The 115,343-nt window shown below is 48.8% G+C and carries 103 protein-coding genes and 1 tRNA gene (1 of these 104 running past the window's edge); 63 read left to right on the top strand and 41 right to left on the bottom strand.

Features of this window, described 5'->3' with window-relative positions:
- A protein-coding gene (locus B2739_RS00815; protein WP_331343982.1) for a mannitol dehydrogenase family protein crosses the window boundary here: on the bottom strand, positions 1–1,018 show its 5' portion. It extends 473 nt beyond the left edge of the window; only the first 1,018 of its 1,491 coding nucleotides appear in the window; its start codon is at positions 1,016–1,018; the stop codon falls past the left edge of the window.
- 339 nt (positions 1,019–1,357) lie between these two features.
- Between B2739_RS00815 and B2739_RS00810 the strand changes: the two genes are divergently transcribed.
- The gene (locus B2739_RS00810) at positions 1,358–2,299 is read left to right on the top strand and encodes a sugar kinase (RefSeq protein WP_331343981.1); all 942 of its coding nucleotides are present in this window, start codon (positions 1,358–1,360) and stop codon (positions 2,297–2,299) included.
- Between the two features lie 223 nt (positions 2,300–2,522).
- Here the strand turns inward: B2739_RS00810 and B2739_RS00805 are convergent, their stop codons facing one another.
- The 5 genes from B2739_RS00805 to B2739_RS00785 all read right to left on the bottom strand — a co-directional run bounded on the left by B2739_RS00805 (position 2,523) and on the right by B2739_RS00785 (position 7,756).
- Positions 2,523–2,918 carry a VOC family protein gene (locus B2739_RS00805; RefSeq protein ID WP_331343980.1) on the bottom strand — a complete coding sequence of 132 codons (396 nt, stop codon included), beginning with the start codon at positions 2,916–2,918 and terminating at the stop codon, positions 2,523–2,525.
- A gap of 113 nt (positions 2,919–3,031) precedes the next feature.
- A complete protein-coding gene (locus B2739_RS00800; protein WP_331343979.1) occupies positions 3,032–4,438 on the bottom strand; it encodes an NAD(P)(+) transhydrogenase (Re/Si-specific) subunit beta in 1,407 nt (468 codons plus the stop codon).
- A 2-nt stretch (positions 4,439–4,440) separates the two neighbouring features.
- On the bottom strand, positions 4,441–4,740 hold the full coding sequence (locus tag B2739_RS00795) for an NAD(P) transhydrogenase subunit alpha (protein WP_049631086.1): 300 nt from the start codon (positions 4,738–4,740) through the stop codon (positions 4,441–4,443).
- Between the two features lie 12 nt (positions 4,741–4,752).
- Positions 4,753–5,910 carry a Re/Si-specific NAD(P)(+) transhydrogenase subunit alpha gene (locus B2739_RS00790; RefSeq protein ID WP_331343978.1) on the bottom strand — a complete coding sequence of 386 codons (1,158 nt, stop codon included), beginning with the start codon at positions 5,908–5,910 and terminating at the stop codon, positions 4,753–4,755.
- 325 nt (positions 5,911–6,235) lie between these two features.
- A complete protein-coding gene (locus B2739_RS00785) occupies positions 6,236–7,756 on the bottom strand; it encodes an altronate dehydratase family protein (RefSeq protein WP_331343977.1) in 1,521 nt (506 codons plus the stop codon).
- 501 nt (positions 7,757–8,257) lie between these two features.
- On the opposite strand from B2739_RS00785, the gene B2739_RS00780 reads away from it, so the two are divergent.
- The 7 genes from B2739_RS00780 (at position 8,258) to B2739_RS00750 (ending at position 18,481) form a co-directional block, all read left to right on the top strand.
- Positions 8,258–8,476 carry a hypothetical protein gene (locus tag B2739_RS00780; RefSeq protein WP_331343976.1) on the top strand — a complete coding sequence of 73 codons (219 nt, stop codon included), beginning with the start codon at positions 8,258–8,260 and terminating at the stop codon, positions 8,474–8,476.
- Positions 8,477–8,598: 122 nt separating this feature from the next.
- Positions 8,599–10,011 carry a glycoside hydrolase family 28 protein gene (locus B2739_RS00775; RefSeq protein WP_414633202.1) on the top strand — a complete coding sequence of 471 codons (1,413 nt, stop codon included), beginning with the start codon at positions 8,599–8,601 and terminating at the stop codon, positions 10,009–10,011.
- A 294-nt stretch (positions 10,012–10,305) separates the two neighbouring features.
- Positions 10,306–13,050 carry a TonB-dependent receptor gene (locus B2739_RS00770; protein ID WP_331343974.1) on the top strand — a complete coding sequence of 915 codons (2,745 nt, stop codon included), beginning with the start codon at positions 10,306–10,308 and terminating at the stop codon, positions 13,048–13,050.
- Positions 13,051–13,210: 160 nt separating this feature from the next.
- Positions 13,211–15,733: a glycoside hydrolase family 88 protein gene (locus B2739_RS00765; RefSeq protein WP_331343973.1), complete on the top strand. Its 2,523-nt coding sequence runs from the start codon at positions 13,211–13,213 to the stop codon at positions 15,731–15,733.
- 62 nt (positions 15,734–15,795) lie between these two features.
- Positions 15,796–16,635, top strand: a complete 840-nt coding sequence (gene kduI, locus B2739_RS00760) for a 5-dehydro-4-deoxy-D-glucuronate isomerase (RefSeq protein ID WP_331343972.1) — start codon at positions 15,796–15,798, stop codon at positions 16,633–16,635.
- 104 nt (positions 16,636–16,739) lie between these two features.
- A complete protein-coding gene (locus B2739_RS00755) occupies positions 16,740–17,534 on the top strand; it encodes a gluconate 5-dehydrogenase (protein WP_331343971.1) in 795 nt (264 codons plus the stop codon).
- Positions 17,535–17,578: 44 nt separating this feature from the next.
- Positions 17,579–18,481 carry a diguanylate cyclase gene (locus B2739_RS00750; RefSeq protein WP_331343970.1) on the top strand — a complete coding sequence of 301 codons (903 nt, stop codon included), beginning with the start codon at positions 17,579–17,581 and terminating at the stop codon, positions 18,479–18,481.
- Here the strand turns inward: B2739_RS00750 and B2739_RS00745 are convergent.
- The 3 genes from B2739_RS00745 to pip form a co-directional block, all read right to left on the bottom strand.
- A complete protein-coding gene (locus B2739_RS00745; RefSeq protein WP_331343969.1) occupies positions 18,476–18,895 on the bottom strand; it encodes a GNAT family N-acetyltransferase in 420 nt (139 codons plus the stop codon). The genes B2739_RS00750 and B2739_RS00745 overlap by 6 nt on opposite strands.
- Positions 18,896–18,952: 57 nt before the next feature.
- Positions 18,953–19,393: a D-aminoacyl-tRNA deacylase gene (gene dtd / locus B2739_RS00740; protein WP_331343968.1), complete on the bottom strand. Its 441-nt coding sequence runs from the start codon at positions 19,391–19,393 to the stop codon at positions 18,953–18,955.
- Between the two features lie 119 nt (positions 19,394–19,512).
- Positions 19,513–20,484, bottom strand: a complete 972-nt coding sequence (pip, locus tag B2739_RS00735) for a prolyl aminopeptidase (protein ID WP_049631077.1) — start codon at positions 20,482–20,484, stop codon at positions 19,513–19,515.
- A gap of 184 nt (positions 20,485–20,668) precedes the next feature.
- Between pip and B2739_RS00730 the strand changes: the two genes are divergently transcribed.
- The 4 genes from B2739_RS00730 (at position 20,669) to B2739_RS00715 (ending at position 23,841) form a co-directional block, all read left to right on the top strand.
- A complete protein-coding gene (locus B2739_RS00730) occupies positions 20,669–21,394 on the top strand; it encodes a YafY family protein (RefSeq protein ID WP_331343967.1) in 726 nt (241 codons plus the stop codon).
- Between the two features lie 19 nt (positions 21,395–21,413).
- On the top strand, positions 21,414–22,034 hold the full coding sequence (locus tag B2739_RS00725) for a DNA-3-methyladenine glycosylase I (protein WP_331343966.1): 621 nt from the start codon (positions 21,414–21,416) through the stop codon (positions 22,032–22,034).
- 202 nt (positions 22,035–22,236) lie between these two features.
- Positions 22,237–23,361: a PQQ-dependent sugar dehydrogenase gene (locus B2739_RS00720; RefSeq protein WP_331343965.1), complete on the top strand. Its 1,125-nt coding sequence runs from the start codon at positions 22,237–22,239 to the stop codon at positions 23,359–23,361.
- Positions 23,362–23,427: 66 nt separating this feature from the next.
- The gene (locus tag B2739_RS00715) at positions 23,428–23,841 is read left to right on the top strand and encodes a gamma-glutamylcyclotransferase family protein (protein WP_331343964.1); all 414 of its coding nucleotides are present in this window, start codon (positions 23,428–23,430) and stop codon (positions 23,839–23,841) included.
- A 37-nt stretch (positions 23,842–23,878) separates the two neighbouring features.
- Here the strand turns inward: B2739_RS00715 and B2739_RS00710 are convergent, their stop codons facing one another.
- On the bottom strand, positions 23,879–24,166 hold the full coding sequence (locus tag B2739_RS00710) for a DUF6482 family protein (protein WP_331343963.1): 288 nt from the start codon (positions 24,164–24,166) through the stop codon (positions 23,879–23,881).
- 14 nt (positions 24,167–24,180) lie between these two features.
- Complete coding sequence (locus B2739_RS00705) at positions 24,181–24,552, bottom strand: thiol-disulfide oxidoreductase DCC family protein (RefSeq protein WP_331343962.1); 372 nt, start codon at positions 24,550–24,552, stop codon at positions 24,181–24,183.
- Between the two features lie 103 nt (positions 24,553–24,655).
- Between B2739_RS00705 and hemH the strand changes: the two genes are divergently transcribed.
- The gene (hemH, locus tag B2739_RS00700; protein WP_331343961.1) at positions 24,656–25,672 is read left to right on the top strand and encodes a ferrochelatase; all 1,017 of its coding nucleotides are present in this window, start codon (positions 24,656–24,658) and stop codon (positions 25,670–25,672) included.
- A gap of 39 nt (positions 25,673–25,711) precedes the next feature.
- Here hemH and B2739_RS00695 read toward each other — a convergent pair whose 3' ends face one another.
- The 5 genes from B2739_RS00695 to thiI all read right to left on the bottom strand — a co-directional run bounded on the left by B2739_RS00695 (position 25,712) and on the right by thiI (position 31,547).
- Entirely contained in the window at positions 25,712–26,515 is an 804-nt protein-coding gene (locus B2739_RS00695) for a sulfite exporter TauE/SafE family protein (RefSeq protein ID WP_331343960.1), read from the bottom strand.
- Between the two features lie 222 nt (positions 26,516–26,737).
- On the bottom strand, positions 26,738–28,561 hold the full coding sequence (gene typA, locus B2739_RS00690) for a translational GTPase TypA (RefSeq protein ID WP_331343959.1): 1,824 nt from the start codon (positions 28,559–28,561) through the stop codon (positions 26,738–26,740).
- A 121-nt stretch (positions 28,562–28,682) separates the two neighbouring features.
- Positions 28,683–29,045, bottom strand: coding sequence for a hypothetical protein (locus B2739_RS00685; RefSeq protein WP_331343958.1), 363 nt, complete (start codon positions 29,043–29,045; stop codon positions 28,683–28,685).
- Complete coding sequence (locus tag B2739_RS00680) at positions 29,014–30,072, bottom strand: acyltransferase (RefSeq protein ID WP_331343957.1); 1,059 nt, start codon at positions 30,070–30,072, stop codon at positions 29,014–29,016. The genes B2739_RS00685 and B2739_RS00680 overlap by 32 nt, the downstream gene beginning before the upstream one ends.
- Entirely contained in the window at positions 30,069–31,547 is a 1,479-nt protein-coding gene (gene thiI, locus B2739_RS00675) for a tRNA uracil 4-sulfurtransferase ThiI (RefSeq protein WP_331343956.1), read from the bottom strand. Before thiI ends, B2739_RS00680 begins: the two co-directional genes overlap by 4 nt.
- A gap of 238 nt (positions 31,548–31,785) precedes the next feature.
- Between thiI and B2739_RS00670 the strand changes: the two genes are divergently transcribed.
- Complete coding sequence (locus B2739_RS00670) at positions 31,786–33,405, top strand: methyl-accepting chemotaxis protein (RefSeq protein ID WP_331343955.1); 1,620 nt, start codon at positions 31,786–31,788, stop codon at positions 33,403–33,405.
- 91 nt (positions 33,406–33,496) lie between these two features.
- On the opposite strand, the gene B2739_RS00665 is transcribed toward B2739_RS00670, so the two are convergent.
- Entirely contained in the window at positions 33,497–34,699 is a 1,203-nt protein-coding gene (locus B2739_RS00665) for a cation:proton antiporter (RefSeq protein ID WP_331343954.1), read from the bottom strand.
- Between the two features lie 548 nt (positions 34,700–35,247).
- Between B2739_RS00665 and glnA the strand changes: the two genes are divergently transcribed.
- The 5 genes from glnA to B2739_RS00640 all read left to right on the top strand — a co-directional run bounded on the left by glnA (position 35,248) and on the right by B2739_RS00640 (position 41,842).
- Complete coding sequence (glnA, locus tag B2739_RS00660; RefSeq protein ID WP_331343953.1) at positions 35,248–36,648, top strand: type I glutamate--ammonia ligase; 1,401 nt, start codon at positions 35,248–35,250, stop codon at positions 36,646–36,648.
- A gap of 139 nt (positions 36,649–36,787) precedes the next feature.
- Positions 36,788–37,333, top strand: coding sequence for a DUF4124 domain-containing protein (locus tag B2739_RS00655; RefSeq protein ID WP_331343952.1), 546 nt, complete (start codon positions 36,788–36,790; stop codon positions 37,331–37,333).
- A 153-nt stretch (positions 37,334–37,486) separates the two neighbouring features.
- Positions 37,487–38,560 carry a nitrogen regulation protein NR(II) gene (glnL, locus tag B2739_RS00650; RefSeq protein ID WP_331343951.1) on the top strand — a complete coding sequence of 358 codons (1,074 nt, stop codon included), beginning with the start codon at positions 37,487–37,489 and terminating at the stop codon, positions 38,558–38,560.
- On the top strand, positions 38,547–39,983 hold the full coding sequence (gene glnG, locus B2739_RS00645; protein ID WP_331343950.1) for a nitrogen regulation protein NR(I): 1,437 nt from the start codon (positions 38,547–38,549) through the stop codon (positions 39,981–39,983). The genes glnL and glnG overlap by 14 nt, the downstream gene beginning before the upstream one ends.
- 368 nt (positions 39,984–40,351) lie before the next feature.
- Positions 40,352–41,842, top strand: coding sequence for a methyl-accepting chemotaxis protein (locus B2739_RS00640; RefSeq protein WP_331343949.1), 1,491 nt, complete (start codon positions 40,352–40,354; stop codon positions 41,840–41,842).
- Between the two features lie 64 nt (positions 41,843–41,906).
- Here the strand turns inward: B2739_RS00640 and B2739_RS00635 are convergent, their stop codons facing one another.
- Entirely contained in the window at positions 41,907–43,061 is a 1,155-nt protein-coding gene (locus B2739_RS00635; protein WP_331343948.1) for a GNAT family N-acetyltransferase, read from the bottom strand.
- Between the two features lie 162 nt (positions 43,062–43,223).
- On the opposite strand from B2739_RS00635, the gene B2739_RS00630 reads away from it, so the two are divergent.
- The gene (locus B2739_RS00630; RefSeq protein ID WP_331343947.1) at positions 43,224–43,877 is read left to right on the top strand and encodes an exopolysaccharide biosynthesis protein; all 654 of its coding nucleotides are present in this window, start codon (positions 43,224–43,226) and stop codon (positions 43,875–43,877) included.
- A gap of 182 nt (positions 43,878–44,059) precedes the next feature.
- Entirely contained in the window at positions 44,060–44,635 is a 576-nt protein-coding gene (locus B2739_RS00625) for a hypothetical protein (protein WP_331343946.1), read from the top strand.
- Between the two features lie 121 nt (positions 44,636–44,756).
- Here the strand turns inward: B2739_RS00625 and B2739_RS00620 are convergent, their stop codons facing one another.
- Positions 44,757–46,682, bottom strand: a complete 1,926-nt coding sequence (locus tag B2739_RS00620) for an ATP-binding cassette domain-containing protein (protein WP_331343945.1) — start codon at positions 46,680–46,682, stop codon at positions 44,757–44,759.
- Positions 46,683–46,731: 49 nt separating this feature from the next.
- On the opposite strand from B2739_RS00620, the gene B2739_RS00615 reads away from it, so the two are divergent.
- Positions 46,732–47,244 (top strand): TIGR02444 family protein, encoded by a 513-nt coding sequence (locus tag B2739_RS00615; protein WP_331343944.1) that lies wholly within the window; start codon positions 46,732–46,734, stop codon positions 47,242–47,244.
- On the opposite strand, the gene B2739_RS00610 is transcribed toward B2739_RS00615, so the two are convergent.
- The gene (locus B2739_RS00610) at positions 47,241–47,477 is read right to left on the bottom strand and encodes a DUF2789 family protein (protein WP_331343943.1); all 237 of its coding nucleotides are present in this window, start codon (positions 47,475–47,477) and stop codon (positions 47,241–47,243) included. The two genes, B2739_RS00615 and B2739_RS00610, sit on opposite strands and share 4 nt — an antisense overlap.
- Positions 47,478–47,619: 142 nt before the next feature.
- On the bottom strand, positions 47,620–48,483 hold the full coding sequence (locus B2739_RS00605) for a hypothetical protein (RefSeq protein ID WP_331343942.1): 864 nt from the start codon (positions 48,481–48,483) through the stop codon (positions 47,620–47,622).
- 433 nt (positions 48,484–48,916) lie between these two features.
- Here B2739_RS00605 and B2739_RS00600 point away from each other — a divergent pair, with 433 nt between their 5' ends.
- Positions 48,917–49,657, top strand: coding sequence for an FKBP-type peptidyl-prolyl cis-trans isomerase (locus B2739_RS00600; protein WP_331343941.1), 741 nt, complete (start codon positions 48,917–48,919; stop codon positions 49,655–49,657).
- Between the two features lie 77 nt (positions 49,658–49,734).
- Here B2739_RS00600 and rsd read toward each other — a convergent pair whose 3' ends face one another.
- Together rsd and B2739_RS00590 are read right to left on the bottom strand one after the other, a co-directional pair.
- Positions 49,735–50,199 carry a sigma D regulator gene (rsd, locus tag B2739_RS00595; protein ID WP_331343940.1) on the bottom strand — a complete coding sequence of 155 codons (465 nt, stop codon included), beginning with the start codon at positions 50,197–50,199 and terminating at the stop codon, positions 49,735–49,737.
- Between the two features lie 147 nt (positions 50,200–50,346).
- Positions 50,347–50,844 carry a disulfide bond formation protein B gene (locus B2739_RS00590; RefSeq protein WP_331343939.1) on the bottom strand — a complete coding sequence of 166 codons (498 nt, stop codon included), beginning with the start codon at positions 50,842–50,844 and terminating at the stop codon, positions 50,347–50,349.
- Positions 50,845–51,066: 222 nt separating this feature from the next.
- On the opposite strand from B2739_RS00590, the gene B2739_RS00585 reads away from it, so the two are divergent.
- Complete coding sequence (locus B2739_RS00585; protein ID WP_331343938.1) at positions 51,067–51,615, top strand: flagellar basal body-associated FliL family protein; 549 nt, start codon at positions 51,067–51,069, stop codon at positions 51,613–51,615.
- 76 nt (positions 51,616–51,691) lie between these two features.
- Here B2739_RS00585 and gshA read toward each other — a convergent pair whose 3' ends face one another.
- The 3 genes from gshA to B2739_RS00570 form a co-directional block, all read right to left on the bottom strand.
- Positions 51,692–53,305 (bottom strand): glutamate--cysteine ligase, encoded by a 1,614-nt coding sequence (gshA, locus tag B2739_RS00580; protein WP_331343937.1) that lies wholly within the window; start codon positions 53,303–53,305, stop codon positions 51,692–51,694.
- Positions 53,306–53,423: 118 nt separating this feature from the next.
- Entirely contained in the window at positions 53,424–53,756 is a 333-nt protein-coding gene (locus B2739_RS00575; RefSeq protein WP_331343936.1) for a hypothetical protein, read from the bottom strand.
- A gap of 81 nt (positions 53,757–53,837) precedes the next feature.
- Entirely contained in the window at positions 53,838–54,839 is a 1,002-nt protein-coding gene (locus tag B2739_RS00570) for a LacI family DNA-binding transcriptional regulator (protein ID WP_331343935.1), read from the bottom strand.
- A 213-nt stretch (positions 54,840–55,052) separates the two neighbouring features.
- Here B2739_RS00570 and B2739_RS00565 point away from each other — a divergent pair, with 213 nt between their 5' ends.
- The 9 genes from B2739_RS00565 (at position 55,053) to B2739_RS00525 (ending at position 65,030) form a co-directional block, all read left to right on the top strand.
- On the top strand, positions 55,053–56,924 hold the full coding sequence (locus B2739_RS00565; protein ID WP_331343934.1) for a sodium:solute symporter family protein: 1,872 nt from the start codon (positions 55,053–55,055) through the stop codon (positions 56,922–56,924).
- A gap of 142 nt (positions 56,925–57,066) precedes the next feature.
- Positions 57,067–58,248, top strand: a complete 1,182-nt coding sequence (gene mgp130 / locus B2739_RS00560) for a 4-O-beta-d-mannosyl-d-glucose phosphorylase Mgp130 (protein ID WP_331343933.1) — start codon at positions 57,067–57,069, stop codon at positions 58,246–58,248.
- Between the two features lie 4 nt (positions 58,249–58,252).
- On the top strand, positions 58,253–59,494 hold the full coding sequence (locus B2739_RS00555) for an AGE family epimerase/isomerase (RefSeq protein WP_331343932.1): 1,242 nt from the start codon (positions 58,253–58,255) through the stop codon (positions 59,492–59,494).
- A gap of 20 nt (positions 59,495–59,514) precedes the next feature.
- Positions 59,515–60,885, top strand: coding sequence for a mannanase (locus B2739_RS00550; protein WP_331343931.1), 1,371 nt, complete (start codon positions 59,515–59,517; stop codon positions 60,883–60,885).
- 151 nt (positions 60,886–61,036) lie between these two features.
- Entirely contained in the window at positions 61,037–62,254 is a 1,218-nt protein-coding gene (aga27, locus tag B2739_RS00545) for an alpha-galactosidase Aga27 (protein ID WP_331343930.1), read from the top strand.
- Positions 62,255–62,393: 139 nt separating this feature from the next.
- Entirely contained in the window at positions 62,394–62,960 is a 567-nt protein-coding gene (locus tag B2739_RS00540) for a phosphoribosyltransferase (RefSeq protein WP_331343929.1), read from the top strand.
- Between the two features lie 183 nt (positions 62,961–63,143).
- Positions 63,144–63,219 (top strand) — tRNA-Phe (locus B2739_RS00535).
- Between the two features lie 93 nt (positions 63,220–63,312).
- Positions 63,313–64,509 carry a DUF418 domain-containing protein gene (locus B2739_RS00530; RefSeq protein ID WP_331343928.1) on the top strand — a complete coding sequence of 399 codons (1,197 nt, stop codon included), beginning with the start codon at positions 63,313–63,315 and terminating at the stop codon, positions 64,507–64,509.
- Between the two features lie 101 nt (positions 64,510–64,610).
- On the top strand, positions 64,611–65,030 hold the full coding sequence (locus B2739_RS00525; protein ID WP_331343927.1) for a PilZ domain-containing protein: 420 nt from the start codon (positions 64,611–64,613) through the stop codon (positions 65,028–65,030).
- Between the two features lie 79 nt (positions 65,031–65,109).
- Here the strand turns inward: B2739_RS00525 and B2739_RS00520 are convergent, their stop codons facing one another.
- The 3 genes from B2739_RS00520 to B2739_RS00510 all read right to left on the bottom strand — a co-directional run bounded on the left by B2739_RS00520 (position 65,110) and on the right by B2739_RS00510 (position 68,065).
- Positions 65,110–66,408 (bottom strand): MFS transporter, encoded by a 1,299-nt coding sequence (locus tag B2739_RS00520; protein WP_331343926.1) that lies wholly within the window; start codon positions 66,406–66,408, stop codon positions 65,110–65,112.
- A gap of 228 nt (positions 66,409–66,636) precedes the next feature.
- Complete coding sequence (gene ppa / locus B2739_RS00515; RefSeq protein WP_331343925.1) at positions 66,637–67,167, bottom strand: inorganic diphosphatase; 531 nt, start codon at positions 67,165–67,167, stop codon at positions 66,637–66,639.
- A gap of 67 nt (positions 67,168–67,234) precedes the next feature.
- Positions 67,235–68,065, bottom strand: a complete 831-nt coding sequence (locus tag B2739_RS00510; RefSeq protein ID WP_049631037.1) for an FHA domain-containing protein — start codon at positions 68,063–68,065, stop codon at positions 67,235–67,237.
- Between the two features lie 138 nt (positions 68,066–68,203).
- Between B2739_RS00510 and B2739_RS00505 the strand changes: the two genes are divergently transcribed.
- Positions 68,204–68,536, top strand: a complete 333-nt coding sequence (locus B2739_RS00505) for a SelT/SelW/SelH family protein (protein ID WP_331343924.1) — start codon at positions 68,204–68,206, stop codon at positions 68,534–68,536.
- A gap of 170 nt (positions 68,537–68,706) precedes the next feature.
- Entirely contained in the window at positions 68,707–71,289 is a 2,583-nt protein-coding gene (locus B2739_RS00500; protein WP_331343923.1) for an efflux RND transporter permease subunit, read from the top strand.
- A gap of 80 nt (positions 71,290–71,369) precedes the next feature.
- Here the strand turns inward: B2739_RS00500 and axe2C are convergent, their stop codons facing one another.
- The 8 genes from axe2C to B2739_RS00460 form a co-directional block, all read right to left on the bottom strand.
- Positions 71,370–72,428, bottom strand: a complete 1,059-nt coding sequence (gene axe2C / locus B2739_RS00495; protein WP_331343922.1) for a bifunctional acetylxylan esterase/glucomannan deacetylase AxeC2 — start codon at positions 72,426–72,428, stop codon at positions 71,370–71,372.
- 10 nt (positions 72,429–72,438) lie between these two features.
- The gene (locus B2739_RS00490) at positions 72,439–73,170 is read right to left on the bottom strand and encodes a GDSL-type esterase/lipase family protein (protein WP_331343921.1); all 732 of its coding nucleotides are present in this window, start codon (positions 73,168–73,170) and stop codon (positions 72,439–72,441) included.
- A gap of 125 nt (positions 73,171–73,295) precedes the next feature.
- Complete coding sequence (gene holA, locus B2739_RS00485) at positions 73,296–74,345, bottom strand: DNA polymerase III subunit delta (RefSeq protein ID WP_331343920.1); 1,050 nt, start codon at positions 74,343–74,345, stop codon at positions 73,296–73,298.
- Position 74,346: 1 nt separating this feature from the next.
- The gene (gene lptE / locus B2739_RS00480) at positions 74,347–74,922 is read right to left on the bottom strand and encodes an LPS assembly lipoprotein LptE (RefSeq protein WP_331343919.1); all 576 of its coding nucleotides are present in this window, start codon (positions 74,920–74,922) and stop codon (positions 74,347–74,349) included.
- A gap of 151 nt (positions 74,923–75,073) precedes the next feature.
- Complete coding sequence (gene leuS / locus B2739_RS00475; RefSeq protein WP_331343918.1) at positions 75,074–77,668, bottom strand: leucine--tRNA ligase; 2,595 nt, start codon at positions 77,666–77,668, stop codon at positions 75,074–75,076.
- A 105-nt stretch (positions 77,669–77,773) separates the two neighbouring features.
- A complete protein-coding gene (locus B2739_RS00470; protein ID WP_331343917.1) occupies positions 77,774–79,297 on the bottom strand; it encodes a tryptophan halogenase family protein in 1,524 nt (507 codons plus the stop codon).
- Positions 79,294–80,847, bottom strand: coding sequence for a tryptophan halogenase family protein (locus B2739_RS00465; RefSeq protein WP_331343916.1), 1,554 nt, complete (start codon positions 80,845–80,847; stop codon positions 79,294–79,296). The genes B2739_RS00470 and B2739_RS00465 overlap by 4 nt, the downstream gene beginning before the upstream one ends.
- Before the next feature lie 91 nt (positions 80,848–80,938).
- Complete coding sequence (locus B2739_RS00460) at positions 80,939–84,082, bottom strand: TonB-dependent receptor (RefSeq protein ID WP_331343915.1); 3,144 nt, start codon at positions 84,080–84,082, stop codon at positions 80,939–80,941.
- Between the two features lie 685 nt (positions 84,083–84,767).
- Between B2739_RS00460 and B2739_RS00455 the strand changes: the two genes are divergently transcribed.
- The 14 genes from B2739_RS00455 (at position 84,768) to proB (ending at position 97,436) form a co-directional block, all read left to right on the top strand.
- On the top strand, positions 84,768–85,553 hold the full coding sequence (locus B2739_RS00455) for a DUF3450 family protein (protein WP_331343914.1): 786 nt from the start codon (positions 84,768–84,770) through the stop codon (positions 85,551–85,553).
- Positions 85,554–85,555: 2 nt separating this feature from the next.
- Positions 85,556–86,851 carry a MotA/TolQ/ExbB proton channel family protein gene (locus B2739_RS00450; RefSeq protein ID WP_331343913.1) on the top strand — a complete coding sequence of 432 codons (1,296 nt, stop codon included), beginning with the start codon at positions 85,556–85,558 and terminating at the stop codon, positions 86,849–86,851.
- 9 nt (positions 86,852–86,860) lie between these two features.
- A complete protein-coding gene (locus B2739_RS00445; protein ID WP_331343912.1) occupies positions 86,861–87,271 on the top strand; it encodes a MotA/TolQ/ExbB proton channel family protein in 411 nt (136 codons plus the stop codon).
- Entirely contained in the window at positions 87,255–87,665 is a 411-nt protein-coding gene (locus tag B2739_RS00440; RefSeq protein WP_331343911.1) for a biopolymer transporter ExbD, read from the top strand. Before B2739_RS00445 ends, B2739_RS00440 begins: the two co-directional genes overlap by 17 nt.
- Positions 87,666–87,675: 10 nt before the next feature.
- Positions 87,676–88,341: a hypothetical protein gene (locus tag B2739_RS00435; RefSeq protein WP_331343910.1), complete on the top strand. Its 666-nt coding sequence runs from the start codon at positions 87,676–87,678 to the stop codon at positions 88,339–88,341.
- A gap of 6 nt (positions 88,342–88,347) precedes the next feature.
- A complete protein-coding gene (locus tag B2739_RS00430) occupies positions 88,348–89,727 on the top strand; it encodes a tetratricopeptide repeat protein (RefSeq protein ID WP_331343909.1) in 1,380 nt (459 codons plus the stop codon).
- A gap of 122 nt (positions 89,728–89,849) precedes the next feature.
- Positions 89,850–90,344, top strand: coding sequence for a DUF2799 domain-containing protein (locus B2739_RS00425; RefSeq protein ID WP_331343908.1), 495 nt, complete (start codon positions 89,850–89,852; stop codon positions 90,342–90,344).
- Between the two features lie 186 nt (positions 90,345–90,530).
- Positions 90,531–90,896 (top strand): hypothetical protein, encoded by a 366-nt coding sequence (locus B2739_RS00420; protein WP_331343907.1) that lies wholly within the window; start codon positions 90,531–90,533, stop codon positions 90,894–90,896.
- An 85-nt stretch (positions 90,897–90,981) separates the two neighbouring features.
- A complete protein-coding gene (locus B2739_RS00415; protein WP_331343906.1) occupies positions 90,982–91,932 on the top strand; it encodes an alpha/beta hydrolase in 951 nt (316 codons plus the stop codon).
- Between the two features lie 94 nt (positions 91,933–92,026).
- The gene (locus B2739_RS00410; RefSeq protein ID WP_331343905.1) at positions 92,027–94,045 is read left to right on the top strand and encodes a putative bifunctional diguanylate cyclase/phosphodiesterase; all 2,019 of its coding nucleotides are present in this window, start codon (positions 92,027–92,029) and stop codon (positions 94,043–94,045) included.
- Between the two features lie 154 nt (positions 94,046–94,199).
- A complete protein-coding gene (rplU, locus tag B2739_RS00405; protein WP_049631028.1) occupies positions 94,200–94,517 on the top strand; it encodes a 50S ribosomal protein L21 in 318 nt (105 codons plus the stop codon).
- 16 nt (positions 94,518–94,533) lie between these two features.
- Positions 94,534–94,794: a 50S ribosomal protein L27 gene (gene rpmA, locus B2739_RS00400; protein WP_049631027.1), complete on the top strand. Its 261-nt coding sequence runs from the start codon at positions 94,534–94,536 to the stop codon at positions 94,792–94,794.
- A 189-nt stretch (positions 94,795–94,983) separates the two neighbouring features.
- Complete coding sequence (cgtA, locus tag B2739_RS00395; protein ID WP_331343904.1) at positions 94,984–96,183, top strand: Obg family GTPase CgtA; 1,200 nt, start codon at positions 94,984–94,986, stop codon at positions 96,181–96,183.
- Between the two features lie 128 nt (positions 96,184–96,311).
- A complete protein-coding gene (gene proB / locus B2739_RS00390; protein ID WP_331343903.1) occupies positions 96,312–97,436 on the top strand; it encodes a glutamate 5-kinase in 1,125 nt (374 codons plus the stop codon).
- 92 nt (positions 97,437–97,528) lie between these two features.
- On the opposite strand, the gene B2739_RS00385 is transcribed toward proB, so the two are convergent.
- The 3 genes from B2739_RS00385 to B2739_RS00375 form a co-directional block, all read right to left on the bottom strand.
- Entirely contained in the window at positions 97,529–98,131 is a 603-nt protein-coding gene (locus B2739_RS00385; RefSeq protein WP_331343902.1) for a cohesin domain-containing protein, read from the bottom strand.
- Positions 98,132–98,147: 16 nt separating this feature from the next.
- Positions 98,148–100,667: an ExeM/NucH family extracellular endonuclease gene (locus B2739_RS00380; protein WP_331343901.1), complete on the bottom strand. Its 2,520-nt coding sequence runs from the start codon at positions 100,665–100,667 to the stop codon at positions 98,148–98,150.
- Between the two features lie 119 nt (positions 100,668–100,786).
- Positions 100,787–101,287, bottom strand: a complete 501-nt coding sequence (locus B2739_RS00375) for a MarR family winged helix-turn-helix transcriptional regulator (RefSeq protein WP_049631022.1) — start codon at positions 101,285–101,287, stop codon at positions 100,787–100,789.
- Positions 101,288–101,604: 317 nt separating this feature from the next.
- On the opposite strand from B2739_RS00375, the gene ectA reads away from it, so the two are divergent.
- The 8 genes from ectA (at position 101,605) to B2739_RS00335 (ending at position 111,151) form a co-directional block, all read left to right on the top strand.
- Positions 101,605–102,216 (top strand): diaminobutyrate acetyltransferase, encoded by a 612-nt coding sequence (gene ectA, locus B2739_RS00370; protein ID WP_331343900.1) that lies wholly within the window; start codon positions 101,605–101,607, stop codon positions 102,214–102,216.
- Between the two features lie 102 nt (positions 102,217–102,318).
- Positions 102,319–103,593 (top strand): diaminobutyrate--2-oxoglutarate transaminase, encoded by a 1,275-nt coding sequence (gene ectB / locus B2739_RS00365; protein ID WP_331343899.1) that lies wholly within the window; start codon positions 102,319–102,321, stop codon positions 103,591–103,593.
- Positions 103,594–103,641: 48 nt separating this feature from the next.
- Positions 103,642–104,034, top strand: coding sequence for an ectoine synthase (locus B2739_RS00360; protein WP_331343898.1), 393 nt, complete (start codon positions 103,642–103,644; stop codon positions 104,032–104,034).
- Positions 104,034–104,948: a TPR end-of-group domain-containing protein gene (locus B2739_RS00355; RefSeq protein ID WP_331343897.1), complete on the top strand. Its 915-nt coding sequence runs from the start codon at positions 104,034–104,036 to the stop codon at positions 104,946–104,948. Before B2739_RS00360 ends, B2739_RS00355 begins: the two co-directional genes overlap by 1 nt.
- A 17-nt stretch (positions 104,949–104,965) precedes the next feature.
- Complete coding sequence (locus B2739_RS00350; protein ID WP_331343896.1) at positions 104,966–106,381, top strand: sodium/proline symporter; 1,416 nt, start codon at positions 104,966–104,968, stop codon at positions 106,379–106,381.
- Between the two features lie 188 nt (positions 106,382–106,569).
- A complete protein-coding gene (locus B2739_RS00345) occupies positions 106,570–107,163 on the top strand; it encodes a GNAT family N-acetyltransferase (protein WP_331343895.1) in 594 nt (197 codons plus the stop codon).
- A gap of 130 nt (positions 107,164–107,293) precedes the next feature.
- A complete protein-coding gene (locus B2739_RS00340) occupies positions 107,294–109,645 on the top strand; it encodes a TonB-dependent receptor (protein ID WP_331343894.1) in 2,352 nt (783 codons plus the stop codon).
- 99 nt (positions 109,646–109,744) lie between these two features.
- Positions 109,745–111,151 (top strand): PepSY domain-containing protein, encoded by a 1,407-nt coding sequence (locus B2739_RS00335; RefSeq protein WP_331343893.1) that lies wholly within the window; start codon positions 109,745–109,747, stop codon positions 111,149–111,151.
- Between the two features lie 23 nt (positions 111,152–111,174).
- On the opposite strand, the gene B2739_RS00330 is transcribed toward B2739_RS00335, so the two are convergent.
- Positions 111,175–112,146, bottom strand: coding sequence for an integron integrase (locus tag B2739_RS00330; protein ID WP_331343892.1), 972 nt, complete (start codon positions 112,144–112,146; stop codon positions 111,175–111,177).
- A 244-nt stretch (positions 112,147–112,390) separates the two neighbouring features.
- Between B2739_RS00330 and B2739_RS00325 the strand changes: the two genes are divergently transcribed.
- The 6 genes from B2739_RS00325 to B2739_RS00300 form a co-directional block, all read left to right on the top strand.
- On the top strand, positions 112,391–112,807 hold the full coding sequence (locus tag B2739_RS00325) for a hypothetical protein (RefSeq protein ID WP_331343891.1): 417 nt from the start codon (positions 112,391–112,393) through the stop codon (positions 112,805–112,807).
- Positions 112,808–112,955: 148 nt separating this feature from the next.
- Positions 112,956–113,372: a hypothetical protein gene (locus B2739_RS00320; RefSeq protein ID WP_331343890.1), complete on the top strand. Its 417-nt coding sequence runs from the start codon at positions 112,956–112,958 to the stop codon at positions 113,370–113,372.
- A gap of 151 nt (positions 113,373–113,523) precedes the next feature.
- The gene (locus B2739_RS00315; RefSeq protein ID WP_331343889.1) at positions 113,524–113,898 is read left to right on the top strand and encodes a hypothetical protein; all 375 of its coding nucleotides are present in this window, start codon (positions 113,524–113,526) and stop codon (positions 113,896–113,898) included.
- A gap of 127 nt (positions 113,899–114,025) precedes the next feature.
- A complete protein-coding gene (locus B2739_RS00310; protein WP_331343888.1) occupies positions 114,026–114,493 on the top strand; it encodes a hypothetical protein in 468 nt (155 codons plus the stop codon).
- A 206-nt stretch (positions 114,494–114,699) separates the two neighbouring features.
- Positions 114,700–114,993 (top strand): hypothetical protein, encoded by a 294-nt coding sequence (locus tag B2739_RS00305; RefSeq protein ID WP_331343887.1) that lies wholly within the window; start codon positions 114,700–114,702, stop codon positions 114,991–114,993.
- A 123-nt stretch (positions 114,994–115,116) separates the two neighbouring features.
- Positions 115,117–115,343, top strand: a 227-nt coding sequence (locus tag B2739_RS00300) for a hypothetical protein (protein ID WP_331343886.1), incomplete at its 3' end; no start/stop codon positions are given.

The raw sequence follows: 115,343 nt of genomic DNA, 5'->3' as shown, positions 1-115,343 counted from the left end.
CGCGCGCCATGTAAGTTTTTACCAAATTGACGAACGCAGGTTGCTCCATCACTTCACTGATATATTGGAAGCCGGAGAGATAACCGGTGTAGGCCATGGTGGAGTGAGCGCCATTTAATAAACGCAGTTTTATTTTTTCAAAAACACGTACATCGTCAACCAGAAGTACGCCAACTTTTTCCCATGCCGGGCGGCCATCGGCAAATTTATCTTCTACAACCCACTGCGAAAAAGGTTCGCACACCACCATGCCTTCATCGCGCACGGGTTCACCGTTAATGCTCAAACGCGCTTCAATATCGCGGCGGTCATCATCGGTTGTAGCAGGAACAATACGGTCAATCATGGTGCTGGGAAAAGTGGCATTGGATTTAATCCAGCCAGCGAATGCCGGTGAAATTTTTTGCGCAAACTGCAGCACGACTTTTTCCAGCACTTCACCGTTATTGGGCAGGTTATCGCAACTCAATACAGTGAATGCTTTTTGATTGTTTTCAAAACGCTGTTTTAATGCGGCAACAATAAAACCAATTGCAGAAACCGGTTTGTCCAGATGTTGTAAATCATGAATGATGTCGGGGTGGTTTTCGTTCAGGTTTCCACTTGCAGGGTCGTGGCAGTAACCTTTTTCAGTCACGGTGAGCGATACAATTTTAATATTCGGTTGCGCCATGGTTGCAACCAATGCAGCCGGATTTTCCGGGCCGACCAAAGTGTCGGTTACGGCGCCGATAATTTGTAATTTTTCGCCATCGCCCGAGCGTTCAACCAATGTGTATAAACAATCTTGCGGGACTAGTTGATCGCGCACACTGGGTGAGCGCAGGCTACTACCGATAATGCCCCAATCACCGCCAAACTGGTTTAATACCGCTTCTGTATAAAAAGCTTGGTGTGCGCGGTGGAATGCACCTATGCCCAAGTGCACAATGCCGGGCACCAAGTGCGCGCGATCATACTTTGGTAAGGCAACGTCTTTGGGTAACTGTGACAAACTATTGTTGTTTAAACGACTCATTATAAAAATCCAGCAAGGTTAATGGCGGTCAATAAAAAAACGCGAAAATAAAAAATGTAAAAAAATAAACCTGTATGTTCGGTGCTTATCAAATATAAAAACAGCACTGAAAAAAATATTCTTTCTGCAATAAAAATAACCTGATTTCCAATCAGGAAAAATCAATTTGTTTTTTTAAACAACTTCATTTTAATTGCACAAATTTCTAGGGTTGATAATTAACAAGTGATATAGTTACCGGGTTAATTATTGCGCTGTTTAAAACGTGCATCGAATTACCCAACAAGCACTGCACACGTAATTTATAAATATTCATTTGTATATCTGTGGACAATTAACATGGCACACATAGCAGCAATTGGCGAAGTCATGGTGGAGCTTTCTCCTTTCCCGACTGCCGACAGCAACGGCCGCGAAACGATGGCACTTTCTTTCGCTGGCGATACCTACAACACATCCGTTTATATGACGCGTTTGGGGTTGCAGACTGATTACGTCACCCAATTGGGCGATGACCCTTACAGCGCGCAAATCATGCAACGTATGGCCAATGAAAATATCGGCACCGGCATGATCAAACAAGTTCCCGGGCGTTCACCGGGGTTGTACATCATCCGCAACCGTCCGGACGGCGAGCGCGAATTTTTCTATTGGCGTAAAGAAGCGCCCGCACGCGAATTGTTCCAATCGCAAGAAGCCGCTGACCAACTTTGCCAAAAGCTGATGCATTGCGACTGCGTTTATCTGAGCGGTATTACGCTTGCGATCATCGGCGAGAAGTCGCGCGAGTTTTTGTATAACGCCTTGCACAAACTGCGTCAGCAAGGTGTGATCGTTGCATTCGACAGCAACTATCGCCCGCGTTTGTGGCGCGATAAAAACGAAGCGCAACAAGCCATGCTCGCGATCATGGAATACACCGACATTGCTTTGCTCACGCTGGACGACGAACAACTCCTGTGGGGCGATGACAGCATCGAAGGTTGCAAACAACGCTATGCGGCATACCGTCTGCATGAGCTGGTATTAAAGCGTGGAGCGGATGATGCGGTGATCATTACGCCCGATGCTGAAATTCGTGTACCTGTTCCACCGGTGCAAGCTGTTATTGATACTACCGGTGCGGGCGATACATTTAACGCTGGCTATCTCGCCGGGCGTTTGCAGAAAAAATCCATTGAGGATTCTGCCAAACAAGGTATTCGCTGCGCCGGTATTATCATTCGCCATCGCGGTGCAATTATTGATAAAGCTGTTTTTGATAAAGAACTTGGCGCATAGGCCGGTTGTGACATTTCATTCTCGTGCTCGGGGAAATGGATCCCCGCTGCGCGAGGATGACGACTTCCATCTTAAGTAGATTTCTGCAATTAACGTATTATCTCTTTTAAATTCAGATCGGTTTTTCTTGTAAATTCAGATTGCTCTTGCTTTTAACTTCTTCGTCACTCCCGCTCGCGGGAGTCCAGCTTCTATCGCTAACGATTTTTAGATTTAATGTTATTTACTGCTGACAACGCAGCATTTTATTCCCACGCTTACACAACTGGATTGCCAGCCCCCAAGGGTCGCGCATCATCACCAGATGTGATCCATCTTTAATATGCACTTCTTCCGCAAAGCTTGCGCCTACCGCTTCCAATTCGGCGCGCTTCTGTTCCGGGTTGTCGCACACAAATGCCAAATGCAATAACAGCGGATTCATATTTTTATAATCCGGCACCTGATCGGGCGGATTATTATAAATTTCAAGCATGACATCGCCGGAATCATCCGCGAGAAAATGTGTGTTAGCGCCGCCATCCTGTTTGCGCACAACGCGCAACCCCATATGGGCAACGTACCATTCGGCCATGGCAATTGGATCGGCAACGTTTACAGCAAAATGTTCAATCTTCATAACGGCTTGCTACTCATTTCTGCGGACAAAAAAATGTTAAGTCGATTAATAAAAAAGAGAGTGCTTTTGAGGGCACTCAATATGACTCCGGAATGCGTATAACGTAAAACAGGTTACCCAAGATTTTTCACAATGGTTTCCACCATTTTTTTTGCATCGCCAAATAACATCATGGTGTTATCGCGATGGAATAATTCGTTTTCCACACCGGAATAGCCCGACGCCATTGAGCGCTTCACAAACAATACGGTGCGCGCTTTTTCCACTTCCAGAATCGGCATACCAAAAATCGGACTTTGCGGATTAGTTTTGGCAGCGGGGTTGGTGACATCATTCGCGCCGATTACAAACGCTACGTCCGCTGTTTGGAATTCATTGTTAATGTCTTCCAGTTCAAATACTTCGTCGTAAGGCACATTCGCTTCGGCGAGCAATACGTTCATATGCCCTGGCATACGGCCAGCGACCGGATGAATCGCGTAACTGATTTTGACTCCGGCTTTTTTTAATTCTTCGCACATTTCACGTAAAGCATGTTGCGCTTGCGCAACGGCCATACCGTAACCGGGCACAATAATTACCGAGCCAGCATTTTTCATAATGAAAGCGGCATCTTCTGCACTGCCCTGTTTTACCGGGCGATCATCGCCACCAGCTGCTGCACCCGCGCTTGATGTATCTGCGCCAAAACCACCGAGAATCACGTTAAAAAACGAGCGGTTCATGCCTTTACACATGATATAGGAGAGGATGGCACCTGACGAGCCGACTAGTGCACCAGTGACGATTAGTGCATCGTTATGCAGCGTAAAACCAATACCTGCGGCAGCCCAACCGGAATAGGAATTGAGCATGGAAACCACCACGGGCATATCCGCACCGCCGATGGGAATAATCAGCAGCACACCAATGACAAATGCGAGCGCCGTCATTCCCCAAAATACCCAGGGCGATTGATCCACACAAAAATAACCAATCAAACCGAGAATCGCCGCGCCGAGAATGGCATTAATAAAATGCTGGCTTGCAAATACAATCGGCTTGCCCGATACCAAACCTTGCAGTTTGGTAAACGCAATGACGGAACCGGAAAATGTAATTGCACCAATGACAACGCCCAGGCCCATTTCAATGCGGCTGGCGATATAAATCTCACCCGCTGCGTTGACAATTCCAAACGCGGTTGGATTGCTAAATGCAGCACCGGCAACCAACACTGCTGCCATACCTACCAAGCTGTGAAAGGCTGCAACCAATTGCGGCATTGCGGTCATGGCAATCTTGCGCGCGATAAAAATACCAATCACGGCACCAATCGCGAGTGCCGCCAAAATCCAGCCATAAGACGTCACTGCCGGGCTGAGCATGGTGGTGACAACGGCGATGGTCATGCCCAACATGCCAAACAAATTACCTTTGCGCGATGATTCGGGTGATGACAAACCGCGCAGCGCCATAATGAATAAAACAGCAGCAACCAAATACGCGAGCGAGGTTAAATTTTCATTGAGTGATGACATGATTATTTCTCCCCTGCTTTATTTTTCTTTTTATACATGGCGAGCATGCGGTGCGTGACCGTAAAGCCACCAAAAATATTGATTGCTGCCAGCACCATCGCGCAAAAGCCCAGTACTTTTGACAGGCTCATGCCCTCGGGGCCGACCGCAATTAATGCTCCGACAATAATCACAGAAGAGATCGCATTAGTCACTGCCATCAATGGGGTGTGCAGTGCGGGCGTTACGCTCCACACAACGTAGTAACCCACAAAAATCGCCAACACAAAAATAGAGAGTTGCGAAACAAAATTGGTTTCCATGATCACTTCCCCTTAGGCAGATGTGGCCGGTTTAAAGTTGGGATGAACTATCGCGCCGTCGCGTGTGAGCACAGTTGCCGCGATAATGTCGTCTTGCCAATTCACGTTGAACTGTTTGTTGGCATCGATCATGGGTGTTACAAAATTTAAAATATTTTTGGCGTAAAGCGCGCTGGCATCAGCCGATAAGCGGCTGGGAATATTGAACAAGCCAATAATCGTCACGCCATTTACCTCAATAATTTCGCCCGGTTTGGTCAGCGTGCAATTGCCGCCTTGCTCCGCGGCAAGATCAACAATCACTGAACCCGGGCGCATGCTGTGCACCATCTCGTCATTAATCAGTGTGGGCGCTTTGCGGCCGGGAATTAACGCGGTGCAAATAGCGATGTCTTGTTTCTTTAAGGTTTCAGAAACCAACTCCGCCTGACGGCGCTTGTAGTCATCGCTCATTTCTTTGGCGTACCCGCCTGCGGTTTCAGCGTTTTTCACTTCATCGCTTTCCACCATCACAAATTTTCCGCCAAGGCTTTCCACTTGTTCTTTGGATGCAGCGCGCACATCGGTAGCAGACACAATTGCGCCCAAACGTTTTGCCGTGGCGATGGCCTGCAAACCGGCAACGCCTGCGCCTAATACCATCACGCGTGCCGGTGCAATGGTACCTGCGGCGGTCATCATCATTGGCATGGCGCGGTCGTATACATTGATTGCTTCCAATACTGCGCGATAACCGGCGAGGTTGGATTGCGAACTCAACACATCCATCGATTGCGCGCGCGTAATGCGCGGTACAAATTCCAATGTCAGTGCGGTGATACCGGCATCGGCATATTGTTGAATCGCCGAGGGTTCGGCGTAAGGTGCAAACATGGCGATTAATAGCGCGCCGCGTTTGATCAGTGCGAGCTCATTCACATCGCCTTCATTCGCCAGAAGCGGGCGCTGCACTTTTAATACAATATCAGCAGAGCCCAACAAGTCAGTGAGGTTGTCGCTGATGGTTGCTCCAGCTTCCTGATAGGATTCGTTACTAATACGGCTGGCAATACCGGCATCTTTTTCAATCGCCACATCAAAACCCAGTGCGATAAATTTTTTGACGGTATCGGGTGTTGCGGCAACGCGGCGTTCGTGCGCGCGTCGCTCTTTAGGAATTACAATTTTCATTTTATTGTCGCCCTCTGTAGTCGTGGCAAATTTTCGGCAATACAAGTTTCCATCAATAACAGTATTAATGTGGTTGACTATACGAATGGAACTTGCCGTAACTTGCTTCTAGTAGATTCCAGCTTGTTGCTGGTTATTTTGACGAGTCAATTCTTTGATTGATCCCGAATTACTTTTATATGTTGGTTCAATCGGAGTGGCTTATGGACTCCGTTGTTTATTGCGAGACGCGCCGTAAATACGTCCCTGTAGGCTCGACTGCGGCATCCATGCCGCAGACGGTCTCGCAATAAACAACGGAATCCATCGCGCGGCTAGATCGTCGCTACACCACCGCACCAATTTTCCATGGGATAAATTCATTATCGCCATAGCCGAGCAATTCGCTTTTGGTTTTTTTGCCGGACGCAACCGCAAGGATTTCTGCAAAAATTTCCTGACCGGATTCTTCCAAACTGATTTCACCATCGGACACTTTGCCGCAGTTCAAATCCATATCCTCTTGCATGTGGTTATAGATTTTACTGTTGGTAGCAAGCTTGATGCTCGGCGCAGGCTTGCAACCAAAAGCTGAGCCGCGGCCAGTGGTGAAACACAAAATTTGTGCGCCCGATGCAACTTGTCCAGTGGCGGATACCGGGTCGTATCCCGGGCTATCCATAAACACAAAACCTTTGGTGGTAATGTCTTCACCGTACAAAAACACATCGGTCAAATTGGTTGAGCCACTTTTGGCTTGTGCACCAAGGGATTTTTCAATAATCGTGGTGAGGCCACCGGCTTTGTTGCCGGGCGATGGATTATTGTTTAATTCAAAATCGTTGCGTGCGGTGTAATCTTTCCACCACTCGATGCGATCCAATAATTTTTGTGCAATCTCTGGTGATTGCGCGCGGCGCGTGAGCAAATGTTCTGCGCCGAAAATTTCCGGTGTCTCGGACAAAATGACTGTGCCGCCGTGGCGCACTAAAATATCGCCCGCAATCCCCAGCGCCGGGTTGGCGGTAATACCAGAGAGTGCATCTGAACCGCCGCATTGCAAACCAATAATCAGTTCACTCGCGGGCACAGTTTCGCGCCGCGCCTGATTCACCAAGGGCAACATTGCACGCAGGGTTTCAATGCCCTTTTCAATTGCGATGCGCGTGCCGCCGACATCCTGAATAGTAAAGGCAGTAAAGGTGTTGGAATCGGCCAGGCCGCACTCTTCCATCACCCGCTGGATCTGCATGGTTTCGCAGCCCAAGCCAACCATCATCACCCCGCCAAAATTCGGGTGGCGCGCATAGCCATTAAAGGTGCGGCGCAGGGTTTCGTAACCTTCACCGTCCGAGCGCATACCGCAGCCGCTGTCGTGGGTCATGGCGACGACGCCATCGATATGGGGAAATTGTTCCAGCTCTCCGGAGAAGGTGAAATGTTGGGCGATGGCTTTGGCGACGGTGGCCGAGCAATTCACGGTGGTGATAATGCCGACGTAGTTGCGCGTACCCACTTTGCCATTGGCGCGCTTATAGCCCTGAAATGTGGCGCGCTGGTCAACAGGTACAAATTGCGTGGCTTTGGCGTCTTTGCCAAAACTGTAATCTTTCTCCCACTCGCCCATGACGCAGTTGTGTACATGCACATGCTCACCAGCGGGGATGTCTTCACTGGCAAACCCGATGGTCTGCCCGTATTTAAGGATAGCTTCGCCTTTGGCGATGGGACGCACAGCCACTTTGTGCATGGCCGGAATATCGCGCGCGAGGGTGACATCACGCTCGGCAAACAGCACGCCGGCAGGCAGCGCGACTTTACAGATACCGACGTTATCACTGTCATGTAAAACAATAATGCTGCTCACGCTTGATGTCTCTCTCTGGTTGACTCTAGTGATAAGTGTAGACCGTCTCACTTATTACGGCGGGCCTTATCCTTTACTGCGGTCTTATCCTTTGCGACGGGTCGTATCCCGATTGCGGTCTGGCCGGATGTCGATACAGGCGTATTTTTCGCCTGTCAAAACTGTCCCGAAAAAAAAGGCGCCTTGCGGCGCCTCAAAATCGGCAATGGTATTCGGTCAATACCGGGATCAAATCTACGCCGGATTTTTACCCCTCGCAACAGCCCCAAAACCCATAAAACCCGCAATGTAACCGTTTTCATTTGTGCAATGGCAAACCTTAGCCTGTTACATAAAAAGATGGCGCGCCAAAAAACATTTTTATCCTAATTTTATTCAATTTATTGAAATAATTTTTCTTTTGATAAAAAACAAAATTTTCAAATTATTTTTATTGATTGTTAAGTGTAAACGTATACAAAACTATCGCATTTTAAATGTAAACGTATACATGATCATTAAATGGCTAAATTAACGAAAAATTACCGAATAGTGGAATTTTTTGGGGTAGCTGTATTGCATTTATCAGATATGACATCCAGAATGTTTTTCACTCTATATGAGGATATTTATCTTTTTTTAAGGATTCGCCCTGAAGTAAACGGCTGCAGGGTTGCAAAACAGGGCTATAAGTTAGAGAAGTTGGTAAAAGTAGTTAAAGAAGTCAGTAAACGTAAGTAAGTAAAAAGAAGTAAGTAATAAGAAAAACAACAAAATTAAAACGCAAGACAACACGAGAGCTAACACTGGTGAAAGATAACTGCCTATTACAATCAGGTCGCCGTGACTTTATCTCCCGCACCCTGCCCGGCGTGGTAGGGCTTGGTGCATTGGCTGGTTTGGGGGCAGGTTGTGCCCGTCAAGCGTCTGTCAAAGCCGATCATGATGCCGTGGCCGATGCCTGGGCGATGGCAGAAAAAATCCGTCAGCAAGTGGTTGTGCCCACATTCCCTGAGCGTACTTTTGATGTCCGCGATTTTGGCGCGCAAGCGGGCGGAAGCTATGACTGTAGCGAAGCGTTTGCCAAGGCGATTGCCGCATGCCATAGCGCAGGTGGCGGCACAGTGTTGGTGACCGCAGGGCGATACTTGACCGGCCCTATCCATTTGCTCTCCAACGTCAACCTGCATATTACCCAGGATGCGACTGTCGCATTCAAGACTGATCCCAAAGCCTACTTGCCTGCGGTGTTAACCCGCTGGGAAGGAATGGAAATCATGGGTTATTCCCCACTGATTTACGCTTACGGGCAAACCAATATTGCCGTGACCGGAAAAGGCACGGTGGATGGCCAGGCTAACCGTACAACCTGGTGGCCCTGGAAGGGTAACAATTTCAGTTCGGTGGACTGGGGTATTCCCGGTGTTCCAACCCAGACCGAGGCGCGCAATAAACTGATGCAAGACATGGAAAATAATGTTCCGGTTGAGCAGCGTATTTATGCCGAAGGTTCTTATTTGCGCCCGGTGTTTGTGCAGCCCTATAAATGCACCAATGTATTGATTGAAGGCATCACCATTACCAATGCGCCTTTTTGGCTGCTCAATCCGGTGCTGTGTGAAAACGTCACTATCGATGGTGTCGATTTTGCGAGCCTTGGCCCCAACTCCGATGGTTGCGATCCTGAGTCTTGCAAAAATGTCGTGATCAAAAATTGTTTATTTGATACCGGCGATGATTGCATCGCACTTAAATCTGGCCGCAATGCCGATGGCCGCCGGATCAATATTCCCTCTGAAAATATTCTTATCAGCAATTGCAAAATGCGCAGCGGTCACGGCGGTGTTGTGATCGGCAGCGAAATTTCTGGCGGTGCGCGCAATATATTTGTTGAAAATTGCGAAATGAGCAGCCCGGATCTGGAGCGTGGCATTCGCATCAAAACCAATTCAGTGCGCGGCGGTTTGATTGAAAACTTTTTTATCCGCGATGTTTCTATTGGCGAAGTACACACCGCCATTGTGATCGATTTTGATTACGAAGAAGGCGACGCCGGAAAATTTACGCCCACTGTGCGCAATATCGATATTCGCAATCTCACTTGCCAAAAAGCAGTAAAAGTATTCCAGGTGCGCGGCTATGAGCGCTCACCCATCCAGCATTTGCATCTCACCAATTGCCAATTTTCCCAAGTGGGTGAAATTGGTGTGTTGGAAAAAATGGATAACTTTGTTGCAGATCAGGTTTTTATCCAAGGTGTTGAATTTAAAGTGTGATGGCAGTTCAGCTGCCATCGTTTGCACATAAAGCATTTTTCTGCGGAAGTTACACGCCGCATCGATGAATGCAAACCGTGATTGATCCAGTGCGATTGGCTAATGCATGGATTGAAACAAAAATGGATTGAAACAAAATCAGATTACAAATTGCAGCAGTTGTTCGCCGTCAAGGTGTGGCAATTACTGTGGTGTTTGTGAAACCGTGTCATCTGTTGTCACGCTGTGAGTGCGATGAATGACACAGCTACGCTAGCTCAATGATTTAATCACAATAAAAGATGGGGAATAGCTATGAGAAAATTTAAACTCAATCCGATCGTGTTAGCCATGATGGCCGGTACGTTGTCTATGGGCGCTTATGCACAAGATCAGGGTGCTGGCGACGATACCGTAGAAGAGGTTATTGTTACCGGTAGTTTCCGTGATAGCTTGCAGAACTCAATGAATATCAAGCGCAATCAAAGCGGCTTTGTTGATGCAATTGTTGCATCAGATATTGCCGAGTTCCCTGATAATAACCTTGCGGAATCTATGCAGCGTATTCCGGGTGTTGCAATTACCCGCGTAGGTGGCGAAGGTAAAAATATTACTGTTCGTGGTCTGGGGCCATTGTTTACCCGTGTTCGTGTGAATGGTATGGAATCTGTTTCTACCACTGGCGGAACCGATGCAGCGAACGGAAATAACCGCAACCGCAATTTTGACTTCAATACTTTCTCATCTGATTTGTTCAGCTCCCTAACTGTGCGCAAGACCGGTTCTGCTGATGTTCAGGAAGGTTCATTGGGCGCAACAGTTGATCTGAAAGCCGCACAGCCATTTGATTATGATGGTTTTGTATTTACTGCGTCGGGTCAGATGGGATACAACGATCTATCAGAAGAAAGCAATCCGTCAGGCTCATTTTTGGTAAGTAATATTTTTGCCGATGGAAAAGTGGGTGCGCTCTTTTCGTTGTCCTATTCCGAGCGTTCGGTTAAAGATGAGGGGGCAAGTACTGTACGTTGGAGTAATGTTGCATCACAACGCTTTGGGTTTAGTGACGGTGTAGCTATTGATGCAAATCATCCGATCAACACTGCTTTCCGCCCTAGAATTCCTCGCTATGATTCATTCCAGCATGAAATTGAGCGCTTAGGCGCTAGTACTTCGATTCAATTCCGTCCAACAGACGTTTCAGAAATCAGTTTGGATGTTTTATACAGTGAGCACGACGCAACACGTCAAGAAATATTCATGCAAGGTAGTTTAAATCCGGGCCGTAACTCAGTTACTAATGTTGTTGACTACGAAATTCGTGATAACACTTTGATTTATGCTGATCTTGAAAATGCCCGTCTAATTACCGAGAACAGATTTGATAAATTAAACACTGAATTTGTTCAATACACTTTGTCAGGCAAGCATGAATTTAGTGATCGCTTCCGTATCGATGCAATGCTGGGGCACAGTGAATCAGATTTCCAAAACCCGATTCAAAACACCTTAATGATGCTCGCTAATGGTGTGGATTTTACTTACGACTATCGCAATGGCGGCACTGGCGTGCTTACCTTTGGTGATACTGCTTATAGCGCGAGTACGTGGGGTAATCCGGCATCGGCAACTGATCAAACTTATGCAGCTGTGCGTAATCGTCCCCAAAGCTCTTTGAATGAATATGATACTGGTCAGGTCAATGTGGAGTTTGACTTGAATGATAGTTTGACATTCAAAACCGGTGTTGAGTCGCGTAAGTTCTCTATGTCCACGGATCAATTTGTGCCAGCGGCGGGCGAAGGTGCACGCAGCATTGATCTGCATTCAAATCCAAATTTCATTATGGAATATGATTCTGGTCTGGGTGATGGACGTGCGTGGTTAGTGCCCAACAGAGCATTGATTATGGAGGAGTATGGCTTCTTTGATTCGCCAATGGATCCAAACTACGCCAATACTTGGAGTGTGGATGAAGATACACTTAGTTACTTCGCTCAACTTGATTTCACTTTTGATATTGGATCAATGAATGTGCGTGGTGATGTTGGTGTTCGCCATTTTACAACTGACCAAACATCTACTGGTTGGTCAAATGCCAACAATGCTGCGCGTGCGTTGACCACAGTTGATCATGATTACTCAGATACATTGCCGTCGTTGAATTTAACTGCAGAACCAATCGAAAATTTCCTGATCCGTTTTGGTTACTCTGAGGGTATTTCTCGTCCTGGCTTGTTGCAAATTACACCAGTTGTAAGCACCACTGTAGCGGGCACTAATAAAACGGTTACTGGTAACAATCCGTTCTTGGAGCCAACTAAAGCCAAGAGCTATGATTTGGGCTTTGAATGGTATTTTGCTGAAGAAAGCATGATCAGTTTGGCTTTATTCAAGAAGGAAATTGAAAGTCATATTCAAACCATCCGTACTACGCCAGTATTTACGGATATTGGCTTGCCGACTCAGTTGGTAATCGATGCGTGTAACATCCAGGGGGCATCTTTGGGCGGTTATGGTCCTAACTGTAATGAAAATGAGCAGTGGAACTATTCTGTCGCAGCGAATGGCCCAGGTGGTGATTTGGATGGATTTGAAATTAGCTATCAACAGCCATTCACTTTCTTGCCCGGCATTTTGAGCAACTTTGGTTTTATTGGCTCATTTACTAAAGTTGATTCTGATCTGGCTTATTTGAATCCTGCTGGCGAAGTTCAAGCTATTCGTCCTCTTATAGACCTGTCTGATGAGTCATCCAGTGCAACCTTGTACTACGAAGATGATAAGTTCAGTGGTCGTGTTTCCATTGCAAGTCGCAGCGGTTATTTGACTACGCCAATTGGTCGCGACGGTAACGAGATGGAAGGTACGGAAGGTACCACCAATGTCGATGCGTCCTTCGGCTATCAGTTAAATGACAATTGGAAGTTTACTTTCGAAGCGTTAAACCTGACCGATGAAGTGGATGACCAATGGGTTGGCAGTGAAGACGATAAACGTCTTTCTTACTATCACTCAACTGGCCGTCAATATTATCTCGGTGTGCAATACAAGTATTGATAGTGTTTGAGCGCATATGTGCGAATGCAGTATGTGAATTGCGAAAGCAATAAATGGTGAAAGCAACAAAAAGGGATGCCAGTTCGCTGGCATCCCTATTTGATTATTAAAGCCTGTGCGATTGATGCGCAAGAATTGATACGCAAGAGAGAGGTAGATCGTGAGTCTATTGTTTAAAAATAAAGTAATTTATGGCGGTATTTTTTTGGCAGCATTGGTTGGATGCTCACCGGAAAAAACCACAGAGCAATCCATTGATAAACAAAATGCCACGGCTACAACATCTGTTGCGCACGCTGAACAACAATTTATTCTGGCAACGGCAGAGATTACCAATGCCAATGCTTTTGCATTGCAGCGCGAACCGGTTTATTTACCATTTTATGATTTGGGAATAGGCGCGGGTGATGATGCAGTAAAACACCTGAATGTATTGGTAGGTGATCAGGCTCAGCCATCACAAACAGTTGATACCGATGGCGATGGCACGCTTGATAGTTTGTTGCTGGTGTCGGATTTTGCTCCGGCAGAAATAAAGTCTTTTACGGTTACCCGCGATCCATCTATCGCCAAGCCCGCGTTAACAAAACAAACCCAGGCTGAAATTTCCATTAAAGAAGGCGGTGAATGGAAAGGAAAAGAATACGTGGGTGGCGCATTCAAAAATGTGCAGAGCGTAACGCCACCGCCGCAATATACCGATCACTCCTATTGGATTCGCTATGAAGGCCCTGGCATAGAATCAGACAAAGTGGCGTATCGTATTTATCTCGATTGGCGCAACGGTTTTGATATTTTTGGCAAACGCGTTAACGATGTCGTGTTGCAAAATGTCGGTGTGAATAATTACGACGACTATCACATCAATGCTGATTGGGGCGTAGATGTGTTGAAAGTGGGCAAGTCCCTCGGCATGGGTGGTTTTGGTTTTTGGAATGGGAAAAGTGTTGATCTGGTGTCGTTAGTAGACACACGCGATGCCATCATCACCAACAATGGCGATATTTATTCCGGATTTAAAATCAATTACAACGGCTGGCAAATCAATAACCAAAAAGTGGATCTCGCGGCGCACTTTTCCATGAATGCAGGCAGCCGTTTGGTGAATGTCAAACTGCACGCCAGCCAGCAGTTACCGAATCTGGCCATTGGTTTGGTAAAACATAAAGGCACGACGTTATTGGAAGGGCCACAAGAGATTAGCGGCTACGCCTGGACTTATGTCGCTAGCTGGGGCAAGCAAAGTTTGAGTGGTGAAAATGATCATTTAGGTATGGCAGTGATTTTCCGTCGCGATGACCGCGCCGAGCAAACCCAGGACGACAATTCCTATGTGTCGGTGATGAAAGATAAAGGCGGCGAGCTGGAATATTATTTTCTCGCCGCTTGGGAGCACGAGCTGGATGGCATTAAAACCGAAGCGGATTTTAAAACTTACCTCGATCAGGAAGTGGAGCGTTTGACCAAAACCCCACGCATTCGTTTTGAATCTACACTCAGCGCCGATGCAAAAAAGAAACCGCTGGATGCAGATGCTGCGTTGGGTTGGTCTAAAAAATTGGCCGACTCCGAACTCGCTCGCAAAACATTGAATTACCACTATCAAGGTTGGGACGAATACCGCAAGCGCCCCGGTAAATTTGAATACGATGTGGTGGGAATGCAAATTGCCGCGCTGCAGGAATTAAATGAATTAAGCCCTGACCCTGCGTATACCAGCGCATTGGAAACCGTGACCGGCAGTTACATCCGCGATGACGGGCATATCTATACGTTTGAACCGGATTTATTCAGTATCGATCTGACTAAACCCGGGCAAATGGTGATTTTGCTGGAACAAAAAACCGGTGCAGAAAAATATCGCAAAGCGGTAGGTTTTTTGCGTGAAAATTTAAAACGCCATCCTCGTACCAGTGAAGGTGCATTTTGGCACCGCGCCACTTACCCTAACCAATTGTGGTTGGATGGTGTGTACATGGGCATGCCGTTCCTTGCGCAATATGCATCGCTGTATGAAAGCGGCGAACAACAGCACGAAAGTTTTAAAGAAGCGGTGCATGAATTTGTGGTCGCGCGCAAACATTTACGCAACCCGGACACCGGCCTCTATTACCACGCGTGGGATGAATCAAAACAAGCCACTTGGGCAAACAAAGAAAATGGCCGTGCATCGCAATACTGGGCGCGCGGCTTGGGTTGGTATGCCATGGCGCTGGTAGATGTGCTCGATTATTTGCCTGAATCTGAAACCGAATTGCGCAAAACGCTGATCGATATTACGGTGGAATTAGCGGCGGATATTGCGCGCTATCAAGACGCCGAGACAGGAACCTGGTGGCAAATTATGGATAAACCGGGCGAGATCGCGAACTATCGTGAATCGACGGGGAGTGCAATGTTCACTTACTTTTATGCCAAGGCTGTTAATAAAGGTTACTTGCCCGCAGACACCTATCGCGAGCTTGCGCTGAAAAGTTATCAGGGCATGATTAATGAATTTGTCACCGTCCACGCCGATGGAAAAATCAGTGTGAATGATCAATGCCTGGTGGCTGGTTTGGGCTTTGGTCGCGATGGTAGCTACAACTATTACATGACCGAACGCATTGTTTCTAACGACCCTAAAGGCAATACGCCGTTTATTTTAGCGGGTCTTGAAATGTATAAATTGCTGAAGCAATAAAATTTTTATCCCCCCCAGTCTCCCCCTTGCTAAGGGGGAGGAGCAAATTAGCAGGTTTTATTATGAAAGTCCTTGAAGAACGTTTTGCCGTCCACGTCGACGACTACAAACATTACGATACCGAAAAATTGCGCAAGCATTTTCTGGTGGAGAATATTTTTTCTGCTGATGAGGTTTTATTTACCTACACGCATTATGAGCGGTTGATGGTGGGCGGTGCATTTCCGGCAACCAAGCCGGTCGCGTTGGAAACTTACGATCAATTAAAGTCAGAGTATTTTTTGCAACGCCGTGAATTGGGCGCAATTAACATTGGCGGTGCAGGTAAGGTATCGGTCGATGGTGAGGTCTATGAGATCAACACCAAAGAGGCGCTGTATATTGGTCGCGGTGCCAAAGAAGTGATTTTCTCCAGTGTCGATGCAGCTAATCCTGCTAAATTTTATTTGAATTCAACGCCCGCACATTGCACTTATCCCACCAAAAAATTAAACAAGGAAAACAGCAAAGTATTGCACATGGGCGCAGGTGATACCTGTAACGAGCGCGATATTTATCAGCTGATGATCAGCACTGTGTTGGACACCTGCCAATTGCAAATGGGTATGACCGAATTAAAACCCGGCAGTATTTGGAACACTATGCCCATGCATACGCACAGCCGCCGTATGGAAGCCTATTTTTATTTCAATATTCCACAAGACCATGCGGTTTGCCATTTCATGGGGCCAGCGGAAGAAACTCGTCATTTATGGGTGGGCAATGAACAGGCCGTGGTGTCGCCGCCCTGGTCAATGCACTCCGGTGTAGGTACAGCGAACTACACGTTTATTTGGGGCATGGCGGGAGAGAACCACGATTACACCGATATGGATCATCACAAGCCCAGCGAATTGAAATAATTTTGTTCTGTCATACCCGCGTGAGGGTATCCATGGATTGCGTTTTAAAATCTGGATCTCCGCTACGCGAGGATGACGACTCCCATTTAAATTGAGATAAAAACATGAATCATCCACTGTTTGATTTAACCGGAAAAATCGCGCTGGTCACTGGCGCGACTCACGGTTTGGGCATGGCCATGGCATCCGGCCTTGCCAGTGCAGGCGCGACTTTAATTATCAACGGTAATTCATCGCAAGAAAAAATCGACAATGCTGTTAATGAATATCGCGCAAAAGGTTTCAACGCATTTGGTTACAAATTCAATGTCACCGATGAAGAGCAAGTGATTGCAGCGGTTGAACAAATTGAAAAAGACCATGGCGTTATTGATATCCTGATTAATAACGCGGGCATTATTAAACGCACGCCGTTACTGGAAATGTCGCTGGAAGATTTTGAAGAAGTAATCAAAATCGATTTAACCGGTGTGTTTACCATGACACGTCCGGTTGCGCGCAAAATGGTAGAGCGTCGTCAGGGCAAGATTATTAATATCTGTTCAATGATGAGCGAGCTCGGGCGCAATTCTGTCGGCGCTTACGCGGCTGCCAAAGGCGGTTTGAAAATGCTGACCAAAAATATGGCCACTGAATGGGCGAAATACAATGTGCAAGTGAATGGCATTGGCCCCGGTTATTTTGCTACCAGCCAAACTGAACCTATCCGTGTGGATGGCCATCCGTTCAATGATTTTATTATCAACCGCACACCTGCCGCTAAATGGGGCGACCCGGATGACTTGCAAGGCGCGACCATTTTTCTTGCATCAAAAGCCAGCGATTTTGTCACCGGCCAAATTGTGTATGTCGATGGTGGAATTCTGGCAACAATCGGTAAGCCGTCTAACGAAATCTAATACTCGCCCCTCTCTGGAGGAGTGCAGCTAACGGGTGACAGGCAATGAACGCAAAAATTATTCTTTCACTGATAACGCTTTTTGTGTGTGCAATTTCCGGCAGCGCTCTTGCCGATAGCGGGCAGGCAATAACTTACAACAAACCGAACAGGGTTCAGTCGGACTATATGCAGGAGCTGTTAAAGCTGGCACTGCGTCAGTCCGGCAAGCAGTACACTTACGTTACAACGGCGGAAACTTATTCGCGCGACCGGGTAATGGAATCCATGAAATCGGGTGACATCACCGTGATGTGGGGTGGCACCTCGGCGCAAATGGAAGACGATTTTATTCCCATCCGTATCGATGCCTATCGCGGGTTAATGAGCCATCGCATTTTGTTGATCCGCAAAGGCGATCAAGCGCGTTTTGATCGTGTGCAAACGCTTGACGATTTGCGCCAATTTTCTTTCGGCCAGGTCAGAACCTGGCAAGACTCGGATATTTTGGAAAAATCCGGTTTCAAGGTAGTTAAAATCACCAAAAAGCCCGGCCTGTTCCATATGCTCGACGGTGCCCGATTTGATGCCTTCCCGCGCGGCGCGAATGAAGCTTGGAATGAATTAGCTGCGTTCCCCACGCTTGCATTGGATGTGGAAAAAAATCTGGTATTGGTTTATCCGTTGCCTACCTATTTCTTTGTCAGCAAACATCGCCCCGAAGTTGCCCAGGATTTGGAAGATGGATTGGAAAAAATGCTCGCAGATGGCAGTTTCGACCGCTATTTTTACGCGAGTAAAGAGGTGAAGGACGTGTTGATAAAAGCGGATTTGCCCAACCGAAGAGCCTTTTACATGGAAAACCCTTTCCTTCCCAAAGCGACTCCGCTTGAGCGCAAGGAACTGTGGATCTCGCTCGATGAATTAAGGGAAAAAACACAGCTCATGCGTGACAATAATGAATTATAAATTCAGTGAAAAATATTTCGCTTCAAACTTCATGCCTTTGTTTTCATAAAACCGGTGCGCATCAATTCGCTGCACACCGGAAACCAACCGTAATTGCACGCAGTGGTTTTCGCGTGCGTAATCTGCAACCCAATCAAATAACGTTGCGCCATAACCTTGTGAACGCGCTGCGGCGGTTGTAATCAAATCATCTATCTCAAGATATTTCCCGGTGTAAAGCCATTCTGCAATGCGTATGCCTGCTACTGCCTTAATGCCATTGTCATCCAGATAGACCAGATCGTAGCCGTGATTGTTATGCATGCGCTCAACTAACGCTAAAAAATCATCCTGTGACAGATGCGGGCGCAACTCGGCCATTACTGCATAACAAGCAATAATCTCTTTTTGGGTATGTGCAATTTGAATGTTCATGTATCGGTTCCGTGATTAAAATAAATGTTAAGCAGACATGACTATTTCATCGCAGAATTATTCCATCTCCAACATAAAAGTCACCGGGCCATCATTAATCAGACTCACTTGCATATCTGCGGCAAAAATACCGGTGGCGATTTTTGGGTGTTTGCTGCGCAGCTGTGCGACAAAATAATCGTAGAGTGCTTCCGCTTGTTGTGGTGGTGCAGCGGAGGAAAAACTGGGGCGGGTGCCTTTTTTGGTGTCGGCGGCCAAGGTGAATTGCGAGACCACCAAAATACCGCCGTCAATTTGCTGCACGCTGCAATTTATTTTGTTGTCGCTATCGGAAAAAATCCGGTAGCTGAGTAATTTGTCGATCAGTTTGTTAGCGGTGTCTTGGGTATCGGTTTTTTGGATGCCCAATAACAATAAAATACCTTGATCAATGGCCCCGACGGTTTCGTTGTTGACATCAACTGATGCTTTTTTAACGCGTTGGATTAAACCTAACATAGTATTTTCGGCTTCCGTTTTGTGCTTTTGAGTATTTTTTAAATGCATTCAGCAAAAGAGGCAGTAACAAAAACGGAGCCTGCTGGCTCCGTTTTTTTCAAGGCTGGTTGCTTGCGAGGTTACGCGAGTTGATCGCCCGTGTTCAGTAAGGTTTTGGCCATATCGTCGGTTGCGCGAATCAGTGCATCGACAATGCCCGGCTCGCGCGATGCGTGGCCCGCTTCGCGGATAATAATCAGCTCGGAGTCTGGCCACGCTTGATGCAAGGCATAGGCGTTATCCAGCGGGCAGATGACATCGTAGCGGCCGTGTACTATCACCCCTGGAATACCGGCGAGCTTATGGGCATCGCGCAGGATCTGGTTGGGTTCAAGAAACGAGTTATTCATGAAGTAGTGCGCTTCAATACGCGCGAGCGACAGCGCGCGGTGCGGCTCGGTAAAGGAGTCCACGACATCCTGACAGGGCTTGAGGGTGGCGGTGCGCCCTTCCCAGCCCGCCCAGGCTTTGGCGGCCGACATCTGTTGGATTTGGTTTTCGCCAATCAGGCGATGGTAGTAAGCCGCCAATATATTGTTGCGCTCGTCCGCCGGGATTTGATCTACAAAGTCTTCCCAGTAATCGGGGAACAAACGGTTGGCACCTTCCTGATAAAACCAATGGATGTCTTCCTGGCGGCACAGAAAAATGCCGCGCAGGATCAAACCCAGTACACGCTCGGGATAGGTTTGGGCATAAACCAGACTCAGGGTTGAGCCCCAGGAGCCGCCAAATAACACCCATTTCTCAATACCGAGTGTTTTGCGGATGACTTCTATATCGTCCACCAGCTTTTGCGTGGTGTTGTTGTCGAGTTCGGCGTGTGGGCGCGAACGGCCTGCGCCGCGTTGGTCAAACAGCACAATGCGATAGACCTCAGGATCGAAAAAGCGGCGGTCATATTTGCCACAACCCGCACCAGGGCCGCCGTGGACAAACAGCACAGGAATGCCATCAGGGTTTCCGGATTCATCGACATACAGTTCGTGGGGCGGCTCTACGGCAATTTGGTGACGCTGGTAGGGTTTTATCTCGGGATAAAAAATCTGCATAAACTCGCCTTGTTCGGGGTAATCACTGGGGATCGCGCTGGGGAATAACGTCCACTAAAGGTAGCACACTACGCGTGGGTTAACACTTGCCTACATGCTGACATAAACTGTCAGGGGTGGCGGCTAGCATAGCGCATTCTGTGTTCGATTCCCTGTTTCTTCTGGCTGATTGCGGGACTTTGTTATGCATCGCGCTGAACGTCTTTTCCAGCTTACTACCCTGCTGCGTAACCGCCGCACGGTGCTCACCGCAAAACAGATGAGCGAACATCTGCGCGTCTCCGAGCGCACGATTTATCGCGACATCCAATCGCTCAGCCTCTCCGGCGTACCCATTGAGGGCGAAGCGGGGGTTGGGTATCGCCTGTCGCATCGCTACCAGCTTCCGCCGTTGATGTTTGACCGCGAGGAGGTAGAGGCGCTGTTGCTCGGCGCGCGTATGGTCAGCAGTTGGGGCGATACCGACATGGCGATCCATGCCAACCAGGCGATCCAGAAAATTCTTGCGGTCTTGCCCGACCATTTGCGCCATAGCGATGAAACCCTGCCGCTGCTCGTGCCGAATATGGAAGAGGTACAAAAATATTACACCGCCCACAGCCAACCGCTGCGCGAGGCGATACGTTTGCATCGCTGTGTGGTGATTGATTATGTGCGCGCCGATGAAGAGCACAGCTCGCGCACGATTGAACCGCTGGGCATGATTTTTTGGGGCAAAGTGTGGACGCTGGTGGCATGGTGCCAATTGCGCAATGACTATCGCACCTTCCGCCTCGACCGCATTCAAACCACCATTCTCACTGATAACAGCTTTGCAACGCACGAACAAAAAAGTCTCAAGCATTTTTTAAATTTGATGAAAGAGCGATGCGAGCAAGAGCCCGAGAAAATGGAAACACATTCCGATTAACCTGATAGGAAATAGCGTTATGCCAAGCGTTGAAAAATGCCGTTGCAGCTGGTGTGGTGATGATCCACTGTACTGTGAATATCACGATACCGAATGGGGTGTTCCGGTATTTGATGAGCAAAAACTATTTGAATTGCTCATCCTGGAAGGCGCGCAGGCAGGTTTATCCTGGATTACGGTGTTGCGCAAACGCGAAAATTATCGCGCCGCGTTCGATCATTTTAATCCTGAAAAAATCGCGCGTTACACGCCTGCTAAAATAGAAAAATTAATGCTGAACGATGGCATTATCCGCAATCGCCTGAAATTGGAAAGCACCGTGAGAAATGCAAAAGCATTATTGGCGATGAAAAAAAATGGCGACGATTTTGTGCACTTTTTATGGAGCTTTGTGAACTTCAAGCCTGTGCAAAATACCTTGCGCGGCATGCATGATGCGGTAGCTACCACACCGGAATCCGACGCTATGAGCAAAGCGCTCAAGAAGAGAGGATTTAATTTTGTCGGCTCAACTATTTGCTATGCCTTTATGCAGGCCTGCGGCATGGTGAATGATCACTTTGTGGATTGCCATCGCCACAAACCCTGCGCTGCGCTGGCTAAAAAAATTCCCGCATTCCCAGCTGCCAAGGCGCGTTGATTACGCCTTGGTAATTCCTTAACAATCCTTGAATTGCCTGCTTCTGGTGGGCTTGTTACCCTAGCCCGCATTATCGAATCCAGCTTTAAGCCGGACACCCTGACGACACTACACTGGCCACATCAGGTCAAACTATATTTTCGTGGCTCTGTTTTGCGAGCCCATTGTTACGAATTCATGTTTTTCCAATAGGAGTTTATCGATGAAATATTCATTACTCGCGGCAGCCTTGTCATTGTCGCTCGCATTGCCTGTCGTGCATGCCAAACCGGTAGAAGTGAAAACAGAAACCGGTACCATTCAGGTAAATGTGATTGCGGAAGGATTGGAAAATGTGTGGGGCATGGCTTTCTTGCCCGATGGCAGTATTCTGGTAAACGAGCGCGCAGGCCGGATGCGTGTAGTGACGGCCGACGGAAAAATCGGAAAGCCTTTGACCGGGTTGCCTGAAATTGTTGCGCAAGGCCAAGGCGGATTATTGGACGTAGTGACTGCGCCGGATTTTGCTACCAGCAAAAAAATCTATTTCAGTTATTCTGAACCGGGCAAAGGCGGTAACAGCACCGCAGTGAGCTCGGCTACATTAAATGGCAATGCGCTGGAAAATGTCACGCGTATTTTTAGCCAGCAACCCAAAGTAAACAGCAACAACCATTTTGGTTCGCGCTTGGTATGGGCACCGGATGGCACCTTGTTTATCACTCTGGGTGATCGCTACAGCGAAAAAGACAAAGCGCAAACGCTGGACAATCACCAAGGCAAAGTGGTGCGCATCAATGCCGATGGTTCAGTGCCAAAAGATAACCCTTTTGTAAAAACGCCTGGCGCACTGCCAGAAATTTGGTCGTTTGGGCATCGCAATATGCAGGGCGCAGCGATCAACTCCATCACCAAAGAGTTGTGGACCGGCGAGCATGGCCCACAGGGTGGCGATGAATTGAACATTGATCGCGCCGCAAAAAATTATGGCTGGCCGGTGATCACCTATGGTGAAAATTACGGTGGCGGAAAAATTGGTGAAGGTACGCATAAAGAAGGAATGGAGCAGCCAACTTATAAATGGGTTCCTTCCATTGCAACCGCCGGATTTATTTTTTACACCGGAGATAAATTTCCGCAGTGGAAAAATAATATTTTGCTGGCCAGCTTGCGTGAGCAGACATTGGTGCGTTTAGTGCTGGATGGCGATAAAATCGTAAAAGAAGAACGTATGCTGCAAAAAGAAATAGGGCAGCGCTTGCGTTCAATTGTGCAAGGGCCGGATGGTTTGATCTATTTGGCAACCGATGAAGGCAAAGGGAAAATCCTGCAGGTTTCCCCACGTTAAATTGGTCTTATATAAACCGGCATAAAAAATTCCCGCAGTTGCGGGAATTTTTCTAACAGGTGATCAATGGTTGATTCTTATTTATTTGTCTACGGCACTTTTTTATTTGTCTATGGCACTTTGCGACGCGATTGCACTACCGGTGCGCATCAGCGTTATCTTGAGGGTGCTGAATTTATTGCCAACGCGAGCGTGCGCGGCTGGCTTTACCGCGTGAGTTATTATCCGGCGCTGGTCATAGATGAAAGCGGTGGTTGGGTGAAAGGTGAAATTTATCGCCTCAAGGATGCTGCGCAATTATCGGCATTGGATGAGTATGAAGAATGCAGTTATCCCGCTACACCAGATCAGGAGTATCAACGAATAACCGTGTTTGCTAACGCTGATAATGAAAAAGAAATTGCTTGCTGGGTCTATGCTTATCAACAAACGCCCGATGGATTATCGATCATCGACAGCGGCGACTTTTTAAATCCCTGAGGGATTTTTTTTGCCACTTATTTTTTGCAGCATCGAGTCAGGTTTCGCGACTGAATACTAACGGTAATTCCGTTTTTTGTGCCGCGGGGCCGTTGCCAATCATTTCATCGTAAGGGGATTGCATGACCAGCCAGCCACGCTCAAACCCCATCTCTTTCAATGCTTCTTGCGCGCGGTAAGCGCTAGGAAATTTTCTGATCTTGCCGTCGGGCGTGCGCAACATGGTTACAGCGTCTGAAAGGCCTTCCGGCTCCCGCGTGGTTCCTGCAAGGTAGCTTGCGCAATCAGACATACTAAAAATTAATGCGCGTTCATTTTGGTTCATTGCAGGCCACCTTTTTATTTTGATATTGAACACTCGCCATACAAATTGCAGTAGCGTCTTGCTGCCCAGTGTTTATAAAGCCTATCCACCAATGGAGCGAAAATTTTCCATCGAAGTGGCTGCAACAAAAATCCGAACCAGGTAAAACTCCACGCACTAACACTGGCATCAACACCACGCAACCAGCGTCCGTCGGGCAGCGACATGTGCAGCTCCAGTAACATTTGCTGACGCACGCTACTGTCGATGTTCATCAGAGTATGAATATCAACCAATACTAATCCAGGTCGTTTATGTTTGCGTAAAAGAGCCATCTCCCGCGCGCACAGGCGGCAGCGGCCATCAAAAAAGAGTTGGGCGCAATGGATGGGCACGGGTAGTGGCATACAGATTTCCTGGTGAGGCAATTAGCGTCAGTTAAACGCCGGTTTTGGTTTCCCTATATACTTACGTGCTGTTTGAAAACCAGATCATTTTTTGGAGCATTTCATGAGTCGTTTTAGCGCATTGAATTACGATATAGACCCGGTGTTTCATGCCGCCAACCGCCCTGCTCCGCGTGTTGGTGTCCTGCTTGCCAATTTGGGTACGCCCGATGAACCCACTGCTCCCGCCTTGCGTCGCTATTTGGCCGAGTTTTTATCTGACCCACGTGTAATTGAAGTGCCGCGCCTTATTTGGATGATGGTGTTGCACGGGATTATTTTACGTGTGCGCCCGAGAAAATCTGCCGCGCTCTATAAAAGCGTGTGGACCAGTGAAGGATCGCCGCTGCTTGCGATCAGCAAACAGCAACAGGCGGCCATCCAGCAACAATTGGGTGATGGTTACAGTGTGAAATTGGGTATGCGCTACGGCAATCCATCAATCGCAGGTGCGCTGCGCGAGTTGCAAAAAGAGGGCGTGCGTAAAATTATTGTGCTTCCGCTTTACCCCCAATATGCCGGGCCAACCACTGGCTCGACTTTTGACGCGGTTGCGACAGAATTAAAAAGCTGGCGCTGGGTGCCTGAATTACATTTTATCAATAATTATTGCGATCACCCGTTGTACGTAGAAGCGCTCGCCAATTCGGTGCGCGAACACATCGAAAAAAATGGTTTGCCACAAAAAATTATTTTTTCCTACCACGGCATGCCCAAGCGTTATTTAACGGCGGGTGATCCTTATTTTTGTTTGTGCCAAAAAACCACGCGGTTGGTGCAGGAAAAATTAGGTCTTGATAAAAGTATTTGCCTCACCAGTTTCCAATCGCGCTTTGGCCGCGAAGAATGGCTGAAGCCCTACACCGATGAAACACTGGAGCAATTGCCCAAAGACGGTATCAAGCATATCGCGATTATTTCCCCTGCATTCAGCGCCGATTGTTTGGAAACGTTGGAGGAGTTGGCCGTTGAAAATCGCCATGCATTTATCGCGGCGGGCGGTGAGAAGTATGACTACATTGCTGCGCTCAATGATCGCACTGATCATATTGCGGCGCTGGTTGAAATATTGAAACGTTAACCGTGTGCCGGGCAGTTACACTGGACTATCCGCAATGTATTACCCGAAAACGGTAAAGAGCATTTGCACAGACAGGCCTACCAATAACACAGCGAATAATTTTTTCAGCAGCGCTACAGGCAACCGGTGTGCAAGCTTGGCACCTAGCGGTGCGCTGAAAAAACTCATGCAGGCCATGGCTATCACCGCTGGCCAATAAACGTAGCCCAGTGTGTATAGCGGAAGATTGGGTTCATTCCAGCCGTTGGTGATGTAGCCGACCGCACCGGAAACTGCGATAGGTAAACCCACTGCGGCCGATGTACCAATCGCAACCGGTAGCGTCACATTGCACCACACCAAAAACGGCACTGTCAGTGTGCCGCCGCCAATCGCCACTAATGCAGAAATCGCCCCTATCCCGGAGCCGGTTGCGTTCATGCCGAATAACCCCGGCAGTTGGCGCGAGGGTTTTGGTTTGCGGTTGAGCACCATTTGCAGTGCGACAAATGCCATAAAGCAGGAGAAAAAAATCGCGAGCGGTGCTGCCGATAAATAACTCGCTAAAAAAGTTCCGGCAAAAGTCCCCAATAAAATCCCTGGTGTAATCTGTACTACCACTGGCCAAATCACTGCTTGGTGTTGATGGTGCGCACGCAAGCTGGCGATGGCGGTGGGCACAATTGCCGCCATCGATGTCGCAAGTGCCATATGCACTATGTGTTCAGCGGGGAATTGCTGTCGGGTGAATAGCAGTGTCAGCATCGGCACCATAATCCCGCCGCCGCCAATACCAAAAAGCCCGGCAAAAAATCCGGTGAAGGCACCGAGAGCTAAAAGCGAAAAAATAAAATAAATATCCATACGTAAAATCTACTTGCGAAAATATTTCAAGGCGCTTGCGAATACCTCTGTAGGACTGTCTGAGACAGGGAAGTCGAAGACAAGCCCCCATGGATGGGTTTACGGCGTGTCCTGCAGAGGTATTCGCAAGTGCCAATAGCACGTTCAATTACTCAATAGCACTAAAAAAAATCCCCGGCACTTTCGCGTCGGGGACTTTTAGTTTACGCGAACAAACGTAAATTATTTATTAGCGCGTTTACGCTCGTTTTCAGTGAGCAGTTTTTTACGCAGACGAATCGATTGTGGTGTTACTTCTACCAGTTCGTCGTCTTCAATAAATTCCAGCGCCTGCTCCAGGGTGTGACGGATTGGCGGTGACAGGGTCAGCGCGTCGTCAGTACCAGAAGCACGAACGTTGGTTAATTGTTTGGCTTTGGTTGGGTTTACTACCAAGTCATTAGAGCGCGAGTGAATACCCACGATTTGACCTTCGTAAACTTCCACACCGGCACCCAGGAACAAACGACCGCGGTCTTGCAATGGGTGCAAGCCGTAAGCCAGAGTCTTGCCCTTCACCATAGATACCAACACACCGTTCTGACGCTTGGCCACTTCGCCTTCTTTTACCGGGCCATAGTGGTCAAAAATACTGGTCATGATGCCGGAACCGGAAGTCATGGTCAGGAACTGGCCACGGAAACCAATCAAACCGCGCGATGGGCACAAGAATTCCAACTTGATACGGCCTTTGCCATCCGGCTCCATGTTGGTCAACTCGCCTTTACGCAGGCCGAGTTCTTCCATCACTTTACCCTGGTGCTCTTCTTCTACGTCGATCACCACTTGTTCAAAGGGCTCGTGCACTACACCGTCCACGATTTTTTGAACCACTTCGGGGCGCGATACACCCAGCTCATAGCCTTCGCGACGCATATTTTCGATCAATACCGACAGATGCAATTCGCCGCGGCCAGATACGATAAATTTATCCGGTGACTCACCTTGTTGAACGCGCAGTGCAACGTTGGCAATCAACTCCTGATCCAGACGGTCTTTGATGTTACGGCTGGTCACGTACTTGCCTTCTTTACCGGCAAACGGTGAATCGTTTACCTGGAAGGTCATGCTTACGGTTGGCTCGTCGATAGAGAGCGCTGGCAGTGCTTCAACAGCATCAGGGCTGCACAGGGTATCGGAGATGCCGAGCTTGTCCACACCGGTAATACACACGATATCGCCCGCGTAAGCTTTGTCGGTTTCGATACGTTGCAAACCGTGGTAACCCATCACTTGCAATACTTTCGCTTTGCGCTGATTGCCTTCGTGATCAACTACCACGACTTGCTGGTTGGGCGAGAGGCTGCCGCGAGTGATACGGCCAATACCGATAACACCCACATAGCTGCTGTAGTCCAACGCGGAAATTTGCATTTGGAAGGGGCCGTCCAGGTCAACTTTAGGCGGCTTCACTTTGTCTACGATCATTTGGAACAGGGGGGTCATGTCATCGGCGATGTCATCGGGTGACAGGCCAGCAACACCATTTAACGCAGAGGCGTAAATGATCGGGAAGTCGAGCTGCTCTTCAGTGGCACCCAAACGGTCAAACAGGTCAAATACTTGATCTACTACCCACTCAGGGCGGGCACCGGGGCGGTCGATCTTGTTGATCACCACAATCGGGTTCAAACCTTGTTCAAAGGCTTTGGAGGTTACGAAACGGGTCTGTGGCATTGGGCCGCCAACAGCATCCACAATCAGTAATACCGAATCCACCATGGAGAGTACCCGCTCTACTTCGCCACCGAAATCGGCGTGGCCGGGGGTATCTACGATGTTAATGCGGTAGTCGTTCCACTTGATGGCGGTATTTTTCGCCAGAATGGTAATGCCGCGTTCGCGTTCCTGATCGTTGCTGTCCATGATCAGATCGGCGCTGTCATCGCGACGATCAAGGGTGCCGGATTGGCGCAACAACTGGTCAACCATGGACGTTTTACCGTGGTCAACGTGGGCGATAATGGCGATGTTACGCAGTTTTTCGATTGCTGAATTGTCTGTCACTATGGAAATACTCTTGGGTGGGTGCCTAAAGGAAGGCAAAGTTTGAAAGCGCAAAAGGGCGCGCATTATACCTATCCCTGTGTGACACGGATATGTCTAGCCGGTGTTAATTGGCGAAAATTTAGACTGGCGCGCCGGTTAACACTTCTTTCACCCACTGCTTTTTGCTTTCTTGGCGCAAAATTTCAATCCGTGTCCAGGCAAACAACAGTGCCAAATACAAAATATACATACCCAACATATTGATTAATAAGGGTATGAGCATGGATATATCAATCGCGCCTTTCATGATGGATGCCGGTTGGTGCAGTGTGTTCCACCATTCAACGGATTTTTTAATAATGATCACATTGATCACGTCAACCAGTGATAAGACTGCGGCGGCCTTGTTGCCCAGGTCATTATTCTCTGCTGATACGGTGAGTAGTCGATACCGCCAACGTGTTGCGCAGCTAACCAACAAGCCAGCGGCTGCGCTGCCCAAATATTTTTTTAATCGCGATTGCGATCCCCGCCGAGCCGTAAAACTGAATCAAAAATACCACCACAAAGACTAGCAAGCTGGAGAGCAAAGTGGTCATGGGGAAAAAGTGTTTTATTGAATCTAATGCTGCAATATTTTCCAGCGCAATCGTCAGCAGTGGGTGGATAAAAAAAATCGGGAAGCTCAGTTCTGCCAGCCAGCATAAATGTTGTTGTAACCATGGGCGGATGTGGCGGCACAGTGCGAGCATGGCGATGCAGCCAGCAAAAATCTGGATAAATTGAAAATCGATGCCACCGTAGCTGAAAGCTGCTTTATGGTAATTACCAATATGTTGCCAAATATAGGTTTGTGCAATCGCGGTGAATGCAACAATGAGCAGACCTGCAATCAACAGCAACCAGTGGAGCCTGCGTAGCTTGTGTTCATATTGTGAGAACAATATTCCCAGCAAATAGTAAGGTGTGTAATAAACCAGTGATTGCAAAAAGTTGGAATTGGATTGCGGGCGATGCATAAATAATCCAATCAATGAAAAAATTAACAGAACCAATAACTGGGTTGATAAAGATGTGCGGATATAAAGGGCATGGAGCGGTGAGCACAAAAAGGTGAGAAAAATAAACGGGATATACCAATGCGGATAAAGCACGTAGCCGTTGCGCAGCGTATACCAGGCGTTGATTAAGTTCTGTTGTATGCCCAGCCCATCTTGCCACCAACCCAGCATGCGGATCGCTAACGCAAATAATGAAATAACGGCGAAGGGGATTAACAGTGATTGGGCTTTTTTACGGAGAAAGTTGGTGTAATGAAAGCGCGGATAAAAAACGCGGTGAAAGAAAAATCCGGAAATAAATACAAATAAACCTGTGCCGCCGCGCAGTAAATTTTCCAGCAGCGCAGGGAACAGCGGTTGCGCGAGAAAAATAGAATGCCCCAGCACGATCATGGCAATGGCCATGCCGCGCAGGTAATCAAATTCAGCGAGTCGCTCCTTCCGTATGGGATTTACCGCTGCGCTCATGAAATAGCGCAGGCGCTCTTAGGTTCAGGCCGATAAACGCCGACGTTTAAATGGCCTGCATCTTTTAAGTTGGCGGCGTGTAATTGGCTCATCACACCTTTTTGGCAATAGAGATAATATTGTTTGCTTTGGTCTAGCAATGGAAAACGATTGTTGAGTGAATAAAAAGGAATCACCTTGATCTCGTTGCTTTCCAACGTAAGCGGATTTTTTTCTTGTTCTTCCGGATGGCGGATATCGATAACAATCTGCCCTGTCTGCACATCACTAACAACCGGTACCGATAAATCCGCATCCAGTTCATTCACCAATTCATCAATATTTTGCGCGCGGCGTTCGGCAATTGCGCGCTCCAAAATCGCCATATCAAATTTGGTTTCTTCAAATTCGACTTTCGGTAATTTTGCACGTGTGGTGGGGTTTACTGAAATCACACCGCAATATTCCGGCATGCTGGCGGCAAAACTTTCGGTGCCGATTTTGCGTGAAAGATCGATGATGTCGCCTTTGTCCATGGTGGCAAGTGGACGCAGCACCAGCATGTCGGTTGCGCGGTCAATCACATTTAAATTCACCAGCGTTTGGCTCGATACCTGTGCAACACTCTCGCCCGTTACCAGTGCGGGAATTTCCAGAGATTCAGCGACTCTTTCGGCGGCGCGCAACATCATGCGTTTGAGTGTAACGCCCATGTAGGGGTTGTCGACTTTTTCCAAAATTTCACGCACCACATCTTCAAACGGCACGGTGACAAATTTCACGCGGTGCGATGCGCCGTATTTATTCCACAAGTAATACGCCACTTCTTTTACGCCGATTTCATGCGCGCGGCCGCCGAGATTAAAAAAGCAGTAGTGTGCGCGCAGGCCGCGCTTGATGCACAAATAGGTGGAGACAGTGGAATCAAAACCGCCGGAAATTAATGACAACACTGGATCCTGTGCGCCGAGCGGATAACCACCCATACCCTGCGCCTTACTGGTGAGTACCCAGACGCGCTCGCCTTTGATTTCAAGTGGCACTACCACATCGGGTTTATGCAGGCTCACACCCTTGGCTTCGGAATGCTGTAACAAACCACCGCCGACATATTGCTCTACATCTACCGAGGTAAAATCGTGCTTGCCTACGCGCTTTACACGCACGCAAAAGGTTTTGCCGGCGATGCCATCGCGCCAGTGGCGCAGGGTGTGCTGAAAAATGGATTCCAAATCGCCGAGCGGGTAATCGTGTATCAACGCAAAGTTGGCGATACCGGGGGTATGCGCAAGCACCTCGGCGACTTTGGCAGTAACCTCGGGGCTGGCATCGGGGCAGCGGATTTCAATTTTTTCCCAATCGCGCTGTACATCAATATCGACCCCGACATTGCTCAATAGCAGGCGCAGGTTATCGCGCAGCTGCTTGATAAAGCGCTTACGCACGGGGGTACTTTTGATGATGATTTCGGAAAAAACTTTGACAACAAAATGCATGGAAATGACGCCTGACAGGATGCAGCGAGGGGCTGGCTGGATAAAAAGGCGACGATTATAAAGCAATTACACACGGAATTTGGCAGCCTGCTACGTGTTTATTTACGCCAGCGATCAGTGCAGCTCGTACTTTTATTAGCTTTATCTTTGCCATTTGTGGCCGATACTTAAAGTTATGCTCGCTATCCAATGGTTTGTTCGGGTGAGTAATTAACTGTTTTCCACAGAGGTGAGACGGATGAGAATAATGAATATAGGCCCACGGTTAACCTTGGGATTCGGGGTGCTGGCCCTGATTCTGCTGCTGCAGGGATTGTTTGGTTTAAACAATATGTCAAACATGCAGCAAAAAGCCGATGAGGTAAAAAGTATCTGGGTTCCTGCGCTCAATGCTACGGGCGAGTTGAATCTGGCGCTGATGCGTTACCGGGTGAATGCGGTGCGGGCGGTGGTCGATGTAGATCCAGTGGCCATTGCTCAAGCCGAAAGCAACCTGCGCGCACGGGCACAGGATGCCGAGATCGCGCAAGCAAGCTATGAGAAGTTGATCACCGAACCAGAAGAGCGCCGTTTATTCGACGAATTGCGCGACATTAAAAACCGCTACATTCAAGCAACGGAAAAGATTTTGGTTGCTATGAAGCAGGGCGATAAACAAGCAGCACTGCAGATTGTTGAGGCAGAGCAAGGGCCGCTTGCGGACCAATTGACAAAAATGCTGCTGGAGCTGGGCCAAATTAACCGCGATGGCGCTGAGGCTGCTGCGCAACAATCCCAGCAAACCTACAGTAGTAGCAAAACATGGGTTATCAGCAGCATAGTGCTGGCGCTAGTGATTACCGCCGTGCTCGCCCTGGCGCTCTCGCGCAGTATCGTCAGCCCGTTACAACAAGCTGTGAAGGCAACCGAGACCATTGCTGGCGGCAACCTTACCCAATCAATTCACGTTGAGGGTAGCGATGAGCCAGCGCAACTGTTGGCAGCGCTGGTGCGTATGCAGGACAACCTGCGCAGCGCTATTGGCCAGATTGGCAATGCATCGGTGCAGCTGGCATCGGCAGGTGAGGAGTTGAGTTCGGTTGCCGAGGATTCGTCGCGCAACCTGCAGCGCCAGAATGACGAAATCCAACAAGCCGCGTCTGCAGTGACAGAAATGAGCGCCGCGGTGGATGAGGTGGCACGCAATGCTGTGAGTACTGCCGAAGCATCCAACGAGTCCTCCCGCCTTGCTTATGAAGGTCGGGATAAGGTTGGCCATACGGTGTCAGCATTAAAGGCCATGACCGAAGAATTTACCCGCACCTCAGCGCTGATAAGCGGTCTGGCAGATCAATCCCAGGATATTGGTAAAGTGTTGGATGTGATCCGCGCGATTGCCGAGCAAACCAACCTGCTGGCGTTGAACGCCGCGATTGAAGCGGCGCGCGCGGGCGAAGCCGGGCGTGGTTTTGCGGTAGTGGCCGATGAGGTGCGTGCACTGGCACACCGCACCCAGGTATCCACCCAGGAAATTGAGCAGATGATCAGCAAGGTGCAAGGCGGTACGGCGGCCGCGGTAGATTCCATGCGTGACAGCGTACAACACGCAGGGCAGACGCTGGGGGTCGCCGAGCAAGCGGGCGAAGCGCTGGAGCAGATCTACCAGAAGGCCGGGCAAATCAGTGAGCGCAACCTGTTGATTGCCAGCGCCTCCGAAGAACAGGCGGCAGTGGCGCGAGAGGTCGACCGCAACATCATCAATATCAGCGATCTGTCCACGCAGTCGGCAGCCGGTGCCAATCAAACCAGTGCCGCAACCTATGAATTGGCGCGCTTGGCAACAGAGTTAAATAGTCTGGTAACGCGTTTCGTTATCTAACCCGAAGCACTGCCTAATCACAGAGGCAGGGTCAAATCGCAATAAAAAAGCCCCGGTTAATCCGGGGCTTTTTGTTCGAACCCGATAGCGTTTATTTGGATCGGAAAATAATCTCTTTCATCTTCTGCAGCTTGGGCGCTACCACTGGCACCGTCAACATGGTGCTGGCAACAGCCATAATCAGCAGCGCGGTGAAGGTCTCGCTGGTGATGATTTGTTTATCGAGCAACACGTTGGCAAAGATGATCATGATCAAGGCCTTGGTTTGTAGCAGCCAGCCGATAATCGAGGCCTCACCTTTTCCCCACTTGAGGATTTTGCCTGCGGCATGAACGCCCGCCAGTTTGCCGGATACTGACGCAACCAACAGGATGGCTGCCGCCACAAATACGGTTGTACCGCCTACGTCCCAGTTGGTGCGCAAGCCGGTACTGAGGAAGAACACCGGCATTACTGTAAGTAGGATGAAATAGCGCAGCTTGTCCATGTCTTCCTGATTGAACCATTCAGCATCCATCACCGCGCCAGCGAGGAACGCGCCCACCATGTAATGCAGACCGGCCCAGTCAGCGGCGAGACCACAGATTGCCAGCCAGATAAAACCGGCGTACCAGCGATCTTTCTCCTGAATTGCCACCATCAGCTTGCGGAACAAGTAGGCGGCGATAGCAAAGGCAACCAGGAACATGCCTTGGCGGCCCACGCGTTCCCAATCCAGCAGGATCAGCGCTAAAACCCCCCAAATGGCAATATCATCAAGGCTGGCGTAGCGCAGAATCCGCTGGCCAATCGGCTGGCGCAGGATTTCCAGTTTCTCCATCAGCAAAATCAAAATTGGCAGTGCGGTTACAGCACAGGCCATGCCCACACCCAGAATAAATTGCCAGGTCATACCTTTGGGGCCAATCCAGCCATCGCTGTAGGCCATCATGACAACCGCTGCCACACAGCCAAACAACAGTGGTGTGCCCAAAGCCAAACCGGCGGTGATACCGCTTTCGCGTTTGTAAACCCAGGCCTTTTTAAGATCCAGTTCGATACCGGCGATCCACACAAAAATCATCACCGCCCACCAGGCGATACCGTTGAGTGATTTGATCACCTCGGGGTTAAACACAAAGGTGTAATACTCGGGGAAGGCTTTGCCCAGAACGCCCGGGCCGAGCACGATCCCCATAATAATTTGCACTACTACCAGTGGAGCCCAGTAATCGGTGCGGCCAAGGCGCCAGATGAGGTATGGAATAGTGAAAATGATCACCATGGCGATCAGGAATATTTCTGTTGTTGTCATGTGCATCTTGCGAGCCCTTACAGCTTTTTAGGTTTTTATCGTGGTTTTAGAGTCCAGCGGACAGGGGCGGCAAACTACCGTGATTTATTGCGCCATTCGATGCCAATCCTATTGATAATCTTTATTAGGGGTTTAGTTAAAAACTAATGAGGTTGCAGCACCTGAAAAATGATGCAAATTGGCGCATCCAACAAGCGTATTTACCCTGCTGGAGGGCATGGCGGTACAAGCACGCAAGGGATAATTATTTTTGATCTAAAAGGGTGCATTGGTGGATGTTTAGTGCACCAAAATGATTCTTTTATTGGTTTTTGGGTTTTTGCATATCGCGCGAAAGCCTTATTTCACAACGCTTGTTGCTATTTTCCTTGAATGGCATATATTTTGCCCCTTTTCTGACACCCTAGTCTTGTCACGCTCCCCTAAATGAGTCGCGAGTTGGATGAAGTGGGGAAAGTTTTCAGGTAGATGACCTCTGGCCGGCTACCTAAAAGAGTTGCAATTTTCATAATCCGTAGCCTTCGGGCTATCACATTTGGAGGCATTCAATGTCTAAGACTTTAGACCTGATTAAAGAACACGAAGCTCGTTGGATTGATCTGCGCTTCACCGATTTCAAAGGTAAAGAGCAACACGTAACTTTCCCTTCACACGTTGTAAACGACAGTTTCTTCGTTGACGGTAAAATGTTCGACGGTTCTTCTATCTCCGGCTGGAAAGGCATTAACGACTCAGACATGATCCTGATGCCGGACGACTCTACCGCTGTTCTGGACCCTTTCTACGACGAAGCAACCATCAACATTCGTTGTAACATCGTTGAACCTGCAACCATGCAAGGTTACGACCGCGACCCACGTTCTATCGGTCTGCGCGCTGAGGAATACCTGAAGTCTACCGGCTTGGGCGATGTTGCCCTGTTTGGTCCAGAGCCAGAATTCTTCATCTTTGATAGCGTTCATTTCCACAGCTCAATGGGCGGCGCTTTCTACAAAATCAAATCTGAAGAAGCGGCCTGGTCATCAGGTGATGATGTTGAAGGTAAGCACGGCCACGCTCCACGCGTTAAAGGTGGTTACTTCCCCGTTGCTCCAGTTGACTCACTGCACGACATCCGTGGCGCTATGTGTAACGCGATGGAAGCAATGGGCCTGGAAATTGAAATTCACCACCACGAAGTGGCTAACGCCGGTCAATGTGAAATCGGCGTAGGTGCTAACACGCTGGTTAAGAAAGCGGACGAAGTACAGATCCTCAAGTACTGCGTACACAACGTTGCGCACCAATACGGTAAAACTGCGACCTTTATGCCGAAGCCTTTGATCGGTGATAACGGTTCAGGTATGCACGTTCACCAGTCTTTCTCCAAGAATGGTAAAAACCAATTCGCGGGCGACGCTTACGCTGGCTTGAGCGAAACTGCTCTGTACTACGTTGGCGGTATCATCAAGCACGCTAAAGCACTGAACGCTTTCTGTAACGCCTCTACCAACTCGTACAAGCGTTTGGTTCCAGGCTTCGAAGCTCCAGTAATGCTGGCTTACTCTGCGCGCAACCGCTCTGCTTCTATCCGTATTCCTTACACCGTTGGTGAGAAGGCAAAACGTATTGAAACCCGCTTCCCAGACCCAACTGCTAACCCATACCTCTGCTTCGCTTCATTGCTGATGGCGGGTATCGATGGTGTTCTGAACAAGATCCATCCGGGCGAAGCAGCGACCAAGGATCTGTACGATCTGGAGCCGGAAGAAGAAGCACAAATCCCACAAGTGTGTTCATCTTTGGAAGAAGCTTTGGCCTCTTTGGAGGCTGACCATGAGTTCTTGTTGGCTGGCGGTGTGTTCTCTAAAGACTTCATCGATGCTTACATCACCCTGAAGAAAGAAGAGATCCAACGCGTTAACATGACTCCACACCCGGTAGAGTTCGAACTCTATTACAGTGTTTAAGAGCTGCGTGTAATCGGTCAGGTTTTGCTCTGGCAAAACTGTGAATCGCACTGGAAAAGCCTGTACAGGAAACTGTGCGGGCTTTTTCTTTGGGGGCGATAAGGCTACTCTTGGGGAGTGAATCCATGAGGGAAAAATTATGCGCCTGTTTGTAGTGTTGTTATGTGTATTGGTTGCTCCATGGACGTTGGCCGATGTGTACAAGACGGTGGATAAAGATGGCCGTGTTATCTACACGGATAAACCAAAATCTGACAAGGCAGAAAAAATCGAGCTGCGCGAGATCAATACTGTCCCTAGTCCCCCTTCCTTACCTTTGCCCCAATCTGTGCCGGTAGACACTATGGGGGTGCAACAGGCAGCAGTGGATTACCGTATCGGTATTATCAGCCCGCGCTCTGATGTCACTATTCCCGTCGGACAACGTGATCTGGCAATTGCGATCAATATAGAGCCGGCGCTCCAGCCCGGGCATTTGCTGGTGTATTTCATGAATGGCGAGCTGTTGGAAGAAACAACGGCGAATAACATCATCGTCAAGGACGTTCCGCGAGGAACTCATACTCTGGTGGTAGAGGCCATCAATGCCGATGGTCGATCATTGGGCACGTCGCCACCGGTACTTGTGAACGTTATTCGGCCAAATATTAAAAACAATGCCCTTTCAAGGCCCACCCCAAAATAGATGCACCAAATTGGTGCTACAATTTTCCTCACATTCCCCATAATGGACAGGTTTGACGGCTAAAACCGTTGAATCTGGCCTTTTTTCTACTTGGTTTGTTTTTTGCAGTAGCCTCCATGCCCATTGTCGAGGCGTTCAGGAGAGCATTAGCTGGTGAGCCCGCGCGATATTTACAAACCCATATTGGATAGCTTGAGCACTGCCATCATTCTGGTGGATGCGGACTTGTTGCTATGCCATATGAACCCTGCTGCTGAAGCGCTTATGGCCATGAGCTGCGAGAGCAATACCGGCGAACCTATCACCTATTTTTTCTATGAGTCGGACGAGACCGATCGTCAGTTAAAACTCGCTGCTGTCCAGGCCAACCATTACACCAAGCGTCACGCCGAGTGGCGTTTGCTAAGCGGCGGTACCCTTACGGTTGATTACACCGTCACCCCCTTTGGCGACCACGATGGTTTGATTATTGAGATCCAGCCAATTGACCGCCTATTGCGTATCAGCCGTGAGGAAATGCTGACGACTTCCCACGAAACCACGCGCAATCTGGTGCGTGGTATGGCGCATGAAATCAAAAATCCGCTGGGTGGTATCCGCGGTGCGGCGCAGCTACTGGCGCGCGAGTTGCCCCATTCAGGCCTGAGTGAATACACCAATATCATCATTGATGAAGCGGATCGCCTGCGTAACCTGGTGGACCGCATGCTCGGCCCGAACCAGTTGCCCAAATGGCAAACCCTCAATATCCATGAGGCGATTGAGCGCGTAGCCAATATCATCAAGGCCGAAAGCAGCGATGCGATCAAAATTGTACGCGATTACGATCCGAGCATTCCTGCCCTGCAGGGCGACAAAGAGATGCTGATCCAGGCGCTGCTGAATATTGTACGCAACGCGATGCAGGCACTGGTGGAGGCGAATGTACTTAACGGCGTGATCCAACTGCGCACTCGTATCCAGCGCCAGTACACCATCGGCCGCAAGCACCATCCTCTGGTGTGCCGTATCGACATTATCGACAACGGCCCTGGCATTCCGGTCGATATGATCGAAAACATTTTCTACCCGATGATCTCTGGACGCGCCGAGGGTACCGGGCTTGGTTTGACCATTTCGCAACATCTCATTCATCAACATCATGGCCTCATCGAGTGCCAAAGCGAGCCGGGCAAAACCCGCTTCTCGCTCTACTTACCAATGGAAGCGCAACATGCAGAAGTCTAATAAAGTCTGGATTATTGATGATGATCGCTCGATCCGCTGGGTACTGGAAAAGGCCCTGCAAGGAGCGAACATAGAAACCCGCGTATTTGATTCGGGCGATAGTGCCATGAGTCAGCTCAATCGCGACGCGCCCGATGCGATCATCAGCGACATCCGCATGCCGGGCACCGATGGCTTGACCTTGCTCGGCAACTTGCACAATACCCATCCGCAGATCCCGATCATCATCATGACCGCCCATTCGGATCTCGATAGTGCCGTTGCTGCCTATCAAGGAGGAGCGTTTGAATATCTGCCCAAGCCGTTTGATGTCGATGATGCTGTTGCGGTAACCCAGCGCGCGCTTGCCCACGCGCAAGAGCAAAAAAGCGAACACGCGCCGGACAACAATGTTGAGACAAACACCGAAATTATCGGTGAAGCACCGGCGATGCAGGAGGTGTTCCGTGCGATTGGCCGTTTGTCGCAATCCAACATTACGGTCTTGATCAACGGCCAATCGGGTACCGGAAAAGAGTTGGTGGCGCGCGCGCTGCACCGCCACAGTCCGCGCCGTAACGAACCGTTTATTGCGCTGAACATGGCAGCCATTCCCAAAGACTTGATGGAATCTGAATTGTTTGGGCATGAAAAAGGGGCATTCACTGGTGCTGCTGCACAGCGCCAAGGGCGTTTCGAGCAAGCCAACGGTGGTTCGCTGTTTCTTGATGAAATTGGCGATATGCCAGCAGAAACCCAAACCCGGTTATTGCGTGTGTTGGCCGACGGTGAGTTTTATCGCGTGGGCGGGCATACGCCGGTCAAAGTGGATGTGCGGATCATTGCCGCCACTCACCAGAATCTTGAAACTCTGGTGGCAGAGAACCGCTTCCGCGAGGATTTATTCCATCGTTTGAATGTAATCCGTATCCATATCCCCAAACTGGCCAACCGCCGTGAAGACATTCCCAAACTGGCGCGTTTTTTCTTACATAAAGCGGCCACTGAATTGAATGTTGATCCCAAAGTGCTGTTGCCTGAAACCGAAGAATATTTTTGCTCCCTGCAATGGCCCGGCAATGTGCGCCAGCTGGAAAATACCTGCCGCTGGATCACGGTAATGGCATCCGGGCGCGAAGTGCATATCGAAGATTTACCACCGGAATTGCTTGAAAACAAAGAGACCAGTACCCCGGCTGATGATTGGGAAAAAGCGCTGCGCCATTGGGCCGACCAAGCGCTTACTCGCGGTCAGCATCAATTGTTGAGCGAGGCTGTGCCTACCTTCGAGCGCGCGCTGATTGAAACTGCGCTTAAATATACCGCCGGGCGCAAACGCGATGCCGCTAACTTGCTGGGCTGGGGGCGCAACACGCTAACCCGCAAACTGAAAGAGTTGGGAATGGCGGGCGGCAATGACCCTGATGGCGACGGCGACGATTAACCCTTAAAAAATATCCGCTGCGGAAACGGTTGTTAGTTGATCGTTTTCGCGGCAGTTATGCCCCTGCATCGATTTTCTTATTCCTTTCTTTATTCTTTGCGGTATTAAAAGCCTCTTTTTAGATCTTCTTTTCTTCTTCGCGCAGCTTTTCTAACCTGAGTCTATACTCAGTTAACTGGTATACAACACCGGTGACATCATCGGTTGACTACTACAGCTCATCCAACAATACCGTATACCGTTGAATGCATAATTACCCAGTCCAGGAAAGATGTGCTCAAGATTGGTGCATTGCTGCCGTCAACAAGAGCAATAGCGAATAGTGGGTAATTCAATAACTCTAATAGCCGAACATATTCGGGGGACACATGGTACAAAAATCCTTACTCACCAAGTTGATGTTGGTGTTGGCAATCGCGATGGTCGTTATTGCCGTCATAGTTGCATTGGTCAATGACAAGATTGCAACGGATGACTTGGAAGAAAAACTGGAAGCTGAGACCTCAGCAATGATCTCGTTGACCAACAGTTCCATTCTGGAAGCGGTTTTTGCCTATGACTTCCAGCAGATTGAAGCGATCGCTAAATCCCTGGTGAATACTTCGTTAGTGACCTCGGTCAATGTGGTCGATCACCGTGGGCAATCGCTGGCTAAAGCCGATGATGGCGACCAGAGTGAAAACCAACTCTCCCGCGATGCAATCCCGATTGTGTACAACGGCAGCACTATCGGAAGTTACAGCATTCGTTTTTCCACTCACGAATTAAATGAAACCTTGTCGCATCAGCGACAAACCACCATTTTTACCGTATTGGCGCTGCTGGCTGCCAGCTTGATTACAGTGTATGTATTGATCCGCAGTCTGGTGCTGGCACCGGTAGATGAAGTGACTCGTTCGCTGGCCACGATTGCGGACGGTGGCGGCGATTTGACCCGTCGTTTACCGACTGACAGCCAAAATGAGATCGCTGCACTTGCGCATAATTTTAATCGCGTAATGGAGCATATCGCCGACATTATCCGCAATGTGGTGCAAGTGAATGACAAGGTGCGCACCAACGTCAACAAGATGAGCAATGCGACCGAAAGCACCGTGAACTCTACCTCGCAACAATTGCGCGAAATTGAATTGGTAGCGACAGCAGTAGAAGAGTTGTCGGCATCAGCGACTGAAATTGCACGTCACGCGGGTGATACGGCTGAGCGTACCAATGCCACCAGTATCCTTGCGGAAGAGGGCAATGAGATCGTTAATCTGTCATTGGAAAACGTTAATCGCCTGACCAACCAAATTGAATCGACCGCGCAAAAAATTCAGGTGTTAAAAAATAATTCGGTGAATATTGGTTCGGTAATGGAAGTGATCCGCACGATTGCCGAGCAAACCAACTTGCTCGCCCTTAACGCTGCGATTGAAGCGGCGCGCGCAGGTGAACAGGGGCGCGGCTTTGCGGTGGTAGCTGATGAGGTGCGCTCACTTGCACAAAAAACCCGATCTTCTACTGAAGAAATTGAATCAATTATCGTGCAACTGCAGCGCGCTGCCGATGAAGCGCATCAAGCAATGAATACCAGTACGGCTTCTGCGCGCGAAACTATCGACACTGCCTCCAAAGTGGGTGGGGCGTTGGATAAAATTCGCGCCAACATCGGTATCATTAACGATATGAACCATCAAATTGCCACCGCTTCACATCAACAAAGCTCGGTAGCAAATGAGGTCAGTAAAAATATTACCGCGATCCATGGATTGTCAGAAAATGTGGTTGAAAATGCCCAAGTGGTCAATCACAGTGGTAGTCAATTGATCAATGAAACCAGTGAACTGAAAAAACAAATTGACAGTTTCAAAGTGTAACGCGTAAGTATATCGACATAAAAAACGGCGCTACTTGCGCCGTTTTTTATGCCTTGCATCAGCGTTACTCATCCCCGCTTTTAAAAGGTAGCATGGCTCGTGCATCTTCTGCGTAGTGTTGTATGGCGGTTGCCTCTTGCGCAATAAAATGCGCGATTGCCTCTGCAAAATCCTGCCTTGCAATCCAGTGATTGGAATAAGTGAGTGTGGGTTCAAAACCGCGTGCGATCTTATGTTCTCCCTGCGCGCCGCCATCAAATCGCTCGATGTTATGTGCAATCGCAAATTCAATGCCCTGGTAATAACAGGTCTCAAAATGCAGGAATTGAAATTCTTCAAGGCAGCCCCAGTAACGACCATAAATAGTGTGTTCGTCGCGCATAAAAAGTGCAGCTGCAATAGTGTTTTCAGTACCTTCATGTTTATTATGGGCGCAAATCATTACCAGATTATCGCGCATACTTGCGCCAATGGAATGAAAGAATTGTGCCGATAAATAGCCGGTGTGCCCGCTGCGTTTAAGGTAGGTGTTGCGATAAAGTTCATAAAATAAATTCCAATCTTCAGTTGTGATTTGCGCTTCGGTTTTATGCGAAAAATAAAATCCTTGCTCTTTTACTTGCCTGCGCTCTTTAAGAATATTTTTTCGTTTGCGCGAACTCATTCGCGCCAGAAACTCATCAACATTTTTATAGTGATAATTGATCCAGTGAAATTGACAGCCAACCCGCTGCGGTATGTGTCGCGTTTTAAATTGGTTGCTCAGGTTGTTGTTGGGAAATAAACAATGCCAGCCCGATAACCCCTGTTCGATGCAATAGGTTGAGAGTGTTTGCACTACCCGGTCAATAAGCTCGTCGCTTTGCATTTCCGGTGCGCACAATAAGCGGGGCCCGGTGCAGGGCGTAAAAGGAATTGCATTGATCCATTTCGGATAATAAGAGAGGTTATGCCGACGATAGGCATCGGCCCATGCCCAATCAAATACGTACTCACCATAAGAATGCGTTTTAATGTAACCGGGCATAGCGGCAATAAGTTGTGTGCCTGACAATATCAGCAGGTGCTGCGGCTGCCAGCCTGTATCTGCAGTGGTGCAATGGCTGAGTTCAAGTGCTGCGATAAATTCATGCCGTATAAATGGATAACTGTCAGGGCACAGTGCATTCCACTGGGCAGATGAAACTTGCTGAATTGAATTGATGAATTGGATATGCACTATTGCGCCCTGCCGAAATTAGCCGCCACTATTCGATGACGTTGGATATTAAGAGAGTCTTGTGTAAAAGGTAAAGTTACGCAACTCTGATCCTGTCGTGCTGGTTATTTTTGTTCAGACTACAGTAGAATCCTGCCAACCCGACAATTTTTTGGTTGATCAATGTCATCGTCTCCAGCTGATCCGAAACTCACTGCCCAGCGTCATTCGAGCCCTAGTTTATCCTCCTTACTAATGGATATTGCAGCAAATTTTCAGGCTGAGCGCGTGCGTGTGCGTGATATTACGGAATCGCTCGGGCAGCGGTCATTTGGTTTTATCCTGTTAATTTTTGCGCTGCCTAATTCGTTACCTATTCTGGGTATTCCTGGCGTATCGACGGTAACCGGTCTGCCGATGTTGTTTGTTGCAGTGCAAATGGCCTTGGGGCATAAACGCGTATATCTGCCACGCTGGATTGCCAACCGTTCCGTAGCAACGGTCGATTTTCAAAAGTTGATCAATAAAGTAGCGCCCTGGTTGCAGCGAATCGAAAAACTGATGCGTCCGCGCATTATGTTTCTTACACAAGTAAATGCAGAGCGATTATTGGGCACAGTTTGTGTTTCGCTTGCCTTTTTATTGGTGCTCCCAATTCCACTTGGAAATCTATTGCCTGCACTGGGAATTCTTTTTATTGCATTGGGTTTAATTGAGCGCGATGGCGTTTGCGTACTTATTGGTATTGGAATAGGTATTGCGGCTTGGGTATTTCTCAGCGGATTAATATGGGTTGCTGTACAAACTGTATTAGTCATGCTTGATCGGCTCGTATAAGAATCATTTTCACAATCAATAAGCATGTGACAATAATTCTTATCGAGAACTGGCTCACCCTTCTTCTGATAACTTCCACCGATAATAAAAAACTACAGAAAATTCTGAATGAATATTCAGGATTGATTCATCCTCACAAACTAGTATCGGCACCGAAAAGACTTTAATGGGAGATAAATGCAATGAACAATTCAATCAACAGTGCAATTAAAAAATTAACTTACTTATCCGCAGTGGCGGGTATTTGTGCAAGTGTTGGCGCACAAGCCGCGCCAGGAATTAGTTACAACTATGCCGGGCTACAATTTGTTGAACAAGATATAGACGATTACCACTGCGACCAGGATGGCCTGCGCTTGAATGGTAGTATGGAATTAAATAGCGATTTTTTTGCGGTAGGTTCTTACAGTGATGTCAGTGGCCGTGGCTGCGGTTCAGAAACAATCAGTGCAGGTATTGGTTACCACACAGTGTTTGGTGCTGATTCCAGTATTTATGGTACGGTAAGCGCTGAGCATATGTCGCCCGATGGTGGCAACAGTGATTCAGGTCTGATTGCTGCTGTTGGTTTGCGTGGTTTTATCAACAACAATTTGGAAGCGAAAGTAGAGTTAGCTCACCACACTGTATATGACGGCAATACTGTTCTGGGTGGTGGTGTGGCCTATTGGTTTGCTCCACAATTCGCAGTAACTGGTGATGTCGGATTTGGCTCTGAGGCTTCTGAATTTGGTGTTGGTCTTCGCATGAACTTCTAATGCTGTCGCATGATTTTTTAATGCGAATTTGCAAAACAAAAAGCCGGCATTTTTGCCGGCTTTTTTTGGAATTAATTAAATTTTTTGTCGATGCATGCTTATTGCGAACAATAATGACTTTTTACTGCTGGTTTGCGGCTTCCAATTCTTCACTCACCAGTAACCAACTTTCTTCGGAGTCTTCCAGTTGCGCTTGCAGCTTGGCTTGCTCTTGTAAAAGTGGTTGCAACGTGTTCTTGTTTTTTTCATCGTAAATAGCAGGATCACCTAGTTGATTTTCAATTTCACCCAGGCGGGCTTGCAATTTTTCCATCTGTGTTTCAAGTGATTTTAATTTGTTAGTCAGTGGTTTTAATTGCGCGCGCGCTGCGGCTGACTGTTGTCGCTGGGCTTTTTTATCAACTTTGATATCACTTTCTGTGGCAACGGGAGTCTCTTTTTCTGCTGCAACTATTTTGGCTTTTTGTTGTTGCATCCATTGGTAATAGTCTTCCAGATCGCCATCAAACTCTTCTACCTTGCCATCGGCTACCAATAAAAATTCATTGACGGTGTTGCGTAATAAATGGCGGTCATGCGATACCACAATCACTGCGCCTTCAAATTCTTGCAGCGCCATGGTCAATGCGTGGCGCATTTCCAAATCCAAATGGTTGGTGGGCTCGTCGAGCAGCAGCACATTCGGTTTTTCCCACGCAATAATGGCCAATGCCAGGCGTGCTTTTTCCCCGCCGGAAAAATGGGTGATGGGCTCAAAGGCGCGGTCGCCATGAAAATCAAAACTACCAAGAAAATCGCGGATCTCTTGTTCGCGCGCTTGTAGTGACAAACGTTGGATATGCAATGCCGCAGAAGCATTAATATCCAACGCTTCCAGTTGATGCTGGGCAAAATAACCGAGCTTAAAATGTTCGCCGTTAGTGCGGTCACCTGCGAGCAGCGGCAATGATCCGGCGAGGGTTTTTACCAGACTGGATTTACCTGCACCATTGGGGCCGAGTAAGCCCACACGGGTTTCGGCGCGGATTGCCAGCTCGACATTATTAAGAATGATCTTGCTATCCTGCCCACTGCCATAGCCAATTGTCGCACGTGCAATGTGTACCAACGGCACTGACATTTTGTCATGGCATTTAAATGTGAAAGTAAAAGGTGAATCGATATGCGCGGGCGCAATTTTTTCCATGCGCTCCAATTCTTTAATCCGGCTTTGCGCCTGGCGCGCTTTAGTTGCTTGCGCGCGGAAGCGGCGGATATAACTTTCTACGTGGGCGATGCGCTCTTGCTGCTTCTCATAACTCGCCTGTTGCTGCGCTAATTTTTCAGCGCGCTGGCGTTCAAAGGCAGAATAGTTGCCACTATAAAGATCCAACTTCTGGCGTTCGATACACACAATCCGGTCAACAATATTGTCGAGAAAATCGCGGTCATGCGAAATAATAATCAGTGTGCCTGTATAACGTTTTAGCCACTCTTCCAGCCACAGGGTTGCATCCAGATCCAGGTGGTTGGTTGGCTCATCAAGCAGTAATAAATCCGATGGGCACATAAGTGCTTGGGCAAGGTTTAAACGAATCCGCCAACCACCCGAAAAATCAGAAACGGGTCGCTCTGCATCGCCCGGTGCAAAACCCAAACCGTTTAATAATTGCTGCGCGCGCGATGGGGCAGTATAAGCATGGATATTTTCCATATCGCTATACAAGTGCGCGAGCTTTTCACCGTTGTGTTCAATATCGAGATTGGCTTGTGCAATTTCTTGCTCCAAACGGCGCAGTTCGCTATCGCCATCCAGTACATAATCCAGTGCGCTGCGGTTGGTGTGGCCAACCTCTTGCGCCATATGGGCGATACGCCATTGCTTGGGAATATCCAGTGAGCCGGTATCGCTCTGCAGGCTTCCTAACAATAATTGAAATAATGTGGATTTCCCTGTGCCGTTGGCGCCGATCAAGCCGACTTTTTGGCCAGGGTAAATCGTGAGGTCGGCGGAATCCAATAAGAACTTGGTGCCGCGTTGTACGGAGATGTTTTGTAATTGAATCATGGCGCGCATTCTAGCAGACTTGCTCCAAATTCCTGCTAGTGGATTCTCTATGCAAGCACCCGTATCAAAACCTTATTCACTATGGGATTTTTCGCGCGCGCTTTATGCGCAGCCCGGTGTTGCCGACTGCTGTCTGCGTTTGCAAGACGGGCATGGCGTTAATGTGAATATCCTGCTCTGGTGTTGTTGGTTGGGCGTGCAAGGTTATGCACTTGATCAACAGCGCCTGAATGTTGCGCAGGCGCGCATCCAAAAGTGGAATACTGACTATATCGAGCCATTACGAAGTTTGCGGCGGCAGATGAAAGCGGAATTTGGTGTGGGCGATGAAGGTATTGAAAGCGTTCGTACCCAGATCAAGCAGGCTGAGCTGCAAGCTGAGCGTCAGCTCCAGCATTGGCTTGAGCTTCAGGTGCAAGCCTGGAGTGTTGTTTCGCATGCGAGTACGGCAATAACTGACAATAATCTCCGCTTTTATCTGCGTGCATCAGGTGTTGCTGATTCCGCTATTGCACAGGCGCTAACGGTCATTGGTGCGGCGCTTACTTCTGTCATGTATTAGTGTCGCAAGAGGGCTGCTAATTGATCCACTGCCTGACTCCAATCGGCATCCTCTTTCAAACTTTGATGGATCAGTTGGCGTTGGGCGTGTGTCCAGAAGTCCGCTTTTTCCAGTGCGATGCCGTCAGGTAAGTGATGGTGTTTGATAAATCGCGCTATTGCGAGATTGCTGGATACCAGCCCCAATTGTGAAAACAATTGGTTCATATTCGCGTTGCCGTTAGTGGTGATCATAATCGATTCCTCCTTAGTCATTCCTATTAAGTATGGGAGGTTATGCGCTATTACAAGTGACTTTATTGTTATAAAAAATGATTGTTATAAAAAAGGGCGTAAAAACGCCCTTTGTTTTTGTGCAAATAAAGAGCCTGTTAACTTAACTCAAAGCACCCTGGTCATCATCAAATGGCAATGATGCTGTTGCAGGTGTCGCTTCAGCTTCAGGTGTTTCTATCGGCGCTGGGTTTGCCGGTGCTACAACCGGTGTTTCAACAAGCGATGTTGGTTCTGCTGTCGCAGGTACTTCGGGAGCTGCAACCGGTGTTGCTTCAACCACTGCGGCAGCCACTGGCGCGTCAGTGGTTTTTTTCGCTGCCACTTTTTTGGGGGCTGCTTTTTTAGCGATTTTTTTCGGCGCTGCTTTTGTTTCTGCTGCTTTTTCAACTGCCGCAGTAACCGGCATATTGGGAGCGGTTTTTACTGCTTTTTCAGGTTTTGTGGCTGTTGGTTTATCTTTGCTGATTGTCTTTTCTTTTTTAGCTGCGGTCTTTTTAGTGGCTACTTTTTTATCGGTAGCCGATTTTGTTTCAGCAGCAGTTTCTTTGGCTGGGTCTTTTTTCGTTGCTGTTTTCTTTGCGGATGTCACTTTTTTTGCCGAGCCACTTTTTTTGCTGCTGTCTTTTAGTTGTTCGGCAACAGCTTTGGCCACCGCTTTGGCAGTTGCTTGTGCAGTGGTGAGTTCATTCAGTGTTGCTTGTGCATCGCGCAGAGTTTTGCTGTGGGCGGCAACTTCTTTTTTAGCTTGTGCAATACGGGCTTTTGCAGCGGGGGTCGATGCACCTTTCGCACTTGCAGCGGCCATTTTCTTCTTGGCTGTTGCCAGATTTTTTTGTGCTGCAGCGATGGCTTTAGATGCGGCAGTCAGCTCTTGTATGCGAGCTTTATCCAGTGCAGCACTGAGTTTGGCAATTTGTTGTTCCAACTCAGCAATTGAGATTTTTGGGTTTTTTGCGGCGGCCATAAAAATACCTATCGTAGATGTGTTGGAAAAGTATGCGTTGGAAAGTCACAGTTATCGGCTTGGATGCCTTGGTGTAATGTGGGCGAATTGTAGCTTTGCCTTATTAAAAAAGGTATGCCCTGTGGGTACTTGCGATCGATATTGATGATGCTTCTGTTTTGAACTTCGCGAGTCTTTACCAGTCACAAGAGCTCACAATCCTGAAGGCAATGTAAGTGCCAGTGTGGCTGGTCGGAAGCAATGCGTGATAGCACACAGTTTATGCGGGTGTTTGCCTCGCCGGAGCGCTAAAAACACGCACATTTTGCTGAAGTTGGTATACCATTGCCGCCTGCTCTGACATCGTTGTAAGGTGTCGGCTAGGAACCAGGCGAGCGGTTGGCTTGCTTCACAGACCATGATTACAAATTAATGATTACTAATAAGGTGCATTATGTTTAACAAACGTTTATTGGTTGTTGGCCTGATGGCTGCTACCGCAGGCCTGATCGGCTGCAACAAAGAAGAAGCCAAGCCAGCTGATGACAGTGCAAAACTGACGAGCCTTGAGCAAAAAGCCAACTACATCATTGGCCAAAACCTTGGTAAAAATCTGCAAAACGGTGGCCTGGCAATTGAGCCGGAAGCACTGGCATTGGCATTGACTGATGTGCGTGATGGTAAAGAGTCGCGTATCAGTGAAGAAGATATGCAAAAAATCATGCAAGAAGTGCAACAAAAAGCGATGGCCAAACAAGAAGAAGAACAAAAGAAACTGAGCGAAGCCAATATTGCTGAAGGCAAAAAATTCCTTGAAGAAAATAAAGCCAAAGAAGGTGTAACTACCACCGAAAGCGGCTTGCAATACCGTGTAATTACCGAAGGTAAGGGTGCCAAGCCAAAAGCGACTGACACTGTAACCGTGCACTACACCGGTAAGCTGATCAACGGTACCGAGTTTGATAGCTCTGTGAAAAACGGCCAACCAGCAACTTTCCCACTGGATGGCGTCATTCCAGGTTGGACTGAAGCTCTGCAATTGATGCCACAAGGCTCCAAGTGGGAAATCGTAATTCCATCAGAATTGGCCTATGGCGCTGGTGGCCAAGGCCCAATCCCGCCATCATCAACCTTGATTTTCGAAGTTGAGTTGCTGGAAGTTAAAGCACCAGAAGCAGCACCAGAAGCCAAGTAATTGTTGCTTTCTGAGGCATAAAAAAACCCGCTTAAGAGCGGGTTTTTTTATGCGCGGTATTTGGTGATCGACAATATTTAGCTCACCAGATCTTTGTGCGATGTATGCAGTACGGCAACCAAACGGTCTTCAGTGCTAAAACGTACTTCCAGTGCTTCACCGAGTTTTGATAGGTCATCAGTCAGTGATGACAGGTCATCGGTTTCAAGGTATTTGTCATTGAAATCGAGCAGCTTTTCAGTTGTGCTATCGACAATGTCGTACAGTTTGCCGGCTTCTTTTAATGCATCGGCATCATCAAACTCGCGCCCTTCTTTGATTAACTGATCGTAGACTTCAAAATGACCGGCAGAAACATAGTCCACCAGAATTTGGCAAAAGCTGCGCAATTTCTCTCCGCGCTGCAAATCGCTCAGGTCTTGATCCAAGCCGCTCAGTGAACAGTACTGCACCAGCATTGTCTGACGCTCTTCCAACCAGCGATCAATAATGTCGTTCACACCACCCCAGCGTTCTTTGGCACTTTTGCAATTTTCTAACATCAGTTAATCCTATCGTTGTTCAGGCGCAGCCTGTTTTTCTATCGGGTATTCCGGCACAGAGCAGGCTGTATACCAGATAACAGCAAGCAGGCTGCTGTTGTTTTGAGTTTGCCACAATAGGCCATCTGATTCGCAAGGGCAAGCCGCTTAGGCGGCTTTGTGGTCCTTGCGTATGAGTTGGTATAGATTCACGACAGCGAGTCCGATAAATGCGATAAATGTCCATGCGGCCAGACTGACGCCCAGAATTTTATCGACATGGGCGCAGTTGCCATCGCCTTGCAATAACAATTTCATCGCTTCCATAAAAGGGAAAACTTCAAACATATAGGAAAGCCCGGGGCCGCATGCAGGCACCTGATCGGCGGGCAAGCTTTGCAACCAGAGTTGGCGGCCAGCAAAGCAAGCGCCGAGGATGGGGCTGATAATACCGAGTGCAGCATAAACACGGCGGCCAGTGGTGGCGGGGTTATGGATTGCGGCAAGCAGAGCCATGATACCGGTCAATACAACAAAGCCGCGCTGGGTGATACAGAGTGAGCAGGGAACCATTTTCATGACGTGCTCCATGTAGGCGGCAGCGAGCATCATGGCGGTACAAGTGATGAAGATGATCAGGTTGGTTGTGCGAATGCCAGGGATCATAGGAAATCCTTAATCGTTTCTATTTTGTATTGTGTGTGTTGTCTGGGGTGTGCGGTGCTAATGGTAAGCAATAAGTTCGCGCCAGAGCCAGCCTTTCGTGTTCCTTCTGTTGCGAAAAAGCCTGCTTGGCGGATGGGTGAAATAGTCTATGCTTGGGGCTGAGGCATTATTGCGTTCGTTGGAACGCAAAAAGCAGGACAAGTTCAAATGAGTGGAGCGGGTATGAAGTCTGTGTTGAAGAGATTGGGCGTGTGGATGGGAAGTATGTTGGCCTTGCCAGTGCTGGCGTCTGGCGGCGGCACTAAAATGGCGGAAGGCGTCAACTATATTCCGCTGACACCCGCCTTAGTGGTGAATTATGGTGGTCCTGGCAGTAAGCCCCGCTATATCAAAGTGGAGTTGTCGCTTCGCGCGGAAAATGCTGAAAATGCAACTGAAGTGATGCATCACTTACCACTGATCCGCGATCGCATGATCAGTATTCTCAGTTCCCAGACCGAGGAGAGCATCAGTACACCGGAAGGTAAAGAGTATGTGCGCCTTTATGCGTTATCGGAAATCAACAAAGCACTGTTGCAAGTGCAAGGGCATAGTGTGGATGGCCATGATGCAGGGCACAGCAAAACCAATGGCAGCGCAAAGGCTTCCGCCGTTAGTGATACTGCTGAAGTGAAAGAAGCCGCATCTGCGGTGCCATCGCTTGCTGATCTAAAACCGGTAAAAGGCCCTGCGTCAGATTTATTTTTTAATAATTTCGTAGTGCAAAAGTAATACAAAAATTGCCTAAACAACTACCGTGAAAAATAACGGCGATTGGGTTAACCCGATCGCCGTTATTTTTAATTAATCAAGTTCCGCAGCTGCAGCCGCGATACTGGGCGTAATAATTTTCCAGATATTGATCAAAAGCGGGTTGCTGGCTTGCCTCTAAATCCCGCTGTGCCTGTAATGATTTTTCACTCATGTGCGTAAATTCGGTAAAAGACTCGCCCATCAGCGGACGTCCGGAAAAATAGGCGCGATGCTGTTCCGCTTGTGCCAATACATGCGCATAAAAACTGTGGTGCGATTGTTCCATGTCTCGCAACACCTGCGCAGAAGGTGTTAATTCGGCGTTATCGATTTTTGCAAATTGTGCCGAGACTGCCTGTTGATAATGATCGCCGCCTTTGGCTTGGTCTAATAACGCAGCGCATGCACTACAACCGCGTAAAATTTCGTTTGCCCATTGCTGCATGGGGGTGTCTTTATCTCCGCGTTGTAATTGCAATTGGGGATCGCGGCCGCTGTTCACAATACGCTTTTGGTTTTCTTGCCCCTGATAAAATTCCCGCTCATCTGTTTCCGGGCTGTCGCTCAATAAGCAGTACAACAAAAATGCATCCATCACTTGCATCTGCTCTGTCGTAATACCTAAAGGGGCGTAGGGATTTAAATCGACACAGCGCACTTCCACATATTCCACACCGCGCAAGCGCAGCGCTTGTAACGCTGTCTCGCCACGTCCGGTGGTACGTTTTGGTCGGATGCTGGAATAAAATTCATTTTCGATTTGCAGCAAGCTGCTATTGAGTTGTTGGTAATTTCCTTCGCTGTCTTTTACGCCGATTTTCTCGTAATCAGCGTGGCTCTGGGTAATGGCGCCGCACAAAGTTTTTAAATAATCACCAAGGTTGTTGTAGTTCACTACAAGGGATTTTTGCGCATCGCTTTGATAACCCAAATCGCCCATGCGCAATGAAGTCGCAAATGGCAAATACATGGTGTGCTCGGCAGCGGGGAAAGGTTGCAATTTGTGCGTGCGATTTTTTACAAAACAGGAACTGACAGCGGGTGATGCGCCAAATAAATAAATCAACAACCAAAAATTGCGGCGGAAATTACGGATTAAACCAAAATAACGCTCGGTTTTGAAATCTTGCAGCGATTGTTGGTTGTTGCATTGCGCCTGCAGCACACGCCAGAAATCATCGGGCAAACTGAAGTTGTAGTGAATGCCTGCGATGGTTTGCATGGCGCGACCATAGCGATGCCCGAGCCCAATGCGATACACCGTTTTCATTTTTCCACTGTTGGATGATCCATAACGCGCGACGGGAATCTCGTTATCACCGCCGAGTATGCACGGCATGCTTGCTGGCCATAAGCGCTCATTGTTGGCCGCGAGTTGCTGGTAGGTAAAGCGATGAATATCGTCAAGCTGCGCCAACAGTGGCGCGACATCATCGAACGGATCGGTAATAAATTCGAGCAATGCTTCGCTGTAGTCAGTGGTGATATGCGGATGCGTCAGTGCCGATCCCAGCGAGTGCGGGTGATCTGTCTGCGCCAGGGTGCCAGCGGGTGTAACACGCAGGCTTTCCTTTTCCAATCCGCGCAAAATACCACGCAAGCTGGCGTTCGCAGTTGGCTCGGTAAAGGTTTCAAGTAATGAAGTATGTAAACCTTGAGGTAATGACAATTCAGGTTCCTTGGCGGCAAGCGCAGTCAGGAGGTTTGGATACTGCGGTTTGGCGTATCCAAACCCTCCACGGGAATGGGAAGCAGATTCACTCTGGCGTTGGGCTATTGGGCACAGTTTAGTGTATGTCGGCTGATTCGGTAGGCAGAGGCGGAGAGGCTTGTGCGGCAGCATCTTGCTCCAGCGTATCCAGCAGGTCTTTACCTACTTTGGGGAGTGGCTCAGGCATGATAGAGGGGTCGATAACGGGCAGCCCTTTTTCATTTGCGGCACAACTGACAACTTTAATGCGCTGTTTGTAATCTTTTGAGCTGGCTTCAAACATCTGGTTGATGGCTTCGTCTTTGTGCACTGTCTTGAACAGTGCACCCAGATCCCGGCCATCAACCCAATTATTTTGTTTGCCCAGAAACAGTAAATCCTGATTTTGAAGGATAAACAGGTCGCTCATAGTCCACCTTTATTCACAAATACCCAGCGTTTGTAACAATAACCAGACGCCCATGTGGGGGTGATGGCGGCTGAGTTCAAGTTATTTCTTTGCCGGCGCTGGTCCTGTGCTTTTGCGGATAATAAATTCCGTTGGCAGTACGCACTCACGTTGGCTCAGTGGCTCGCCTTCAATGACCTTCAGCAGCATATCCATCGCCATCTTGCCCATCTCTTCAGCCGGTTGGGAAATAGTAGTGAGGCTGGGGTCGGAATACTTGGCGTAGGCAATATCGTCAAAGCCGGTGACCGACATATCTTCCGGAATGCGGATGCCCTGGTTCTTCAAGGTTTGCATGGCACCGATGGCCATTTCATCGTTCATCGAGAAAATCGCGGTGGGGCGGTTTTTCATATTGCAGAATTGGAATGCCGCATTCAGGCCTGACCACATAGTGAAGTCACCTTCGGCAATCAGGTCTTTTTCAAAGGGGATACCGGCCTCGGCAATTGCTTCTTTATAGCCTTCCAGACGGTCTATCGCGTGGGGGTTGTCTTTCAGGCCGGAAATTACCCCGATGCGTTTGTGCCCCAACGAGATCAGATAATTCACCATGGTTTTGGCGGCAGCGCGGTTGTCGATGCGGATCGCAGGACCGGTGGTGTATTCGCAACCACAGGCATTGACGCAAGGGATGTCCGGCGGGATGTTGTTTTGGCTTTTCTCGGAACTCGGGCGCAGCTGCACTATGCCGTCAGCCAGGCGCGTTTCCACGCGGCGGATGTAATCCATTTCGCGTTCCGGAGTGCCGCGGGTATCGCCCAGAAGAACGGCATAGCCTTTCTGTTGCGCGCGGTCTTCCAGAGCGCGGATAAATAATGAGTAGAAGGGGTTGGCGATATCGGGTACCAGAACCACCACTGCGTAGGCGCGCGCCGAGCGGAAGTTGCGCGCCAACATATTGGGGCGATAGCCCACCTGAGCGATAGCGTTATGGACTTTCTCCAGACTTTCTGGGGATACCTTCTCCGGGTTACTCAGGGCTCGGGAAACGGTGGCAACGGATACACCGGCCAAGCGGGCGACATCGCGAATATTCGACATAGGGGGCAACCTTAGGCTGTCGGCAGGAGTGAAATGGTGCTGGATTTGCACGAAATCTGCTTATTTGCCGGAAAATTTACTACAGCTCATGAAAAGAGACTAGAAAAATTAAATGTAAACGGTTACATTAGTTAAGTATGTCACTTATTGTCTTATTTAATATATCTTTTTGTGGCTGCGTGCCGGTTTACATAATAACGTTGGAATTTGTTCATGAATCTTCCCCTGCTGGATATTGCCATCATATTTGCCTACGTATTGGCGACCTTGGTGGTGGGCTTCTGGATTTCCAGTCGCGCGTCGCAAGATATTAAAAGTTATTTTCTGGGTGGGAATAAATTGTCCTGGTGGCAATTGGGCTTGTCGAATGCATCGGGCATGTTCGATATCTCCGGCACCATGTGGTTGGTGTATTTGCTGTTTGTGTATGGCCTCACCAGCGTGTTTATCCCTTGGCTTTGGCCGGTGTTCAACCAGATTTTTTTGATGGTATTCCTCTCGGTATGGTTGCGCCGCTCTGGTGTTATGACTGGCGCTGAGTGGATTACGTTTCGCTTTGGCGAAGGTAAAGGTGCGCGCCTGTCGCATCTGATTGTGGTGGTGTTTGCGCTGGTGAATGTGATTGGCTTTATCGCTTACGGTTTCATCGGCATCGGAAAATTTGCGGCGGTGTTTATGCCGTGGGAGTTATCCAGCAACTCGCACATGAACGATGTTTATTACGGGCTGATCATCACCGCCATCACCACTCTGTATGTGGTTAAAGGCGGCATGTTCAGCGTAGTTTTCACCGAGGTGCTGCAATTTTTTATCATGACAGTTGCGTGTATTGCAGTGGGCATTATTGCGATGCAACGCGTCTCTCCCGAGATGTTAAATGCGGTGATTCCCCAGGGCTGGACCAGTATTTTCTTCAGCTGGGAATTGCATCTGGATTGGTCGGAAAAGCTCGCGGCAGCGCAGGCTAAAATCGATGCCGATGGTTATGAATTGTTTGCCATCTTTTTTATGCTGATGTTGTTCAAAGGCGTGTTGCAAAGCATGGCCGGTCCGCAGCCAACTTACGATATGCAGCGCGTACTCTCAGCAAAAACGCCGAAAGAAGCCGCCAAAATGAGTGGCTTTGTGACGGTGGTGTTGATGTTCCCCCGCTACATGTTGATCGCCGGATTAACCGTACTTGCGCTCGGATTTTTTATGGGCGATTTAAATGCAATGGGCGAGAATTTGGATTTTGAGCAAATCCTGCCAATGGTGTTAGCGGGTGAAATTTTGCCGAGTGGCCTATTGGGTTTGTTAATCGCAGGCTTGCTCGCCGCATTTATGTCAACCTTTGCTGCCACCGTTAATGCTGCACCGGCGTATGTGGTCAATGATTTATACAAGCGTTACATCAATGCGGATGCCGATCCAAAAACTTATGTACGTATGAGTTATGTTATTTCGGTGTTGTTCGTCATTCTGGGTGTGGCGATCGGTTTTTTCATTCCTACCTTGAATCAGGTGATCCAATGGTTGGTGAGCGCACTTTACGGTGGTTACACCGCATCCAACGTTCTTAAGTGGTATTGGTGGCGTTTTAATGGCTACGGCTATTTCTGGGGAATGGTGACTGGTTTTGCGATTGCCTTCCCGTTGATCTTTACCGATATATCACCAATCAATGCTTTTCCATTTATGTTTGTTGCTTGTATAGCTGCTTGCGTGATTGGCTCGCTGCTCACCGCGCCGGACGATATGGAAGTATTGAAAAAATTCTATGCCAAGGTACGCCCTTGGGGCTTCTGGGCACCGGTGCTTGCCGAAGTGCAAAAAGAGTATCCACATCTGGGCAGCAATAAAAATTTCACACGTGATGCGCTCAACGTGGTGGTGGGGGTGGTATGGCAAACCTCGTTGGTTGCTGCGCCTATTTTTATGGTGATCAAGCACTGGCCGGAATTTATATCGGCGATGGCAATTGCATTGGTTACCAGCATTTTCTTGTGGTTTAACTGGTATAAAAAATTGGAAGACTACCCGGCAGATACGCCTGCTGGTGTTTTGCAAAACACAAATGACGAGCATCTGTTAACAAAATCCTGACCGTTAATTTTTTTGCACTGTGGATGTCTCTGCAGTGCAAAAAAATTTTAACGACCAGTGTAATCGATTACGTTTTATGCCCGCTGGTTATGAAGCACAGTGCAGGGCAATACATTGATAAATTCATCGGAGTATTTGACGCATGAGTAGTTTTAAAGAAAAAGCCAAGGCACTATTGCAGCAGCACGACGCGTTGGTAACAAAAAAAAATACAGTAAAAGCGAATGGAAATGGCATTTACGACTGCTATGAAAATCCCATTCTTACTGCTGCCCATGCCCCCATTTTTTGGCGCTACGATCTTAATGAAAAAACCAATCCCTTTCTGATGGAGCGCCAGGGCGTGAATGCCGCGTTTAATTCCGGTGCGCTCTATTGGAATGGAAAATATATTTTGGCTGTGCGCGTAGAAGGTGTTGACCGCAAATCCTTTTTTGCGGTTGCTGAAAGCCCGAATGGTATCGACAATTTCCGTTTTTGGGATTACCCCATCACCCTGCCAGAAACAGATCGTCCTGACACTAATGTGTACGATATGCGTTTGACCGCGCACGAAGATGGTTACATCTACGGTTTGTTTTGCACCGAGCGCAAAGATCTCAATCATCCGAATGATACTTCTGCTGCAGAGGCGCAATGCGGAATCGCGCGCACTAAAGATTTAATTACCTGGGAGCGTTTGCCGGATTTGGTGACTTACTCGGGCCAGCAGCGCAATGTGGTGTTGCATCCGGAATTTATTGATGGCAAATACGGTTTGTTCACGCGTCCGCAAGATGGTTTTATCAGTGTGGGTGCCGGTGGCGGTATCGGTTGGGGTCTGGTTGATGATATGACCAAAGCTGAAGTGAAATCCGAAGTGATTGTGGATGGCAAGGTTTATCACACCATCAAAGAAGTAAAAAACGGCCAGGGCCCCGCACCGATTAAAACCGCAGAGGGTTGGTTGAATCTCGCGCACGGTGTGCGCAACACGGCGGCTGGTTTGCGTTACGTGCTTTATATGTTCATGACCGAGTTGGAGCGCCCATGGGTTGTTACTCATCGCCCTGCCGGGCATTTTATTGCGCCGCACGGTGATGAGCGTGTAGGCGATGTGTCCAACGTGGCGTTCTCTAATGGTTGGATCGTGAATGAAAAAAATGAAGTATTTATTTATTACGCGTCATCTGACACGCGCATGCATGTTGCGACATCAACGGTTGAAAAACTGATTGATTACTGCAAAAACACTCCGGAAGATGGTTTGCGCTCTGCTGCATCTGTCGCGGTGCGCAATGAGTTGATCAGTGCGAATTTGTCCATTCTGAAAGAGTGGGTATAAGCAGATGGGGCATCCTGTTTTACCAGAGCCAATTGTTATTGATGCCGCAGCCCAGGCTGCGGTAATGATGCAGGAATTCCATACAGAATTGATCGCGATCGCAGATTGGTGGGCGACGTATTCGCCAGATCTGGAGCGCGGTGGATTTTATGGCGAAATCGATGCTGGCAATCGTCCGGTAAACGATGCCAGCAAAGGCATTATTTTGAATGCACGCATTTTATGGTTTTTTAGCGAGGTTGCGCAGCAGTTGGATGACTTACGTTATCGCGACTGCGCGCAGCGTGCCTATGACTATCTTGTTACGCATTTTTTTGATGCGGAATTTGGTGGTGTCTATTGGGAATTAGATGCAGCAGGAAACCCCATCAATACCAAAAAACAAATTTATGCACAGGCGTTCACTATTTATGCGCTGGTGGCTTATTTCGAATTAACAAAAGATGAGCAGGTGTTGGTGCGCGCACTGGAATGTTTTGAGTTGGTAGAACGGTACGGTATTGATCCTATTAATGAGGGTTATCTGGAAGCCTTCACGCGCGAATGGAAACCGATTGATGATTTGCGTTTGAGTGAAAAAGATTTGAATTATCCCAAATCACAAAATACGCATTTACATATCATGGAGGCTTACACCACTTTGCATCAGGCACATCCGGCACCCGGTATACGCGCGGCGCTTGAATATAATATCCGGATGTTTGATCGCTACATGATCGACCGCAGCAGTCATCACCTGCGGATGTTTATGGATTTGCAGTGGAATGATTTTTCGCCCGGTTACACCTACGGCCATGATATTGAAGCCAGTTGGTTAATTGCCAAAGCATTGGAGTCATTAGGTGATGAACATTACACCCGGGCCTTGACTCCTACGCTGCTCAAGGTGGCAGAGGTTACGTTGAATGAGGCGGTGGGTTGTTACGGACAAGTGATTGACTCTTATGATCGCGCAACCCAAACAGCCAACACCGATACCACCTGGTGGGTGCAAGCAGAAGCCTTGGTTGGTTTTTTGTATGCCTATGCTACCAGTGGCGAGCAGCGATTTTTTACTGCGGCAGTCAATGTGTGGGAATTTATCAAGCAGTATCAGATTGATCACCAAAAAGGTGAATGGTTTTGGCTGTCCAATTTAGATAAGCCCGATCAATATTCTTATTACAAAGTAGGCTTCTGGAAGTGCCCTTATCACAACGGGCGTGCCATGATGGAAGCGATCCGCTATTTGCAAACACACAGCTAATTTTTTGTTGGAATTACATAATGAATAATTATTTCCCACTGCTGCTTCGCTTGTTATCCGCGCTTGTTATTTTATTTGGTGTTATCGCCTGTACCGATTCGACAACAGCTCCAGCAGTATCAGGTGTGCCTGACGATGCCAAAGACGCAAAAAATGTAGCGGATTTTGTCCAGGCAAAAGGCGTGCGTTTTGAAAAAAATGGCAAGCCTTATGTCATCACCGGTGTGAACATGTGGTACGCCGCTTACTTGGGTGCGCCGGGTGGTGTTGGTGACCGCACACGCTTGGCCAAGGAGTTGGATACGCTTAAGTCCATTGGTGTGAATAATATCCGGGTGCTCGCGGTGTCCGAACAAAGCGATATTAATTCTGCGGTAAAACCTGCGGTTACTAATGGCTTTGGTAATTACGATGAAAACCTGCTGCAAGGTTTGGATTATTTATTGATAGAACTTGCCAAGCGCGATATGACAGCAGTGCTTTATTTCAATAATTTTTGGCAGTGGTCAGGCGGCATGAGCCAATACATGAGCTGGATTACGGGTGAGCCTATGCAAGATCCCAATGTGACCCAGCAGTGGGAATCGTTTATGGCCAACTCGGCCAGTTTTTATCGCAGCGAAAAAGCACAACAGGAATATCGCAACACTTTGAGAAAAATCATTACGCGCGTGAATAGCATTAATGGCAAACTCTATGTCGATGATGCAACGATTATGTCCTGGCAATTGGCCAATGAACCTCGCCCCGGCAATTCACACACATCCCAAGAGCACAAAGAGATTTATATCAATTGGATGCATACAGCCGCTGCTTATATCAAGAGCCTTGATGCGCATCATTTGGTGAGCAGTGGCAGTGAGGGTGAAATGGGTTCGGTTAATGATCTGGATGTATTTGTGCGCGCACATGCAACGCCGGATATTGATTACCTCACCTACCATATGTGGATTCGCAACTGGGGCTGGTTTGATAAAACCAAACCCGCTGAAACATGGCCACCAGCATGGGAAAAAGCACAGCGTTACATGCGTATGCATATTGATATCGCTAAACAAATGAATAAACCGCTGGTGTTGGAAGAGTTTGGTTTGGATCGTGATATGGGCGCCTATGCAATAGATACCACAACAGAATATCGCGATCGCTATTTTCGCGAGGTATTCAACGTGTTGCTTGAAAGCGCACAAAAAGGTGAGCCCAGTGCAGGCTACAACCTGTGGGCATGGAATGGCGCAGGCAGGACAACGCGTGAAAATTTCTGGTGGCAAGAAGGCGATGATTTTATGGGGGATCCACCACAAGAGGAGCAGGGAATGTATGGCGTGTTTGATACCGATAAATCTACCATCGCTATCATGAAAGAATTTAACGCACGGTTTCAACCTTAGTTCGCCATCCGAAAGGCAATTGAAAAACTGCAATCCTGATTGCAGTTTTTTTTGCCAAATTATTAATTTATATGATTAGTAATACGGTGGAGTAATTTAAAAAAATATCTACATAAATTTATCAATACGGTTTATTACACGGGGGAGCATCATGACAACACAGTTTATATTTCGATGGGTTTTTATCGCATTGGGTTTGTTGGTGGGCGCGCAAGCCAGCGCACAAAAATTTGAACAAGTCGCCAGAACACCACAATTGGGCTGGAACAGTTGGAATACGTTTGGCTGTAACGTAAATGAAAAAATGATTCGCGAAATGGCGGATGCAATGGTCAATAGCGGCATGAAAGCGGCGGGTTATGAATACATTAATATCGATGATTGCTGGCACGGCGAGCGCGATAAAAATGGCTTTATCCAAGCTGATAAAAAACATTTTCCGTCCGGTATGAAAGCGCTTGCCGATTATGTTCACGCAAAAGGTTTAAAGCTTGGTATTTATTCTGATGCAGGTAACACCACGTGTGCAGGTCGCCCGGGCAGCCGTGGACATGAATACCAGGATGCGCTCACCTATGCGAGCTGGGGGATCGATTACGTGAAATACGATTGGTGCGATACCAAAGATATTAATCCCGTTTCTGCGTACTCAACCATGCGCGATGCAATTTACAAAGCAGGGCGGCCAATGTTGTTCAGTATTTGTGAGTGGGGCGATAACAAACCATGGGACTGGGCAAAAGATGTTGGCCATTCATGGCGCACCACAGGTGATATTTATCCTTGCTGGAACTGCGAGCACAATCACGGCTCATGGTCTTCATGGGGCGTGTTGCCGATCCTTGATAAACAAACAGGTTTGCGCAAGTTTGCAGGCCCCGGTCATTGGAATGATATGGATATGATGGAAGTGGGCAATGGTATGACGGCTGATGAAGATCGCGCACACTTTTCGTTGTGGGCGATGATGGCATCGCCACTGATTGCAGGAAATGATTTGCGCAACATGAGCGACGCTACCAAGCAATTGCTCACCCACAAAGACACCTTGGCGATTAATCAGGATAAGTTGGGAATCCAGGCCATGAAGTGGATTGATGAAGGCGCTATTGAAATTTTTATCAAGCCATTGGAAAAAGGTGATTACGCGGTGCTGTTTTTAAATCGCGATGATGTTGCACGCGATTACAGTCTGGATTGGAATTTCCATTACATGAAAGACGATATTAGCAAGCATGAAATTTTCTTTGATAAAAAACGCTTCAACTGGCGCGATATCTGGACCGGTGAAAAAGGTACTACGGGCAGCCAATACACAACCCGTATTCCTGCCCATGGTGTTGTTGTGCTGCGTTTGAGTCCGCAATAATCGTCAGGGTTTCACTGTATCAACACAATAAAAAAGCCAGCACGCGCTGGCTTTTTTATTGTGGCTTATGCTGTTTGCACCTACACTTTTCACATAAAGCCGTTTGCTATCGAGCAGCTTGCGTATGTTGGGAGGTGAGATGGATAAATATTTTATTAGCGCAAATGAATTGTTGTTGGATTCATTCAAGCTTGCAGAGCAAATTTTCCTCAGTGGTTTTCGCCCGCATTTTATTGTGGGTGTATGGCGCGGCGGCTCGCCAGTGGGCATTGCTGTGCAGGAATTTCTGGAGTATGCCGGTGTGCCGACCGACCATATCGCAATACGCACATCCTCGTATTACGGTATCGATCAACAAAGCAAAGATATTCGTGTGCATGGGCTTGATTACATCGTCAACAATGTGGATGCCGACCAATCGCTGCTGATTGTCGATGACGTGTTTGACTCCGGCCGTTCGATCATGGCGGTGATAGAGGAAATCAAGCGGAAATCCCGCCGCAATGCGCCCGGCATCATAAAAGTGGCATGCCCCTGGTATAAACCAGCGCGCAATACCACCAGTATTACGCCTGATTTTTATGTTCATGCAACCGACCGCTGGTTGGTTTTTCCGCACGAGTTATGTGGCCTGACGCCGCAGGAAATTTTGCAAGGAAAAGGTCAGGAGGTGGCTGCTACCCTTGCGCATCTGAAAAAAGGATAAAAAATAATCGCCCTGAATAGGAAAAATACCAAATGCGTAATTGAATCCTGCCCAAGAGCGAAAACCTGTTATTCGACAGGCGATAAAGCAGGAATTTTTCAACTTTTGTGTTGACTCAAAAAGACCAAACGGGTTTAATACGCGCCTCTTGCAGCGTGGCTACCGCCACAGCAAGCACGACACGCCCAGATAGCTCAGTCGGTAGAGCAGTGGATTGAAAATCCTCGTGTCCCTGGTTCGATTCCGGGTCTGGGCACCATATTAAAACCCGAAGTTCTCGCGAACTTCGGGTTTTTTATTGGGTGTATATTTTTGCCCTCCGCTTTGCTTGCGTATCTGGAATGTATTGACGATGGAAAGTAACCAAGCCCTCAATGTACAGCCTGCGCTTACGACGCAGCGCATCGCTGCTCTTGATACTGCACGCGGCATCGCGGTGCTCGGTATCTTGCTTATCAATATGTATTCATTTGCACTGCCGGAAGTGGTGCGTGCCAATCCGTTTTTGATGGTGGGCGCTAGTGGCGTAGATCGCGCGCTCTGGTATGTGCTGCATATCTTTGCCGACACTAAATTTATCACCATGCTCAGCGTGGTATTTGGTGCGAGTCTTTGGCTTTTTGCCGAACATAAAGCCGGGAGTGAGAGGCAGCTTGTTGATCAGTTGCAGTACCGCAGGCTTATGTGGCTGCTGGTGTTTGGTTTGCTGCATAGCTATTTGCTGTGGGATGGCGATGTGTTGTTTACCTATGCTGTGTGTGGCTGGGTGGTCTGGCATTTGCGTCGCTATGACACTGTGTTGCTGCTCAAAATAAGTGCCGGTCTGTTCGCAATCGGTGCGCTGCCCAATGTGGTGATGGCTGCTTTTTTCCCCGAGGTGATGAATGAGCTGATGGCTTACCAAACGGCAGATGAAATCGCCGCAGAGGTTGCGCACTATCAACAGGGTTGGGGTGCAGTTGCGCTTGAACGGATTGGAACGGCAGTTGGGCTGCAGCTGGGCGTGCTTGTGACGGGGTGGTCAACCATCGCGCTGATGTTGGTGGGGATAGTGTTGGCGCGTTGCGGATTGCTAACCCTGCAAGTGAGTGCTGATCACTATCGCCGGTTAATCGCACTAACCGGCGTGCCGGGGTTGTTGCTGATTGCGATTGGGTTGTACAAAAGCATCCACTATGGGTTTGCCGCTGGTTATGTCTACACCTATGGATATGAGCTCCATTTTTGGGGTAGTAGTTTGCTGGGGGTTGCGTATGTGCTGATGGCGATGCTGTGGTGTCGCGCGGCAGGTGGATCATTTTTCGCGCGAGTTCTTGCGGCTGTGGGGCGTATGTCGCTGAGCGTCTACATCATGCAATCGCTGATTTGTACGCTGCTATTTTATGGCTATGGGCTGGGGTGGTATGGCCAATTGTCGCTTTCACAAGTGGTGCTAGTCACTCTGCTTATCTGGTCGTTCCAGTGTATGTTCGCCTGCTGGTGGCTCGCACGCTTCCGTTATGGACCGCTTGAATGGTGGTGGCATCGCTTGGTGTATCAGGTTCAATAACAGTTCTAAGTAGTCGGTTCTTTCATAGCAATTGCGTCTGTTTTGCCGGGTGTGCTGGATTACACTTTTAGGTGTGCCCCATCTTTTGCGAGCGATTGGCTATGCGTACTTATATCCGTCATCCCACGTCTATCCCTATTCAGGTCTGTGCAGGCGGCGATGAAGCATCGCGTGTGCGGGTGCGCAACCTGAGCGCGGGCGGTTTATGTTTTGTCACCGATAAACCGGTCAAGGTGGGGACTCTGGTGGAGTTCGATATTCCCGTCACCAAGCCTGACTATCATGGGCGCGGTGTTATTATGTGGCGACGCGAACAGTCATCCAGCCAATATGAGGTGGGTGTGCGTTTTACCAGCGACGATGAGTTCTTTCGTACACGCATGGTGGAGCAGGTGTGCCAGATAGAAGATTATCGCCAGCGCCTGGCATTAAAGGGGCGCAGGTTAACCAGTGAAGAGGCGGCACTGGAGTGGATCGAACGCTACTCAGCGGACTTTGATGGACAGGCGCAGACACATTAGTTGCCATTTCCTTACAGGTAGCAGCCAATAAAAAACCGGCTCAGGGCCGGTTTTTTATTGCAGGTCTTTCACTCTTTCTTTATTGGTCATGCTTGTGATGGAAGGGCGCGAACCAGCAGATCAGAAAAGACGGGATGGTTGCCGCCATCACAAAAATAAAATAGCCGACGTAACCCATGCTTTCCTGCAGCGCCCCGCTCACCATGCCGGTGAGCATCATGCACAATCCCATCAGTGCAGTACCGAATGCATAGTGCGTAGTGGCGTATTTACCGGGCGCGAGTTGCTGCATTAAATAAATCATGAACCCGACTGAGCCAATACCAAAGAAGAACTGCTCAATAATGACACCGGCGCTAATCAACGCATGGCTTTCCGGTTGATAGATGGCCATCAACAAGAAGGTGATATTGGGGATGTTGACGCAGAAACAGAGCGGGAACAGCGCTTTTTGCAAGCCTTTTTTAGCGACATAAGCGCCGCCGATCAATGAGCCGACCAGCAATGCAACCAGCCCCAGGGTGCCGTAAATAATCCCGAATTCCTGATTGGTGAGCGCGAGGCCGCCATTTTCTACGCTGTCTTTCATGAACAGCATGCTGGGTGCATTGAGGAAGCCGAAGCTGATGCGGAATAACAACGCAAAACCGATCATCAGCCAAATACCTTGCTTCTGGAAGAAGGTGATAAAGGCATCGACCAGAGTGCTTATCGCCTCTTTCGGATTGCGTGGTGTGTTCTCTGCGCGTGCGCCTTCGGGCATAACCCGCCAGTGCCAAAGCGCCATAATCAGCATCAGCACACCCAACAAGGCGAAGACGATCTGCCAGGATTTGATCCACTCGGGGCCAGATACGTGAGGATCAAGACCGAAGTAATCTTCGTGCAGTACGCCGCTGAGCACCACCATCACGCTCATCATGGCAAGCTTGCCCAGATTCCAGCTCAGGCTTTGCCAGCCGCAATACAGCGCCTGGGATTTGGCATCGAGCGAGGTTACATAAACCCCATCGGTGGTGATGTCTTGTGATGATCCGATAAAAGACAATACCCAGAAAAAGGCGAGCATCAAGGTGATGTAGTTCGGTAAACCCATGACAAGGGCAACGCCGATAAAGCCAACACCAAGCAGGATTTGGCAGAGCAGTACAAAAAACTTTTTGGTTTTGTACATTTCCAGAAAGGCGGCGAAGAATGGCTTGATGGTGTAGGCGAGGCCGAGTGCGCTGGCGTAAGCGGCGGCTTCGGTGTTATTCATGCCGAGGTTGCTGAACATCACCACGGCGGCAGCGGTCAGCATGTTGTAGGTCAATGCCATCGTAAAATAACCGGATGGCACCCACAGAAGGGGGTGTTTGGTCGCAGGGGCAGAACTCATGGTAAATACCTTGTGTTGTTCACTGTTATTGTTGTGTGACAACGCCACCTGCTCGTGCTGTCAGGTTTGTATCCGGCGCTATTCACTGCCACTGGTTGTATTCTTGTTGGCGTATTCCCTGCCGATAATGCTTTTGTAATCCACCTTGGGAACAAAGGCCACTCTGGGTGGCCTTTGTGATCTCTCTCACCTGATCAGGCGGTTGATGCCAGTTTGGTGCAGGTTGGCTTATTTGCCGGCTTTGTAGGTTTCAGCGGCTTTAAGGATTTCAGCGCGCGCCTCTTCCAAATCGCCCCAGCCAGCCACTTTAACCCACTTGCCTTTTTCCAGGTCTTTGTAGTGCTCAAAGAAGTGCTCGATCTGCTTCAGGGTAATTTCCGGCAGGTCTTGAAGGGTTTTGACATTGCTGTACAGGGTAGTCAGTTTGTCGTGCGGAACGGCAACGATTTTTGCATCTTCGCCGGCTTCGTCGGTCATCTTCAACACGCCCAGTGGGCGGCAGCGAATCACGGAACCTGCTTGTACTGGCTGAGGGAATACCACCAACACGTCAGCGGCATCGCCATCGCCACACAGGGTTTGCGGGATATAACCGTAGTTGCATGGATAGTACATGGCGGTGCTAACCAAACGGTCAACAAACAGTGAATTACTGTCTTTGTCGATCTCGTATTTGATGCCGGAATTCATAGGGATTTCGATAACAACGTAGAAGTCATCGGGCAGGCTTTTGCCAGCGGGGACAAGTTCAAAACTCATGGTAGATACCTGATGTGTAAGGATTGCAGAAGGTTATGGAATTCTTTGAGCTGATCGGCGGCGGATTCTACCACAACAAAAAGGCAGCGATAGCAGCCACTGCGAGGGTCGCTGCAGCAAGGATTAACCAGGTGGTGCGGCGGCTTCGTTGGGTATCGGGCTCAATGCGGTTGCCCGGTGATGTCGGGCGTGTTTTCCAGCGCTTGGGCTCACTGCTGGGCAGCTTGCGCTCGATGGGTTTGCTCAGCTCATCAATCGGTTTGCGGATGCGGGTTTTATTCTCTTCCAGATCGGGCGCAACAATGCGGAAACTATACACATCCAGTCGCAAACGGTCGCCGTTATTGGCGGTAGCGTTATCGACCCGCAATTCATTCAGGTAGGTGCCGTTGGCTGAGCCAAGGTCTTTGATGCGCAGATGGTTGCCCTCGACGCTGATTTCCACATGGCGGCGCGACAAATGCGTACCGGGAATAACGATATCGCACTGGTTGCCGCGCCCAATGACCGTTGCGCGCTCAGGCATCAGCATAAAATGTTTGCCAGCCAGCCAGCTGCTGTCAGAGACAAGCCGCCAGGGTGCAGCGGCAGGCTCTTTGGTTTTATCGGGTAGGCTGCGGGGGTCGAGTACAATGATTTCGGCGCTGCCGATTTTGATAATATCGCCGGGCAGGATTTCTTTCTGGGTGATGCGCTGGCCGTTCACAAAGCAGCCGCTGGTGCTGTTGTTGTCCTTGAGTAAGTAACGGGTGTTTTCCTGGATGACCTTGGCGTGTACGGGATCTATGTCTTTATCGTCGATAACCAGATGATTGTCTGCGGAGCTGCCAATCGAGAACAGTTTTTCAACAACCCACAAGGGCGGGCGTCGATTGTCCTTAAAATGAAGTTTAAGCATGGCCGATCCGTATTTTTGTCGTCTAAATAATCTTTTATGTGTGTATCTACCCTGATAAAGCCGATTTTGGCGTCGATCCCGTAAGTTGAATGACATTACCATCGAATTCTATTAACTCATACCCCAAAGGGCAATTGTATGGCTGATATTCCTGTTGCTGACTCTCCATTGGCAGCTCCCGAGGCTAACAACAAAGTGGTGATTCACTACTGCAATATGTGCCGCTGGATGCTGCGCTCGGCTTGGCTCGCGCAAGAGCTGCTCAGTACCTTTGACGGCGAGCTGGATGAGGTTGCGTTGCACCCGGGCACCGGCGGGATTTTCCATGTCTGGCTCAATAATGAGCTGGTGTGGGACAGGGTTCGCGATGGCGGTTTTCCGGAGGCCAAGGAGCTTAAGCAGCGTGTGCGCGATGTGCTTTGCCCTGATCGATCCCTTGGTCATAGCGATGGCCATAAAAAATCTGACTGACTTTCCACTTACTTTTGTAACAAATCGTTTCCCGCGGCCGGATTAATGGCCTTTTTACTGTTTTGCCCAGGTGTGGCTGGCATAATGGCGGCCACGTCCGGGCGATGTCTCACAGGCAATTACCGCCCGGTTTTTGTCGTTCAGGGAACCCCTACCAACCGGATTTTTCCATGCAGATACTTTCACGCTTTTATTTGTCACTTAACCGTCTTTATCGCGCGCTGGTTATCAACCGTCCCTACCATGTGTTTACCGGTCTTGTGATCCTCACCATTGTGGCCGCCTTTGGCATGACCAATTTCAAATTGGATGCCTCTGCTGATTCGCTCACACTGGAACACGATACTTCTATTGATTACTTGCGCGAAATTTCCAAGCGCTACCAAAGCGGTGATTTTCTGGTGCTGACTTATGCACCCAAAGCCGAAATGTTTTCCGATGAATCGATCAACACACTTAAACAGCTGCGCGATGAATTAGCGAATGTCGATGGTGTGGCGAGTGTGTATTCGATGATCGATGTCCCGCTGCTGTACAGCCCAATGCGTACCTTGGCGGAGCAAAAAGAATCAACACGCACCTTGTTAACGCCCGGTGTCGATCGTGCGCTGGTCAAGCAAGAATTTTTAACCAGCCCGATTTACCGCGATATGTTGCTGAGTGCCGATGGCACTACGTCGGCGATCCTGCTCAATCTGAAAGTGAATAATCAATACATTGAAATGGCGCGTCATCGCGATGCTTTGCGTTTAAAGCGTCATAAAGAAGGGCTGAGTGAAACAGAAGTAAAAGAGTTGGAACGTGTTTCTGCAGAATTTCTTGCATACCGGACCGCAACGGCAGCGCAAGATGCTGCGCGTGTGGAAATTGTGCGCGGTATCGTTAGCAAGTATCAGGATCGCGCGCAAATTTTCCTGGGCGGTGTGAGCATGATCACTACCGATATGATCGCTTATATCAAAAGCGATCTGGTGGTGTTTGGCAGTGCGCTTATCGCTTTTATTATTTTTATGCTCGCCTTTTTATTCCGCCAATGGCGTTTTGTAATTTTGCCGTTAACCGTTTGTTTAATGTCGGTAACCTTGATGCTGGGTTGGCTCAGCTGGATTGATTGGCGGCTTACAGTCATATCATCCAACTTTGTTGCTCTGTTATTGATCATGGTGTTCGCATTTACGATCTATGTTGTGGTGCGCTACCGTGAATTACATGCAATTGACCCGGATATGTCGCAAGCCGATTTGGTATTGCAAACCATGCGCGATATGGCCATTCCCTGTTTATATTCGGCCTTGACCACCATAGTCGCATTTATGTCATTAGTGATGAGCGGCATTCGCCCGGTGATTGATTTTGGCTGGATGATGACGATCGGTTTGTGTGTGGGTTTTGTGTTGGTGTTTGTCATCCTGCCTGCCGGTTTGATGATCCTGCCCAAAGGCGAGCCTAAAGATCGCGGTGACAATTCGGCGGCATTGACAGTAAGGTTTTCAAAGCTGGCAGAATTTCATGGTGGGAAAATTCTATTGCTGAGTGTGTTGATTGCATTGGTTGGTGTGTGGGGAATCAGCAAATTGGAAGTGGAGAATCGCTTTGTTGATTATTTTAAAGACGACAGTGAAATCCATCAGGGATTAAGTGTTATTGATCGCCAGCTCGGCGGTACGGTAACGCTCGATATTATTTTGGATGCTGAAAAGAACACAATTGTCATCAATGAAAGTGATGAAGAAATAGAAGAAGATCCTTTTGCTGAAGATACAACTGCCGACCCGGCAAGCGACATGGATTTGGAAGAAGATCCTTTCGCTGAAGTAGGCGATGAAGATGCGTTTGCCGAAGACAGTGATACCACTTCATCAGCATCGAGTTACTGGTTTAGTGTGGCAGGTTTGGATCAAATCAAACAGTTGCATAATTATCTGGAATCTTTGCCGGAAGTTGGCAAAGTGCAATCGTTGGCAACGGTGTATCAGTTGGCGCGCGATATTAATAAAGGCAAGCTTAACGATTTTGAATTGAACGTTATGCGCAATATGCTTTCGGACGATATCAAAGGTTTTCTGATCAGGCCGTACTTGTCGGATGAGCAACAGCAAACACGAATTACCCTGCGTGTGATTGAAACAACACCTGATTTGAAGCGCGCTGAATTGGTCGAAAAAATTCGCCAATACGCTATCACCGAAGGTGGGTTTCACCCCGAGCAAGTGAACTTCACCGGCATGTTGGTGTTGTATAACAATATGTTGCAGAGTTTATTTGCCTCGCAAATTTCAACCATCGGTGTCGTGTTTGTTTCGATCATGCTGATGATGATGGCGCTGTTCCGCTCAATTAAAATTGCTGTTATTGCCATACTGCCAAATATTCTGGCAGCGGGAACCGTGTTGGGGGCGATGGGTTTGGTAGGAATTCCGCTGGATATGATGACCACAACTATCGCAGCGATTGTGGTTGGCGTGGGGGTGGATCAGGCGATCCAATATTTCTATCGCTTCCGTGCCGAGTTTGCGCACGACCACAATTATGTTGAAGCTATGCATCGCTCGCATGCATCAATCGGCCGCGCGATGTACTACACCTCGGTCACCATTATTGTTGGTTTTTCCATCCTGATGTTGTCGGAATTTATTCCATCCATTTATTTCGGTGCATTGACGGCATTTGCTATGTTGATGGCGGTGGTTGGTTCACTCACATTGCTGCCGAAGCTGATTTTATTGATGAAACCATTCGGGCCGGAAAAATAAATTTTCCGGTTGAAAAAAAGGGCGCGATATATCGCGCCCTTTTTTATTTGTCGTTGTTGTCTTTTATTTTTGTTAATCGATTACCAATCCATTAGCGCTTTGAGTTGGGGTGCCAGATCTGCTGCCATGGCTGCATGTTGTGATTTGGTCGGGTGGGCATCTTGCTCGTCCCCGGGATAATGTGGCGATGTGACTTGATGTACACGAGCTGCATTCACGCGCGAAATCGTTTCGCGAATATAATCAATTAGTGCCGCTTTTTTATCGCCATGCAAAATAGCTCCTTCGGTGAGTGCAATATGTGCGTGCGGATAATCTTTAAGTAATTGATTAACCAGCTTTACGTAAGTGCGTACATAGGTCTCGCGTTCGGGAATATCGGTGCTGAAATCATTGGTGCCTATGGCGCTGACAATTAAATCGGGTTGATACGCTTTTTTATTCCAGCTAACCGGTGCTGCCTGGTCTGCAATAGTGAGTGGATAAAAATCCGGTAGATTCAATTCATCGGTTTTACCATTCCAGCTGCGCACCAGCCCCCTTCCTCCGTAACACACTAATTGCGCTTGTGCATTTAATGCAGCGGCAGTGAGCATGCCATAGGATTCGCGTGCGTTTGACCAGGATGGGTTCGGTTTTTCACCCGGGATGCGGTCAATCATTTCGGCGCAGGTAACTGAGTCACCCAGAAATAACAATTTGCGTTTTGGTAATAATGGCGGTGGGAGTAATTCGCCTTTATCTAACGTAAATGTTTTGATGGTTGATATGCCTTGCCAGGTTTCGGTGCGGTTAACGATGCGTACACTGTGTTTGCCTGTGGTCGCAAAGCGAAATAATTCCACCGTGGTAGCCTCTTTTGCAAGTTGGATGGCTATTGCGGGGCCTTCATCCACAATCACATCAATCCAGCCGTTTCCTGTATTGCTCTGCGCAACCATCTCCAGTTTTGATGCTTTCACTTCCAGCAAAAACGTTACACCAGGGTACGCGAAGCGCACACTGCCATCACCTTGCTGTTGTGTTCTCCCCATAAGACCAATGCGTTCATCGTTAGCATTAATGGTTTCAGCGAAGAGGTTGGCGCTCATAAATAAAATCATCACTAGCGAAATAATATATTGTGCGTAGTGTTTCATGATGCGCCGCCTATTTTAATAACTGTTGAATGTCGGGCAGCATTGCATCCACCCAAATTTGATAGCCTTTTGGGGTGGGATGCAAAAAATCATTCATGATGTCAGTGGATATATTGCCGTTTTTTTCCAGCAGCAGGGCACCGTAATCTTTAAAGAAAATCGTTGTTTGGTTACCAAGTTGCGCAATAAGGTGGTTTAATTTTTTAACATGCTTGCGGTTATCCGAGCTCGCCAGTTGATCAAAGGGAAATACGCCATTGAGCAGAATTTTGCTGTGCGGCCAAGCTAGCTGTAGCTGCGCGACAACCTTGGCAACACCTTGCGCTACTTGTTCTGGTGTCTCGTGCAGATGGCCAAAATTATTGACGCCGATCATCAATACAATAAGCTTGGGTTGCATATTGCCTATAGCGCCGTGCTGTAAACGCCAGAGTACATTCGCAGTGTGATCGCCACCGATACCAAAGTTAGCGGCCTTGAGCGGTTTGAAGTGCTTGTCCCAGAGTTGCCAATCCCAACCTGCGGTAATGGAGTCGCCAATAAACAACAGATCAACTTCTTCATACTGTGCGACAACGACATCTTCAGCGTGGCGCTTGTCCCAGTTTTTAACTGGCATCCAGTCAAATTCAATCGTACGTTTTGTGGGGATTGTGCCAGCGGGCGTTTCATCCTGTTTTGCGTGAGCGAAACCGGCCAAAAAAGAAAGCAAACATATCCAGATTATAGGGTGACGAAACATAGAGGTTTCCTGCGTAGTGAAGTTTTTAATTTTGGCAATTGATATGGTGTAAACCAATCAATTGCCGTGCAGGCTGCGTGTTTTTGATAAGGTGCACTGGTGTGCTTATGTTTTTATATGTTGTTTTAGTTTTTCAAGCTTAGCCGTTCATTGTGTGAGTTCAAGCTTTGAACACCGGCGATATTTAAAATCAAATCCAGTAACTCATCCCATGGCTCTGCATTGCGCATGCCTTTTACCGCTTTATCAATGCCATTGGCTTTGCGCAACAATTGTTGCAATTGCGCTGGTTTTAATCTGCGCAGCGCCGCCTGCATCAGCGGTTGGCGTTTATCCCATACACCGGCTTGTTTGGCCGCCCAATCAAAATGTTTTCCCTGTGCGACTGCCTGTGAAATTTGCACCAATGCGCGAATTTCGCGTGTCACTGCCCAGAGAATATTAATCGGTTCTGTGCCTTCCGTTTTTAATCCTTGCAGGGTGCGCACGGCTGCGCGGGCATCGCCGTGCAATGCTTTATCGGTCAGGCCGAAAATATCGTAACGCGCGCTGTCAGCAACAACCGAGGCCATAAGCTCATAGCTGACGCGGTTATCGGTAGTGAGCAGTTTTAATTTTTCAATTTCCTGGGCAGCGGCTAACAGGTTGCCCTCAATGCGTGAGGCAAGCAGGTCTATCGCATCGCTGTCGGCGTGTAGTCCTGCTTGTTGCAAACGCACGCCAATCCAGCGCGGTAGTTGCGCGGGAGTAACCGGCCAAATTTGGATGTGTTGTCCTGCATCTTCAATGGCTTTAAACCATTTGCTTTTTTGTGTCGCACCATCGAGTTTTTCAGTGACGATCAACAATAAATTATCCGGTGCTGGTGATTGCGCATACTCCTGCAACACTTTTCCGCCTTTGTCACCGGGTTTGCCGCTGGGCATGCGCACTTCAAGGATTTTCTTTTCTGCAAACAGGGACAAGCTGTTCGCTGCAGCGAGCAACTGATTCCAATCAAAACTGGTATCGACATGATAAAGCTCGCGCTCGCTGAAACCATTTTTGCGCGCAGCAGCGCGGATTTGGTCGCAGGATTCCTGAATTAATAAGGGCTCATCACCCGATACTAAATAAATAGCAGACAAGTGTTTGCCCAGTGCGGCTCCTAATTGTTCGGCGCGCAATTTGGGCATTTTATTCTGTCGCAACGGGGGCAGAGGGCGTTGGAACAGGAGCGGGATTTGCGCTGATATTTTTTACCCGGCGCAAAATACTGCTAGCCAATTCGCGGCGCATTTCACGCAGTATCAACTCTTCTTCCTGTGCTGCGCCATTGGCGTTATTCACGTTGTAATTGTAGGTGCGCGAGATGCGTGCGCTGGTGTTGCGCGGTGTCAGAATGCCCTGGGCATTGCTTACGCGATAATCTACGCTGAGAATAATTTCATAGGCGCTCGTCAGGGCGTCGCTACCGACACCTGCTGTGCGTTTGTCCATTACTTCCCGCTCTATATGCAATGTAAGCGGTGTATTTGTGGGTGATGGGTTAGTAACTGATGAATTAATAGGCGCTGTCAGTTCACTGATTTTGTAGGCAGGAAATAATTGGCGCAGGCTGTTGATCAGCGGACTGTGATCGTCGGTGGCGATGACAGCGAGATCCAGTGGTGCGGTCATTGCCAGTTTATCGCCACCCACAGCAGAGCCGCGCAAATGCCAGCCGCACGCGGAGAGAGAAAGAATTAATAAACCGGCAATAATTTTTTTCATAACAGACCTGTATTGTAAATCCCTCCCAGCCTCCCTTTTTCAAAGGGAGGGGCAAACTCCCTGTTGAATCTCGCATCCTGCTCATTAAATCTTTTGGTGATTCTGTGCACCAAAATTCCCCCGTTGAAAAAGGGGCTAGGGGGATTTGCTTTTAATTAGCAACAATGTTGACCAATTTATTAGGGATCACAATTACCTTGCGCACGGTTACGCCTTCGAGGAAACGCTGCACATTTTCTTGTGCAAGTGCTTCAGCTTCGAGTTGCTCTTTGGGTACATCAACGGCGACATCCAGCTTACCGCGCAACTTGCCGTTTACTTGCACAACCACTTCTACGGTGGAGCGAGTCAGTGCGCTTTCATCCAGAGTTGGCCAGGGTTGGTTCAACGGAATTTCTTTGTTGCCCAGTTCTGACCAGAGCGCATGAGTGATGTGCGGGACAATCGGAGCGAGTAATAAAATCGCCGCTTCCAGTGCTTCGCGTTCTACCGCCAAACCTTGCGGGTTGGCGCGGTCAGCGAGTTTGCTGGTTTCATTCAACAATTCCATCACCGCAGCGATAGCGGTGTTGAAGGTTTGGCGACGGCCGTAATCGTCGCTGACTTTTTGGATGGTCTCGTGGGTTTTTCTGCGCAAATCTTTCTGTGCTTGTGGCAGGTTTTCTGCGTCAAGCTTGCCGGGTGTACCTGCATTGATGTGACCTTCAACAGCCTTCCACAAACGACGCAAGAAACGGCTCGCACCTTCTACACCGGAATCGCTCCACTCCAGGCTTTGCTCTGGCGGAGCAGCGAACATGGTGAATAAGCGGACGGTGTCGGCGCCGTATTGGCTGATTACGCTTTCCGGATCAACGCCATTGGATTTGGATTTGGACATTTTGATCACGCCGCCAAATTCCACTGGCTCGCCGGTGGTTTTGTGTTTGGCGGAAATAAAGCGGCCTTTGTCATCGCGCTCGATAACCACATTTTCCGGTTCGATCCAGTTCTCTTTACCTTCGCTTTTGGTGAAGAAAGATTCGGCATTTACCATGCCCTGGCAGAGCAGACGCTCGAAGGGTTCATCGCCACTGACGAGGCCTTCATCACGCATTAATTTGTGGAAGAAACGCGAGTAGAGCAAATGCAAAATCGCGTGTTCGATACCGCCCACATACTGATCCACCGGCAACCAGTAATCGGCCGCGGCTTTGTTGATCATGCCATCGGTAAAATTCGGGCAGGTGTAGCGTGCGTAGTACCAGCTGGATTCCATGAAGGTATCGAAGGTATCGGTTTCGCGCTCAACGTATTGGCCATTTAATTCGTCTTTTTTCCATTCCGGATCGGCTTTGATGGGCGATTGCACGCCGTTCATCACCACATCTTCCGGAAGTAACACGGGCAACTTGTGCGCAGGAACCGGAATTTCACCGCCTTCAGGCAGGTTAAACATAGGGATAGGTGCGCCCCAGTAACGCTGGCGGGATACACCCCAGTCGCGCAAACGGTAATTGGTTTTTACGCGGCCTTTGCCTGCCATTTCCAGGGTGCTGGCGATGGAATCAAACGCGGCGTTAAAGTCGAGTCCATCGTACTCACCGGAATTAACCAGCACGCCTTTTTCGGTGAAAGCGGCTTTGCTCAAGTCGATTGCTTCGCCATTGGCGGGCGCGATCACTTGAGTAATTCCCAAATTGTATTTCTGCGCAAATTCGTAATCGCGTTGATCGTGGGCAGGAACTGCCATCACTGCACCTGAACCGTAATCCATCAGCACATAGTTGGCGACCCACACCGCAACCGGTTCACCGGTGATGGGGTGCAGCGCTTTAATGCCGGTATCCATGCCTTTCTTTTCCATAGTCGCAATATCGGCTTCGGCGACGGATTGCACTTTGCAATCTGCAATAAATTGCGCGAGCGCCGGATTGCTCTGGGCTAAAAATTTGGAAATAGGATGCTCAGCGGCGAGGCTTACATAAGTCACCCCCATGAGGGTGTCCGGGCGCGTAGTGTAGATATCGAAGCTGGTGAATTCGCCTACAGCAGATGCCAGATCAAAACGCATTTCCAGACCGCGGCTTTTGCCGATCCAGTTGCGCTGCATGGTTTTTACTTGCTCTGGCCAGTTGGGCAGCTTGTCCAGATCGTTCAGCAATTCTTCGGCGTAGTCGGTGATTTTGATAAACCACTGCGGAATTTCTTTGCGTTCAACCAATGCGCCGGAGCGCCAACCGCGACCGTCGATCACCTGCTCATTCGCCAATACGGTTTGGTCGATTGGGTCCCAGTTCACGGTGGACATTTTTTTGTACACCAAGCCTTTCTCGTACAAACGGGTAAAGAACCACTGTTCCCATTTGTAGTATTCGGGGGTGCAGGTGGTGAGCTCGCGCGACCAGTCAAAACCGAAGCCCAATTGCTTGAGTTGGCTGCGCATGTGGTCGGTATTGGAATAGGTCCACTTGGCCGGTGCGGTATTGTGCTTGAGCGCGGCATTTTCGGCGGGCAGGCCGAACGCGTCCCAGCCCATGGGGTGCAATACGTTTTTGCCCTGCATACGTTGGTAGCGGGCGATCACATCAGTAATGGTGTAGTTGCGCACATGGCCCATGTGCAGTTTGCCGCTGGGGTAGGGGAACATCGCCAGGCAATAGAATTTTTCCTTGCTGGTGTCTTCAACCACTTTGAAGCTGTTGTTGGCTTCCCAGTATTGCTGTGCTTGTGCTTCGACTTCGGCGGGGTTGTATTGTTCTTGCATGGACGTGTACGGCCTATTACTGAAAATGGGAATGTGAGAAAGGCGATGATTATAGAGGGATGAGGTTGAAAAGGGGTAGTAATCGCAGTAGATCCTCAGTCGCCGTCAGGTATTGGCGGTACAGTGGCGCGTGAGATAGTCCTCATGGCGCGGCAACACAGCCGCTGTTTTGGCGATGGCTTCTTTTAAGTGCCGCATGTTTTGAATAAGCGCAGTCTCGGGTACACGATCCACCAGTGCGTCGTAATGGGTGGGGTTGATACCTTGCCCGAGCATGACCGCCAGCCAGCTGTGGGGTGTGAATAAATCATCTGGCGCGGCAATAACGCGGCCGCTGCCGCGAAAAATCTCCAGTTTGGACGCCAAAGTATCCGGAAGCTCCATATTGCCCACATAGCGCCAAAATTCGGTATCCCGGCGCTGGGTGGCGCTGTAGTGCAGCACGATAAAATCCCTGAGTCGCTCGTAATCGGCGGTCATTATCCGGTTGTAGTGCGCAATCTCCGCCGTATTGATGCCGCGCCCCGGCCAGAGGTTAATAAGCCGCTGAATGCCAATTTGCGTTAAATGGATACTGGTGGACTCCAGTGGTTCGATAAAACCACCGGCGAGACCTATGGCGATGCAGTTTTTCTCCCAAAAGAGGCGGCGGTGGCCGGTGCGGAAACGCAGTGGTCGCGGGTCGCCCAGTGCTTCACCATCGGCGCCGGCAAGCAGTGCCCGGTGCACGTCATCTTCATCGGCAAATGCACTTGAATAGACATACCCATTGCCCATGCGGGTTTGCAGGGGGATGCGCCAGCGCCAGCCAGCATTGTCTGCCGTGGCGCGGGTGAATGGATCTGGTGCGCCTGTTCCGGTCGTGGAAAGGGCGAGCGCCCGGTCGCAGGGTAGGTAGTGGTTCCAATCGACAAACTCGCTGTTCATCGCGCCTTCAATCAGCAGTGACTTAAAACCGCTGCAGTCGATAAACAATTCACCGGCCAGCACCTGACTGTTGGCCAATGTCACTGACTCGATCATGCCGTTATTGGGATCTTGTTGAATGCTCTCGACCAAACCCTCCACCCGACGAACGCCGCGCTGCTCGGCGTAGCGGCGCAGCAGCTGACCGTAGCGCATGGAGTCAAAATGGTAGGCGTGACGCAGGGTAGACAAAATCGCATCGCTGCCGCCCTGCGGTTGGGCGAAGCGCCCGAGGCGGGCGGCCATGGCGCAGAGGTTGTAGTCGTTGATATCGCCCGCCAGTTCGGACGGTGCTTTGCCTGTTTCTGAGAGTTCTCGCAAACGCAGCCACAGCTGGTGAAAGGCAAATTCCGGGGTATCGCGCCCATAAAAGCCAAAAGGATGGAAATAGCGTTTGCCAAGATCGAGCCAGTCAACAAATTCGATGCCGAGCTTATAAGTGCCGTGACATTCGCGCAGTACCTCGTGCTCGTCCAGCCCGAGAAATTGGTTGAATTCCAGTAATGGCGGGATGGTTGCTTCGCCAACGCCGATCACCCCTATCGCCTCGGATTCCACCAGCGTGATGGACGCATGGGGCGGCGCCATGCGCGCAATCGCGGCCGCGCACATCCAGCCGGAGGTGCCGCCGCCCACAATGACGATATTGTTCACTGGTTTCATCGCTGCCCGCCGGATGCGTTACGGAACCCTCTTGCCACCACCTCATTGATCAAGTCGCGGTGGCTCGGTACAGCGGTCATCGCCTTGTTGCTCTGCTGACGAATGCTCTCGAACTCCCGTTTGGCGTCGTCATAAAAGCGCAACGCGCCAGCGCGGGCGCTGATGTCGGTCTTGAAACCCATACCGTAAAGGATGTACTGCCAACTGTTTTCATCAAAAATGTCATGGCTGGCATCAATGTCGAGAAAGGATGGCGGCCGGTGGCGCCATTGCTCCAGCTTGCCTTTCAGATAATCGGAGGCCGAAGAGGGCGCGCGATTGTCGCGCCAAAACGCGGTATCGGTGCGCTCGCTCAAATAGTAGTGCAGCTTGATAAAGTCGATCACATGCTCAAAACGTTTGGTCATGGCCTGGTTGAATTGTTGGGCCGAGCGCTCGTAATCGCCCGACCAGGGAAACAGGTTGCACAGCATAAGTGCGGCAACCTCGGCAAAACTGATGCCGGTGGCTTCCAGCGGCTCGATAAAACCCACCGATAGCCCAACGCCGATACAGTTTTTGTGCCATTGGGTTTTGCGAAACCCGGCTTCAAAGGCCAGTTTCCGGTGTTGAAGAGTATCGGCAGCAGGGCCTATGTAGCGTTTCAAGGTGGCCAGTGCTTCATCGTCACTACAGTAATTAGACGCGTAGACATAGCCGACTCCGCGGCGGTTATGCAGGCCGATATCCCAAATCCAGCCTGCGTCTTGCGCGCTGGTATAGGTGCAGGAGGGAATGGGCGCATCGGGCCGATCATAGGGCACCTGCATGGCCACCGCGCGGTTGCAGAATAATTGATCTTTATAGGAGGTAAATTCCGAGCCCAGCGCTTCGCCGATCAGCCGCGCGCGGAACCCGGTGCAATCGATGTACAGATCGGCCTTGAGTTCGCCGTGGGTGCGCCCCTGTACTGAGGCGATGCCGCTTTCATCGACCTTCACATCGTCGATGGTATCGATCAGCCGCTTCACGCCCATCGCCATGGCCTGACGGCATACCACTTGCGCCAGTTTTCCCGCATCAAAGTGATAGGCGTAGTTCAGCGGCGCGTTGTAATTGGGGTGGGTAATCAGCTTGGGTGCCAGTTTGGCGTCCACCACCCGCTCTTGTACGGTACAGGCTTCGGCCCAGGGAACATCCCCGGCCACACCGAGCAACCAATAGGGAAGAAGGTCCATGTCGGTATGTTGTGACGCGACCTGGAAGGGATGGAAATAGGTGTCATGGGGTTCGTCGGCTGGATTTTTCCTCCAGTTATTGAACCTGATGCCTTGTTTAAAGGTGGCATCGGCTTCCCGAATCAGCGCGCTTTCATCGAGGCCGATGCGACTCATGGTCTTACGGATAATCGGGAAGGTACCCTCGCCAACGCCGAGGATACCGATTTCGTCAGACTCGACCAGCGTAATGGTCACGCCGCCGGGAGTGTCCGCCGCCAGCATCCGCGCCATATAGGCGGCGCAGATCCAACCGGCGGTTCCTCCTCCAACAATCAGAACGCTCTTGCTCATTTATGTGCCTCTTATTATCTGCTCAAGTTTGCTCAAGAGCGTTCTGCCGTGCCCAGTTAACCCTAATGCTCGGTTAACAGTTGGTACTCAGTTAAAAGTTAATGCCCAGGTGCAAGCCAATACGACGGTCAGTCACAAACACCGCGCGATCAACAAAGCGCCCCTGCAGGATTTCCATCTCGGTGCGCTGGTCTTCGTCGGTGATGTTTTGCACATCCAGTTTGATGTTGACGTTATCGGTCAAACGGTAAGAGATGCTGCCATCCAGCCGACCGGAGGCCGCCGCGTAGACCGGCATACCGAACTGGATTTGCTGCCCGTTAAACGGATCGTTATAGACGTTGGTCGTGCCTGAGTCGTTGGTGGTCGTTAAATAACGGTCACGCCAGTTCCAGGCCAAACGCGCACTGAATCTATCCCAATCGTACAGCAGGGTGGTGGAGTAGGCCCACTCCGACAGTCCGATCACCGGCACCTTGAGTTCATCGCCATTAATGTCCTGGGCAAAAGCGTCAGGAGCTTCATTGTCGATATAGGTGACATTCATCTCAATACCAAAGCCGCTCATCCAACCCGGCAGTGCATCGAAATAGGTGCGTCCGCCCAGTTCAAAACCACGGATGATGGTGTCTTCATCTGCGTTGAAGTTGGTACGGCTAGTGACTGAACCATCCAGGAAGTTACTGCCCGTTCCATCCGCCAGTGCCGATTGCGGGTAATCCCCTTCGGAGAAGAAGTCGCTCGCCGGTGCTGAGAAGTTATTGAAAGTGATGTAGTTATCGATGGTCTTGTGGAACAACGCCAAGGTCATCGAGGTACCTTTTTTGGGGTACCACTCGAACGAGAGGTCGTGGTTCAGCGCGATTTCCGGCTCCAGGAAGGGGTTGCCGGTGGTATTGGTATAGCCGGAGAAAATCGCCGGAATCGATACGTCATCACCCGGGTTGAGCGCAGCCAAGTCGTCGTTGAGCGGGTTTTCGGTGGTTTGCACACCGGCAATACCTTGCGCGCGGATATCCGGGTAGCGCGGCGGAGTCAGGGTTTGGGTCAAGGCGTAGCGCATCACCCAGCCTTCCGCCGGTTCTAACTTGATATTGAACGACGGCAGGAAATAATCCTTGGAGAAGCTGCCCATGCGGTCTTTTTCGTAACCCACACTCTCGCGCGTCAATGGCGGCTGCACGCCCTCATTGGCCTCTTGCCAGGCGGCGACATTTTCCAAACCGCCCATGGCTTCCACTGATGCCTGGGCATCGGCCAAGCTCGCGTAGTAGCGCGCGCCACCACTAAAGTTGAAATTGCCCTGACTGGTAATGTCGTAATTCACCCAGCGCACCCCGAAATTACCGCTGAAATTCAGGAACCATGAATCGCTATCATTCACAAAGCCCACCATCGCATAGGCTGATTGGGTGTCATGCTCCGTCTCATAGAAGGATGGGCGCTGGTCAAAGTTGCGGTTGCGCAGTGGCCCGTTAGGTGTGCTGTAGAGATAAGTCGTTGCATCCGGATTGCTGCACTGGTGTTGGAGCTGAGGGCCGCAGGCCAGATAGGTGTCGTATACACGGTCGAACTGGTTGTAGTCGTTAACCTGACGGGTCCCCACCCAAACACCACCGAGTGAGGGGATATCCCCTTTAAAGAAATTCGAAAATTCTTCCAGTTCAAAATCGCCTTTGGGTGCAGTACTTACGAAGGGGCGTGTTACACCATTCCAGCCGCGGCCAGTTGCCGACCACCAGGTACCAACAAAGCTGTCAGATTCTTCACGTGCTGCTGCGCGGCCACCCACAGCCAGTTTTTTAAAGAAGCCATCGCCTATATCAAAATTGGCATCCAGTTGAATGGCGTGTGCTTCGCCTTCATTGGACGTGTCCAACCAGTTGATGCGGGACAGTCCGGCGTCTGCCGGGTTGGTTGACAGTGGCGTTTCAAAACTCACCACTGGCCGCTTGCCCGACATATCCATATTGATCTGCCCGATTGTCGGGATCACGGTGCTACCAAGGCTGTACTTGCCAGAGCGCGATTCGGCTTTCACGTACTGGTAGCTACCGCTCATGTCCCAGCCTTCACCGTCGTATTTGAAACCGGTGCTGTGGTCGGCCGTGCGGCTGAACGAAGGCGTGAAACTGGAGTTGGGCGATACACTGAGGCCAGAGGTCAGGTTTGGGCTGGAGATGGCGCCTTTCACGAATATGTCATCGTCAAACACCGCGCCGTCAAATACGCCAACGGGTGTGCCCGGTTCTACCGACAGGATTTGGCTGTCGCGGTTGCTGTCGCGCTCGGAGATAAACGTGGTATGGAACAACTCAAGATTGTCGTTCGGTGCCCACTGCAGTGCAGCGTAATAGCCATTGCGAATACGCTCAAATTGATCCTGGCTGTAGCGTATGCCGCCCGGCACATAGACTCGCTCGCCTTCGTATTGGGTCGCGTAATAAGGCGGGACGATGATGTTGCTGTCATGGGATTCGATCTTCGAATAAGCCAGATCGAGCAGCACCCCGAACTCACCGAAATCGGTATCAAAACGATTCGAAACCATGGCAGAAGCCGCCGGGGTAGTAGCCTCGGAGTAGTCGCCATAGCTGCCGGAAACTGCCGCATTGGCCTTGAAACCATTGAAATCAAACGGCATGCGGGTCTGCAGGTCCACGGTGCCGGAAACGCCGCCTTCAATCAGGTCGGCACGGCTTGCCTTGTACACTGTGACCGCTTTCAGCAGTTCTGGGCCCACATCTGCCCAGCTGAGGCCGGAGCCGCCATTGGCAGAGAACACTTCCCGTCCATTGATCAGGGTCTTGGTCTTGTTCAGGCCGCGGATTTGAACCCCCGAGCCCTCAAACGCAAAGCCGTCCGGCGAACCTTCGGCACCTGCGCGCACGCGGTTCATGGTGATGCCTGGCGCGCGTTCCAGAATCTCCAGCAGGGACGTACTCGGCACCTTACCGGCCTCATCCAGAACAATGGAGTCAGCCACTGTGTCCGATGCGCGTTTCATCTCTATCGCGCTTTCCATTGACTGGCGCTGACCGGTTACCACCAGTTCTTCAACCGACTCAGAGTCAGTGTTTTTTGCCTTGGCAGAAGCGCCCGATGTCGGGGTTGATTGCGCGAATACTACCGGTGTACACGCCATGATAGCGGCCGCCAGCAATGACCGCTGGAAGCCGCTGGTACGGCTGATCTGGGGCGTTTTGATTGATGTCTTAAAGGGGTTCTCTTTCATTATTGTCTCTGCCGCCATGCCTGGCAGCGCCTCCGTTTGATGTTTGCCGCTGGCACCTGAGCGGCTGGTTATTAGTGATGGTTGGAAGTGTTGGCTTCCCCCCACATCCAGCAGATAGTTTTTATGACTATCTGGCGGGTGTGGATTCTAGTGCTCTAGTATACAAGTTGACAATATCATTAAATTATCTAGAAATAATATTTTTATATTATTTTTTAAGGTGGTCTGGCTGGGCGGTGTTACAGCGGGAGGGCGATACTGGGGGAGTTTTCAAATCTGTTTTCTAGTTAGATGCAATAGGTTTTTACCTTGCATCCGCTCGTCGCGGGCGATCACACCGGTAATGGTGAATTTTGCGCTGTTACAGAAGTAAGCCAAAGGTAAGCCAATGGTAAGCGCAGCGTTTTTGCCTGGTATGGGCTTTTCGCGGCCGGATTGCTAGAGTTGATTTGTGTGTTTTTTGGTCGGGTTGTCGCTTTATCAATCTTTAGATTAAGTTTGAGCCAATAAATTCGTATTAATAATATAAGCATACGATTGGATAGTGAGTGGATAGGGCTTGGCTGTTCGTATAGAAGAATTGCCCATATAAAAGAATTACTCATATAGAAGAATAAAGACTTGGAGCGCCCGTGCAGGTGTTCATTACAGTATCCCAGTTAATCAGTACTGATAAGGAAAGCAGATGTTAAGTAAGCGATTAGCCAGTGTGTTATTTGTTGTAATTCCTTCCGTTGGTATCGCAAATGCCGATACAGATGAGCTGATGCAGAAATGGATCCAGCTCGAGAGTCAAAAAGGCAAGCTGCAAACCGAGTGGGCAGAGCGCAAAACAGAATTAGAAAGACGCCAGCAGCTGTTAATTGCCGAGCAAAGCTCATTGACCGAAATCCTGTCCCAAACGGCCGACGTTCGCTCGGATACTGACGAGCACAGAAAGAGCCTGCTAACGGACCAAGAGCGTCTTGAGCAAGAACAAGTTTTGCTGACTGAACAGGTCAATAAGGCCAAGGCCTCCTTGCAATCAATCCAATTTCGTTTGCCGCCACCACTCGCCGCTGAAGTTGACGGCAAAATGCAATCTTTGGAATCAGGATTAACCGCAAGTGAGACGCTCGAACGCCTGTTATCAATTTATAAATTAATGAATGAATTTAATCAGCGTGTAGCCATAAACAAGGCGACGATTGACGTTCCCGTCACAGGCCAGGATGCACCCCGTTCGCTGCGGGTCACACAGGTCTATTTAGGCCTAACTCAAGGTTGGTATCTCAGTGAAGATGCGAGCGAATATGGTTATGGCCGTGCAACGACATTAGGTTGGAAATGGTGGAGTAATCAAGAAGCAGAAAACGAGTTGGGGCAAAAGTTAGATCCGCGAGAAATAAAAACCTTAATTAATATTATGGAAAATCCCGCCTTGGCGAATTTGGTTACTTTGCCGGTGAAATTGGAAGTGAGGGATAACTGAGTATGAAAACAACAATAATTATCAGCGTGTTTGTATTGTTTTGTTTGCCTGTTATGGCTAAGGCGAGTGTCGATGTTGAAAAAAAATTAATTGATCGCATCAGTCAATCACAAAACGAGCTGCAAAGTTTGCAAAGAAAAATCGTGCAGGAAAGCGCGGTCTATGCCAATGCCTTGGACAAGCAACAACAAGCATTGAAAGCCTTGCGTGAAAAAGCGGCAGTCATTCGTCGCGAAAAAGATGAACAACTGTTAAGTCTGGAGCAATTAAAAACGCGTGTCGATCAATGGTCCAGCCAAAGTAATTATCAAAAAAGTTTGCTGGTGCATTACCTGGAATCTACTGGATTAATGAATAAGTTTCCGGGGCAGGATAAAAAAATTACACCGGAAGCATTGGCGTTAATCAGTGAGGATATGACGTTAAAATTAAACCCGGGTTGGCTTGAAACAAAGCTGATAACGCCCTCAGGTGAGGTGGTGACAGGCCAGTCATTGCAATTTGGTGCAGTCAAAGTTGCCTACAGTCCCGCATTGGAAGTGGCGGGTATAGTGGATGATTTCGGTGATGAATCGCGCCTGGCGTTCTTATTTAATAATCAACAAAAAACTCACATCGAAACCTTGAGTGCAACCGGTGCGGGATTAATAAGTTTTGATCCGACCTTGGGTAAAGCCTTTGAATTATTTGATCAAAATGACACTTTGTTAGGTCACATCGAAAAGGGCGGCGCATGGGCAATCCCCATTGTGTTGTTCGGTATTCTGGCGTTCATTATTTCGCTTGCCAAAACAATTGAATTTTTACGATTGCCTACTTTGAATAAAGAGCTGGGTAATGTTCTGGTTGCGAATAAAAATACCCAGGATTCTTTTGAAGTCAAAAATGCAATCGCCCAAGCGGGTTTGCCTCAACAACAATTAATTGATATCGCCAAGCGTACACCGGTATCGCAACAGCGCGATGATTTTATGGTTGCCTATCTAATGGAGTATCGACATAAAGTTGAACGCTTTATGAATTTAGTCAGTGTGACTGCTTCTATTGCGCCGCTGTTAGGGCTGTTGGGTACGGTTTCAGGAATGATCACCACTTTCAAGATGATGACAATTTTTGGAACGGGTGATGCTTCTACTGTGTCGGGCGGCATTTCAATTGCACTGATTACCACTGAGCTGGGGTTGATTGTAGCGATACCTTCGCTGATCGCGAGTGCATTGTTATCGAGAAAAATAAAATCTTATTTGCACGATTTGGAAAGCTTCGCCATAAAAGTCAGCAAAGTCAGTTTTAACTGAGTGGCAGCTATGGATATGTCTTCAGAATATTATTGGTTGGGCAGTGTGGTTGTATGGACAATTTTTATTGTTGCCTTCTTTGCTTACGCAATACTGATAGATCTATGTTTTTTTCTGAAGATGGACAGGGCGTGGTATGAGAAAGCCAGCTTTTGGTATGGCCCTTTAAAAGATTTATTATCGTCATTGCCGCTGTTAGGGTTGTTGGGAACGATTATGGGTTTGCTTGATACCTTTTATCGTATGTCTGTTGAAAAATCTTTTGCTTTGCAAGAGGTGATCAGTGGCGGCATTGCAGAAGCGTTATTTACCACTGAGTTGGGTTTGGTCACGGTGATCCCTGGTTTGTTGCTCCACAATTATCTGCAACGTAAAAAAATTAAATGGGAAGTTAAAATCGCAAATGAAATCCTCAATTGAACAAAAAATCCAGGAGGCAAAGGGGCAGGATATTGACCTGACTCCTCTGTTGGACGTGGTGTTTATTCTGTTGATATTTTTTATTGTCACTACTGTCTTTGTAAAAGAGACAGGAGTTGATGTGGATAAGCCGCAAGCCATATCCTCAAAATCGATACAGAATTCGATTATTTTGCTTGCGATTACCCAGTCCCACGAGGTGATTTATGGCGGCACTAATATCGGTATTTCGGGGGTGCGCAATACGCTGAGTCAGTTGATAAAAAATGAAGCCAAACCTTTAGTTATTCAAGCGGATAAATCAGTGCCGACAGATGTATTGGTGCGAGTGATTGATCAGGCCAAGCTCGCGGGCATTGAAAAAATAAATATAGCTACACTGGTTGCGGAATAAGCGGATAGCTATGCAAAAAGGAAAAATAGACGTTTGGATAAAATGCATTCCCTGGCTGTTGAGCTTGTTGTTGGTCTGTGTGCTCGTTTGGTTAATTTTGGCGTTGGATTCAATTGTCGAACAACAGGATGATGAGGTTGAAATACGTCAGTTGGTATCCTTCGTTCCTCCGCCACCACTACCGCCTCCACCCATAAAAATGGAGGAGTCAAACGAAGCACCTGCAACACCTTCTATTAATTTGTTGGGCGTTGGCGATGGGCCGCAAATGCAATATAGCGATAATCCAAAGCTTTCATACAGCCGTTTAGAGGAAATTGTTAAACCGGAATTCAATATGAATGATTTGGATATTCGTAAAGAGTTAACCCTGGATTTGCCTTTATTCGAAGTAAAAGAATTGGATGGTGTTCCGAAATTGGTATCCAGTAACCATATTAGTTTTCCATCAGGGTTAAGTCGGCGTGGAATAGATCGCGTTGAAACTAAAGTGGAAATTATTATTGATCAGACGGGAAGAGCATACGTTAAAAAAATTATTGATCCTGTTTATCCGGAAATGATCGCCGTTATTCGCAAGGCGATTAACAATTCCAAATTTACTATTCCGCGAAAAAATGGTCAGCCGGTGCAAGCTGTTTATTTATATTCACTGAATTTTAGTTTAAGGATGTAGATTCTTATGAGATTTATGCCCAGTGTTAACACATGGAAAATTCTATTTGTCTTTGCGTTTGGTTTTATGGTTTTTGATGTGTTTGCAGAATCCAGACATATCTTTGACATTAAGTTGAAGAAGCCGGAATTTATTTTGCCGCAATATTCGCCCATATTTAGCCCGCGCGAAGCGGCAATTGCGCTCGAAGAAGTTGAAACAGCCGTTGCCCTTAAAGACTTACTGGATTCGGGGGACAGACAAAAAGTGCTGAAAGAGTTGGAAAAATATTATGATCTGGAATTAAGCCCTGCGATGTTGATGCTGAAAGCCCAGGTTTATTTTTCCATAAAAGAATATGACAAGGCAGAGGCTACTTATTTGAGTGTCTTGGAGCGTATGCCGCAATTAATTCGCGCGCATAGCGACTTGGGGCAGCTATATTTGATGCGTGAAAATTTTGTCAAAGCGCGGCAATATTTTGCAAATGCCGTTGCCTACGGCTCCAATGAGGCACTTGTTTATGGGCAGCTTGGATATTTGAACCTTACTTTACATGGTGCAACCTCTGCAATTAGTGCCTACCAAAAGGCATTGATGTTAGAGCCTGAAAACGTGCAATGGCAGCGCGGGTTACTGGCCGCTCTTTCGCAAGCAAAAATGTATGAAGCCACCCTGGCTTATGTAAAAGAATTGATTCAAAAGCGCCCCGATGATCCGGATATCTGGTTAAACCAGGCTGCACTTGCGTTACAACTGGATAACAAAGAAATGGCCTTGGGCAGTCTTGAAATGGCGATTTTGTTGGGTGATGTTGATACAGCTAATTTAAAAACTGCTGCGCAACTTCATTTGCGTGTAAAAAGCTATGGCCGCGCTTCGGAGCTTATGGCAAGCATTATTAATAAGAATCAATTGGATGCCGGTTCTTTATTTGATTATGTCAACTGGTTGGTACAGTCGGTTCAGTATGATCAAGCAGAAAAATTGTTGAGTCTTTATTCTTCAAAAATTGGATCGCTCTCAATCGACGAGCAGTCCATTTATTACCTTCAATCTGCACGCATTGCCCAACACAAACAGCAATATGCCAACGCGGATGCTTTGTATAAAAAGTCGCTTGAAAAAAATCCTGTATCTGGTGATGCACTGGTTAGTTATGCGGAGTTTTTGGTGTCCCGAAAAGACTATGTGCAATCTGAATTTTATTTCCTGAGAGCAGAGGTTCTGCCTGAGTATGAGAAGAAGGCCATGATGGGACGTGCGCAGATGTTTATTGATTCGCAAAATTACAATTCGGCGGTTTCAGTTCTGCGCGATGTTTTTAAAAAATATCCTGAGATGTCAGATCTTCAGGACACCATTGCGACATTGGAAAATATTATTCGCAATCGTGAAAGTGCTTGAAATAGCTGATTTTATGCAAGGGTATGTGATTGGTAATTAGGTGGTGTTTCGGTGGTTCCCTTCGTGGCGTAACTGTAACTAATCTTGGGGAACTATAACTTCAGGCAACAGAGGGTTTGGAAATGTTCAAGATATTGATGTCTACCGTTTTGATCGTTTTATTGAGTGGTTGTGCGGGTGCTGGCAAGCCTGTCAGCAACCTTGGCTGTAGCGGTGAGAACTGGAAAGAGCTCGGCACCCAAGCGGCTAAAGCATATAAGCCTGTCAGAAGTTTTGATGCCTATATAGAAAGCTGTGGTTCTCGTCTGGAGTCAGGTGCGAAGTCAGCGTTTATCGATGGGTATGCGAGAGAAATAATTGGTGTCTGTACCTATGACTCTGGCTATCAATTGGGTTCATCAAACCAAGCGCTCCCGGATATTTGTCCGTTAGAGATTCGCGATAATTTCCAGCAAGGTTACGCTGCAGGTAATCGTGTCTATAAGGAAAAGCTGCAACAGCTTAAGACGCTTGTAGATGAAAAGGAGCAGCGTAGTATGCGGCGCGGCAACTTGGGGCGTAGCTATGGCGTGGGAGATTCGGGCACTGGTACAGCAACAGCTGACGATAGCATGTAGTCAGGATGAAATTGGGCTGTTACACAAAGCCTTGTGGAGTCCTGAGGGTGAGCGGGGAATTAAGGTATCGATGGTGGCATCTGGTGAAACTTTGTACCGGGTGTAAACTGAGATAAGGGCGGTGATGATAGAAGCTGCATCGCCTGAGTGAGTATAAATATCTTGAAGCTATGCGAGAGGTGTTTTATGAAATCCGGCGACCGTTCCACGCTTACCACATCCAATAATCCCTATCACTCCAACCAGATGGACTTGCCTTTCAGCGCGGAGGAGACTGGCGCTTTGAGCGCAGTCAGGCAAGGCTTCAGCCATGAGGTTGACGATCTGGTCAAACTCGAACTCACTGCCGAAGAAATGCTGGGCGATGAGGTTCGCCTGGCGCGCGAATATATCAAACAAGATACCGGCCACTTCTGGGGTGATCTGAAGCAGGAATTTATCTATTGGGAATTGGCGGCTGGCCAGTTACTGCTGACTGCAGCAGATCCCACCCGGGTTGACTGGCATCAGCATCATTGGTGGGGCGATGAGGAGTCCCAGTTCCGGCATTGATGTGACCGCAGAGTTCGCGCTATTTATCTGATAAGTTTGCTAAGCTCTCGCCTTGTTGATGGATAGTAATCGCCGGTGAGAGCATATGATGCAGCCTTCAAACGTTTCTATGGCCTTGAACGCCTTCAAGTCCCTATGCATTTGCATGGGGGCTGTTTTGTTATTAATACCCCTGCCTGGAGTTGCCGACCCCGTGACTGAATTACCTGCCGAGCCTCTGTATTTGTGGGCGGAAAAACCTTTGGTCGAACCCGACCGGGAGCACATTAAAGACCAGCGTGTGTATGTGGTCGATAACCCTTCAATGACCCCTTTCTGGCCGGAAGAAGGTACTGCCACCGGTGCCGCGGCAGTGATCTTCCCCGGTGGCGGTTATGTTCGCCTCGCGATTGATCACGAGGGATACGACATCGCCAAATGGTTTGCCGCGCGTGGTGTGGCGGCGTTTGTTGTCAAGTACCGCATGCAGGAGTACGGATTCCCTGCGCCTTTGTTGGATGGTCTGCGCGCGGTGCGCCTGGTGCGCCAGAATGCAGCCGATTGGGGGATAGACCCCGGCAAAATCGGGGTGGTGGGATTCTCGGCCGGTGGCCATCTGGCGGCGAGCGTGGCAACCCGCTTCACTTATACCAACCTGCTGGATGACCCTCTGGCCGATATCAGCGCCCGTCCGGATTTTGCGGTGCTGGGTTATCCGGTGATCGCCCTCTACGGCCCGGATGCACATGCCGGATCGCGCAAGGCGCTGCTGGGTGCAAACCCTGATCCCAAACTGCTGCATGACAATTCCTTACAATTTCAAGTGACCGATAAAGTACCACCGGTGTTTATGCTGCATGGGGTTGGCGATCAGGCTGTCACAGTGGCCAATAGCCTCGCGTTTTTTACTGAAGTCCAAAAACACAATAAACAATCCGAATTGCATGTGTATCAGTCGAACATCCATGGCGTGGGAATGATTCAGGGCCAAGGCAGCATTTCCAGTTGGCCGCAGGCGCTTGAAGCCTGGATGCGCGAACGCGGCTGGATGATGTGATATCAGGTCGATCGCTCAGGGAACCCTGCATGCGCTATCCGAAACAGATAGCACAGATAGCAGGCGGTGCAGTTCGGTATTAGGAGATGCAGTTATGAATTCCTCACATTCCGCGCCGGTGCTGGGGCGCTCGCGTGAATTGCTGGAATTGACCCATGAAAAGGCGCTGGTGATGTATCGCCAGCTGCCCAATGTGTTGATTTTTACCTTTGTCGCCAGTTCGGCGCTGATGCTCTACTACCGCGATGTCCAGCAGCTTTGGCTGTGGTGGTGGGCGATGCAAATTGTGGGTGCGGTGCGTTTGGCCAGCTGGCTTTGCTGGCGCTACCGCTGGAGCATGGCGGCCAGTGCGCAACAATCCCTGCGTGCCACTTATATTTTCCTCGCCCTGTCGCTGGTTGCGGGCGCGCTGTGGGCTTGCTTTACCATCGCTTTCTTCCCTTTATCGACCTCCTCCGAACGTCTGGTGATTGCACTGGTGATGGCGACCGTCGCTGCCGGTAGCGTGAATGTGCTGGCGCTATCGCCGTGGACAAGCCGCGCTTTTATTGCGCTGTTGATCGGCCCTTTGGTGGTGATGTTCGCCAATACCGGTGAGCGCGATGAGTTGGTGATCGCGGCGCTGGGGATTGCTCTGTTCATCGGGTTGACGGGTTTTGCGCGGGTAGCCAGCCAAAGCGCCAACCATTTATTGCAGATTGCGCAGGAGCGCAACCGCAAGATCGAGCGCGTATATGCGCAGAGCAAGGCGTTGCAGCGGGCTAAATCCAGCCTGGAGATCCAGCTTGCGGAAAAGGTGGAGACGCTGGAGCTGGAGATGAGCCTTAAAGAGCGCTATGCCCGCGAGCTGACGCAGATGGCAGCGCTCGACAGTCTGACAGGATTGCTGAACCGTAGCGCCTTCGAGCGCGAGCTGCATCAACAATTGGACACCAGTGCGGGTGATCTGCCACTCGCATTGGTGGCGGTGGAAATCCGGCGTTTTGATTTGATCGAGCTGCAGGGGGCGCGTACCTGTGAGCAGGTGCTGCTGGCCATCGCCAATCGCCTGCGCGATTTTGCCGAGGGCAAATTCCTGTTGGCGCGTACCGGCACCGCCGAATTCGCACTGACGCTGCATGACCCGGAGCGGCGCTGGCATGATCGCAGCCTGTTTTTGCGCGCCGCCCTGCAATCGACTATCGACACCGATATAGGCCTGGTGGCGGTCGATGTGATTCTGGGGATCGCTACCGTCGATGAAGATGCACAGGATCTGGAAACGCTCAGCTATCGCGCCTCTATCGCCAAACAGGATCTGCGCCAGCGTGGTGCCGGAGGCATAGCCTTATTCGACACCGCAATGGAAGTGGAAATACGTCTTCGCCAGAAGTTGCGCTTCGCTCTGCACGCGGCGCTCGACAGCCGCAGCCTGACGCTGGTGTTCCAGCCGATAGAACCCTGCCGCACCGATCTCCCGCGCAAACTGGAAGCACTGCTGCGCTGGGACGATCCTGAGTTGGGCACTGTCTCACCGGTCTTATTCATCCCGGTCGCGGAAGAAAGTGGTTTGATAATGCCCCTTGGACGCTGGGTGCTGCTGGAATCCTGCCGCGCGGCCATGCTTTGGCCGAGCGATGCGATGGTGAGTGTAAATGTCTCGGTACAACAAATCCTCGCCGGGGATCTGGTCAGTGATGTGCGCCGCGCCATTGAATTGACCGGTCTGCCGGTGCAGCGCCTGGAAATTGAAATCACCGAAAGCGTGTTTTCGCACGATCTGGAAACTATCTGCGAGGTATTGGAGCAGGTGCGGGCGCTGGGGGTCAGCATTGCTATTGATGATTTCGGTACCGGCTATTCGTCTTTGGCGTATCTGCGTCACTTGCCCGTAGATATCATTAAAATCGACCGCTGTTTTATCCAGTCGCTCGACCAGGGCGCGCGTAAACTCCTGCTGGCGCTTGTCTCCATGGCGCGCGGGTTGGGTTTCAGGGTGGTTGTGGAAGGGGTGGAAACGGCCGAGCAACAACACCTGTTGGTAGCTATGGGGGTGGATTATCTGCAAGGGTATTTGATTGCCCGCCCGATGGTGGTCGAGGATGTGGCGCAATGGTTGGCGCAGAAAGGCTAGATTGCTTATAAAGTGTCCAATTTCAGCTTGCAGTGACACTCGCCCTTGGCATACAATCGCCGCCCCTGCAAAAGCAGGTATACGACGCTAGTCTCAAACGCCATAGGGCATGTCGCCCGGCTACTTCGTGTCGTCCAGCGTCTTGGAGCATAGAATGAGCGCATACGCAATTTTTGAAAGCGGTGGTAAACAGCATCGCGTAGTTGTGGGTGAAACCCTCAAACTCGAAAAAATCGATTTCGCCACCGGTGGCGTTGTTGAATTCAACAAAGTTTACCTGGTTGCCAACGGTGCAGACGTCAAGATTGGCGCTCCTGTTGTAGATGGCGCTACCGTAACTGCAGAAGTAGTTTCTCACGGCCGTGCGGACAAAGTGAAAATCATCAAATTCCGTCGTCGTAAGCACCACATGAAGCGTCAAGGTCACCGTCAGTGGTTCACTGAAGTGAAAATCACTGCAATCAAAGGTTAATTGAGGAGTTTAGAAAATGGCTCACAAGAAAGGGGTAGGTAGTTCCCGTAACGGTCGCGATTCAGAAGCGAAACGCCTTGGTGTAAAAGCTTACGGCGGTGAATTGATTTCTGGCGGCAGCATCATCGTTCGTCAACGTGGTACCAAGTTCCACGCTGGTCCAAACGTAGGTCTGGGTAAAGACCACACTCTGTTCGCGAAAGTGGACGGTACTGTTAAGTTCGAAATCAAAGGTGCTTTTGGCCGTCAGTACGTCAGCATTATTCCTGCTGTTTAATACTGCGCTGAAACCAGCCAAGCTTGCTGCTTGCAGTGGGCGATAAAGAACAATAAAAAAGCCCTGCCGTTTCCGTCAGGGCTTTTTTATGTTTAAGAAGATGGGTATTCAGGATGGCAGCGATTAAGGTGCTATCTGTTTGTTAGTGAAACATATTATTTCTGTTTTTTTATTCCTCTGGAGTGTGTTGTGAAATTTGTTGATGAAGCCCCCATTCATGTTGAAGCCGGTAACGGTGGCAACGGATTCATGAGCTTCCGGAGGGAAAAGTTTATTTCCAAAGGTGGCCCGGACGGCGGTGATGGCGGAGACGGCGGCAGTGTGTATCTGGTTGCCGATGAAAACCTGAATACCCTGATCGATTACCGTTTTGTGCCCAAATATCGCGCCGAAAATGGCGAAAAAGGCGGCAGTAAAGATTGTACCGGTGCCAAAGGTGCCGATTTATTTTTGCCGGTTCCCGTCGGTACAACGGTTATCGATCTGGATACCGAAGAGGTCTTTGGCGATTTGACCGAGCCTGGCCAAAAATTAAAAGTCGCTCAAGGCGGTTTCCACGGTTTGGGCAATACCCGTTTTAAAACCAGTACCAACCGTACGCCGCGCAAAACATCGCCCGGTACTCCCGGCGAGTCGCGCAATTTAAAGCTCGAATTAAAAGTCCTTGCCGATGTGGGCATGCTCGGTTTACCCAATGCCGGTAAATCCAGTTTTATCCGCGCGGTGAGTTCGGCCAAACCCAAAGTGGCAGATTATCCGTTCACCACACTGGTGCCGAATCTCGGTGTGGTCAAAGTGCAACAGCATCGCAGTTTTGTGATTGCGGATATTCCCGGTGTTATCGAAGGTGCTGCAGAAGGCGCGGGTCTCGGTGTGCGCTTCCTCAAACATCTCACACGCTGCCGCGTATTGATGCACATGGTCGATATGGCACCGGTGGATGAAACCAATCCCGCTGACAATGTCCGCATCATCGCCAACGAATTGGAAAAATTCAGCCCGACGCTTGCCAAGCGCGACCGTTGGTTGTTGCTCAATAAAATCGATTTGCTTCCGCCCGATGAAGTGGAAGCGCGCTGTCAGGCAGTGGTGGATGAGCTGGGTTGGACTGGCCCGGTATTCCGTATCTCCGCATTAAACCGCGAAGGCACCATGCCACTCGCGGGCAAGGCGATGGATTTGTTGGAAGAAATTTGGGAAGAAGAAAAATCCAACCCTGAAGCGCGCGAGCGTGAATTGGAAATGCAAAACCAGATGGCGCAAGAAGCGCGTGAGCGCATTGAAGAATTGCGTCAGGCGCAGCGTGAAGCGCGTCGTGCACGCGGCGAAGATGATGATAACTTCAATGAAGATGATTACGACGTTGAAGTCATTTACGTTAATCACTAACTGTGCTGATTAGCGGATATAAAAAAATAGTGTAACCTCACGCCCGGGCAATGCTCCGGGCGTGTTGCATTAAGCGCTGGCGGTTTTGCAGATAAATTTAACGAATTCCTTTGAAGTGTATTTCGCGCATGAGTAAAAGAGACATCATTCCCCAAGCCAAACGCTGGGTAGTAAAAATTGGCAGCGCACTTCTGACCAACGACGGTAAAGGTCTGGATGCGGAAGCCATTGCCGGTTGGGTAAAACAAATGGCCGAACTGCGCTTGCGCGGTATTGAGTTGGTGTTGGTCTCATCGGGTGCAGTTGCGGCCGGTATGCGCCGTTTGGGGTGGGCTGCGCGCCCCACCGAAATCCATCAACTGCAAGCTGCCGCTGCGGTCGGCCAAATGAGTTTGATCCAAACCTACGAAGTTGAATTCCAGCGTTATGGTTTGCTCACCGCGCAAGTACTGTTGGATCACGACGATCTCTCGTCGCGTCAGCGTTATTTAAACGCTCGCTCTACACTGAAAACCCTGATTGGTTTTAATGTGGTGCCGGTGATAAATGAAAACGATACTGTCACCACCGAAGAAATTCGCTTTGGCGATAACGACACACTTGGTGCGTTGGTTGCGAATTTAATTGAAGCGGATTTGTTGGTGATCCTCACTGACCAAAAAGGCATGTACGACAGTGATCCGCGCAATAATCTCAACGCGCAATTGTTGAGTGAAATTGCGGCAGATGATTCGCGCCTTGAACAAATGGCGGGCGGCACCGGTGGCGCACTTGGGCGCGGCGGCATGATCACCAAAGTGCGCGCTGCGCGTGTGGCGGCTCGCTCGGGTGCCGATACGGTCATTGTCGGTGGCAGAATTGAAAATGCGTTGCTACGAATAGCCGCCGGTGAAAACCTGGGGACTTTTTTGTGGGCAGAACAACAACCGCAAGCGGCGCGCAAGCGTTGGATTTCCGGCCAATTGCAAACACGCGGCACTATTGTGCTGGATGACGGTGCTGTGCGTGTAGTGCGTGAGCAGGGCAAAAGCATTTTGCCGGTGGGAGTAAAAGAAGTGCGCGGCGATTTTACCCGTGGTGATATGGTAATTTGCGTAGATCTAACCGGAAAAGAAATTGCTCGCGGTTTAATTAATTACCACGCCGACGAAGCGCGCAAAATCATTGGCAAACCCAGCTCTCAAATTGCCGAGATCCTCGGTTACCGCGACGATAACGAATTAATTCACCGCGACAATCTGGTGTTAAGTTAGCAAGCAGGTATTGGCTTTAGCGCAATAAAAATAAAAAACCGCTCATTATCAGTGAGCGGTTTTTTTATTGGTAGATTTTACTGAATTAATGTTTATTTTGATGAGCGCGACAATCTTGAGCGCAATAATGCAGCAGCGATAAGGCCGACTAACAATAACAACACTCCCGATGGTTCGGGTACAGCGACTGCGTTTACATTGACTGTCGTGCTGTTGATGGTGTCGATAAATAAATCCTGGCCGTAAGCATCGCCTATTGCATTGGTGGTTAGCGAAAAATCTCCGCTGCCAAGAGCAATTGCGCTGAGCAATATACTGAACAAGGTAAACTCCCCCGCTTGCAGCGATTCCAAATCGGCGATTTCATCAAAAGAAACTTCCAGCATAGTTAACCAGCCAAGGTTGCTGCTGTTGTCTTGCAGGCTGCCAAAGCCGAAGAGGTCTAATTGGTTGCCTTGTATTGCATCACCCCAAGTGATGTTGCTAATGCTGAATAGATCGCTATCGTAATGAACATTGACATCGTAACTGCCGAGCGCGCTCGCTCCTTCCAAGCCGCTGATGCGCACTTGCAGTTCGATATTGTCACCAATGCTGGCGGTAGTTTTATCGGCAATTAGATCAATGCTGATGGCATTAGCATTGAGCGATAGGCTTAACCCAAGCGCTAATAAACTGGCGAAGAATTTTTTCATTGCAAACTCCTTAAGATTAATTAGTAGCGCAACCGGTGCGGGTGCATTGCACGCTGAGTGCGCGCGCATCGTTAACATTAATCACACCATCGCCATTCACATCGCGTTGGTCGAATGTGCCGGGTGTTGTTCCGCGTGCGTTGGTAACGATTTGCACATCGTTTTTATCCACATCGCCGTCGCCGTCCAGGTCGATAATTAATTTCAGAGAAATCACCAGCGGGTCGTGGTCGGATGAGCGATAAGCATCGGTCGCATAAAAACTGTTTATTTGCGCGGCGGATTTAAATTCGGTGTTGTAGTCGAGGCTGATGGGTTCGTCGGCATTGATATGCCAGTCAGCGGCAAACAGTACTTGCGGTGTCAGTGAGTTGCTCGCCAAACCGTGATCCAAATAACCGGCTTGGCCATCGAATACATAGGAGTAAGCGCTGCTGCCGCCAAAGCGATTAATTAAATCGGTGTATCCGGCGTTAATGATTGTAGTGATGGGGTTTTCTTTCGCATAAGCATTCAAGTCGCCGATGATTAAATAATCGCGGTCATTTAAACCCGTTGGATTTGTGCCCAGCCAATTCACCAATGCGCTTGCTGCTTGGGTGCGGGTGATATTGCAGTTGCCTTGGCCATCGCCAATATCGGTATCGCCCAAGTCATTACAATCCGAACCTTTGGATTTCAAGTGATTGACAACCACCGTGGCAATAGCGCGGTTGTTATTCGTGCGGAAACTTTGTGCCAGCGCGGGGCGGTTTTTGGTATCGATAAATTGTGCATCAACACTGGAATCCAAAATTGCTGTTGTGCCAATGGGTGTGGCTTTGTCGCTGCGATAAATAATACCCACTGCAATTTCATCGCTGCCGATTTTATTCACGCCCGGATTAATAAATTTCCATGCGCTAGTGCCCGTTGCGGAATTCAGCGCAGCAGCTAATTCGGCAATGGCACTGGTGTTGCTGTAGCCGTCATTCTCTATTTCAATCAGGCCGATAACATCGGCATTCAAGCCAACCAAGGTGCTTACAATTTTAGCTTTTTGCCGCGCAAATTCTGCGGCGGTATTTGCGCCGCGTGAGGTTGGGAATCCGCCGCCGCTGCCGTTGCCATTAAAAAAATTCAGCACATTAAAGCTGGCGATTTTTAGATTCGCCGCCGCATCGGTAATTGGTGCCAACGGGCGCGCATTGCTGTGCACAAAATTCGGCGTAGCAGTCGGAAGAATGCGATACACACCAAAATCGTAAGTAATGACACCTTGCAGATTCGCAACGGTATCGCCACTGCGCAGAGTGTTATCTGCAGATAAACCCGGCACCGGAAAAATAACCGGATCAGGATTTTGCACATTGCTCGCGTCATCCATCATCAACTTATTTAAATTATTTTGCGCTTGCAGCGCATTGGCGGCGGCACCGGGTTCAACCACATTGGTCGGTTGTTGCAAGCGGCCATTGGCGAGCAGCACTTGTCCGTAGCGACCCAATTGGTAGGTTTCATTTACGGTGAGTGTTTGTGCAATCGCAACCGACATGCCTTCAACATTTTCAAACGCATTGAGTGAAGTCACCGGCAGAGAAATAGTGGCTGCTGTTGGCAATGTTTGGTTGCTGGCACACACAGTGACGCTGACATTATTGAGCTGGGTTAACTGAAAGGTTTCCGCAACCGTGCCGGTGACACGCACGCGGTCGCCCACAGTAACGGCGCTAGTGCTGGCGATATAAATGCCTTCGGAGGTGCTGGCATTGCCATCGCTATCGGCATCTTCTTCCTGAATAAAAAATCCGCCGAGTTGATTCGCATGTTGGAAATCCGCAACCACTATGGCTTCAACGCTGACGCTATTGCCGATCATTGAACTGGCAGTGCCTACGCCTTGAATGCTGGCGATGCGCGTTGCGGTTGTGCCGCATTGGTCGCTTGTTCCGCCATCGCTGCCACCGTTATTACCACCGCCATTGCTGCTGCCCTGATAGGTGCCAAGGTGATCAAAGGTATCTTGCGCGTAGCCTTCCCATTCGCTTGCGGGGTCAAAGGCGTTGCTGGCGTTTGTGTCGCCCTGGGTGATGGTGGTTTTGCGGCGCAGGGTATTGTCAGCGGTGCTGGTAAAACCGGTGCCCCACTCGCTGCCGGGGTCAACACCAATTTGCCCAATGCTATCCAAAATCGTGCTGCCGTTTTTCAGCACAATCGCATCGTCGCCGTTAAACCAGCCGGAGCCATTGGTTTGGTTGGCGTTTGCCAAAATGGTTGCGTTAGCGCTGCCATGTGCGAGCACAAATACGCCCTGCGCGGGAATGGTGCCGGTGAGGTTAATGGTCAATCCGGCGCTGTTGCTGCCGTTGAAATACAGCTCGACTTTATAGCCGCTTAAATTAGCGGCGCTGTCGCTGCTGTTATAAATTTCCAGTGCTTTGTTGTTGCTGGAGCCTTCAATGTATTCAGAAAAATACACATTAGCCGCAGCAGGCATGGCGCTGAAGCTGGCCAGTAAACACGCCAATGGCAATAGAGGTTGTGCAAAGGTTTTCATGGTGCGCTCCTTGGAAAACCGGAAGGGTTTAGTGATCAAGGAGCGCAGCTTAGGCGGGTTTTGTTACGGGGCTGTGGCGTTAAAAAGGCGGTTTGATGATGTTTTTGTGAATGGCCACATCAGTCTTTTTCGTGAGGGTGTTTGTCGATGGGGCGATCCAGCGAGCCCAAATCCAGATAGGGCGATGCATCGATATGCTCGGCATCCATCATCTCGGCCAGCCGCTGGAGTGAGGCGATAATCATGTGTTGCTCCCAGCTTTGCAGCTGATCAAATTTGCGCACAAAGTTGTCTTGCAATGCGGCGGGCGCTTTATCGAGTAATGCGTTGCCGCCATCGGTCAGGCGCGGGTGGACTTTGCGTTTGTCGGTTTGCGAACGGATACGTTCGATCAGCCCGCGATCTTCTAACCTATCCAAAATGCTGGTGACCGTGGCCTGGCTCAGGCTCATGGCATCGGACAGTTCACTGGCCGTGGCATCGCCCTGGCTGCGGATAAGTTGCAGCAGTCGCAATTGTGGGCCGGTGACGCTGGCAGTTTTGACTAATTGCTTTGAGTGCAAATCAATTGCGCGTATCACGCGGCGCAGGCTGGTCAGTACTTGATCTATAGGTTGCATAGGTATTTTGTGGTAGATGGCAGTAATTACGGGTGTTTTCAGGTGCCAGCATGCCTGTTGTTGGCATGTTTGTCACTCTCGCGGATAAAGATTGCACGGGTTATTTAGACTGGACAGACAAAATAATGTTTTGTACACTAAGTAAGTAATTTGTATTCAAGGTAATAATTTGCCCACTTTGAAGCGGCTTCCAGGCGTTTTATAAGGTTTTCAGGTTATTGCCATTCTTAAATCAGCATAGAAGTACTTTGTGTTGTAATAAAAGTGCAGTCAGGTTTTATCGTGCTTGGCAGAGAAAGACGCGCTATGGAGGTTTTATGAACACCAGAAACGATCTTTTTGAGGATACATTGGAGTTTGAGGATAGATTGGAACTGCGCCATCCTCGCGCTACCGACGGTTTCCACCTCAATCAACTGGTTACGGCCAGCCCACCATTAGATACCAATTCAGTTTATTGCAACCTGTTGCAGTGCCAGCACTTTGCTGACACCTCCGTTGCGGCTCTTATCGATAAGCGCCTGATCGGTTTTATCTCCGGCTACCTGCTACCTAACGACGCTGAAACCCTGTTTATATGGCAGGTGGTGGTGGATGCAAAATTCCGTGGCCACGGCTTGGCCAAGCGCATGTTGAATTGGTTGGTTGCGCAGCCGGGCACTGAATCGGCGCGCCAATTGATTACCAGTATTACGCCGGATAACCGCGCCTCCTGGTCGCTATTTGAAAGTCTTGCGCGCGATTGGCATGCGCAGCCAGTAAAGGAAATGTTGTTCGAGCGCGAGCGGCATTTTGCCGGGCAGCATGACGATGAATATCTGCTGCGCATTGCGCCTTTGCCTGATCGCCCGCAGGATTCTATCGCCCATTTTTATTCCGATTTGCGCAGCCGTCTGCGCTTCCCTTCCGGTAAACGCTGGTTAGAGTAAATCCGTTAATCATCCCCGCTGATGCGTATGTGTGCCGATGTCTATCGGCGCAGGGGATTCTTTTATCCAAAATATTTTCTCAAAAAAAACAGGAGATGGATTATGCAAGTGTTTCAACAGATGGAATCGGCAGTCAGATCCTATTCGCGCAGTTTTCCGGTGGTATTTGAGCGCGCGCGTGGCAGTTATCTTTACGATGAAAAAGACAATCCCTGGCTCGATTTTTTATCGGGTGCCGGCTCACTCAATTACGGGCACAACAATCCTTTGCTTAAAAAAGCATTGATGGACTACATCGAAAACGACGGTGTGACGCATGGTTTGGATATGCACACCACTGCCAAAGCAGAATTTTTGGAAACCCTGCGCGATGTCATTTTATTGCCGCGCGAATTGAATTACCGCGCGCAGTTTACCGGGCCGACCGGCGCTAACGCAGTGGAGGCGGCAATGAAAATTGCGCGCAAAGTAAAAGGCCGCGAAAAAATTATTGCATTCACCAATGGCTTTCACGGTGTATCGCTCGGTGCGGTTGCGGCCACTGGTAATGACCACCACCGTGGCGGTGCCGGTGTTTCGCTTGGCAATATTGAACGCATGCCTTTTTGTGGTTATCACGGGCGCGACACCGATACGCTCAAAATGATGGATAAATTATTGGGCGATCCATCAAGCGGCGTTGATTTGCCCGCAGCGGTGATCGTTGAAGTAGTGCAGGGCGAAGGTGGATTAAATATTGCGGGCGATGCCTGGCTGCAAGGTTTGCAAAAACTCTGTCGCAAGCACGATATGTTATTGATTGTGGATGACATACAAGCGGGTTGCGGCCGCACCGGGCATTTTTTCAGTTTTGAATCCAGCGGTATCAAACCCGACATAGTGACCTTATCAAAATCGCTCAGCGGTTTTGGTTTGCCTTTTTCATTGGTGTTGCTCAACCCTGCATTGGATGTATGGAAGCCGGGCGAACATAACGGCACTTTTCGCGGCAACAACCATGCGTTTGTCACTGCAGCTGCAGCATTAAAATTATATTGGGGCGACGACCGTTTCCAGCGCGATATTCAGCATAAGGCAGAGTTGGTTACGCGCAGTTTGCAGGCCATTGTGGATGCACATAAACCCTTGGCACTGCGCATAAAAGGCCGCGGATTTATGCAGGGCATTGAATGCGAAAACGGCGATATTGCCGAGGCGATTTGTCGCCATGCATTTGATCGCGGAATGATTATTGAAACCGCGGGCAATCATGGTCAGGTGGTGAAATGTTTTTGCCCGCTGACTATCAGTGAAGAAGATTTAATGAAAGGCCTGAATATTCTTGGACGCAGTTTTACTGCCGCATTAAATGATTATCCATCGCTCAAGACTGCGTAAAAGCAAGTCAATGCAACGAATAGCAACCGACAAAAAACAGAGGTAAATATGATCGTCAGAAAATTAGCCGATGCAGCCATACAAGGTCGCTGTGTAAGTGCTCCCGGTTGGGAAAGTAATCGCCTGTTATTAAAAAGTGATAAGGCGGGATTTTCATTTCATGTCACGCGCATTGTGAAAGGCGCTGAGTTGGAAATGCATTATCAAAACCATATTGAGGCGGTTTATTGTGTGCGCGGTCAAGGTGAGGTAGTGGATATTGCCGGGCGTGAAACTCACAGCATTGCGCCGGGCACTTTGTATGTGCTTGATCAACACGATAAACATATTTTGCGCGCGTTTGAAGAACTGGAATTGGTGTGTGTGTTTAATCCACCGCTCATGGGGCGCGAGGTGCACAATGCCGAAGGTGCCTATGCACTGGAAGCGGATGCAATTTAATGAGTAACTCCCCGCTTGGGCAGGCGCTGTTATGTGCCTGCTGCTTTTTGTGGTGTGCGGTTTCTGTTGCGGCTGATGATCAACACATCAAAACAGATGCTGCAGAAAAAGCGCAGCAACAAGTAGAGAAATTACAGCAACCACTTTATACGCCCTTCACTGAACGCTACATTCTGGATGAACTGAAATCCCTGCGTACCGATATGGCTGCGCAGCGGGTGGAGTTTGTGCAACAGATTACTGATCGCCAGATTGATGCAGTTGATAAAAGTGTCAGTTACGCCACCAGTACGGTGTCCAATCTTTTTTATATCATTGCAGCGGTCAGTTCGGTATTGGTGATTGTCGGTTGGTCATCGATCCGCGATATGAAAGAAAAGATGGGCAATATCGCCGATAAAGAATTGCGCAAATTAATTGGTGCTTATGAAGACCGTTTGCGCGAAATTGAATTAGAGCTGCGCGAAAAATCGACCTATATCGATGAAAATCGCGAGGCGATAGAAAAAACAAAAGAAATTCACGCGCTCTGGTTGCGCGCCGCGCAAGAAAATACACCGGCCAATAAAATTACGATTTACGACCAGATACTCGCGCTTAATCCGCGCGATTGCGAAGCGCTGACCTACAAAGCCGATGCCGCACTTGAGTCCAATGAACCGCAGTGGGCGATTAATTTATGCCAGCGCGCGCTACAACTTGATCCGGCCAATGCCCACGCGTTTTACCAGCTCGCCTGCGCGCACACCGCGCTTTCCCATTTTGATGATGCGATTCAATTTCTCACCAAAGCCTTGATCAATGGCGATGCGCGTTTGGATGATTTCGCCAAAGATCCTGCACTGCAGCCGCTGCATCATCTGCCTGCATTTGAACAATTGTTAAATGAAAAGGCGGCGAAAAAAACATCATAAATTAAGAGGAGTTAGGGATGCTGGCGAGTTTTATTCTTTGTCTCTGCATTTTTTTGTTGGTGGGTATTGCCTCCAGTTTTTTCCGGCGTAATACCGCGCAAGACTATTATCTTGCCAGCCGCAGCGTATCGCCCTGGTTGGTTGGGTTGTCGGCGGTGGCGACCAACAACAGCGGCTACATGTTTATTGGTGTCATTGGCTACACCTACACTGTTGGTGTGTCGGCCGGATTATTGATGCTGGGTTGGATTCTGGGGGATTTGCTTGCGTCGCTATACGTGCATAAAAAAATGCGGCGTATGGCGTTGCAGCACAACCAAAGCAGTTATATCGGCACGCTGCATCAATGGGCGATGTTTGGTGGCAGTCGCTTTCGCGTGGTTGCTGCGTTGATCGCGTTGGTTTTTTTGTTGGCCTATGCGGCCGCACAGTTGGTCGCAGGTAGCAAAGCCTTGCAGGTATTGTTGCATTGGCCTGCATGGTCGGGCGCTGTTCTCGGTGCAGTATTGGTGATGGCCTATTGTTTGGCGGGTGGTATCCGCGCTTCTATCTGGACGGATGCAGCGCAATCGCTGGTGATGGTGGTGGCGATGGGGCTGATGCTATTCAGCCTGGTCAATACTCTTGGCGGTATGAGTGCAGTCATGCAAGGGCTGGCGGCGATCCCTGGATTTCTATCGCTCACCTCGTACAGTGTCATTCTCCCGGGGGGTGGCGGGGTGATCCTGTTCTTTATCGGTTGGTTAATTGCCGGGGCTTCGGTGGTTGCCCAGCCGCACATCATGGTGCGTTTTCTAGCATTGAACAGCGAGCGGGGATTTGTGCGTGCGCGCATCTGGTACTACCTGTGGTTTTTGGTGTTTTATGCGATGGCCACTGCTGTGGGTATGCTGGCGCGCTTGTATTTGCCGGATGCGGCGGGGTTTGATAGTGAGTTGGCGCTACCCAGTATCGCCATGGAATTGTTGCCGCCAGTGATGGTTGGGGTGGTGCTTGCAGGGATTTTTGCGGCAACTATCTCAACCGCCGATTCACTGTTGCTGAGTTGTTCCTCTTTTCTTAGTCAGGATCTGTTCCCCAAACAGTTTTCCTCCCGTTATGGTGCCAAAGCGGCAACCCTGTTGGTCTCGCTCGGTGCCTTGGGGTGGGCGCTGGTAAATAGCCAATCGGTATTTGCGTTGGTTATTTTTTCCTGGGCGATGCTGGGTGCTTGCTTCTTGCCACTTATTTTATTGTTGCTCATGCGTGTGCCTGTTTCTGAAACACTGGCATTGGTGCTGATGCTGCTCGGGTGCGCCAGTGTATTGCTTTGGCATTTTGGCGTGGCTGGGTGGGTGCATAACGGCGCCGATGTATACCAGGGAATGCCCGCCTTATTGTTGTGTCTTTTGTTTGCGGGTATTTGGCGGTTGTTACTCAATCGGCACCTATAGCGAATGAATCTATTAGAAATGTAAAGATGCGGAACTCCGTGCAGAGCCCCAGAGTCGGAACTATCCACCCTTTCACTAACGATTCATTGGTTCCTGTGAGTGATGAGCCTATGAATGTTGGATAAGTCAGTATGCTGTGATCTAAACGTCTGCATCTGTGTAGACAAAGACGCTGTATGGAGGTTTGTATGAACGCCAGAAACGATCTTTTGCTCGATAAGATTGAATTTCGCCACCCGCTCGCCAGTGATGGCGATGCCCTGAACGCCCTGCTGGCCACCACGCCAGTGCTCGATGGTAACTCTGTCCAATGCACGCTTTTACAGTGCAGCCACTTCGCCCAAACCTCGGTCGCGGCCTTTTTTCACGGCCAATTGGTGGGGTTTGTCTCGGCCTATTATCCCCCCAACGAGCCTAATACCCTGTTCGTGTGGCAAGTGGTTGTCGCCCAGGACTTGCGCGATTTGGGCTTGGGCAAAAAAATGCTGCATTGGCTGATCGCACAGCCGGGCTGTGAGCAGGCCATTCATCTGGTCACGGCGATAGGCATCAAAAACAGTATCTCCTGGTCGATGTTCGACAGCTTTGCGCGCGACATAGGTGCACTACCCATCAAATCGTTTGTCACTTCTATTAAACCTTCACCCGACGACAAACAAAGCGAATACCTGCTACGAATTTCTCCGCTCCCCAACCGCAGCGCGCCGGTCACACCTGATCTATTGAGCGATCTTAAATCCAGCGGCTCGCATATTTCGGCGATGCGGCGCTGGTTGGATTAAGCGTTTTTACCAGCACTTGCGCTGTGACAAATTGCCGCGCCCCTGCGACAATTTGTCACTGTGCGTGACGCGCCAAAACGCCTAATGTTCCACCCTGAAAATAACAGCCAAAACGATTGGGGTGGGGCGAGTGAAACAGGTGAAAACATTGCTGGTGATTGCACTTGCCAGCTTGGGTGTGGCGGGTGCAGCGCATGCGCATGAAGAGGTATTGAAGAAAAAGCGCACGAAAAATCCGCAGGAAGTTGAAGAGGTAAAAGTCTGGGGTGAGGCGCGCGACAGTGCGGCATCCGGCTATACCAACCCTACCAGTGTGCTGACGCAAGAAGACATGGTCAGCATCAATGCCACCACCACCGAAGATCTCGTCAAATACGAACCCAGCATTGTGATCCGCAAACGCTACATTGGTGATTCCAATGGCACGCTCGGTTTGCGCGGCTCTAATATGTTTGCCACACCGCGCTCGATGGTATTTGCCGATGGCGTTCCCCTGCATTATTTATTGCAAACCCGCTGGAGCGGCGCGCCGCGCTGGACCATGGTGAGCGCAAGCGAAATTGCGCAGGTGGAAATTTTGTACGGCCCTTTCTCTGCCGAATACAGCGGCAATTCCATGGGCGGTGTAATCCTGATTGAAACCGCGTTACCACAAGAGCGCAAAGTGCATGTGGATCTGGATTATTTTGTGCAGGATTTTTCCGCTTATGGTTTTAGCGATACATTGGACGGCTACAAAACGTTTGTCTCTTACGGCGATACTTTTCGCAGTGAAAACCTGGGCGATTTTAGTATTTATCTTTCCTACAACCGCTTGGAAAACAAAAGCCAACCGCAGTCCTATTATTTTGATAGTAAACGCACACTCGCTAACGCAACACCGGTCAGCGGTTTGATTACAGATCAAGATGTGTATGGCAAGCCCGCCTACTATTTTGGCGATACTGGTATCGAACAAGCGGTGACCGATAATTTCAAAATCAAATTGGGTTACGATTTTGAAAATTGGTCGAGCTTGTTAAATATCGCCTATGAAGACCGCAATACTTTGCGCGATACACCCAACAGTTATTTGCGCAACAGCGCGGGTGACACTGTATGGTCTGGCAATTTTATTCAGGACGGTGTTGCCATTAATGTGCCTGGATCGCGCTTGGGTGCGAGTGAATTGGATCGCCGCAGTTTATCCACTGGTTTGCGCATCAAAGGTGAATTAAACGAGCACACGCGTTTTGAAGCCAATATGAGCGACTTCCGGATTTTGGAAGATAACAATCGCGCCTCCAGTCATGCGCTGCAAGATCCACTGTTCAAAAACCGTGGCCTCACGACCAATTACGAAGACACTGGTTGGCAAACACTGGAAGGAAAATTCACGTTTTCTGATGTAGGCGTTGATGGTTTGGAATTAATTACCGGTGCGCGCTACGAAGCCTATGAGTTAAATTTGGATACTTATAATTCCACGCGTTGGACGAAAGGTGACTTCGCCGGTTACACCGGCCGCAGCGGCGGTAAAACCCATATCAGCGCTGCGTTTGTGCAAGCCAATTGGGATATTAATGATCGCTGGGATATTGCCTTGGGCGGGCGTTACGAGCGCTGGCAAAGTGAAGGCGGTTATTTCAGTAAAGACGTAGCGACAACACCGGAATACGATCTGGTCGATGTTGCCGATGTATCCAGCAATCAATTCTCGCCCAAATTTTCACTCGGCTATATTCCTGCAGATACCTGGTTAGTGCGTTACTCGTTAGCAAAAGCTTATCGCTTTCCGATTGTGGAAGAATTATTTGCGCAGAGCCAATCCTATTCGTCGGCAGTAGAAGCGCGGCCAGATCTAAAACCGGAAAATGGATTGCATCACAACCTGATGTTGGAAAAGCAATTTGATGCTGGTTATGCGCGCATCAATATTTTTACCGAAACTGTCAAAGACTCGATTGAATCGCAAACTACGCTTTTGCCCAGCGGCTCACCTGTGCCATCAGTCACGACTTTCTCTGCGGTGGATGAAGTGGAAACCGACGGTGTAGAATTAATTTTAAATCGCTACGGCGTGTTAGTGCCGGAGTTGGATGTCCGTTTTAATATCGCTTACACCAAATCAATCATCACCGATAACAGCACCGTTGAAGATACGAACCCGAACGCCCCCAGCATTGAAGGCAATGATTACCCGCGTATGCCGCACTGGCGCAGCAATTTAATGGCGACGTACCATGCGACAGAGCGCTGGGATTTAAGTGCAAACGTACAATATGCCGATAAAAGTTTTGGCCGTTTGCAGAACGATGATACTGCTGAAAATGTAATGGGCGCGCAGGATGGTTATACGCGCATTGGTGTGAAAACCACCTATGACCTGAGTGACAATCTTGAAGTAGGTTTCGGTATCGATAACGTTACTGATGAAATCAGCTATGTCGCCCACCCATGGCCGGGCAGAAGTTATTATCTAAGTCTTTCTTACGATTTGTGATTTCTTCAAATTTATGGTGATTTGAGTTTGCGCTTGGGGTGAATAGATTTTGAAACCCTCAAGTCAGTGATGAATTGTGGGAGCCCCATGGATGGGTTTATGCGTTTTCAAAAACTATTCACCCCAAGCGCAAACGCATTCCGTGCGAGACAAAAAATTATTTATAAGGTTAAAAAAATGAATGCCAGTAACACCATCAGCCAAAACAATAACACCCGCGCCCTCTATCGCACTATTTGGCGCTGGCATTTTTACGCCGGTATTTTTTGCATCCCATTTGTGATTCTGTTATCCATCACCGGCGCTATTTATCTGTTCAAGCCCTATTACGAAAGTTGGCAAGAAAGCCAATATCATTCACTGACTGTTTCCGGTGAGCGCGTGCCTGCCAATGAACAGATACAGGCGGCGCTGAATGCAATTCCTAACGGAAAGTTTTTAAGTTATCGCTTGCCACAAGCAGAAAATGAAGCCGTATTAATTAGCGTGCAAGGCGAGCAAAACTGGCAAGTATTTGTTAACCCTTACACCGCAGAAGTGGTTGGCCAACAACAAAGCCAATGGCAACTGATGAATGTGGTGAAAACCATTCACGGCGAACTATTAATCGGTGATGTCGGTTCTATTTTGGTTGAGCTTGCTGCCTGTTGGGCAATTGTGTTGATCGTTTCCGGTTTGTATTTATGGTGGCCGCGCAATAGCAAAGGCTTGGCAGGTGTGTTGTATCCGCGCTTGCGCGAAGGCAGCCGCACTTTCTGGCGCGACATCCATGCTGTTACCGGTATTTGGATTTCTGCACTCGCATTATTTTTATTGGTTACCGGTTTGCCCTGGGCGATGGTGTGGGGCGCAGCGCTAAAAGAAGTGCGCACAATCGATTTTTCTGCGCAGCAAGATTGGTCGCAAAGCCGCGCGCAAGAGCATCAACACTGGCGCGCGCAAGCAGTAGAGAGTTTTGACCTTACCCCCGAGGTGTTACGCACAGCAGATGCATTGCAATTAGCACCGCCAGTAGATTTAAGCGTGGCTTCTGTGCATCACGTTAACGGTCATGCGCATCACCACACCTGGAAGGCATCCTCGCAAAGCCAGAACCGCCCACTGCGTACCGATGTGTGGATCAAAACCGATGGCAGTATTGAAAAACAATCCAACTTCGCCGAGAAAAAATTAGTAGATAAAGCCATCGGCATCGGTGTGGCTGCACACGAAGGTTATTTGTTTGGCTGGTTTAATCTGGTGTTAGGTGTGCTGACCTGCACAGGATTAATTTTGATGTGCGTCAGCGGATTTATTCTGTGGCGCAAACGCAAACCCGATTCAGTGTTAGGTGCGCCGCCAGCAATGCCAGTGCGCGTCGGATTTGCAGTCGTCGCCATCCCCCTTGGCTTGGCAATATTTTTACCGCTACTGGCGATGTCGTTGGTTTTCTTATTGTTGCTGGAGTTTTTAATTCTGCGGCGCATTCATCCCGTTAGCCAATGGCTGGGATTGGAGCGCCAATAAACAAAAGCGCTTGCACAATACGGCTATTTTCCTAATGCTGAAAAAGGACTCTTGACTGCATTTCCACCCATTTGCAACACATGGGTATAAATCTGCGTTGTTTTTACATCGGTGTGGCCAAGTTGATCTTGTACGGTGCGAATGTCGGCACCGGATGCCAATAAGTGAGTTGCAAAAGAATGGCGCAAAGTGTGTGCACTCACAATCTTCCGAATCCCTGCCTTTTGCGCAGCAACCTTAATCGCTTTTTGTAGGCCTGTTTCATCAATGTGATGACGCCGCAACTGATTATCTTCCGGAGCGGTGCTTAAGCGATCTGATGGAAATAAATATTGCCAATCCAACGATTTGCTTGCTGCAATATATTTGTGGCGCAATGCATGAGGCAGCCAAACTCCATCGTAGGTTAGATTATCAATATCTCTCACTAAAAAACTTTCTACACGTTGAATTTGCGCCTGCAGCGGTTTTTTTAATTCTGGTGCGAGAGTTACCGTGCGATGCTTACCTCCTTTTCCATTCCATACTCGCACACAGCAATAATCAAAATCGATATCTTTAACGCGTAAACGAACCGCCTCCATTAACCTGAGGCCACTGCCGTACATAAGTGCGGCGGGTAAATAATGATTAATGTGAATATTTGCAAAGAGCTGGCCAATTTCCTCGCGGGTGAGCACAACTGGAAGCTTGCGCGGTTTTTGGCTTTTAACAAAGCGAAGTTCAAGTGAGAGTGGCTGCTGTAGGATTTCTTTGTAGAGAAAGTTCAGCGCATTTAATACCAGTGCTTGTGTTGGGCCTGCAACGTTGCGCTTAAGTACTAAATAATCGAGGTAGGTTTCAACATCAGTATCTTTCAAAGAGCCAGGATGTTGTTTGTTGTGAAATAGAATAAATCCCTTAATCCAGTGGAGATAAGACTCAATGGTGCGCTTGGCGTAGCGCCGCCGCATCATTTCATCGTAAATGCCGGAAAGAAAAGGAGATTTGTGCATGCGTGCTCCGTGTTATAAATAGATAACTGTTTGCATATACAGTAACTATATTCATAATACGAAAATTAGCAAGGAATTTTTCCGCCTTTCACGCCTACATTCCTATTGGGGTATCAGGCTAAGGCTCTGTAATGGCGCGTAATTGAGGTCTATGCTATAAAACACTCTTTAAAAATTAAGGCGGAAAGTTTCCGGTAGAAAATACGGAATCTTTCCGTCTAATAACATTGTTATAAGGAATAAAATGAAAAGCATCCCCATTCCTGTATGGCTTATATGTCTCTACTTCGGTCTATCGGCTGCATGGGGATTCTATGTCTACATAAGCTATCTTTTGGGTATTGAAAATTCAAATTCCGAATTAAACGTAATACTTGAGACGTATATGTTTTTTGATTACGCGGTAATATTTACTAAACTAACAATCACAATAAGTGCATGCATACTTCTTTTTCTCCTTAAGAAAGTCGCTCTATATTTTTTTTATGCGAAAGTAGTTATCGCAATTACATCAGTAGCTTGGTTTTGGCAGAAAACTGATGTTATTGAAAGTATTGGAATTGCTACATTTTTAATCGTCAATGTAGCAATGGGGGTTGGTGTTTGGGTTGCTGTATGTTTCTACGTGCATAACTTAATAAAGAAAGGCGTACTCAATTAGCCACTTATAACAAGGTGTTCCAACACCGTTCCAGCGCTTCGCGCTTCCACTCGACAGTTTGTAAGTAGCGCATTTAGCGAATCGCTACGCGAAGTTTATCGTAAATGCGCCACTTACAAACTGCGGTTGAACACTACGTTAGGCTGCTATGAAAAAAATAATCGCACTTCGTTGGCTTGCTTTGGTACCAACTATTTACGCAACGTGGTATGTCGTTTTAGTTGCAGGTTTTTTCATTTACCGTTTAATTGAAAAAAGTATCTGCCCTAAAAATGAAATAGGTTCAGCTGGTTGCCAAAACCCAGCTGTTGTAAATATATTGGATTTTACAATTCATGGGTTTGTTGCTCTATCAGCTATTGCTGTGTTGTCAACGGCCATATTTGTTGCTCCTTCTTACAAAAAGCAAATCTCTTATCTGGTGTTTTTGGTTGGGTCTATTATTGCTATATACATGGGGTCACAATTGCAGTCATGGTCTTTAGTTGTGGTTGCTATAGTTTCTGGTGCTTTATTGCTGTTAGTGAATTCCAAGCTTGGGTATAAAAAGCCTAACAAAGCGTAGCAACCCGCACACTACGTGTGCTGGACAGTTTGTAAGTCGCAGTTTTGTGGTTTTGCTTCGCAAAAGAATCCCACAAAACACCAACTTACAAACTGCGGCTGAGCTGGGCGTTATGCTAAATGAAAAATTAAGACTGATGGGGCTTTAGGGAATGAAAAGCAATTGCGAGCAGAAGGCTAATGAGAATGTACTAGATTTTCTTGTAGGTGAAAATTCTCTGCTAGATACGTCACTTACAAAAATTGAAATATATGAAAAGGAATATGTGAGAGTGGTCGGCCTTGAATTCCAAATGAGAACTAAAAGCGACTTTGAATCAATTAGGCTAGAGTTTTTAGGTGTAGAGGAATATTGCTTTTACTCATCTCATAGTTACGGAAATAGTATTGAAAGGTATAAATTTTTTAAAGCTCAAACTGGTCTTTATTATATTTCCCTAGACCCTTTCAATGAGGCTATAGAAATTAATGAACATGACCAAGATTTTGTTATTTCAAAATCAGTAAAATTTCAAGCATTATCATAAATGAGCAAAGCATAACAAAGCATTGCACCTGACGCATTGTAAGTAGCGCTTATGCAATATCGCTGCGCTAAATTTATCACAACGCGCTACTTACAATCCGCAGGTGAACGCAACGTTAGGTAAAAATATGAATCTTGAATTACTAAATAGAGTTTTCGAGAATGATGAAGACGCAATTCAAGATTTTGCAACATCTGACAATTGCGCAATTATTGATTGGCGCGACGGATTCTCTGAAATTCTGGAGGAAATTATTCGTTTTTTGCCCAGTGCATATATTCTTTTCACTGAAATAACTCCAAATACCTACAGAATAGCTATCGATGGTAAAACAACTAACATAGAAGTACCCATTCAAGCTAAACAGGAGTCACTCATAGACTCGGCAAACAATCTTTTGCAGCCGAATTATGAAATTCGTCAATTCAGGGCCACGAATGGTGATGCTCATTCCTTATTTATTGCGCCTTCTGAATTTTGGAGTGATCTCGAAGTTCATAATCCTGAAAAAGTTGAAAAATACTTCTTATCTACAGCTAGGCTTTCGGCTTTTTGGAATAAAGGCTATTTCTCTAGATTATTTAGCAAGCCATGAGCTAAATACCTAACAAAGCAATCAAATGGATGGTTTTTAAGTTGCACTTTTCCATTCCGCTGCGCTCCATTTTACGGAAAAAGTGTAACTTAAAAACCACCATTTATCGCGGCGTTATGAAAGCTCCGTAATGTACTATCGAGAAATATGGAAGTTTTAATTCATCTCGTCGGACAGCAATAATAAATACCCAAATGAGAGCATTAATGAACTTAGACCTCCATGATTGCACCATTGAACAAATTAACTATCATTGGCAAAGTGCATCTGTAAAAATTGGAATCTGGCGCTATTGTCCTGATCGGCAAAAGTCCGTTTTGAACTACTTAGAGCTATCTGGCGTAACTGAACTCTTTATTCCACATGTAAGCTCTTGGGGGCCTTCAAATTCAATAAATAAAGTTTTATTTGAAAGTGGAAACTGCAAAATTGAAGTGCAAAGCGGTGACACTATAACTGCAAAGTTTATTGAAGTTAATTTCATAGAAAGTAATTCATAACAAAGCATTGCACCTGACGCATTGTAAGTAGCGCTTTTGCAATATCGCAGCGCGAAGTTTATCGCAACGCGCTACTCACAATCCGCAGGTGAACGCAACGTTAGAACTGAAGGGGGCAAACACTTGAATAAGGATTGGACAACAGACGTAAGTCGTTTTTTTTCTCATCTCTCGATCGATAGCACAGATAGGGTTATAGTAATTCTTAAAGGTCACTTGCTTGTCGAAGAGCTTCTTCGTGAATATGTAAACTTTCAATTCCCACAACCAAAAGCGTTGCTGGACGCACGCCTGACATTTCAACAAAACCTTTGCCTAGCCAAAGCTTTGATCCCTACCGCCAACATCGG

The organism is Cellvibrio sp. UBA7661 (genome assembly GCA_002483365.1).
Classification (GTDB): Bacteria; Pseudomonadota; Gammaproteobacteria; order Pseudomonadales; family Cellvibrionaceae; genus Cellvibrio.
This window is presented reverse-complemented; position numbering and strand designations above follow the sequence as displayed.

What these genes read in the sequence shown, in the direction of transcription:
- B2739_RS00330 (WP_331343892.1), bottom strand. Translation starts at nt 112,146, where the DNA reads ATGCACAAATCTCCTTTTCTTTCCGGCATTTACGATGAAATGATGCGG.
- B2739_RS00615 (WP_331343944.1), top strand. Translation starts at nt 46,732, where the DNA reads ATGCAAGCACCCGTATCAAAACCTTATTCACTATGGGATTTTTCGCGC.
- B2739_RS00780 (WP_331343976.1), top strand. Translation starts at nt 8,258, where the DNA reads ATGGCTAAATTAACGAAAAATTACCGAATAGTGGAATTTTTTGGGGTA.
- B2739_RS00375 (WP_049631022.1), bottom strand. Translation starts at nt 101,287, where the DNA reads ATGCAACCTATAGATCAAGTACTGACCAGCCTGCGCCGCGTGATACGC.
- mgp130 (WP_331343933.1), top strand. Translation starts at nt 57,067, where the DNA reads ATGAGTAGTTTTAAAGAAAAAGCCAAGGCACTATTGCAGCAGCACGAC.
- B2739_RS00790 (WP_331343978.1), bottom strand. Translation starts at nt 5,910, where the DNA reads ATGAAAATTGTAATTCCTAAAGAGCGACGCGCGCACGAACGCCGCGTT.
- axe2C (WP_331343922.1), bottom strand. Translation starts at nt 72,428, where the DNA reads ATGAAACACTACGCACAATATATTATTTCGCTAGTGATGATTTTATTT.
- ectA (WP_331343900.1), top strand. Translation starts at nt 101,605, where the DNA reads ATGAACACCAGAAACGATCTTTTTGAGGATACATTGGAGTTTGAGGAT.
- B2739_RS00800 (WP_331343979.1), bottom strand. Translation starts at nt 4,438, where the DNA reads ATGTCATCACTCAATGAAAATTTAACCTCGCTCGCGTATTTGGTTGCT.
- B2739_RS00600 (WP_331343941.1), top strand. Translation starts at nt 48,917, where the DNA reads ATGTTTAACAAACGTTTATTGGTTGTTGGCCTGATGGCTGCTACCGCA.
- B2739_RS00445 (WP_331343912.1), top strand. Translation starts at nt 86,861, where the DNA reads ATGGATATGTCTTCAGAATATTATTGGTTGGGCAGTGTGGTTGTATGG.
- B2739_RS00315 (WP_331343889.1), top strand. Translation starts at nt 113,524, where the DNA reads ATGAAAAGCAATTGCGAGCAGAAGGCTAATGAGAATGTACTAGATTTT.
- B2739_RS00380 (WP_331343901.1), bottom strand. Translation starts at nt 100,667, where the DNA reads ATGAAAACCTTTGCACAACCTCTATTGCCATTGGCGTGTTTACTGGCC.
- B2739_RS00585 (WP_331343938.1), top strand. Translation starts at nt 51,067, where the DNA reads ATGAAGTCTGTGTTGAAGAGATTGGGCGTGTGGATGGGAAGTATGTTG.
- B2739_RS00680 (WP_331343957.1), bottom strand. Translation starts at nt 30,072, where the DNA reads ATGAGCGCAGCGGTAAATCCCATACGGAAGGAGCGACTCGCTGAATTT.
- B2739_RS00625 (WP_331343946.1), top strand. Translation starts at nt 44,060, where the DNA reads ATGAACAATTCAATCAACAGTGCAATTAAAAAATTAACTTACTTATCC.
- pip (WP_049631077.1), bottom strand. Translation starts at nt 20,484, where the DNA reads ATGCAGATTTTTTATCCCGAGATAAAACCCTACCAGCGTCACCAAATT.
- B2739_RS00605 (WP_331343942.1), bottom strand. Translation starts at nt 48,483, where the DNA reads ATGGCCGCCGCAAAAAACCCAAAAATCTCAATTGCTGAGTTGGAACAA.
- B2739_RS00305 (WP_331343887.1), top strand. Translation starts at nt 114,700, where the DNA reads ATGAACTTAGACCTCCATGATTGCACCATTGAACAAATTAACTATCAT.
- B2739_RS00530 (WP_331343928.1), top strand. Translation starts at nt 63,313, where the DNA reads ATGGAAAGTAACCAAGCCCTCAATGTACAGCCTGCGCTTACGACGCAG.
- B2739_RS00490 (WP_331343921.1), bottom strand. Translation starts at nt 73,170, where the DNA reads ATGTTTCGTCACCCTATAATCTGGATATGTTTGCTTTCTTTTTTGGCC.
- B2739_RS00455 (WP_331343914.1), top strand. Translation starts at nt 84,768, where the DNA reads ATGTTAAGTAAGCGATTAGCCAGTGTGTTATTTGTTGTAATTCCTTCC.
- kduI (WP_331343972.1), top strand. Translation starts at nt 15,796, where the DNA reads ATGAAAGTCCTTGAAGAACGTTTTGCCGTCCACGTCGACGACTACAAA.
- B2739_RS00360 (WP_331343898.1), top strand. Translation starts at nt 103,642, where the DNA reads ATGATCGTCAGAAAATTAGCCGATGCAGCCATACAAGGTCGCTGTGTA.
- B2739_RS00610 (WP_331343943.1), bottom strand. Translation starts at nt 47,477, where the DNA reads ATGATCACCACTAACGGCAACGCGAATATGAACCAATTGTTTTCACAA.
- aga27 (WP_331343930.1), top strand. Translation starts at nt 61,037, where the DNA reads ATGACAACACAGTTTATATTTCGATGGGTTTTTATCGCATTGGGTTTG.
- B2739_RS00705 (WP_331343962.1), bottom strand. Translation starts at nt 24,552, where the DNA reads ATGCCACTACCCGTGCCCATCCATTGCGCCCAACTCTTTTTTGATGGC.
- B2739_RS00510 (WP_049631037.1), bottom strand. Translation starts at nt 68,065, where the DNA reads ATGCTTAAACTTCATTTTAAGGACAATCGACGCCCGCCCTTGTGGGTT.
- B2739_RS00430 (WP_331343909.1), top strand. Translation starts at nt 88,348, where the DNA reads ATGAGATTTATGCCCAGTGTTAACACATGGAAAATTCTATTTGTCTTT.
- B2739_RS00745 (WP_331343969.1), bottom strand. Translation starts at nt 18,895, where the DNA reads ATGAACATTCAAATTGCACATACCCAAAAAGAGATTATTGCTTGTTAT.
- B2739_RS00440 (WP_331343911.1), top strand. Translation starts at nt 87,255, where the DNA reads ATGAAATCCTCAATTGAACAAAAAATCCAGGAGGCAAAGGGGCAGGAT.
- B2739_RS00310 (WP_331343888.1), top strand. Translation starts at nt 114,026, where the DNA reads ATGAATCTTGAATTACTAAATAGAGTTTTCGAGAATGATGAAGACGCA.
- B2739_RS00655 (WP_331343952.1), top strand. Translation starts at nt 36,788, where the DNA reads ATGCGCCTGTTTGTAGTGTTGTTATGTGTATTGGTTGCTCCATGGACG.
- rsd (WP_331343940.1), bottom strand. Translation starts at nt 50,199, where the DNA reads ATGTTAGAAAATTGCAAAAGTGCCAAAGAACGCTGGGGTGGTGTGAAC.
- rpmA (WP_049631027.1), top strand. Translation starts at nt 94,534, where the DNA reads ATGGCTCACAAGAAAGGGGTAGGTAGTTCCCGTAACGGTCGCGATTCA.
- B2739_RS00355 (WP_331343897.1), top strand. Translation starts at nt 104,034, where the DNA reads ATGAGTAACTCCCCGCTTGGGCAGGCGCTGTTATGTGCCTGCTGCTTT.
- holA (WP_331343920.1), bottom strand. Translation starts at nt 74,345, where the DNA reads ATGCCCAAATTGCGCGCCGAACAATTAGGAGCCGCACTGGGCAAACAC.
- B2739_RS00770 (WP_331343974.1), top strand. Translation starts at nt 10,306, where the DNA reads ATGAGAAAATTTAAACTCAATCCGATCGTGTTAGCCATGATGGCCGGT.
- B2739_RS00725 (WP_331343966.1), top strand. Translation starts at nt 21,414, where the DNA reads ATGCCAAGCGTTGAAAAATGCCGTTGCAGCTGGTGTGGTGATGATCCA.
- B2739_RS00460 (WP_331343915.1), bottom strand. Translation starts at nt 84,082, where the DNA reads ATGAAAGAGAACCCCTTTAAGACATCAATCAAAACGCCCCAGATCAGC.
- B2739_RS00540 (WP_331343929.1), top strand. Translation starts at nt 62,394, where the DNA reads ATGGATAAATATTTTATTAGCGCAAATGAATTGTTGTTGGATTCATTC.
- B2739_RS00715 (WP_331343964.1), top strand. Translation starts at nt 23,428, where the DNA reads ATGGTTGATTCTTATTTATTTGTCTACGGCACTTTTTTATTTGTCTAT.
- B2739_RS00640 (WP_331343949.1), top strand. Translation starts at nt 40,352, where the DNA reads ATGGTACAAAAATCCTTACTCACCAAGTTGATGTTGGTGTTGGCAATC.
- B2739_RS00750 (WP_331343970.1), top strand. Translation starts at nt 17,579, where the DNA reads ATGAACGCAAAAATTATTCTTTCACTGATAACGCTTTTTGTGTGTGCA.
- B2739_RS00695 (WP_331343960.1), bottom strand. Translation starts at nt 26,515, where the DNA reads ATGGATATTTATTTTATTTTTTCGCTTTTAGCTCTCGGTGCCTTCACC.
- dtd (WP_331343968.1), bottom strand. Translation starts at nt 19,393, where the DNA reads ATGTTAGGTTTAATCCAACGCGTTAAAAAAGCATCAGTTGATGTCAAC.
- lptE (WP_331343919.1), bottom strand. Translation starts at nt 74,922, where the DNA reads ATGAAAAAAATTATTGCCGGTTTATTAATTCTTTCTCTCTCCGCGTGC.
- B2739_RS00565 (WP_331343934.1), top strand. Translation starts at nt 55,053, where the DNA reads ATGAATCTTCCCCTGCTGGATATTGCCATCATATTTGCCTACGTATTG.
- B2739_RS00500 (WP_331343923.1), top strand. Translation starts at nt 68,707, where the DNA reads ATGCAGATACTTTCACGCTTTTATTTGTCACTTAACCGTCTTTATCGC.
- B2739_RS00670 (WP_331343955.1), top strand. Translation starts at nt 31,786, where the DNA reads ATGAGAATAATGAATATAGGCCCACGGTTAACCTTGGGATTCGGGGTG.
- B2739_RS00420 (WP_331343907.1), top strand. Translation starts at nt 90,531, where the DNA reads ATGAAATCCGGCGACCGTTCCACGCTTACCACATCCAATAATCCCTAT.
- proB (WP_331343903.1), top strand. Translation starts at nt 96,312, where the DNA reads ATGAGTAAAAGAGACATCATTCCCCAAGCCAAACGCTGGGTAGTAAAA.
- B2739_RS00730 (WP_331343967.1), top strand. Translation starts at nt 20,669, where the DNA reads ATGCATCGCGCTGAACGTCTTTTCCAGCTTACTACCCTGCTGCGTAAC.
- B2739_RS00425 (WP_331343908.1), top strand. Translation starts at nt 89,850, where the DNA reads ATGTTCAAGATATTGATGTCTACCGTTTTGATCGTTTTATTGAGTGGT.
- B2739_RS00320 (WP_331343890.1), top strand. Translation starts at nt 112,956, where the DNA reads ATGAAAAAAATAATCGCACTTCGTTGGCTTGCTTTGGTACCAACTATT.
- leuS (WP_331343918.1), bottom strand. Translation starts at nt 77,668, where the DNA reads ATGCAAGAACAATACAACCCCGCCGAAGTCGAAGCACAAGCACAGCAA.
- glnA (WP_331343953.1), top strand. Translation starts at nt 35,248, where the DNA reads ATGTCTAAGACTTTAGACCTGATTAAAGAACACGAAGCTCGTTGGATT.
- B2739_RS00755 (WP_331343971.1), top strand. Translation starts at nt 16,740, where the DNA reads ATGAATCATCCACTGTTTGATTTAACCGGAAAAATCGCGCTGGTCACT.
- B2739_RS00550 (WP_331343931.1), top strand. Translation starts at nt 59,515, where the DNA reads ATGAATAATTATTTCCCACTGCTGCTTCGCTTGTTATCCGCGCTTGTT.
- ppa (WP_331343925.1), bottom strand. Translation starts at nt 67,167, where the DNA reads ATGAGTTTTGAACTTGTCCCCGCTGGCAAAAGCCTGCCCGATGACTTC.
- hemH (WP_331343961.1), top strand. Translation starts at nt 24,656, where the DNA reads ATGAGTCGTTTTAGCGCATTGAATTACGATATAGACCCGGTGTTTCAT.
- B2739_RS00325 (WP_331343891.1), top strand. Translation starts at nt 112,391, where the DNA reads ATGAAAAGCATCCCCATTCCTGTATGGCTTATATGTCTCTACTTCGGT.
- B2739_RS00435 (WP_331343910.1), top strand. Translation starts at nt 87,676, where the DNA reads ATGCAAAAAGGAAAAATAGACGTTTGGATAAAATGCATTCCCTGGCTG.
- rplU (WP_049631028.1), top strand. Translation starts at nt 94,200, where the DNA reads ATGAGCGCATACGCAATTTTTGAAAGCGGTGGTAAACAGCATCGCGTA.
- B2739_RS00720 (WP_331343965.1), top strand. Translation starts at nt 22,237, where the DNA reads ATGAAATATTCATTACTCGCGGCAGCCTTGTCATTGTCGCTCGCATTG.
- B2739_RS00415 (WP_331343906.1), top strand. Translation starts at nt 90,982, where the DNA reads ATGATGCAGCCTTCAAACGTTTCTATGGCCTTGAACGCCTTCAAGTCC.
- B2739_RS00465 (WP_331343916.1), bottom strand. Translation starts at nt 80,847, where the DNA reads ATGAGCAAGAGCGTTCTGATTGTTGGAGGAGGAACCGCCGGTTGGATC.
- glnG (WP_331343950.1), top strand. Translation starts at nt 38,547, where the DNA reads ATGCAGAAGTCTAATAAAGTCTGGATTATTGATGATGATCGCTCGATC.
- B2739_RS00410 (WP_331343905.1), top strand. Translation starts at nt 92,027, where the DNA reads ATGAATTCCTCACATTCCGCGCCGGTGCTGGGGCGCTCGCGTGAATTG.
- B2739_RS00630 (WP_331343947.1), top strand. Translation starts at nt 43,224, where the DNA reads ATGTCATCGTCTCCAGCTGATCCGAAACTCACTGCCCAGCGTCATTCG.
- ectB (WP_331343899.1), top strand. Translation starts at nt 102,319, where the DNA reads ATGCAAGTGTTTCAACAGATGGAATCGGCAGTCAGATCCTATTCGCGC.
- B2739_RS00470 (WP_331343917.1), bottom strand. Translation starts at nt 79,297, where the DNA reads ATGAAACCAGTGAACAATATCGTCATTGTGGGCGGCGGCACCTCCGGC.
- B2739_RS00805 (WP_331343980.1), bottom strand. Translation starts at nt 2,918, where the DNA reads ATGAAGATTGAACATTTTGCTGTAAACGTTGCCGATCCAATTGCCATG.
- B2739_RS00555 (WP_331343932.1), top strand. Translation starts at nt 58,253, where the DNA reads ATGGGGCATCCTGTTTTACCAGAGCCAATTGTTATTGATGCCGCAGCC.
- B2739_RS00710 (WP_331343963.1), bottom strand. Translation starts at nt 24,166, where the DNA reads ATGAACCAAAATGAACGCGCATTAATTTTTAGTATGTCTGATTGCGCA.
- B2739_RS00620 (WP_331343945.1), bottom strand. Translation starts at nt 46,682, where the DNA reads ATGATTCAATTACAAAACATCTCCGTACAACGCGGCACCAAGTTCTTA.
- B2739_RS00335 (WP_331343893.1), top strand. Translation starts at nt 109,745, where the DNA reads ATGCGTTTTCAAAAACTATTCACCCCAAGCGCAAACGCATTCCGTGCG.
- B2739_RS00795 (WP_049631086.1), bottom strand. Translation starts at nt 4,740, where the DNA reads ATGGAAACCAATTTTGTTTCGCAACTCTCTATTTTTGTGTTGGCGATT.
- B2739_RS00665 (WP_331343954.1), bottom strand. Translation starts at nt 34,699, where the DNA reads ATGACAACAACAGAAATATTCCTGATCGCCATGGTGATCATTTTCACT.
- B2739_RS00350 (WP_331343896.1), top strand. Translation starts at nt 104,966, where the DNA reads ATGCTGGCGAGTTTTATTCTTTGTCTCTGCATTTTTTTGTTGGTGGGT.
- thiI (WP_331343956.1), bottom strand. Translation starts at nt 31,547, where the DNA reads ATGCATTTTGTTGTCAAAGTTTTTTCCGAAATCATCATCAAAAGTACC.
- B2739_RS00505 (WP_331343924.1), top strand. Translation starts at nt 68,204, where the DNA reads ATGGCTGATATTCCTGTTGCTGACTCTCCATTGGCAGCTCCCGAGGCT.
- B2739_RS00570 (WP_331343935.1), bottom strand. Translation starts at nt 54,839, where the DNA reads ATGTCGAATATTCGCGATGTCGCCCGCTTGGCCGGTGTATCCGTTGCC.
- B2739_RS00575 (WP_331343936.1), bottom strand. Translation starts at nt 53,756, where the DNA reads ATGAGCGACCTGTTTATCCTTCAAAATCAGGATTTACTGTTTCTGGGC.
- B2739_RS00450 (WP_331343913.1), top strand. Translation starts at nt 85,556, where the DNA reads ATGAAAACAACAATAATTATCAGCGTGTTTGTATTGTTTTGTTTGCCT.
- B2739_RS00810 (WP_331343981.1), top strand. Translation starts at nt 1,358, where the DNA reads ATGGCACACATAGCAGCAATTGGCGAAGTCATGGTGGAGCTTTCTCCT.
- B2739_RS00590 (WP_331343939.1), bottom strand. Translation starts at nt 50,844, where the DNA reads ATGATCCCTGGCATTCGCACAACCAACCTGATCATCTTCATCACTTGT.
- B2739_RS00520 (WP_331343926.1), bottom strand. Translation starts at nt 66,408, where the DNA reads ATGAGTTCTGCCCCTGCGACCAAACACCCCCTTCTGTGGGTGCCATCC.
- B2739_RS00525 (WP_331343927.1), top strand. Translation starts at nt 64,611, where the DNA reads ATGCGTACTTATATCCGTCATCCCACGTCTATCCCTATTCAGGTCTGT.
- B2739_RS00385 (WP_331343902.1), bottom strand. Translation starts at nt 98,131, where the DNA reads ATGAAAAAATTCTTCGCCAGTTTATTAGCGCTTGGGTTAAGCCTATCG.
- B2739_RS00345 (WP_331343895.1), top strand. Translation starts at nt 106,570, where the DNA reads ATGAACGCCAGAAACGATCTTTTGCTCGATAAGATTGAATTTCGCCAC.